This is a genomic window from Streptomyces sp. NPDC001709 (genome assembly GCF_053596375.1).
Genome location: NZ_JBSFGB010000020.1, coordinates 1 through 113005 on the forward strand (window position 1 = coordinate 1; position 113005 = coordinate 113005).

Here is a 113005-nt window from a genome sequence, read left to right on the forward strand (position 1 = left end):
CTCGACGACCTCGGCGCCCCGGGCGGCCAGCGCGGTGCGCGCGGCGGCCACGACGGCGTCGTCGGCGTACCCCTCGGGCGCCACGACACGAACGTCGAGCGCGGCGGCGAGGGAGCCGATGGCGAACGCGTACGAGGCCCGCTCGCGGACCTTGCGGTAGCGGGAGTTGACGGCCACCGGGGCGGGCGGCACCGTGATGCCGGTGATCAGCGCACCCGGCGGCAGGGCGGTCTCGTGCTGCGGGGTGTCCCCGACGGGCAGGTAGAAGTCGGCCAGCGGCACCTCCCCCGGGCCGTCGGCCGTTTCGAAGCGGACGACGGCGTCGAAGGCGGTGAGGGCCACGGCCATGTCCGAGGGGTGTACGGCCACGCAGTGGTCGGAGGCGCCGAGGACGGCGTGGTTGTGGTGTTCGCCCTCGATGGCGGGGCAACCGCTGCCGGGCACACGCTTGTTGCAGGGTTTGGTGATGTCGGTGAAGTAGCCGCAGCGGGTGCGCTGCAGCAGGTTCCCGCCGACCGTGGCCATGTTGCGCAGTTGCCCGGACGCGCCGGCCAGCACGGCCTGCGCGAGTGCCGGGTAGCGGCGCCGGACCTCGGGGTGGGCGGCCAGGTCGCCGTTGGTCACGGTGGCCCCGATGTGCAGCCCTCCCCCGGGCGTCGACTCGATCGCGCCGAGCGGGAGTTCGCGGATGTCCACGAGCCGGGCAGGGCGCTCGACACCGGCTTTCATGAGGTCGACGAGGTTGGTGCCGCCGCCGAGGAAGCGGGTGTCCGGATCGGCGCCGAGCAGGGCGACGGCGCCGGCGACGTCGCAGGCCCGCTGGTAGTCGAACTCCCTCATGCCACGGCCTCCTTCGCCTCCGTGAGGGCATCGGGGTGTTCCTGGTCCGTCCGGGCTTCCGCCGCGCGCGCCACCGCCTCGACGATCGAGACGTACGCGCCGCAGCGGCACAGATTGCCGCTCATCCGCTCCCGGATCTCGTCGGCGGTCAGGGAGGGTGGACCCGCTTCGGGGCGGACGTCTTCGGTGGCGGCGCTCGGCCAGCCCGCCGCGTGTTCCTCGATCGCTCCGATCGCCGAACAGATCTGTCCCGGAGTGCAGTAGCCGCACTGGAAGCCGTCCAGATCGAGGAAGGCCTGCTGCACGGGGTGCAGCCGGTCACCGTCGGCCACGCCTTCGATGGTGGTGATCTCGCGGTTCTCCGCCGCCACGGCCAGCTGCAGGCAGGCGACGGCCCGGCGACCGTCCAGCAGGACGGTGCAGGCCCCGCATTGCCCCTGGTCACAGCCCTTCTTGGTGCCGGTGAGATCGAGGCGCTCGCGCAGGGCGTCGAGCAGAGTGGTGCGGTGGTCGACGGGCAGTGTGTACTTCTCGCCGTTGATCTTCAAAGTGATGACACTGGACGTCGATGAGGCCATGAGGAGCTTCTTTCGCATTCCAGGACAGAAATTTCCAGGACAGGGCGTATCCAGGACGGACGGGAGGGGTCTGGCAGCCGGGTGCTGGGGTGGAAAAGTGGCAGCTGACTGCTGCTGTAGGGTCGCGTCCGCAGCTATCGTGGACGTAACCGGACAGCTGTCCATTACCTGGAAACGTAGCGGACAGCTGTCCGGTTAGCAAGGGCGGGGTTCGGCCACGCACCCCCGAGGAGGACGAGTGCCGCAGCAGAACGACTCACCCCGGCGCTCGGACGCGCAACGCAACCGTGAACGCATCCGGGAAGTGGCACTCGCCGAACTGTCACGGTGCGCGGATACCCCGCTGAGCGTGATCGCCAAGAAGGCCGGTGTCGGGCAGGGGACGTTCTACCGCAACTTCCCCAACCGCGAATCGCTCGTGCTCGAGATCTACCGCCACGAGATGCAGCAGGTCGCCGACAACGCGACGCACCTGCTCCAGACCCGGGCGCCCGATGAGGCGCTGCGCGCCTGGATGGACCGGCTCGCCGATTTCGCCATGACGAAGGCGGGTCTGGCCGACGCCATCCGCCAGGCCACCAGCACACCGGGCGGCCCGGCGAAGCCGCCCCCCACGCCGGTGACGGCAGCGGCCGAACTCCTGCTGCGCGCCAATGAGGAAGCCGGCACCATCCGACCCGGTGTCACCGCTGACGACTTCTTCCTCGCCATCGCGGGTCTCTGGCAGCTCGACGCACACGACGGCTGGCAGCCACGCGCCACCCGGCTCCTCGACCTGGTCATGGCCGGCCTGCGCGCGGGGGCACCCGGCACCTGAGCGCCGGGCTGCCGACAGCGGCCCCTGGGGGCGGATGGGCGCAACCGCGCGGGCATGGGGTGGCTCAGGCCCTCGCCGTTCAGACCCGAGTGCATGGGATCGCGCAGTCGGTCGCGGTGCCGGAGGGCTTGGTCCGGCGCCGACACCGAGCCGTACCCGCTCTCCATGGGGGCCAACGCCCCGCCGGCCGCCCGGCCGTCCCCACGCCTGGCCGACCTGGCGGGCCTCAGCCTCCCCGACGGATCACCCTCGGACCAAGGTCCCGTCACCCGCCGGCACGGCCCGACCGGGACGACCAGTCGCCGTGGCTGTGCGTGCAGCCCCTCAGCCGTACCGAGGCGGCGTACTGGTTCTCCGGCGACCGCAGCGCGGTCGGCGTGATCTTGCAGTCGCCGTCGCGGACGGAGGAGGCGATCACCTGGCGCCGCGCCGCTACGGCCTCGGCGTTGCGTAGAAGCGGGACAGACTCTGCAGGACGGCGGCCGGCTTCGTGCCGCCGTCCACCTCGATCGTGCCGTCGACGGTGATCTGGACACCGCCGGGCACGTCCTCGACCGAGGCGAGGCGGGCGGCGAGCCGTATGCGGGAGCCCACCTTCACGGGTGCGGGGAAACGCACCTTGTTCAGGCCGTAGTTGACCTTGGTGGTCACACCCTGGACGTCCAGCAGGTGCGTGAAGAGAGGGATGAACAGGGACAGGGTGAGGTAGCCGTGCGCGATCGGCGCGCCGAAGGGGCCCTGGGCCGCGCGCTCCGGGTCGGTGTGGATCCACTGGTGGTCGCCGGTGGCGTCGGCGAAGGTGTCGATGCGCTCCTGTGTGACCTCCAGCCACTCGCTGGTGCCCAGGTCGGTGCCGGCGAGCTTCTTCAGTTCGTCCAGGCCGTTGACGGTGATGGTCATGAGTCGCCTTCTTCTTCAGGGTGTCGGGGTGCCGTAGCGGTGGCGCACCCGGGACTTGAGGAGCTTTCCGGAGGCGGTGCGCGGGAGTTCGGCCGCGACCACCACCGACTTGGGGATCTTGTACTTGGCAAGCCGGCCGGACAGGGAGGCCAGCAGCTCGTCCGGGTCGAGTTCGGCTCCCGCGGCAGGAACGACGACCGCGCGGGGCACCTCGCCCCATGTGTCGTCCGGGACACCGATGACCGCGCACTCGGCGATGCATGGGTGGGCGAGGAGGATGTCCTCTATCTCGGCGGGGTAGATGTTCTCGCCGCCGGAGATGATCATGTCCTTGATCCGGTCGACGATGTACACGTAACCGTCCTCGTCGACCCGGGCCGCGTCCCCGCTGCGGAACCAGCCGTCCGCGAAGGCGGCCTGTGTCTCCTCGGGCAGCCCCCAGTAGCCGGGCATGACATGCGGTCCGCGCACCACGACTTCGCCGGTCTCGCCGACGTCGACCTGGGTCAGGTCGGGGTGTACGACCCGTACGTCGCTGAAGAAGTGCGGTACGCCCGCCGAGCCCGCCTTGGCGACCGCGTGCTCCGCGTCCAGGAAGAGGGTGCCGGGCGCGGCCTCGGTCATGCCGTAGCCCTGGAGGAAGGTGAGCCCGCGCTCCTGGTAGGCGGCGATGAGCGGGGTCGGCACCGGTGATCCGCCGCAGGTGAGGATGCGGAGCGAGGAGAGGTCGGCGCCCGCCCAGCGCGGGTGCCGGGCGATCCGGTCGAACATCGTCGGTACCCCGAACATGAAGGTGATCCGGTGCCGTTCGATCAGCTCGAAGGTCCTCTCCGGGTCGAAGGCCTCCACCAGGACACAGGTGCCGCCCTTGAGCAGCACCGGCAGGGTCAGCATGTTCAGGCCCGCGGTGTGGAACAACGGGGCGGAGACCAGCGCGCGTTCGCCGGCGGTCAGGTCGTGGTCGACCAGGACGTTGACGGCGTTCCAGGTCAGATTCCCGTGGGTGAGCATCGCGCCCTTGGGGCGGCCGGTCGTCCCCGAGGTGTACATGATGACGCAGGTGTCGTCGAGGGTGACCGGTTCGTCGATCGGCTCGTCGGACGCGGAGGCCAGGGCCTGTTCGTATGCGTCGCCGGTCTCGATGTACGTCCGTACGCCGGTGCTGTCCGGAAGTCCCGCGACGAGCCCGGCGTGTGCGGGGCCGTGCACGAGGGCCTTGGCGCCGGAGTCGGCGAGCTGGTAGGCGATCTCCGGGCCGGTGAGGCGGGTGTTGAGGGGGACGAAGACGGCGCCGAGGGTGCCGGCGGCGAACAGCGTCTCCAGATAGGCGGGGTGGTTGGGGCCGAGGTGGGCGATGCGGTCGCCGCGTCTGACGCCACGGGCGCGCAGGGCGTGGGCGAGGCGGGTGACGCGTGTGTGCAGGGTGCGGTAGTCGGTGGAGTGATCACCGTGGATCAGGGCGGTGCGGTGCGGGGTCTTGCGGGCCCGGCGGGCGGGCCACGAACCCAGTCCCTCGTTGCGCATCCGACGCCCCTTACGGTTTCGTCAGCCCGAGCAGACGGGCGGCGTTCTCCTTGAGGATCTTGGGCCTGACCTCGTCCTTGACGGAGAGCTTCGCGAAGTCGGCCAGCCACCGGTCCGGGGTGAGCACCGGGAAGTCGGAGCCGAACAGGACCTTGTCCTTCAGCAGCGTGTTGGCGTACTGGACGAGCTGCGGCGGGAAGTACTTCGGCGACCAGCCGGAGAGGTCGATGTGCACACCGGGCTTGTGGGTCGCCACCGCCAGGGCCTCGTCCTGCCAGGGGAACGACGGGTGCGCCAGGATGATCTTCAGATGCGGGAAGTCGGCGGCGACGTCGTCCACATGGAGCGGGTTGGAGTACTTCAGGCGGATGCCGCCCCCGCCGGGGACTCCGGCGCCGATTCCGGTCTGGCCGGTGTGGAAGAGCGCGATGGTGCCGGTCTCCTCGATCACCTCGTACAGGCCGTACGTCACCGAGCGATCGTCGGGGAAGAAGCCCTGGATGCTGGGGTGGAACTTGAAGCCCTTCACCCCGTACTCCTCGACCAGCCGCCGGGCCTGCCGTACGCCCGCCTTTCCCCGGAAGGGGTCGATGGAGGCGAAGGGGATGAGGACGTCCGCGTTGGCTGCGGCGGCCTCGGCGACCTCCTCGTTGGGGACAGGCGCGGTGCCGGTGGCGGACTCCGCGTCCACCGTGAAGATCACGGCGGCCATCCGTCGCTCGCGGTAGTAGGCGGCGGTCTCCTGCAGGGTGGGCTTCCGTTTGCCCTCGACCTTGAAGTAGGCGGAGGAGGCGTCGTGCAGATGGTCGTCCAGGGAGGAGTGGCCCTTGGCGGAGACCTCCGCGTGGGTGTGGATGTCGATGGCGACCAGGTGCTCAATGTCCATCATGCCTCCGGGATCTTCGGGGCGGGGATGCCGACCGTCTGCGGCTCGGCGCCGACCGAGCCGGGCCAGGAGTCGGCCAGGCCGTCGGGCGTCCAGCCGCCGTCGGCGTACGCGGTCCGGATCTCCTGGGGATGCGACCAGAGCGCCACCTTGTCGCCGCCGATGCCGATGCACTGGCCGGTGATGCCGCGGGCGGCGTCCGAGGCCAGGAAGGGGACGAGGGCCGCGCAGTCCTCCGGGGTGCCGAAGCCCTCGCCCTTGCGCAGGAAGGCCGGCAGCGGTTCGCCGTTCTTCAAGGCCTCGACATACGGGGCGAAGGCGGGGATGGTCTCGGTCATCGCGGTCGCGGCGACCGGCACGATCGCGTTGACGGTGATGTGCGCGCGGGCCAGTTCCATCGACCAGGTGCGGGCCATGGCGGCGATCCCGGCCTTGGCGGCGGCGTAGTTGGTCTGGCCGAAGTTGCCGCGCTGCCCGGCCGGGGAGCCGACGAGGACGAGCGTGCCGCCCTCGCCCTGCTCGCGCATGCGGACGGCGGCGGCGCGGGCGCAGGTGAAGGTGCCCCGGAGGTGGGTGGTGAGCACCGCGTCGAAGTCGTCGTCGGTCATCTTCCACAGCACCTTGTCGCGCAGGATGCCGGCGTTGGTGACGAGGATGTCGAGTCGGCCGAACTCCTCGACGGCTCGGTGCACAAGACGGTCGGCCGCCTCGGCGGTGCCGACCGGGACCACCTCGGCCACGGCGGTGCCGCCGGCCTCGGTGAGGGACTTGACGGCCTGTTCGGCCACGGCTTCGTCGATGTCGTTCACGACCACGGACGCGCCGTGGGCGGCGAGGGCTTGGGCGTAGGCGAGGCCCAGGCCACGGCCGCTGCCGGTGACGACGGCGGCCTTGCCGGTCAGATCGATGGTGGACACGAGCGGGTCCCTTCGCATGGGGTGCGCCGGTCCGGCGCGGGGTGGCGGCTTGGAGATCGAAGCTAAGAGCAATAATTGTTGTCGTCAATAGTTGTTGGTGACCTTCGGGTGCGTCATGCTGGGATCCGCACGCGAGACCAGCCCTGCGGGAGCCGAGACCAACGCCCGCCGGGGACCGAGACCAGGGAGCCCGCCATCACCCGCCAGCACATCGACAACCCCACCCCCATCGACGCCGACGAGCCGTGGATGCGGACGCTGCACGCGGACACGGGCTATCTGCTGTACCGCCTCGGCCTGCGCTCCGGCCAGTTGTTCAACACGTTCCTGCAGGAGTCGGGGCTGCGGCTGCGGCACTACGCCGTGCTGCGCTTCCTCGCCACCTGCGAGGGCGCTCTGCAACGCGAGCTGAGCGCACGGCTCGGTTACGACCCGAGCGCGATCGTCGGGCTGGTGGACGACTTGGAGAAGCAGGGCTTCGCGGAGCGCCGCCCCGCCCCCGACGACCGCCGCAGCCGCATCGTCGTCCTGACCGAGGACGGCCGCGCGTTCCTCCGGGACACGGACCAGGCGGGCCGGCGCGTGACCGACGAGTTGCTCACCCCGCTCTCCCCCGCCGAACGGGAGACCCTGCACGCGCTGCTGCTGCGTGTCGCCGGGAACGGGCTGGACTGACGCGCGGGGGGCCAGGCATCCGGCCGTGACCACCGACCACCCCGCGTCGATCTGCCGGTGCCCGCCACGGCGGAGGGCTCGGGGCCCGCGCCGCCTCGTAAGGTATCCGCGTGACCGGTCCCGTCCCCCGCCCCCAGTCCCTCCTGCTCAGCTTTCTCGGTGACGAGGTGCTGGGCCGTGGGGTGTGCGTGTACACGGGGAGTGTCATCGAGGTGTTCGGGCGTGCCGGAGTCGGCGAGCAGGCCACCCGGTCCACCCTCACCCGCATGGTCGGCCGCGGTCTGCTGAGCCGTCGGCGCGAGGGCCGGCGCACCTACGTCGGCCTCACCGACCGCTCGGAGGCGATCCTGCGCGACGGCGAGCGGCGCATCTGGAAGACGGGCGCGGTCAACCGGGACTGGGACGGCACCTGGACCCTGCTCGGCTTCTCGCTGCCGGAGTCGTGGCAGCGCCAGCGGCACGATCTGCGCTCCCAGTTGACGTGGGCGGGCTTCGGTGCGCTGTTCAGCGGGCTGTGGATCGCGCCGGGCGAGGTCGACGTCTCCGGGATCGTCGCCGAACTGGGCCTGGCCGCGCATGTGAAGGTCTTCCGTGCCCACGCGGACACCGGCATGGACATCGCCGAGATGATCGACGACACCTGGGACCTGCGTGAACTGGCCGTCCGCTACCGGGAGTTCGACGCGTCCTGGCGGCCGTACGCGGCGGGCGGCGCGGACCTGGCCGGAGCGGACGCCCTCGGGTTGCGCCTGCGGCTGACCGCCGAGTGGCTCCAGGTCATCCGCAGCGACCCGCGACTGCCCGTGCGGCACCTGCCGGCGGACTGGCCCGCGGCCGGTGCGGAGCAGACGTTCCGCGCGGTCCACGCCCTGCTGGAGGATCCTGCCCGGGACGCGGCGCGCCGGCTGATCGAGACGATTCCGGCGGCGTAGCCCTCGCGGAGCGCCTTTCCCTCGCCTCGTCCGTCCGCGCACCCCACACCCAAGCGATGTTGTGCATTGCATTGACGGCCGCAAGAAATCAGCCCTACATTCCTGGCACCTTCGTTCAGTGCACTGAGCATCTGCCCAAGTCCCGCTCCGCAGCCGCCCAGAAGGAGCCGACGCCATGCGCGCCAGCACCCCCCGCCGCACTCCCCGAACCCGTCTGCGCATCGCCCTGGCCGCTGTGGCCACGCTGGCGTCCGCGCCCCTCGCCACGCTCCCCGCCCCTGTCGCCCGGGCTGACACCGGGACCACGCTCCTCACCGGCACCCTCTCCGACGGCGCCACCTGGATCGCGGACGTCCCCGCCCGCTGGAACGGCACCCTGCTGCTGTTCAGCCACGGCTTCGGCCCGACCCTCGCCAACGACGCCCCCTCCGAGGCCGTACGCACCGAGTTGCTCGCCGAGGGCTATGCGATGGCCGGGTCGTCGTACGACCCCCATGGCTCGATGTGGGCCCTGAACAGCGCCGAACGCGACCAGTTCGGCACGCTCGACGCCGTCGCCGCGCGGATCGGCGCCCCACGGCGGACCCTGGCCGTCGGCCAGTCCATGGGCGGGCTCGTGAACGCGCAGATCGCCCGCGACGGTGCGGGCCGCGTCGACGGCGCGCTCGGCCTGTGCGGCCTGGTCGCGGGCGCCACGGACCTGGACAACTACCAGCTCGACGCCGAGTACACCATCGCCCGGCTGCTGCTGCCGGGGCAGGACGTCGGCCTGGTCCGCTTCGGCTCCGCCGACGACGCCGCCGCCACCGCCACGAGGCTCACCGACGCCGTCACCACCGCCCAGGCCACTCCGCAGGGCCGCGCCCGGATCGCGCTGGCCGCGGCCTTCCTCAACCTGCCGGCCTGGGCTCCCGGGAGGGACCGGCCCGCGCCGGCCGACTGGGCGGGCCAGGAGGGGCAGCAGTACGCCTGGTTCGCGCAGGGCATCCTGTCGTTCGTCGAGGGCGGCCGGTACGCCGTCGAGCAGTCCGTCGGCGGCAACAACTCCTGGAACCGGGGCGTCGACTACGCCCGGCTGCTCGCCGGTTCCGTCCACGCCCCGCAGGTCCGCGCGCTGTACCGGGCGGCCGGGCTCGACCTGGGCGCCGACCTCGCCTCGCTGACCCGGGGCGCCTCGATCAGCGCCGACCCCGCCGCGGTCCGTACCGCGCAGCGCACCTCCTCCGCCGGTCAGGGCCTGGGCGTGCCGCTGCTGGACGTGCACACGATCGCAGACAACCTCGTCCCGGTCGAACAGGAACGGCGGTTCGGCGACCGGGTGCGGGCGGCCGGGGACGGCACGCTGCTGCGGCAGGCCTACGTCGAGCGGCAGGGCCACTGCACGTTCACCACGGCCGAGACCGTGGCCGCCCTGCACGCACTCGAACACCGCGTCACCACCGGCCACTGGGACGAGGCCGCGACACCGGCCGCGCTCCAGCGGTCCGCCACCGCGCTCGGTCTGGACGGGGCGGCGTACGCCCCGTACCGCCCGGCTCGACTCACGGTCGGCCGCGACCGGCCGACGTACCCCACCCGCCACTGACGTTGGGACCCGCTCATGTCCGACGCATCCGCCGCCCCGCGCAGTTCGCTCCCCCTCGGCACACTCGTCGCCGGCTGTCTCGCCGTGTGTCTCGCCCAGATCGGGCTGGCCATACCGGCCACCCTCAACGGGCTGTTCCAGGAGCACCTCCACCCGATGGGCTCCCAACTGACCTGGATCTCCGACGCGTTCCTGCTGCCCGTCGCCGTCCTCGAACTCAGCTTCGGCGTGCTGGGCGACCTCTTCGGCCGCAAAGGGCTCCTCGTCGGCGGCGGCGCGCTGATGTGCGCGGGAGAGGTCGTCGCCGCGAGCGCCTCCGGCATCCATCAGCTGTGGGTGGGGCAGGCGCTGGCCGGTCTCGGCGCCGCCGCGCTCTTCCCCACCTCGCTCGCCATGATCGCGGCCGGCACCCACACCGGCGCCCGGCGCGCCCGCGCCATCGCCCTGTGGGCCTCCAGCCTCTCCGCGGGCGGCTTCCTCGCTCCGCTGCTCGGTGGTGTCACCGGCACCTACGGCTCGTGGCGGTCGGCGTTCGTGGTGGTCGCCGTGCTGGCCGCGGTCAGCGCCCTCGTGAGCCTGTGGCTCGCCACCAACTCCCGGGCACCCGAGGGGCGTTCACTCGACATCGGCGGCCAGATCACCATCGGGGTCGGCCTGTTCGCGCTGCTGTACGCCGTCATCCAGGGGCCGACGGACGGCTGGGGATCGGCTCCGGTGGCCGTGGCGTTCGTGATCGCCGCTGTGTTCCTCGGCCTGTTCGTGGCGGCCGAGAGCCGGGCCCGCTCTCCCCTCCTGCGCCTGGACCTGTTCCGCAACCGCTCGTTCGCGATCGCGTCGGTCGTCGCGGTCGTGGGCATGTTCAGCTTTCTGGGCACGGCCTACGCGGCGAGCATCCGGCTCGGCCCCATCCAGCACCAGAGCCCGATGCGCACCGCCTTCGCGTTCCTGCTGCTCAACGGCATCACCCCGGTCCTCACCCCGCTGACCTCCCGGCTGCTGCACCGGCTGCCCGCGCGGACGCTGCTCACCGCCGGTCTGGCGCTGATCGCCACGGGGGACTTCCTGGCCGCCGGGCTCGACGTCGGCGACCGGAACCTGACCTCGCTGATCCTGCCGCTCGGACTGGTCGGTGTCGGCTTCGCCTTCACGGTGTCGTCGATCACCGCGACCGCCGTCGACACGGTCCCGGTGCCGCTCGCGGGCATGGCCAGCGCCGCCACCAACCTGCTGCGCGACTTCGGCTTCACTCTCGGCCCGGCGGTCATCGGCGCGGTCGCACTGAGCCAGGCGGCGTCCCGGGCGACCACCTCGCTGGCCACCTCATCGTCCCTGAACGCGGAGTCGAGGGCGGCGGCGCACGAAGTGCTGAAGGAGGGCGGCCCCCTCGCCCTGAACTCCGTCCCCGCCACCTCCCCACCGGGCGCGGCCCGCGCGTACGCCCTCGACGCCCTCGGCCACGGCTACGCGATCGGCTTCGTGGTGTGCGGCTCGGCCGCCCTGCTGTCGGCACTTGTGGTGCTGACGGCACTGCGCGGGCGTACGGCGCGGGAGAGCGCGTCGCAGGCGGAGGACGGCACCGAGCGGACGGTGATCGCCACGGGGTGACACCTGCTCGGCGCGTCGGTGGGTGCCGTGCGGGGAGCGCCGGGCGGCGCTCCCCGCACGGTCAGCGGTCGGCGGTGCCCGCCGCGTCGCGGTCGGCCGCGGCGGCCGCGGATTCGGCCGCGTCCACCTTCTTCCGCATCTCCGCCAGTTGCGAGGGCCCGATCTCCGCCGGTTGCGAAGGCCCGGCGGAGGGAGCCGTGGCGGACCCGGCGTCCGACGTGGCCTTCGGGGAGACGCCGTCGTGGTGGGCGCAGCCCGCGGTGAGCGCCACCAGCGCGGCGGCCGCCGTCGCCGTGCGGACCAGGAGCGGGACCCGCATCAACTGGTCGCCGTGCCGTTGCTGTGGGCCGCGCACCAGGTCTTGACGGAGGCCAGGTCCTTCTGGCGCTGCTCCAGGTTGGTCCGCAGCGACTTGCGGAAGTCCAGCCGGTTCTGGAGATAGGTGCCGATCTCGGTGTGGCCCGCCTTCTTCGCGTTGTCGACCCGCTTCTGCAGCCGTGCCACCGAGCCACGCGTGCCGGCGCCGGCGTCGAGCCGCTTCAGCGCCCGTGCGATCCGGCGGTCGATCTTCGGCACCCGCTTACACAGGACGCGGGCCCCGTCACCGGCCGGCTTCGCGGTAGGTGTGCTGTCGGCCGCGGCGGCCGCCCCCGCCGTGCCGGCCAGGACGGCTGTCACGGCGAGCCCCGCGAGCAGCGTGCGCGTCGGTCGTCGTACGTACATGCGCCTCTCCGTTCACTTCCTCGGACGGCCAGTCGTCCGTCCTTCGTGCGGGGAGGCTAGGGAGCGTCTTTGGGGAAACTCTGTGACCGGTTCGTCCCGGCTGTGCCGATGAGCCAGTTCCGCCGGTCGGGAAGTCCGCCGCCGCCCGAGGGCAGCCTCACCTCGAAGCGGGCGCCGACGCCGTTCAGCCCGTCCGTCACCGTGACGCCGCCCCGGTGCAGTGCCGCCTGCTGGGCCACGAGCGTGAGACCGAGCCCGGAGCCCGCGCTGTCCGGGCCCCGCTGGAACCGCTCGAAGATCCGGCTCCGGGCGTCGGGCGGCACGCCGGGCCCGTGGTCGTCCACCGTGATCAGGACCTGGTCCGCCGCCCGGCGCACGCCCAGCCGGATCCATGCCCGGCCCCTCGTGTCCCGGCCGTGGGTCAGGGCGTTGCCGAGCAGGTTGTCCAGCAGCAGCCTGAGGCCCGGCTCCCAGCCGTGCACGGTGAGCCCGGGGGCGGCGTCCAGCGTGATCTCGGCGTCCGGGTCCCGGCGGCGTGCCTCGGCTGCGGCCGCGTCCGCCACGTCGGCGAGGTCGACATCGCGGAACGCCTCCGCCTCCACCAGGTCCCCGCGGCCCAGCTCACGCAGCATCACGAGCAGGCCGAGCAGCCGGGCGTGTTCGCGCCGCAGGTCGGCGAGGACCTCGGTGAGGTCGGCCGCGGGCAGGTCCGGGTGGTCGGCGAGGATGTCGAGGTTGGTGCCCATGCTCATCAGCGGGGTGCGCAGTTCGTGCGCCGCGGCGGCGGAGAAGGAGCGGGCGGTGTCCAGGGCCTCGGCGGTGCGGGCGGCCTGTTCGTCGTAGCGGGCGAGGACGGTCCGTAGGGTGGCGGCCAGCTCGTCGACCTCCCTCACCCCGGTGCGCCGGTCGTCGAGGCGGGCGCTGCTGGTGCGCGGGTCGAGGCCGGCGGTACGGCGGGTGAGGCGGCGCAGCGGGGCACTCGCGCCGCCGGCCAGGCCCCAGGCGAGCAGCCCGGACAGGGGCGCGGCGAGCAGCGCGCTGAGGATCACGCGCCGTCGCACGAGCCGGAGTTGGGTGCGGTCGGCGGTGTCGGTCGAGAAGACCCACAGCGTGCCGCTGACGGTGGTGCCCCGGATGGGGCGGGCCAGAGCCCGCCAGCTGCGGTTGCCGTCGCGGACGGTGACCGGTCCGGCGGCCCGCGTCGGAAGGGTCACGGCCGGGCCGGGCTGCGGACCGCCGCGGAAGTCCGCGTCCGGTCCGACGACGCGTACGCCGACGTCGAGGGCCGCGCTGAACAGCTTGCGTTCCCGGGTGTCGGCGGCCTGGGGCCGGCCGTTCTCCGTGGCCCGCAGCAGCGACCGGGCGTCCGGGGCGACGGCCACGGCCCGCTCGCGCAGATGCTGGTCCTCGGCACGGTGCAGATCACGGGCGACCAGGTGCAGCAACAGCCAGCCGGAGGCGAGGACCAGCAGCGGGACGGTGCAGCCGACGGCGAGGCCGATACGGGTGGAGAGTCTCACGGTGTGTCCCGGGCCTCCCTCAGCACGAAGCCGACTCCGCGCACGGTGTGGATCAGCCGGGGCCGTCCGTCCGCCTCGAGCTTGCGCCGCAGATAGCTGACGAACGTGTCGACGGCGTCGGTACGCACGTCGAAGTCGTAGCCCCACACGCGTTCCAGGAGCTGGTCGCGGGTGAGGACGAGTCCCGCGTTGCGGGCGAGCACCTCGAGGAGTTCGAACTCGCGACGGGTCAGATCCAGCGGACGACCCGCCCGCTCGGCGGTGCGCGCCCCCGGGTCGACGACCACGTCCGCCACCCGCAGCACCGCCCGGTCGGCGGGAGGCCGGCGGCGCAGCAACGCGTGCAGGCGCAACACCAGTTCCTGCAAGGCGAACGGCTTGACCAGGTAGTCGTCGCCGCCCGCCTGGAGTCCGGCGATACGGTCGGCGGTCTCGTCCAGGGCGGAGAGCATGAGCACGGGCAGGTCCCGGCCCGCGCCGCGGAGCCGGGTGCACACCTCGATGCCGCTCATGCCGGGCATCGACACGTCGAGCACCAGGACATCGGGCGGTGCCTGCTCGATCGCGGCGAGCGCCTCGGGTCCGTCGGCGGCGGTGTGCACCGCGAAGCCGTTCAGCCGCAGGCCGCGCTCCAGCGACCGCCGGATCGCCGCGTCGTCGTCGACGACCAGCACCGCACCGGGACACGCGGTGTCACTCATCCACCCTCCTCATCGCCCGGGTCAGCGTACGTCCCCGCCCAGGGGCGGCGGGAGCGGCCGTCCTCGCCGGACTTCGATCGTCCTCGCGTCGGGCAGCGGCCCGCGGTCCGCGGTCGCCCTGAGCGCGGACGACGCCGTGATGCGGCCGAGCCGCAGGGCATGCCGCAGGTCCCCGCCGTTCAGCAGACCGGCGAGGAACCCGGCGGCGAAGGCGTCGCCCGCGCCGACGGGTTATACGACATTCGTACGCAAGGCCGGTACCGTGCACGCGCCCTCGTCACCGAAGGCGGTGGCCGATCGGGCGCCGTCCTTGACGACGAGGATGTGCGGATGTCTCAACAGCCGCCGCACGTCGGTCGTTTCGAGGCCCGCACCTCCCAGGTCCTGGCCTCGTCGAGGCCGACGAACGCGATGCCGGCGCGGTCGGCGAGGTCGTGCGGAACGGTGGAGGCCGGAGCTGGAACGACTTCCCCTACCCCCACACCCTCCTGATCTCTAACGACAATCAGACCGCCCGCCACCCCGGGGCGAACTCGTCGACGCCACACGGGAGTTTCGTCGGTGCCCCGAGTTCAGCGCCGAATGGCCCACGCCCTCTCGGGCTCGCGGCGCGGCCACACGGGTGGTTCTGCGCGGAGCGCCTGCGCCCGCACTTGGCCTCGCAACGCCTTTACCGCACAAGGGACTTGGGCTGGCAGCCGGGGCCGACGCCCATGCTCGTTCATCAGACGATCCGGCGTGCCGACGAGCAGATATCGGACATTTGCAAATTAATCTCTCGTCACCTTATGACGTGGCGGATCGCGTACGCGGCCGCTTCAACGCTCGGAGAAGACATGCGCAAGTCTCGCAAGACCGCTATCGCGGCCGTCCTCCTCGGCACCGTCGGCTTCCTCGGCGCCGGCACCGCCTACGCCCACGGGCAGGGACACGGGCACGGACACGGGCACGGACACGGACACCACGGTCGAGAGAGCACGACGATCGTCGTCAGCCAGAGCACCACATGCACGACGGACGAAAAGAACGTCGACGTACAGGGCGAGTCCGGGTACGAGAACGGCCGGGCGGGCAACGTGTCCGGCGGCAAGGGCTCACCTGGCTCGCAGACCACCAACATCGGCTCGACGCAGGGGTGCAACAACACCGTCGTCTTCGGCAGGTAGCTCACACAGGCCCCGGCACCGAGCCACACGCCCGGCGCCGGGGCCCAGGGGGTTCTTCGGGCTCGCGCCCACGTGGAAGGGCCTCGCTGGAACGGATTCAGCACACATGAGGCGTAGGCGAGGGGCGTCCTACTGCTTGTCGGCCGCTTGTCGGCCGAGCGCGTGCCGTGACGGCGTGTCCGATCATGTCGTCAGGGCAGCGACGGCCGACAGCACTGCTCGACGAGTCGCCAGATCTCTTCGGGGGTTTCACGGGTCAGGGCCGCCGCGGCCAGGGAGACACAGGTGTCGTGGCGGAGCCGGCGGATGCGGGCGCGGACCTCGTCGAGGGCGGCGGGGCCGACCGAGAGACTGTCGCAGCCGAGTCCGATGAGGAGCGGTGTCACGAGGGGGTGTGCGGCGGCGTCGCCGCAGACGGAGACTTGACGATCGTGACGGTGCGCGGCGGTGACGACCCGTGAGATGGCGTCGAGTACGGCGGGGTGTGCCGCCATGGCGGGAGTGGCGTTCGGGTCGCGCCGGTCCAGGCCCAGGGTCTGGCAGGTGAGGTCGTTGCTGCCGATGGAGAAGAAGGAGGCTTCGCGGGCGAGGTCGTCGGCCGCGGCGACCGCTTCGGGGAGTTCCACCATGATGCCCAGGGGTGGCACCGGTACACCGGCTTCGGTGGCCGCTGTCTCGAGGAGGCGTCGGCAGGCGCGCAGTTCGTCGACGCTCGCGACCATGGGGATCATGATGCGCAGGTCGGTGTCGGCTCCGGCGCTCAGCAGGCTGCGGAACTGGTCGGCGAAGGCGTCGGGTTGGGCGAGCATGAGGGGCAGGCCGCGCCCGAGCCGCCCGTTCTCGCGGCCCTCTGCGAGGAACGGGGGCAGTTTGTCGTCGGCGAAGTCGAGGGTGCGGGCCGTGACCACCTGCCCGGCGAGCGCGCGCAGCACGGGGACGAGGTTGACCGCGTGCTGTTCGCGGGTCGGCCAGGCGGGATGGTTGAGGAAGGGCAGCTCGGTGCGGAGCAGGCCGACACCTTCCGCGCCCGTCGTCACGGCCGCGCGGGCCTCGGCCGCGGTGGCCACGTTGGCCCGCAGCACGATGCGGTGCTGGTCGAGTGTCTCGGCGGGCAGGTGACGCTCTTCGGCAAGGGCGAGCCTGCGCTCTCGGGCGGCCTCCATCACGTGCAGGGCCCTGGCACGTTCCTCGTCGCCGGGGTGGGCGACCGCGTTGGCCCGGTCGGCGTCGAGCAGGATCTCCTGCCCGTCCGGCAGTTCGAGCAGCTGGGGCGCGACGGCCAGGAGGAACGGGATGCCCAGCGAGCGGGCGACGATCGCGGCGTGCGAATTCGGGCCGCCGGTCACGGAGATGGCGGCGGTCACCGTCAGGCCGGGTTCCAGCAGGTCGGCGGCCCCGATCTCGTGGGCGACCAGGACGAGCGGCCGGTCGGGGGCGGGGCCGGTCTCGCCGTGGAGGTGGGCCAGGACGCGGCGGCCGACCTGCCGGACGTCCGCGGCGCGTTCGGCGAGGGTGGGATCGTCCAGGGCGGCGATGGTTCCGGCGTAGGCGTCGATGGCCTGGCGGACCGCAACGGATACCGGCTCGCCGTCGTTCGCCCTCTTGACTGCCTGGTCGCGCAGGTCCTGGTCCTGGGCGATGTAGCTGTTCACCTCCATGATGTCGGCCTGTTCGTCCTTGCCCTGTGCGCGCAGCGAGACGGACAGGTCGAGCAGGCGGGCGGCGACGGCGTCGAAGGCGTCCGTGATCTGCTGCGTGGGGTCGCCGCCGGCGCGATGAGGCAACGCCCTTCTGGTGAGTGGCCGGTCGGTGCGGTGGACGACACCGAGGGCTATACCGGGTGCGGCGGCATGCCCGGTGTAGATACGACGGTCGGTCATCGGGCCCCCAGCGACTCGGCGCGGGCCGCCAGCGTCTCGGCGAGGGCGCGGAAGACGAGGGCGGTGGAGGTGGCGCCCGGGTCCTGGTGGCCGATGCTGCGGGCGCCGAGGTAGGAGGCGCGGCCCTTGCGTGCCTGCATCGGGGTGGTGGCGCGCATGCCCTCTTCTGCGGCGTCGGCGGCGGCCTCGGCCGCGGCGGCCAAGTCGGCTCCGGCGTCGGCCTGTTGCTGGAAGGCGGCCAGGGCGGGGGCGTAGGCGTCGATCATGGTCTTGTCGCCGGGTGCGGCCGCACCGAGCTTCTCGATGCTCGCGAGGCCGGCGGCCAGCGCGGCGGCGACCTGCTGTGGGTCGGCGGTTGGGGTGTCCAGGGCCTTGCCGATGGCGCGGAAGGCGCCGCCGTAGAGCGGTCCGGAGGCGCCGCCGACGGTGGAGATGAGGGTGGTGCCGGTCTTGACCAGTACGGCCCCGACGGTGTCCGGCTCGTAGTCGGTCAGGGCGGTGACGGCGGCGGAGAAGCCGCGGTGCATGTTGGTGCCGTGGTCGGCGTCGCCGATGGCCGAGTCGAGCTGGGTGAGGTGGTCCTTGCGCTTGTCCACGGCCGCTGCGATGGCCTGCACCCACGTGCGGGCGAGGTCGGTGTCCACGGAGTCTCCGTTCATGGTCGGTAGGGGGCTGGGCAGAGGGTGGGGTGAGCCGGGGGCGGGGGAAGACGCGAGGGTGCGGTCCGGGCCGGCTGGCAGTGGGAAGGCTCCGGCCCGGTCCTCGCGTCGCGCGTGGCCCGCCCCCGGCTCGGTTCAGATGCCCCAGCGCAGGGCCGGAGTGTTCACGGGCGCGTCCCACAGGGACAGCATGTCGGCATCGGCCTTGCACACGGTGAGAGAAACGCCCGCCATGTCCAGGCTGGTCACGTAGTTGCCGACGAGGCTGCGGGCGACGACCACGCCCTTGTCCGCGAGGGCGGCGGCAACCTCGCCGAAGACCACGTACAGCTCGATGAGTGGTGTGCCGCCCAGGCCGTTGACCATGACGATGGTCTCGTCACCGGCAACGAGCGGCTGGTCGGCGAGGACCGCTTCCAGCGCCGTTGCCACGATGTCCTTGGCTGGTCCGAGCTTCTCGCGGCGGCGGCCGGGTTCGCCGTGGATGCCGACGCCGACCTCCATCTCGTCCTCGGGCAGGTCGAATCCGGGCTTGCCGGAGGCGGGCGTGGTGCAGGCGGTCAGCGCCACCGCGAACGACCGGGAGGCGGCGTTCACCCTCTTGGCCATCTCCGCCACGGCGGCGAGGTCGGCGCCCTGCTCGGCGAGCGCGCCGGCGATCTTCTCCACGAAGACGGTTGCCCCGGTGCCTCGGCGCCCGGCGGTCCAGGTGGAGTCCTGGACGGCGACGTCGTCGTCGACCAGGACGGTCTCCACGGTGACGCCTTCCTCGGCGGCCAGTTCGGCGGCCATCTGGAAGTTGAGGACGTCGCCGGTGTAGTTCTTCACGACGAACAGCACGCCCGCGCCGCCGTCGACGGCCTGGGCCGCGGCCAGCATCTGGCCGGGCACGGGCGAGGTGAACACCTCGCCGGGGCAGGCGGCGTCGAGCATGCCTCGGCCCACGAAGCCGCCGTGCAGGGGTTCGTGCCCGGATCCGCCGCCGGAGACGAGGGCGACCTTGCCCGGTTTGGTGCCCTCGGTGCGGGAGATCACCCTGTTCTCCGCGTCGATCTTCAGTTCGGGGTGGGCAGCGGCGATCCCGGACAGCGCTTCGGCCAGCACCGCTTCAGGGGCGTTGATGAACTTCTTCATGACAGGGCTCCTTCAGCGGCGGCGACCGGCTCGGCCGTCGCATCGGTGGCGGTGGTGGTGCCACGGCGGGCGTTCAGTGCGACGTACAGGACACCGGCGGCAACCGCGCCCACGACATCGGCAATCAGATAGACAGGCAGTTGGTTCCAGTGGACCGTGCCGTTGAAGACCTGGCCGATCAGCATGGGGCCAACGACTCGGGCGGGGTTGATCGCGGAGCTGGTGGCGGGTCCGACCACCATGATGATGGCGAACACCGCCAGACCGATGGCAAGTCCGGCGAAGCCACCGGCGGCGCGGTGGTCGATCGCACCGAAGACGACGAAGGCAAGGATGGCGGTGCCGAAGGCTTCGGCGAAGAAGGCCTGTCCGGCAGTGACCTGGGGGCCGTAAGAGGCGATGCCCAGACCGACGGTCACGGCCTGGTGGCCGAGCACCCCGATGATCGCCAGGGCTCCCAGGACCGCGCCGACGACCTGGGCGGCTATATAGCCGGGGGCCTCCCGCCAGGGCATCTTCTTCGTCGCGGCGAGCGCGAGGGTGATGGCCGGGTTGATCTGGCAGCCGGAGATGTGGCCGATCGCGTAGATCATCGCGATGACGACCGTGGCGAACGCCAGCGAGATCATGCCCAGGTCGGCGAAGGTGAACGGGGCCTTGCCGTTGACGATGAGTGTTGCGGGGACGGAACCGACGCCGATGAACACCAGCATCGCGGTGCCCAGCATCTCGGCCACAAGCTTCTGTGGGTAGGTGTTTTCTTCCATGGAAGGCGCCCAGCGCCGAGGGGCGGCTTGGGCGTCTCACCTCCTCCGCGGGGAGCGGGCTGTGAAGGTGGCCGCCAGCTTGATCAGGGTCGGGGCAGCCTGGCGGCCGCTCAGGGGGGAAGCCGGGCGGATTGAGCATCCGGGTGGCAGTACGTTCATCAACAGTGCGTTCATCATGGATGAACGTTGTTCCGGAAATTAAGGCCATGTTTCCGGCCTGTCAAGAGGTTCGGGGGCCCTCGCGTTCCGTTGACATGAAGTCGCGTTCCCGGGAGCAAGAAGACGGCCCCACGGCAGCATGCCGAGGGGCCTGGATCAAGGGGGCGACGGGGAGGACGACAGCCGCCACCGGGCTGCCGGGAAGATCAGGTCATCGTGGTGCGGGCGACCACCCCGCGGGGGGCGCCCAGGTCACGGGAGAGGTTTCGGGCGGTCTCCCGGACGGCGACCGCAAGCTCCTGACGTGCCGATTCAGCCAGCAGCCGCTCGACGGGACCGACAATGCCCAGAGCGCCGACCACCTCGCCGGAGCGATCGAAGACGGGAGAGGCGATGCCCGCGTCACCGATGGCGGATTCCTGGTCCTCGACGGCGTACCCCGTCCCGAGGACTTCCTTCAGCTGCCCCGCCAGCTTCTCCGGGGCGGTGATGCTGGCGCCGGTGAGCACCGCCGGTGCACCCGTGAGCAGCCGCTCACGCTCGCCGGCCGGAAGGAAGGCCACGATGGCCTTGCCCAGGGCACACGTGCTCCACGGGATGCTGGCACCCACCTCGAGGATCTGCACGGCTCCCTCAGGCCTGAAGGCGTGGTGCACCACCAGGACGTGGTCACCGGTGAGCACGGCCACCCAGACCGCCTCGTTCACCTGGTTCGCGAGCTGGTCCGCCCAGGTCAGCGAGCGGGTCCGCAGCTCCTGGGTGTCCAGGTAGGCGTTGCCAAGCTGCAGCAGGTCGGGCCCGAGCTGGTACTTCGAGCTGTCACGGTCCTGCACCACCAGCCCCTCGGCCTCCAGCGTGCGCAGCAGCGCATGCACGGTCGGCTTGGCCACACCCAGGCGGTCGGCCAACTCGGTCACTCCGAGCCGGGGCCCGGTGGACGCGAGCTCCCGCAGAATCTGCACCGCCCGCTGCACCGCCTGCACCATCGAAATTTTCTCCCCGGTTCACTATTGATGAACAGCGTTCCGACATCTACGGTACCTGTTCATGAGCGCATCTGTCGGCATCGTACTCGTGTCCCACAGCGCCGAGCTCGCCTCGGGCCTTCGCCTGCTGGTGGAGCAGATCGGCTCCGACACGGTCCCCCTCGCCACCGCCGGAGGCACCGACGACGGCCGCATCGGCACCAGCTACGACCTCGTCCTCGACGCCATCCGCAGCGTCGACCGGGGCGGGGGTGTCGTCGTCCTGCCAGACCTCGGCAGCTCCGTGCTGACCGCCCGCACCGTCCTGGAAGACCATCCCCGCCCCGACGTGCTGATCGTCGATGCGCCCTTCGTCGAAGGAGCCGTCGCAGCCGTCGTCACCGCCGCATCCGGTGCCGATCTGAAGACCGTCGCCGACGCCGCCAAGGAGGCCCGTCATGTCCACAAGCTCTGACTCCACCAGCACCAGCACCACGGCCGCGCCCAGGCACGAGACGGCCGTCGTCCTGCCCGCCAACCTCCACGCCCGACCCGCGGGCCAACTCGCCCGCGCCGCAGCCGGATTCACCAGTGCCATACAGCTGGAGTACACCGACCGGACGGTCAACCCGACCGGTGTCCTCGCCGTCATGGGCCTGGGGGCCACCGTCGGCAGTACCGTGACCGTCCGCGCCGTAGGCGACGACGCCGAACAAGCCGTCACGACGTTGGCCCAGATCCTCGCCGCCGCCGAGTAGCCCGGCGCCGCACGGCGGGACGACGCCGTCCACACGACGCGGAATATCCCGGGGTTGACCTTCCGTGGAACGACAGCCCCTCATCCCCCAGCGGTCCCGGTCGGGAAGGGACGGCCGGCTCCTCAACCCGTGCCCCGAACCCCGGCACGACCTCGAGGCGCTCGCCTGAGCGGTCATCGGCCGCACGGCATCGCGAGCGGCTGACACCGGGCGCGCAACGGCGCTGCGACAAGCGGAGGTTCCCGGCCCGCTGCGCACCCAGCGTCGCCGAGACCGCCCCACGCCACCTCCTTCTGCCGGCGGGTCCGAAGATGATTAGCTTGCCCCGGCCCTCGCGCCACCACCCGGCCCGGCAGTCTGGAGGACTCCGCCCCATGAGCAGCGGTTACACGTACGAGTACAAGGTCGTCACCTTCCGGGAGTCGCTGATCGGCGACGCGCTGGACAGCGACAAGCTGGAGAAGGTTCTGAACAAGCACGCCGAGGACGGCTGGGGTCTGAAGGCCATTACCTCCGCCGACGTGAAGGGCCGCATAGGCCCCGGAGCCGTGGAGGGACTGCTGCTGACCTTCGAGCGTCCGCGTCAGTAACGCCCCCGTGTGATGCCCCGGTCCGGAGACACGCCCGGGTCCATGTGAGACCGTGGTGTCAGTAAGCCCGCCTGTGGATGCGACCGACGCGATGGGTCTCAGGGAACTGGCCGACACGCACCGGGGCGATCCGTACGGCATCACCACTGCCGCCGTCGCTCTCGTGGACGTACACGGCCTGATCCGCTACTGGAGCCGACGGGCGGAGGATCTTCTCGGGTATGAGGCGTCCAGCGTGCTGGGGCAGCCCGCGGCCTCCCTCCTCACCAGTGAGTACGCGTCGGCGTCCGCGCTGTCCGCGGCGGAGCGGGTCGGGGAGGGCTGGGAGGGCCTGATCACCGCGCGGCACCGGTCGGGCCACCCGGTCGAGCTGGCCGTACAGGTGTGTCCGCTGCAGGCGGAGCTGGGCTCCGGCTGGCTCGCCGTGGCCTGTGACGCCTCCGACTCGCGCCGCTGGGAACTCGATCAGGCGGTGGTACGCGGCCTCCTGGAGGAGTCGCCGATCGGTATCGCCGTCCTCGACAGTGAGCTGCGCTTCCAGTGGGTGAACCCGGTGCTGGTCGCCATGGAGGGGCTGGCGGCCCACGTCGAGGGCCGCGGCACGGCCGAGCCCCTCGAACCGGGACGGGTGCCGTCGGCCGTGGACTGGCAGGCGCGCCAGGCGCTGATATCGGGCCGGGTCACACCGGCTGTGGAGCATGTGCCACCCCCGCAGGGCATGTCCCGCCGGAACGCGCAGGGCAACCTCAGGCTCCGCTCGTCGTTCCCGCTGAGGGACGTCGACGGCAAGACGCTCGGGGTGTGTCACACCGCGGTCGACTTCACCGCCCAGGACCGGGCACGCGAGCGGCTCGCCCTGGTCAACGAGGCGGCACAGCGTATAGGCACCACCCTGGACCTCGACCGCACGGTGCGGGAACTGGCCGAGGTCCTCGTGCCGCAGCTCGCCGACTTCGTGGCGATCGACCTCTTCCAGGGCGTCCTCGCGGCCGGGGACCTCACCCCGAGACCGGTCGCCGACGGCGCGCTCCAACGGGCGGCACACCTGTCGATCCGCGAGGAGCTGCCGGAGGCGATCGTTCCCATCGGGGAGCCGACCGGGTACCCGTCCAAGTCGCCGCAACAGCGTTGCCTGACGACAAGCCGGCCGATCCTCGATCCGGTGCTGGACCCGGCGACGTGGTGGCTGACCGATGATCAACAGCGCCTGTCCAAGCTCGTCGGTCTCGGTGTGCACACCCATCTCGTGGTGCCTCTTCGGGCGCGGGGCTCGACGATGGGAGTGGTCACGCTGCTGCGCTGGGAGAACCCAAGACCGTTCGACGAGGACGACCTGCTGCTCGTGGAGGAGCTGGTGGCGGGGGCCGCGGTGTGCGTGGACAACGCCCGGCGTTTCGTCCGCGAGCACAACGCGGCCCTCGCCCTCCAGACCAGTCTGCTTCCTCCTGATCTGCCCGAGCACTGCGCCGTCGACGTCGCCTACCGCTATCTGCCGACCGACGCCGAGGCCGGGGTGGGCGGCGACTGGTTCGACGTCATTCCGCTGTCCGGCGCCCGCGTCGCCCTGGTCGTGGGTGACGTCGTCGGGCACGGTATCCACGCCGCGGCCAGCATGGGCCGGCTGCGTGCGGCGGTGCAGACGCTCGCCGACATGGACCTGCCCCCCGACGAGCTTCTCGCCCACGTCGACGATCTCGTCCTGCGCCTGGCGGACGAGGCGGAAGCGGCCACGGACGGACCGGTGGTGGTCGGGGCGACCTGCGTCTACGCGGTCTACGACCCGATCTCGCGGAAACTCAGCGTGGCGCGCGCCGGACACCCCACTCCCGCCATCGCCCACCTCAGCGAGCCGGTCGAACTCCCCGACATCCCCGCGGGCCCCCCGCTGGGGCTGGGCGGTCTGCCCTTCGAGTCGGCCGAGATCGAACTGGAGGAGGGAAGCGTCGTGGCCCTCTACACCGACGGTCTGATCGAGGCCTCGGACCGCGATGTCGATGTCGGCTTCGAGCGGCTCTGCTTCGCCCTGGCCCACCCCGACCGGCCGCTGGAGGAGATCTGCGACACGATGGTCCGCATCCTGCTGCCGGGCCATCCGCACGACGACGTCGCCTTCCTCATCGCCCGGACCCGCGCCCTCGCCGCCGACCGCGTGACCTCCTGGGAGGTGCCCGCCGATCCCCGGGCAGTGCACGAGGCGCGTGACAACACCGCCCGGCAACTGGCCGCGTGGGGTCTGGAGGACGTCGCCTTCACCACCGAGCTGATCGTGAGCGAGCTGATCACCAACGCCATCACCCATGCCTGCGGGCCGATCGGCCTGCGTCTGATCCACGAGCGGACTCTCATCTGCGAGGTGTCGGACGCCAGCAACACCTCGCCCCATATGCGCCGTGCCCGCAGCACCGACGAGGGAGGGCGAGGTCTCTTCCTGGTCGCGCAGGTCGCCCAGCGCTGGGGCACGCGGTACACCGCCACGGGCAAGACCATCTGGGCGGAGCAGCAACTACCGCGCGGCGCCCCCCGCTGAGCGGCGTTCCCGGGATACCCAGGGGGAGTCGGCGGGCGCGGGTGTGGGGACCGGGCCGGGCCTGGTCTCACAGTCATGCGTCAACGCCTGGCTTCCGCTTGTGTTTGCAAGGTAATCCGTGGTCCAGCCATGCCCTTGAAAAGGACCATGCTTCTTTCATTGACAGCGAAAAAGAACCTCTCTAAGTTTCCGGCCATGACGCCGGCCACCTCCCTGGTCTTCACCACCCTGCTCTCCCACGGTCCGCTCACCCGGGCCGAGGTGGGTCGGCGGACCAAGCTGTCTCCGGCCGCCGTCACCAAGGCGGTCCGTCCGCTGATGGAGCTCGGCTATCTGGTCGAGGGCGTGGACGAAGAGGCGCGGCCCGCCGTGGGACGTCCGGCCAACCTGGTGCGGGTGGAGGGAGGCACGGCACTGTTCATCGGGATCAAGGTGACCGGCGACGAGATCATCGCCGTACTGGCCGATCTGTGTTGCCGAATCCGAGTGTCCCGGCACGTCCGGCTCGCGGGACGGGAGCCGGAGGCGGTGCTCCCCGCCGTCACCGCGCTGGTGCAGGAGTTGCTCACCGAGGCCGACGGATTCGGCGTGCAGGTGCGGGGGCTGGGCATCGCGATCTCGGGGGACGTGGACCGCACGGACGGTGTGGTCCGCTACTCGCCCTTCCTGGAGTGGCGGGACGTACCGCTCGCCGAGATCGCCGGGACCGCGACCGGGCTGCCGGTCACGGTCGACAACGACGTGCGGGCACTCACCGTCGCCGAGCACTGGTTCGGGGCCGGAGTGGGCCTCTCGGACTTCGCGCTGGTGACCGTGGGCGCCGGCATCGGCTGTGGCCTGGTCGTACACGGACAGGTGGTGTCCGGTGCGCACGGAGTCGCCGGCGAGATCGGGCATCTGTCCCTCGACCCTCTCGGACCGCTGTGCCACTGCGGCAACCGGGGATGCGTGGAGGCGATCGCGTCCGACCCCGCGATACTCCGCGCGGTGCGTGCGGCCACGGGCAGGCAGGTGACCGATGCGGCCGAGGCGCTGGACCTGGCCCACGACACGGACCCCGCTGTCCGAGGGGTCTACGCACGAGCCGGCGAAGCCATCGGCAAGGCCATCGGCTTCCTGGTGAACATCCTCGGTCCCGAACGGGTGATCATCTCCGGGGAGGGCCTGGCCGCCTACGACCTGGTCGCCGAGGGCATCCGGGACGCGTTCGCCACGGCCGCCTTCGGTACGGCATCGCAGTGCGACGTGATCACACGTCCCCTGCCCTTCGAGGAGTGGGCGCGCGGGGCCGCGGCCACCGCCATCCAGTCCTTCATGGGATCGGGCATGTAAATCGCGCAGGTAAGAGGAGTGGTGATGACGCTGCAGAGCCGCAGCACACGGACCGCCGCGGGAGCCAGGCGCCGAACAGCGCTCCAGGGGCTGCCCGGTGCCGGGCCGCCGGCCCGGCCGTCCATCGACTCGTGCGAGAGCTGAGCCGCCGGCCCGACCCCTTGGCGGCCGGCCACCGATCACTTCGCCCCTCACATCACGCCCGTCCCCCCATCGGGTGCCACCGCACGACCCCGCTCACCTCACCCCTGGAGGCGACCCATGCGGTCATCCCCGTACAGAGCCCTGCCCGGAGCCCTCCCCGGCTTCCCGCGCCGCACCGTCAGAGCGACGCTGATCCTGGCTGTCACGGCCGGGCTCGCCACAGCGGTCCCGGCCGCCGCCACCCAGGCCGCCGCGTCCGACTCCACGAGCCGGGCCGTCACTTCGGCGGCGTCCACGGCGGACGCCACCTCCGGCCCGGCGGCCAAGCCGTACATGGGCTGGTCCAGCTGGAGTATGCAGTCCTCCCAGTACCCCGGCTTGAACCCGGACGGCAACTACAGCTACCTCACCGAGGCGAACGTCCTGAAGCAGACGGACGCCCTCGCCACCAGGCTGAAGAAGTACGGCTACGACCATGTCAACATCGACGCCGGCTGGTGGATGGACAAGAACTGGACCTCCGAGTTCGACCAGTACGGCCGGCAGACGCCCGACCGTGTCCGCTTCCCCAACGGCATGAAGCCGGTCGCCGACCACATCCACGCCAAGGGCCTCAAGGCCGGCATCTACCTGCCCGTCGGCCTGGAGAAGGGGGCGTACGGCGACGGCAAGGTGCCGATATCGAACGCTCCCGGCTGCACCACAGCGGACATCGTCTACCCGGACCTGCGCACCACCAACGGCTGGGACAGCGCCTACAAGCTGGACTTCGACAACCCCTGCGCGCAGAAGTACATCGACTCGCAGGCGCGGATGCTCGCGGACTGGGGCTACGACTTCCTGAAGCTGGACGGGGTGGGTCCGGGCTCGTTCAAGTCCGGTGACAACTACAACAACCTCGCGGACGTCGCCGCCTGGCACCAGGCCATCGCCGCCACCGGCCGCCCGATCCACCTCGAACTGTCCTGGTCGCTCGACATCGGCCATGCCGCGGACTGGAAGAAGTACTCCAACGGCTGGCGCATCGACACCGACGTCGAGTGCTACTGCAACACGCTGGTGACCTGGGAGAACTCGGTCAACGACCGCTGGAACGACGCCCCCGCGTGGAGTCATGAGGCGGGCCCGGGCGGCTGGAACGACCTCGACGCGATCGACGTCGGCAACGGGGCGATGGACGGCCTCACCAACGCCGAGCGGCAGAGCTACCTGACGTTGTGGGCCATCAACAAATCGCCCCTGTTCACCGGTGACGACCTCACCCGGCTGGACAGCTACGGCCTGTCCCTGCTGACCAACCGGGAAGTCATCGCCGTCGACCAGAACGACTCGCCCGTCGCACGCCCCGTCACCCCGATGGGCGACCAGCAGGTCTGGGGAACCAGGAACTCCGACGGCACATACACCGTCGCCCTCTTCAACCTCGGCAGTTCGTCGGCCTCCGTCACCGCCGACTGGGCGTCCTTCGGCTTCACCGGCGCCGCCTCCGTGCGCGACCTGTGGAACCACCAGGGCCTCGGCACGCACAGGAACAAGATCACCGCGACGCTGCCCGCCCACGGGTCCCGGCTGTTCACCGTCACGCCCGGCGGCACCCGGCTGCCGGCCACCCACTATGAGGCCGAGTCCGCGGACAACACGCTGACCGGCAACGCCTCCGTCGCCCCCTGCGACTCCTGCTCCGGCGGCAAGAAGGCCGGCAACCTCTACCTCGACAGCAAGCTGCAGTTCAACGACATCACGGTGAAGAAGGACGGCATCTACACCGTCAACGTCGCCTATGTCAGCGGTGACCCCCGCTCGGTGACCGTCTACTCCAACAGCGGCAACGGCACCAGCCTGAGGTTCCCCTCCACGGGCGACTGGAGCACCGTCGACACCGTCAGCGTCCGGTTGGCGCTGAAGGCGGGTTCCAACACCATCACGTTCGACAGCGGCTGGGACTACTCGCCCGACATCGACAGGATCGACGTACCCAAGTCCGCCTGAATCTCGGGCCCCCGCCCGCCATGTTTGCCCCACGCAACGCCCGACGGCCCGTGTCCGTCGCCCCCGCATGCGCTGTTCCCCTGACATGGAGTGCACCACGTGGACACCCAGCACACCGAATCGCGCGACACCCAACACCCAAGCCGCAGGGGCTTCCTCGCTCTCGCCGCCACCGCCGGCGCGGCCGCCGCCCTCGGCGGTCCGCCCGCCTTCACCGCCTCGGCGGCCCCGGCCCGCCCCACCTCCTCGCCACTGCTCTCCCCGGCCACCGCCGCGAGGAACCAGCTGTGGTGGCAGGCTCCCGCCTCCGCCACCTCGATGATCCGGCAGGGTCTGCCGGTCGGGAACGGGCGCCTCGGAGCGCTCGCGAGCAACGACCCCGCCGGCGAACTGCTGATGATCACCGATGCCACGCTGTGGACCGGTGGCCTCAACGACACCCTGCAGAGCGACGGCCAATTCCCCTACGGCCGCAACGACTTCGGCTCCCTGACCCTGCTGGCCGAGCTCACCGTCGACCTCCCCGCGCACGACCTGGGCGCCGTCAACGACTACCGTCGCACCCTCGACCTGGCCCAGGGCATCGTCAGCGCCTCGTACGAACTGTCCGGCATCACCTACCAGCGGCAGATCTTCGCCAGCCACCCCGACGACGTCATCGTCCTGTACTTCTCGCAGCAGGGCGGCGGCACCTACACCGGTGCCGTCTCCCTCACTGGCACCCACGGCGAGTCGACAACCGCTGCCAACGGCACACGACGCTACGCCTCCTTCGGTGCCTCGCTCGGCAACGGGCTGAAGTACGGCGCCGCCGTCACCGCCTACAGCGACACCGGCAGGGTCACCGTCGACGGTACGTCGATCTCCTTCAGCGGCTGCAAGGACCTCACCGTCGTCGTCAGCGGCGGCACCAACTACGCACCCGACGCGGCCGCGAAGTTCCGCGACCCGTCCCTGGACCCGGAGCGCCTGGCGCGGACCAAGGTCCTGAACGCGGCCGGCCACTCCGCGAGCACGCTGCTGCACACCCATGTCGCCGACTTCGGCCCGGTGTTCGGGCAGCTGGCCATCGACCTCGGTACGTCGTCCTCCGCACAGCGCGGGCTGGACACCTGGGAGCGCGTGCAGGCCCGCCACCGGGACAACGTCCCCGACCCCGAACTCGAGGCGGCCTACCTGCAGTTCGGCCGCTACCTGATGATCTCCGGGTCGCGTGGCAGCCTCCCCATGGGCCTGCAGGGTCCATGGCTGGACGGCAACGAACCGGACTGGATGGGCGACTATCACACCGACATCAACGTCCAGATGAACTACTGGATGGCCGACCGCGCCGGCCTGTCCGACTGCTTCGACGCCTTCGCGGACTACTGCCTCGCGCAGCTGCCCTGCTGGACGGACGTCACCCGGCGACTGTTCAACAGCCCGGCCAACAGATACCGCAACTCCAGTGGCAAAAACGCCGGTTGGACGCTGGCCATCTCCACCAACCCCTACGGCGGAGGCGGCTGGTGGTGGCACCCGGCCGGCAACGCCTGGCTCTGCCAGAGCCTCTTCGAGCACTACGAGTACACCCAGGACCGCGCCTACCTCGAGAAGATCTACCCCCTCATCAAGGGCGCCGTGCAATTCTGGGAGGCCCGCCTCATCACCACGACCGTCACCGACGCCTCCGGAGCCTCGCGCGAGGTCCTCATCGCCGACAGCGACTGGTCGCCCGAGCAGGGTCCGCTGGACGCCAAGGGCATCACCTACGCCCAGGAACTGGTGTGGAACCTCTTCGGCAACTACCGCACCGCGACACAGGCAATCGGCAAGGACACCTCCTACAGCACGACGATCGACGGTCTGCGCGGGCGCCTGTACCTGCCCGTGGTCAGCCGCAAGACCGGCTGGCTGGAGGAGTGGATGTCACCCGACAACCTCGGCGAGACCACACACCGGCACCTCTCCCCGCTCATCGGCCTCTTCCCCGGCGACCGGATCCGCCCGGACGACTCCACACCGAAGGACATCCTCGCCGGCGCGACGGCCCTGCTGACCGCCCGCGGCATGAACAGCTACGGCTGGTCCAACGCCTGGCGCAGCCTGTGCTGGTCACGGCTGAAGAACGCGGAGAAGGCCTACCAGCTCGTCGTCAACAACCTCAAGCCGTCGGTGAACGGCAGCAACGGCACGGCGCCGAACCTCTTCGACATCATGGACATGGGACAAGGCCGCGGCATCTTCCAGATCGACGCCAACTTCGGCACCCCCTCCGCGATCATCGAGATGCTGGTCTACTCGCGGCCGGGCCACGTCGAGCTGCTGCCCGCTCTGCCCGCCGCATGGGCGGCATCCGGCTCGGTGTCCGGCGTCGGAGTGCGCGGCGGCTTCGTCGCCGCCCTGAAGTGGAAGAAGGGCAAGGTCACGCAGGTGACGCTGAAGAGCGTCGGCGGCCGTGACACGACCGTCTTCGCGGGCGGCACATCACGGAGGATCAGCCTCGAGCCCGGCGAGTCCGTCACGCTGGGCAGCTTCGGCTGAGGCCGGTGCGGCACATGTGCCCTGCTCGGACGACGACACGAGTGGAGAGACCGACGATGTCCCCAGATAGACATGGAACGGCGGCGGGTCGCAGCCCGCGTCGCAGATGCTCGCTTTCCGCGCTCGGCGCGCTGACCGGCCTTGCCCTGACGGTCGTTCCGTTGAGCACCGCGCACGCGGCAGGCGCCGCCACTTCCGCCCCGCAGGGCAAGGGCACCCGGGTCGGCGCCTGGTCGCCCAGCATGACGACCAGCGGGCCGTCCATCACCGACCAGACCATCCGGATGGTGGTGCACAGCAGCGTCGCGGGTTCGGACGCACGCATCACCCTGTCCAACCGGTACAGCCCCACTCCGCTCGAAGTGAGCGCCGTGGACGTGGCCGTCCAGGCGAGCGGCGGCGAGGCGACACGCGGCACCGTTCGGAACGTCACCTACGGGCGGGCCCACAGCGTCACGATCCCCGCCGGCGCAGAGGCGGTCAGCGACGTCATCCCGATCCCGGTCAGCGCCGGGGAGAACCTGCTCGTCAGCCTCTACGTCCCCGGCACCACGGGCATGTCGACCTGGCACTCCGATGCCTTCGACACCACCTACATCGCCTCCGGCAACCACGCCGGTGACGACAGCGCCGCCGCGTTCGGCACCACGACGACCTCCTGGTACTACCTGGCGGGGCTGGACGTCGTGTCATCGTCCGCGCGGGGCACCGTCGTAGCCTTCGGCGACTCCATCACGGACGGCTACCACTCCTCGACCGGCACCTACACCCGGTGGCCCGATTTCCTCGGACGCCGGCTGGGCGCAGGACCGGGCCCGCAGAAGCTGAGCGTCGTCGACGCGGGCATCGGCGGCAACCGGGTCCTCACCGACGTCCCGAACCTGTGGCAGGGAGTCAGCGCCCTGAAGCGCTTCGGCCACGACGCGCTCGGCCAGCCGGGCGTCAAGGACGTGATCCTCTTCGAAGGCATCAACGACATCGGCAACAACGCGGGCCCCGACGGCCGGCCGCTGACCGCCGAGGATCTCGTCAACGGCTACCGCACCCTGATCCACGAAGCACATGCCGCCCACGTGAACGTCATCGGCGCGACCCTGATGCCCGACCAGGGCAACGGCTACTACACACCTGCGGCCGAGGCGATCCGGCAGGACGTCAACCGGTGGATCCGTACCAGCGGCGCCTTCGACGGCGTCATCGACTTCGACCGCACCATGCGCGACCCCACGAACCCGGCCGCCCTCAACCCGGCCTACGACTCGGGCGACCACCTCCACCCCAACGACGAGGGCATGCGGGCGATGGCCGACGCGATCGACCTGCGCCTCCTGCGCACCTGACACACGCAGGACCCGACCTGTCACAGCCGGGGCCCACGAGCCCGCACAGCTCGCGGGCGCCACGGAGGCACGCCTTGGCCGCACATCGAGCACTGCGTCGATGCCGTCACCGCCGCTGCGACACCCCCAGTTCGATGAGGTGACGCTTGGTCACCCGGCCGCCGTACCGCCGGTCGATCAGGCCCGCGACGCACTCCAACAGCCCTTCTCGGGCCGCTTCCGGAAGAGCCCGGTGGCCGGAGTAGGTCCGCAGCAGCTCGAGATAGCCGGACGTGGTGTACGTGAGATCCTGCTGGTAGCGGCGGAAGACCGTGGGGCCGAACCGGCCGCTCCGTGCCACTTCCTCCGCATGGTCCGAGCCGTCGATGTCGGCGGCCGCGGGAAGCCGTAGCCCGGGCGGGGTGTCCGGGTCGAAGCGCTCGTAGCAGCGCTGAACCTCGACGAAGAACTCCTCGGTGCCGCCCCTCACATGCTGCGTCCGCACCACGGCGAGGGCGCCACCCGGGCGCAGCGCGTCGGCGGACTTGGCCATCCGCACCGCCGGGTCGATCCAGTGGAACGCCGTAGCCGAGACGACCGCGTCGAACGGCTCCTTGGGCAGCGGCCAGTTCTCGAACTCCGCCGTCACCACGTCCACCGCCGCGGCCCCGGCCAGGTTGCGGCGGGCGACCGCGGCCATGTGCGGCCCCGCCTCCACCGCCGTGATCCGACAGCCCCGCCGGGCCAGCGGCACCGTCGCCCGGCCGGTCCCGCAGCCGACCTCCAGTACGCGGCGGGCGGGGTGGACGCCGGCGAGTTCCGCGAGGTCGTCGAACAGCTCCGGCGGATATCCGGGCCTGGCCCGGTCGTACAGTTCCGCGTCTTCGTCGAATGTCCGGCTCAGCCGCGCCCGCCGGGACTCCTCGGGCCTGTCGTCGCGTTGAGCGTGCGCGATGTCGTCGGACATGCGGGGGATCCTAGCGATGTCCGTCCGCCGATGAGACGGCGTCATGAACGGGGCAGGTTCTCGGCCGGAGTTCCGCGGTGAGCAGGTGAGTCATCCGCCGACGCGGACCGCACGGGCCAGGGAGTGACGGGACACGTCCTCGTAGCAGGTCAGGTCCCAGCCCGCCGCCCCCAGAGCAGGCCGCAGGTTCTCCTCGGCCAGTGGGTCGTCCGGGTCGAGGGGGCGTCCATGGCGGGCGGCGCGCTCGGCGCGGCCGGAGGGGTGGTAGAGCAGCAGGACGCCGCCCGGACGGGTCACCCTGGCCCACTCGCGCAGGGCTGCCGCGGGGTCGGGGACATGGTTGATCAGGCCCGCGCTGAACACACCGTCCACCGCGCCGGCCGGCAGCGGCAGCCGGCAGGCGTCGGCCAGCAGCAAGGAGCCGTCCGCCGCGCGGCCTTCGCGCGCCGCCGCCGTGAGCATCGCGGGTGTGAGGTCGATACCGACGACGACGCCTGCGGCGCCGACTTGGGCGCGCAGTGCGGGCAGTACGCGGCCGGTGCCGCAGCCCAGGTCCAGAACGCGCTGTCCGGTGCGCAGCCCCATCCGCTCGGCCGCCGCCGCGTAGCGGGGGCCGTCACCGGCGAAGCGCTCCTCCCAGGTGGCCGCCCGCCGGGTGAAGAACGCGCGGGTCGCCGTCTGCTCGGCCCGCTCCGCGACGAAGGCGGCGAAGCACTTCAACACGGCGTCGTGGTACCGGGCCAAGGCCGCGGCTTCCATGGGCGCGGGCCCCTTCAGGTCCGGCGCTGACGGCGCCTGTTCCGGGACGGCCGCGGCGGCGAAGGCGTCCACCGTCGCCGTCTTGTCCGCTTCCCCGTGGACATGGATCCCCCATGCCGAGCCGCCGATCCGGAACGCCCGCACCGGCCGGCGGTCACAGGACGCCGACAACGTCGCCGACGCCGGTAGGTCCAGCGTCTCGCTGTACCGGTGCAACTCCCGCAGCGGCTCGGGCAGTGCCGCGAACAGCGGGTCGGTGCGCCCCGCCGCGATCATCCGTGCGTCGTCCCAGCCGTTCTGCGCACCGGCTCCGGCCCGGGCGGCACCGCCCGCCGCGACCGCGAGCAGCTGCGCGCCCAGGCACACGCCGAGTACGGGCACCTCGGCCTCCAGCGCGGCCCGGAGCAGTGCCAGTTCCGCGCCGCGACCGAGGAGGTCCTCGTGGGCGACCATGGGCCCGCCCGTCACGATCAGGGCCACCATGTCGTCCACGGTGTCCGGCACCCGGTCACCCGCCCAGGTGCGGCAGACCCGGACCGGCAGTCCGGCCGCCCCGACCGCGTCGCCGATGGCGTACGGCCCTTCCTGCGGTGCGTGTTCCACGATCTGGATCAACGGCCCACCACCTCCCGCACGACCGTACCCGTACGGCATGGGCAGGCAAACGCACATGCGAGGACAAACCCTCATCAGAGGATGTATCTGCGGCCGGATATCCGTCCTGTGCCAGGCAAATGCCTTGGCCTGGTCAGGCGCCGGCCGGCCCGGCCCCCTCGCGCACCACGCGGGCCTCGCGCCGGTCGAGGGAGGCGAGCACCTCGGCGCAGATGGCCAGTGCCGTCTCGGCCGGGGTGCGAGCTCCCAGGTCGAGGCCGATGGGGCCGTGGATGCGCCCGAGGAGTTCCTCGTCGAGGCCGGCCTTGGTGAGATCCGTGGCACGGCGGGCCTGGGTATGGCGTGAGCCCAGCGCGCCGACATAGGGGATGCCGGTGGTCAGCGCGGCGGACAGGACGGGGACGTCGACGTCCGGTTCATGGCTGAGGACGATCAGGCAGGCGGCGGCCGGACGTTCGGCGAGCAGTCGGACGGCGCCCTCGGCGGACGACTCCACCGTGGCGTGCCAGTCCAGCAGACGGGCCTGTGCGGCGAGCAGGTCGGCGAGTTCGCCTCCGCCCACGATGACCAGCCGGGGCACGGCCGGGAACGTCTCGACGAGGACGAGTCCGTCGTCCGTGGCGCGGGTCTCCCGGCCGGCCCGGCGGCGGGTGAGCAGCTCCCGTGCGCGTTCGACGGCCTCGGCCGGCCCGTCGGCTCCCTCGGGCGCGGGCGGCGCCACGGAGCTGGTCACCCGGGTCTGCGCCTCGTCCAGCCGGGTGATCAACGCGGCGTCGGCCCCCTCGGCCAGCAGGTCCCACCAGCGCACCGGAACGGTGTCCAGGGACTGCAGCAGCACCTTGGCCCGGCCCCCGCAGGTGAGGCCCGCCCGCTTCACCTCGTCGTCGTGGACCGACACCTCGCGCACGCACGCGGTGTGGCCGACGGGCATGGCCGCGGCTTCCGCCGCCAGGTATGCGTCGAAGGCACCGCAGTACAGGGTGCCGTGGCAGTGGCCCTCCTGGTCGATCAGGACCGCGTCATCCGGGTGGCGGGGGCCGAAACCCTGCTCGGTGAGGGGGCGGGCGAGCACGCCCGTGCGCCCCTGAGCCGCCCACTGCCGTGCCGTCTCCGCCAGTTCACGCATGATCAGGGACCTCCTCGTCCTGGGCGTCGGCACACCGGAAACCATCTGGTCGGTGGCGGTACCGTGACCGGAATTCTAGTGAGTCGGCTGCTCGCCACGGCGGTGTCGCGTCGCCCAGCGCTTCGACGGCCTCGGCTTCCGTTGATGGACGTCAACGGCTGGCTTGCTGCACGATGACGCAGAGACTGCCCTGGAAGGGAGTGTCCCGTTGTCCTCCTCCGCCTTCCGTACGGTTCCGGCCTCCGCGGATGTTGTGATCATCGGTGGCGGTGTCATGGGTGCGAGCACCGCGTTCCACCTCGCCGAAGCCGGGGTGACGAACATCGTCGTGGTCGAGCGCGGCGACCTCGGCTGTGGCAGTTCCGGAAAGCCGATCGGCGGCGTACGCGCCCAGTTCTCCGATCCGCTCAACATCGAGCTGGGCAGCCGCAGCCTTCGCGCCTACCGTGACTTCCCCCGACGCCCCGGCGCGGGTATCGGGCTCGACATCGTCGGCTACCTCTTCCTTCTCGACAGCGAGCGGCAGGCGGCCGATTTCGAGGCCGGCGTCGAGTTGCAGAACAGCCTCGGTGTGCCGAGCCGCGTGATCAGCCCCGACGAGGCCCGTCGCCTGTGTCTCTACGTCAGCACCGACGGCCTCGTGGCCGCCGCGCACTCCCCCGCCGACGGGCACGCCCGCCCCGGTCTGGTCGTCCAGGGATATGCGCGGGCGGCGGCCCGGGCCGGCGTCACGCTCGCCACCCACACCGCGGTCGTGGGCATCGACACGGCCGGGAGCCGCGTCGTCGCCGTGCACACCAGCCACGGCCGTATCGTGTGCTCCACCGTGATCTGCACGGCTGGGGCCTGGTCGGCGCGGATCGGCGACATGGTCGGCGTCAACCTGCCGGTACGGCCCGTGAAGAGGCAGCTCGCGTTCACCGTGCCGCTCACGCCGCCCGCTCCGCGCATCCCGTTCACCATCGACTTCTCCTCCACCGCCTACTTCCACAACAGCGACGACGGTCTGCTGTTCGGGCTGGCCGACCCCGGCCAGGAGGAGGGCTTCGACACCACGTGGACCCCGGAATGGCTGGAGCTGTTCCGCAGCGTCGCCCGGCGCCGCGCCCCGGCCCTGGCCGACATGCGGACCGGCGCCGGATGGGCGGGCCTGTACGAGGTCACACCGGACCACAACGCGCTGATCGGCCGTTCCGGCGAACTCCCCGACTTCCTCTACGCGACCGGGTTTTCCGGTCATGGCTTCCTGCAGGCGCCCGCGGTCGGCGAAGTCGTACGCGACCTGTACCTGGAGCGCGAGCCGTTCACCGACATCTCCCCGCTCAGCGCCGACCGGTTCCGCCACGGCGCCGGCATCCGCCCCGAAGCCCACGTGGTGTGAAGGCCGATGGCTCACGTGGTGTGCACCCCGATCGAAAGGCCGAACCATGTCGACGATCAGTCAGTGGCAGCTGCGGGCCGCCTTCGCGGAGCGACTGTCGCGGATGTACGGCCAGGAGGTTCCCGCCTACACCACGCTCGTGGACGTCTCGCGCGAGGTCAACGAGGACGTGCTGCGCGCGCAGGGCGCCGGCGCCGAACGCCTCGGGTCCATCGGCCGGGTGACCGCCGAGCGGCACGGCGCCATCCGTGTCGGCACGCCGCAGGAACTGCACCAGGTCGCCCGCGTCTTCGGCGCCTTCGGTATGCACCCGGTCGGGTTCTACGACCTGCGGGAGGCGGCGGCCAGCGCCGTCCCCGTCGTCTCGACGGCGTTCCGGCCGGTCGACGGGGAGGAACTAGCGCGCAACCCCTTCCGGGTGTTCACCTCCCTGCTCACCCCGGCCGACCCCCGTTTCTTCGACGCCGATCTGCGCTCGCGGCTGGAGGCCTTCCTCGCGCGCCGCGAACTCTTCCCACCCGAGCTGCTCGCGCTGGCCGACCGTGCCGCCGCCGACCGGGAACTGCCCGAGGAACAGGCCGAACGCCTCCTCCAACTGGCCGTCCAGGCATTCGAGTTGTCCCCCGAGCCTGTCGACCAGGCCTGGTACGAGACCCTGGAGCGGATCTCCGCCGTCGCCGCGGACATCGGCGGCGTGCGCAGCACACACATCAACCACCTCACCCCGCGCGTCCTGGACATCGACGAGCTGTACCGGCGCATGACCGAGCGCGGCATCGAGATGATCGACACCATCCAGGGTCCGCCCGCCTGGAAGGGCCCCGACGTCCTGCTGCGGCAGACCTCCTTCCGGGCCCTGGCCGAACCCCGCGCGATGCGCACCCCGGACGGCGGTGTCGTCAGCGGTGCCCTGCGGGTGCGCTTCGGTGAGGTCGAGGCCCGCGGCATCGCCCTCACCCGCGAGGGCCGCGCCCTGTACGACGAACTCCTGGGCCTCGTCGACGAGCAGGCGGCCCAGAACCCTTCGGAGGCCCGCGGTGACATCGCGCGCGCCGTGTGGGAGCGGCACATGCCCGCTAGCGAGCAGGAGCTGGCCGCCGAAGGACTCGCCTACTTCACCTATCGGGTCGACCCCGACCGGCCGCGCGACGGCAGCCGACCGCCCGTCGGCCGCGCCGAACTGGTGCGGCAGGGCTGGGTGATCGCCGAGCCCGTCGTCTACGAGGACTTCCTGCCCCGCTCCGCCGCCGGCATCTTCCAGTCCAACCTCAGCGGCGAGGGCGTCCGCGACAACGAGCAGCAGGGCACCGCCTACGACGCCGCCTGGCTCTCCGGCGCCATCGGCCGCGAGGTCCTGGACCCCTTCGCCCTCTATGAAAAGCAGCAGGCCCGGTCCCTCGCGCACGTCGCCCGCGACCTCGACCTCGACCTTGATCTCGGCCTCCCCGACACCCTCGGCTGACCCCTCACACCCCCAAGGACGACCATGACCAGCACCGCACTGCCCAGCACGGACGACCTGCGCGCCCGCGCCCGTGCCGCCCTGAGGAACATCGGCGTCGACGTGGCCGAGGGCAACGACCTCCATGCCCGCACACCCCTCACCGGTGAGCATCTCCTCGGCCTGAGGGCCGCGACCGAAGCCGACGCCGAAGAGGCCGTCGCAGCCGCCCGTACGGCCTTCCTGACCTGGCGCATCACGCCCGCGCCGCGCCGGGGTGAACTCGTGCGCCGCCTGGGCGAGTTGCTGCGCGAACACAAGAGCGACCTGGCCGGCCTGGTGACCATCGAGGCGGGCAAGATCAGCTCCGAGGCGCTCGGCGAGATCCAGGAGATGATCGACATCTGCGACTTCGCCGTGGGCCTGTCCCGTCAGCTCTACGGCCGTACGATCGCCTCCGAACGGCCCGGTCACCGCCTGGCGGAGACCTGGCATCCGCTCGGCGTGGTCGGCGTCATCTCCGCCTTCAACTTCCCCGCCGCCGTGTGGTCCTGGAACACCGCCGTCGCCCTCGTGTGCGGCGACACGGTGATCTGGAAGCCCTCGGAGCTCACGCCGCTGACGTCCCTGGCCTGCGACCACCTACTGGCCCGCGCCGCCGCCGAACTCGGCGCCCCGCGAGATGTGCACCGCCTGCTCCTCGGTGACCGCGCGGTCGGCGAGAGACTCGTCGACGACCCCCGCGTCGCCCTCGTCAGCGCCACCGGCTCCACCCGCATGGGCCGCGAGGTCGGTCTCCGCGTCGCCGCCCGCTTCGGCCGCAGCCTGCTGGAACTCGGCGGCAACAACGCCGCGATCGTCGCCCCGTCCGCCGACCTGGACCTCGCCGTCCCGGCCATCGTCTTCGCCGCGGCCGGCACCGCGGGACAGCGCTGTACGACGCTGCGCCGCCTCATCGTCCACCGCGACATCGCCGACACCCTCATCGAGCGGCTGACCGCCGCCTACACCAAGCTTCCCATCGGCGACCCGTTCGACGACACCACCCTGGTCGGCCCGCTGATCTCCACCACGGCGTTCGATGCCATGCGGGGTGCCCTCGCCCGCGTCCAGGCGCAGGGCGGCAAGATCCTGGCCGGCGGAAACCGGCGCCTGGCCGAGGCCGCACCCGCGGCGGCCTACACCGAGCCCGTCCTCGTCCGCGTCCCCGAACAGACCGACGTCGTACGGGAGGAGACCTTCGCCCCGATCCTGTACGTCCTCACCTACGACACCCTCGACGAGGCGATCGCGCTGCACAACGACGTCCCCCAGGGCCTGTCGTCCAGCATCTTCACCCGTGACCAGCGGGAAGCCGAGATCTTCCTGTCCTCCGCCGGCTCCGACTGCGGCATCGCCAACGTCAACATCGGCACCTCCGGAGCCGAGATCGGCGGCGCATTCGGGGGCGAGAAGGACACCGGCGGCGGCCGCGAGTCCGGCTCCGACGCCTGGAAGTCCTACATGCGCTCGGCCACCAACACCATCAACTACTCCGCCGAACTCAACCTCGCCCAGGGAGTCAGCTTCCTGTGACCAGCTCCGTCGCAACCGATCCAGGGGCCGGCCTGCCTCACGGGTGCGGACGGAGCCGGAGGTGACCGTCGACGGAGATGACGTTCTGCTGTGAGCCGAGCCTGTCGCATCCGGGACGGTGTGCGGGCCAGGATCGTCGTATGCAGCCGGTGTTCGTTCTCGTGCACAGTCCGTCCGTGGGCCCCTCGACCTGGCGCCCTGTGGCCGAACACCTGTCGGTGGAGGGATACGAGGCTCGGGTGCCGTCCCTGCTGGGCATCGGCGCCGGTGCCCCGCCCTTCTGGCCGCGCATCGCCGACGCGGTCCGCGACGACCTCCGGAAGGTCCCGGCCGACAGGCCCGTGGCGCTGGTGGTCCACAGCAACGCCGGCTTGTTCCTCCCGGCGATTCGCTCGAGTCTCGACCGTCCGGTGACCGGCTCGGTCTTCGTCGACGCCGCGCTACCGGCGCGGACCGGACCCACTCCGGTCGCCTCACCGGAGTTGCTGGAGTTCCTGCGCCCGATGGCCGTGAACGGCAGGCTGCCGCGCTGGACGGACTGGTGGGACGAAGCGGACGTCGCACCCATGTTCTCCGACCCGACGATGCGGCAGACAGTGGTCGAGGAACAGCCCAGACTTCCACTGTCCTACTACGAGCAGCACGTCCCGGCCCCGGACGGCTGGGACGACCATCCCTGTTCCTACCTGCTGTTCGGCCCTCCGTACGACGAGGTTGCCGCCGAGGCGCACGATCGCGGCTGGCGTGTGGCACACCTGCCCGGCGCTCACCTCCACCAGATCGTCGATCCCGTCGGCACGGCGCGCCACCTCGTCGAGCTCGCCGGTAGGGCCTGACCCCCTGGGCTCAGGGCACCGGGCCGTGGCCGGAATGCCGCGCGTCAGTTGGGATTGTCGCCGTTGGTGAGGGTCTCCCATGCCACGAAGAGGTTGTTGGTGCCGGCCGGGCGGTTCCGCTCGGTCAGGGTCTGGGTGTTGGTCATGGCGATGCCCAGGCGATGGTGCAGGGCGTTGTAGCCGACCTCGGTGATCGGGCCGAGCCCTCGCTTGACGGATCCGCCGCACAACCAGCTGGGGACGGCGGCGCCCAGCTCGTACTTGGACTGGAAGCCGAGTGCCTGCCGCAGCCGCTCGCCGATGTCGGTGCCGTAGAGGTCCTGCCCTTGGATCCGGCTGGTCTCGGCGACGTGCGAGATGGCGGAGATGCCGTATCCGGTGTGCACGAAGTCGCGGCAGGTCTCCTGGGTGAGGCCGGTCACGAAGGTGTTCTGGCCCTGCCAGTACGCGACGATCTTGTCCCGGGTGTTGAGGTTCTGGCTCGGCACGGTCTTCGGCAGGTCGCCGTCGGAGGACAGGTACACATAGGCGGCGGTGCGGGTGCGGAAGCGTGCGATGGCCGAGTCGTAGGAGGCCTTGTCCTCGAGGAAGACGGAGATGCCGACGGCCGCCTCCGTCATCGTCAGTTCCCAGTTCCCGTTGGAATTGGAGCCGTTGATGACTTTGGGCAGGTAGACGTTGCGGAGCAGGGTGGCGAACCGGCCGGCGTCGGCCCACGCGCCGGTGTAGGTGTACTTGATCAGCTCGGCGGCCTTGGCCCAGGAGGCTCCCGCCCAGGCGGTCTGCAGTGGCGCGTTGCTGTTGGTGTGATCGGTGAGCGTGGCGGACCAGGCGTCCATCAGCTCGATCGCCTTCTTCGCATACCGCTCGTCACGGGTGATGTACCAGGCGAGTGCGTCGGTGTATGCCGCGATGGCGTCCTCGCGCTCGTCCGTACAGCCGTGGTTGGGGTCGGAATACGGACCGCACTCGACGACGGCACGGGGCTTGGGGGTGCGACCGAGGCTTGCGTACTGACTCGCCATCATCTGGTCGTACGCGCTCTTCCAGGGCTGGGCGCCGGCGAGAACCTTGGTGCGCGCGAAGTCGAGCTGAGCACGCGAGAGAGTGACACCCGGGTGGACGAAGGCGGCAGGAGCGGCGTCTGCCCTCTGGGTACCGGGCCAGGAAAGCAGTCCGGTCGCCAGCATGGCGGCCGCCGCGGTGAGCGCGAGAGCGGATCGTGCGGACGTACGGCGACGTGGAGCGGGTATGTCCTGCATATGACACGTCCTCATATGTGAACGGAATGCGACTCCTTGAACGGAGTGCCGATCGACGACCATAGGTACGGACCAACTACCCGTCAAGTAGCCCGGAAACAGGGGGCGTTCACACATGGCCGATGACTCCGACCGGAGGCCGGATTCATCCGATGCGGTGATCACCGGCACAGAAAAGGCCGGGAGCCCGACTCGCCGACAAGGACTTTACGCACTCACCTGATTACTCTTTGTGTCCATGCTGGCGGGGTCGGTCATGACGCGAAGCAGCCGCTCCATGGCGCGGGCCGGAGCGGTGGTCGCCGTGTTGCTGGCCACGCTCCTGCACATCCTCGGCTGCTGTCACGGTCCGACGGCGGCCGCGACACCGCGGGCTGACGCCCTGTCGCAGACGGCACCCCATGCTTATGGAGCGCAACTCCCCGACAGGCATCCGGAGACCAGAGCCGGGCAGAGCACGCCCGCGCCGGACGAGGACGCTCACTGCTGCGGCCTGGGCGAGCCGACCGTACAGCCGCCGCGCGGCCCCAGTACGGCCGGACCGCCCTTCCTCGCCGTCGTGCCGTCGGAGCCGCCCGCCACCGGCCTGGCCCTTCCCCCGTCGGCCTGTCACGACTGCCCCCTGGCCTCCGCCGCGTTCTCCACCGGGCACGGGCGGGCTCTTCTCGGCGTGTGGCGGACCTGATCGTCCCCTCGCCGCGCCCCGCACCCCGCGGGGCCGCACGGCGACCGATCGCCTCCGCCATCTTCCCCACCCCACCGGCCGGCCGCCCGTCACGGCGCCGGCCGCAGGAGAAGCACGCCATGAACGACCCCACGCGCACCACGCTGCCCAGCCGTCCGGCACCGTTGCCGGCCGGCGCGAAACTCCCCCAGCACTCCCCCGCCGGCCTCGTCGGCGACACGCCCGTCCTGTGGATCGGCGAACCCTTCACCGCCCTCGGACGCGGCTTCTGGGCCAAGCTCGAGGGCCACAACCCCGGCGGCATCAAGGACCGCTCCGCCCTGCACATGGTCCGCGCCGCCCGTGAGCGAGGCCGGCTCCGGCCCGGCGCCCGCGTCATCGAGTCGACCTCCGGCACCCTGGGACTCGGACTGGCCCTGGCCGGCGCGGCCTACGGCCATCCGGTCACCGTCGTCACCGACCCCGGTATGGAGCCGTTGCTGACCGGCCTGCTCGGCGCGTACGGGGCGGAGGTCGACCTCGTCACCGCGCCCCTCCCGGACGGCGGCTGGCAGGAGGCCCGCCGCCGGCGCGTCGAAGAACTGCTCGCCGTCCATCCGGACGCATGGTGCCCGGACCAGTACAACAACCCGGACAACGTCGCCGCATACGCCCCGCTCGCGTACGAGCTCGTCGCCCAGCTCGGCCGTATCGACACCCTGGTCGTCTCCGTCGGCACCGGCGGCCACTCGGCCGGCATCGGTTCCGTGCTGCGCGGCTTCTTCCCCCGGATGCGGGTCGTCGGGGTCGACACCACCGGCTCGACGATCTTCGGCCAGCCCGCCGGACCCCGCCTCATGCGCGGACTGGGCTCCAGCATCTACCCGCGCAATGTCGCCTACGGCCTCTTCGACGAGGTGCACTGGGTAGCCGCCCCCGAAGCCGTGTGGGCCGCCCGCCGCCTGGCCCGCGACCACTACGCCAGCGGTGGCTGGAGCGTCGGGGCCGTCGCCCTCGTCGCCCGCTGGCTGGCCCGCACCCTGCCTGCGGAGGACCGGATCGCCGCCGTCTTCCCCGACGGGCCGCAACGGTACGTCGGCACGGTCTTCGACGACACCTACTGCCGGCGCCACAGTCTCCTCGGGCAGGTACCGGCCGAGGATCCCGACGAGATCGCCGACAGCCGGGGGCGCACCGTCACCCGTTGGACCCGCTGCACCGTCATCACCGACCCCCTCGCCCACCCGGATCGCCACGACCTCGTGGGAGCCACCCGATGAAGCACCTGTGGCGGCAGACCCGCTCCTTCCCGCCCGCGGCACGGCTGCTGATGGCCAACCAGTTCGGCATCAACCTCGCCTTCTACATGCTGATGCCCTACCTCGCCGCCCATCTGTCCCACGGGCTCGGCCTCGCCGCCTGGGCCGTCGGACTCGTACTCGGCGTCCGCAACTTCTCCCAGCAGGGCATGTTCCTCATCGGCGGCACCCTCGCCGACCGCTTCGGCTACAAGATCCCGATCATGGCCGGGTGCCTGCTGCGCACGGTGGGCTTCGGCCTGCTCGGCTGGGTCGACAACCTGCCCACCCTCGTCGCGGCCTCCGCCGCAACGGGCTTCGCAGGTGCCCTGTTCAACCCGGCCGTGCGCGCCTACCTCGCCGCCGAGGCGGGCGAGCGGCGAGTGGACGCCTTCGCCGCGTTCAACGTCTACTACCAGGCGGGGATGCTGCTGGGCCCGTTGGTCGGACTCGCCCTGCTGGCCGCCGACTTCCGGCTCGTGTGCACGGTCGCCGCCGCCGTCTTCGCCGTACTCACCGTGCTGCAAGGGCGCGTGCTGCCCACACGCTGCCGGGACAGGGGGGACACCGGGAAGGAGAGTGTGCGGGCGCAGTGGCGCGGCGTGGTGACGAACCGTCCGTTCCTCCTCTTCTCCCTGTCGATGATCGGGTCGTACGTCCTGACCTTCCAGGTGTATCTCGCCCTGCCGCTCGCCGCGTCCGACGCGCTCGGCACCGGGGGAACCGCGGTCACCAGTGGCCTGTTCGTCGTGTCGGCCGCGGTCGCCGTGGTGGGCCAACTGCACCTCACCGGCTGGGCCAAGGACCGCTGGCCGCCGGGAGAGGCCCTGGTGCGCGGGCTGGCGGCGATGGGGCTCGCCTTCGTACCGCTCGCCCTCAGCCCACGCGGCTCCTCGGCGGCCGTGCTCGTGTCCCTCGTCGTGGCGGTGGTCCTGCTGGCGGCCGGATCCGCGATCGTCTACCCCTTCGAGATGGACACGGTCGTCGCCCTGTCCGGCAACCGCCTGGTCGCCACGCACTACGGCCTCTACAACACCGTCTCCGGACTGGGCATCACCCTGGGCAACCTCGACACCGGAGCGCTCTGGGACTTCGCGCAGCGCCATGACGCCACCTGGCTGACCTGGGCGGCCCTGACCACGACCGGAACGGCCTGCGCCGCGGCGGTCGCGGCCCTCTCCCGAACCGGACGCCTCACCACACGACAACCCCAGCCCGCCGCAGCGTGAGCCGCACCACCTGGGCGGCCCGGCCACGCGGTCCGGGCCCCAGGGGTGTCATGTCCCGTATACAGAGGAAACGAGAAGCAGGTCACCGACCGCTCCTGCCAGGGCCCGGCCGACACGGCCGCACGGCCGGGGCGGGGCGCACCGGAGTCCCGCATCCGTTCAGCCGTCCCACGACCAGTCGGCCACTTCGGGCAGGTCCATGCCGTGTTCGCGGATCCAGACGTGGTGGCGCTGCCGGGCGTCCGCCATCCGCTGGCGCACGGCCGCTGCCCGCACCGCCAGACCGGGGACGCGGTCGATGACGTCCATCACGAGGCGGTAGCGGTCCAGGTCGTTGCGCACGACCATGTCGAAGGGGGTGGTCGTGGTACCGATCTCCTTGTATCCGCGTACGTGCAGGTTCTTGTGGCCGGTGCGCCGGTAGGCGAGGCGGTGGATCAGCCACGGGTAGCCGTGGTAGGCGAAGACGACCGGCTTGTCGGTGGTGAAGAGGCCGTCGTACTCGAAGTCGCTCATCCCGTGCGGGTGTTCGTCGCTCGGCAGCAGACGGGCGATGTCGACGACGTTCACCACACGCACCGCCATCTCGGGCAGCTCCCGGCGCAACAGCTGGGCCGCCGCCAGGACTTCCTGTGTGGGCACGTCGCCCGCGCACCCCAGCACCACGTCGGGCTCGCGGGTACCGTCCTCGGTGCCGGCCCACTCCCAGATTCCGGCGCCACGCGCACAGTGGACCTCGGCCTGCTCCATGGACAGCCAGTCGAAGCACGGCTGCTTGCCGGCCACGACGACGTTGACGTAGTCACGGCTGCGCAGGACGTGATCGGCCACCGACAGCAGGGTGTTGGTGTCCGGCGGCAGGTAGACCCGTACCGCCTCGGGACTCTTGTTGAGGATGTGGTCGACGAACCCGGGGTCCTGGTGGGAGAAGCCGTTGTGGTCCTGCCGCCACACGTGGGAGGTGAGCAGGTAGTTGAGGGAGGCGACGGGGGCGCGCCAGGGCAGTCGGCGGGTGGTGCGGAGCCATTTGACGTGCTGGTTGACCATGGAGTCGACGATGTGCACGAATGCCTCGTAGCAGGAGAAGAGGCCGTGCCGGCCGGTGAGGAGGTAACCCTCCAGCCAGCCCTGGCAGGTGTGCTCGGAGAGGATCTCCATGACCCGGCCGTGCCGGTCGAGGTGTTCGTCGACGGGCAGGGTCTCGGCCTGCCAAGCCTTGCCGCTGGCGCCGTAGACGGCCTGCAGGCGGTTGGAGGCGGTCTCGTCGGGGCCGACCAGGCGGAAGTCGCGGCGGTCGGCGGTGGCCGCCATGACGTCCTGGAGCAGGTCACCGAGGACGCGGGTCGGTTCGTGCACGGTGACGCCGGGTTTGCCGACGTCCACGGCGTACCGCTCCAGTGGCGGCAGGGGCAGCTCACGGACGAGGAGACCACCGTTGGCGTGCGGTGTCGCTCCGAGCCTGCGGGCGCCCTCGGGGACGCAGGCGAGGACGTCCGCGCGGGGCACGCCGCGCTCGTCGAACAGTTCTTCGGGGCGGTACGACCGCAGCCACTGCTCCAGCTGCCGCAGGTGCTCGGGGTTCTCCCGGACGGCGGCGAGCGGCACCTGGTGGGAGCGCCAGGTACCCTCCACCGGCAGCCCGTCGACCTCGGCCGGGCCCGTCCAGCCCTTCGGGGTGCGCAGCACGATCACCGGCCAGCGGGGCCGGTCTGTGACCCCGTCCTCGCGGGCGGCCCGCTGCAGGGCGGTGATGCGGTCGACCGCGGCGTCCATGACCTCGGCCATCGCGCGGTGTACGGCCGCCGGGTCGTCGCCGGTGACATGGATCGGATCGTGGCCGTAGCCCCTGAGCAGGTCGTCGAGTTCGGCCTCGGGCAGCCGGGACAGTACGGCCGGATTGGCGATCTTGTAGCCGTTGAGGTGCAGGATCGGCAGGACGGCGCCGTCGTCGACCGGGTCGAGGAACTTGTTCGAGTGCCAGGAGGCGGCCAGCGGTCCGGTCTCCGCCTCCCCGTCGCCGATCACACAGGCGACCAGCAGGTCCGGATTGTCGAGGGCGGCGCCGTAGGCGTGTGCGAGGGAGTATCCCAGCTCGCCCCCTTCGTGGATCGAGCCCGGGGTCTCCGGGGCGACATGGCTGGGCACCCCGCCGGGGAAGGAGAACTGCCTGAAGAGCCGGGCCATGCCCGCCGCGTCCCGGGTGACGTCCGGATAGGTCTCGGTGTACGAGCCCTCCAACCAGGAATTGGCCAGGACGGCGGGCCCCCCGTGGCCGGGCCCCCAGATGCACAGGGCGTTCAGGCCACGGGCCCTGATGAGGCGGTTGAGGTGGGTGTACACGAGGTTGAGGCCGGGTGAGGTGCCCCAGTGGCCCAGCAGACGCGGCTTGACGTGCTCCGGGCGCAGCGGTTCGGTCAGCAAGGGGTTGGCCATGAGGTAGATCTGGCCGACGGAGAGGTAGTTCGCGGCGCGCCAGTGGGCGTCCAGCGTCGCGAGTTCCTCTTCGGTGAGCCCGGCGGGCGCCTGCTGCGTGTCGACGGACATCGGGATTCCTTCCGGATCTGACGGCTGTCGGGGCGTGACGCGTGCCCCGGGCGGGCACAGCACCCACCCTCCGGCGGACCGCGGGTACCCGACAGGGCCGTTCGGTCCAAATCCGCCGACGAGGCGGCCGTTCGGGCCGGATCGGGGGGAACTGATCGGTTTTCTTGGGCATCGCGGTCGCCCGCCCCAAAATACCCCCGGGGGTACTCGTGCTACCGTCGAACATATACCCCCCGGGGTAATTTCACCCGGAAGCCGGAAAGGAGTACCCGTGTTCTTCGTCGACACGATCGAGGTGGCCGGGCTCGGGAACCGCAGTTACCTGGCAGGCGGCGAGCGGACGGCCGTGGTGGTCGACCCGCCGCGCGACATCGACCAGGTGATCGCCGCCGCCGCACGGCGCGGGGTGCGGATATCCCACGTCGTCGAGACGCACCTGCACAACGACTACGTCACCGGCGGACTGGAGCTGGCCCGGGTCACGGGCGCCGCCTACCTCGTGCCCGCCGCGGCACGGGTCACGTACGAGCGCGTACCGGTGCACGACGGCGACCGCCACGGGATCGACGCGCGCACCGGACTGGTGCTGCGCGCGATCGCGACCCCCGGCCACACCCCGCACCACACCTCGTACGCGCTCGAGGAGAACGGCACGGCGGTCGCCGTGTTCACCGGCGGCTCCCTGCTGATCGGCACCGTCGGCCGACCCGACCTGGTCGAACCACGGCTGACGGAAGACCTCGCCCGCGCTCAGCACGCCTCCGCGCACCGCCTGGCCACCGAGCTTCCGGACGACGCCGTCGTGCTGCCCACGCACGGCTTCGGGAGCTTCTGCTCGGCCGGCCGGGCGGAGGGCACGTCCACCACGATCGGCGACGAGAAGGCGTCCAACACCGCCCTCACCCGGGACGTGGAGGCCTTCGTCGCCGACCTGCTCGCCGGCCTGGACGACACGCCCGCCTACTACGCCCACATGGGCCCGGTGAACGCCGCGGGGCCCGCGCCCGTGGACCTGACCCCGCCCGCCCTCGCGGACGCCGACGAGATCGCGGGGCGGCTCGCCGCCGGGGAGTGGGTGGTCGACCTGCGCAACCGGGTCGCCTTCGCGGAAGGGCATGTCGCGGGCTCGTTCAACTTCGAGGCCGCGGGACAGCTCGCCACCTACCTGGCCTGGCTGATCCCATGGGGCAAGCCGGTGACCCTGCTCGCCGAGTCCGCCGGACAACTCGCCGCCGCCCAGCGCGAGCTGGTACGGGTCGGCATCGACCGCCCGGCCGCCGCGGCCACCGGAGACCCGTCGCGCTGGGCACGGGAAGGCGAGGCCCTCGCCTCCTTCCCACGCGCCACGTTCGCCGACCTCGCCGAGCACCCCGGGGACGGCATCGTCGTACTGGACGTGCGCCGGGACTCGGAACGGGCGTCGGGGCAGGTGGCCGGCTCGGTCCACATCCCCCTGCACACCTTGCACCGCCGTCTGCGCGAAGTCCCCGACGGACAGATATGGGTGCACTGCGCCGGCGGCATGCGAGCCGCCATCGCCGCCTCCCTGCTGGATGCCGCGGGCCGTGACGTCGTCGCGGTCGACGACGGCTTCGACGCGGCTCAGAAGGCCGGGCTGACCGTGCGCACCCGCTTCGGACACGCCCGGGGCGGCCCGGCGCGGGTGACGGTGCGGGAGGCCGCCGCGCGCACACAATATGCGCCGGCGGCCGGAGACAGCGGGTCCTCCGTGTTGCTCGACGTACGCGAACCCGACGAGTGGCGGGCCGGCCACGCCCCCGGAGCCGTACACCTGCCCCTCACGGCACTCGCCGCCGGTGCCGGGCTCCCCGCCGAGGCACAGGCGAGGCCCGTCGTCGTGATCTGCCGTTCCGGCCGCCGCTCCCGGCAGGCCGCCGAACTGCTGCTGGGCATGGGCGTCGAAGCCGTCGATGTCATGGGCGGCATGCAGGAGTGGGCCGGGGCGGGACTCCCGGTCGTGGACGCGCGCGGCAGGACCGGGACCGTCGCGTGAGCGCTGTGCTGCTCGCGCTGATCGCCGGGGCCGTCATCGGCCTGGCGCTCGGCGCCCTGGGAGGCGGCGGCAGCGTACTGACCGTGCCCGCCCTGATCTACCTGCTCGGCTTCACCCCGGTCGCGGCCACCACGGCCAGCCTGGTCATCGTCACCGTCACCTCCGCCACCGCGCTCAGCGCGCACGCCCGCGACGGCCACGTCCGCTGGCGTACGGGGCTGCTGTTCGCGGCGGCCGGGATCGGCCCGGCCATGCTGGGCGGGGCGCTCGCCGGACACCTGCCGGAGGCGGTGCTGACCATGGCCTTCGCCGTGGTCGCGGCCACCGCCGCGGTACGGATGCTCAGGCCCCGCTCGGACTCGGACGACGCCGTGCGCGTACGGCCGGGTCGGGCGGCGGCTGCCGGTGCCGGACTGGGCACGGTCACTGGTGTCCTCGGCGTGGGCGGCGGCTTCCTCGCGGTCCCGGCGCTGATCAACGTCCTCGGGATGCGGATGCGGGCGGCCGTGGGCACCAGCCTGCTCGTCATCACCATGAACTCACTGGCCGCCCTGGTGATGCGCGCCGGTACGGCCGACGGACTGGACTGGGCCGTCATCGCGCCCTTCGCCGGGGCGGCGATCCTGGGTGCCTGGGACGGCAAGCGCCTGTCGGCGAAGCTGTCCGGACACACCCTGCAGCGGGTCTTCGCCCTCGTCCTGCTGGCGGTGGCCGGCTTCATGCTGGTCGACGCGGTGCTGCGATGACCGCGCGCGGGCGATTCGCTACGCCAGCGACAGGAACAGCTTCTCCAGCCGCGCGCGCATCGCCTCCGTGTCCTCACCGTTCTTGCGGCCCGATTCGATGTCGGCCACGCACTGCTGCAGGCCGGTGGCGATGATCGCGAAACCGGCCCGGTCGAGGGCCCGCGAGGCGGCGGCCAGCTGCGTGATGACGTCCTCGCAGTCCCGCCCCTCCTCGATCATCCGGATCACGCCGGAGATCTGGCCCTGCGCACGCCGCAGCCGGTTCAGCACGGCCTTCAGGGACGCGCCCTCAAGCTCCAGTTCCACGATCACTCCTCGAAAAATACCCCTAGGGGTACTGTACGTCCCGGTCCGGGACGGCAGCGAACATCAAGGATCGCCTCTGCCATGACCACCACCCCCCTCACCCTCGACACCGGCCAGGCCCGCGCCCGGCTGCACGAACTCACCGTCATCGACGTACGCACCCCCGCCGAATACGCCTCCGGCCACCTGCCCGGCGCCCTGAACATCCCCCTGGACCGGATTCGGCGCGCGCTGCCCGAGATACGGCACGCCGCCGGACACGGCGACGTCCTGGTGGTGTGTGCCTCCGGCGCCCGCTCGGACAGCGCGTGCAAGCTGCTGGCCGGTGAGGGCATCCGGACGGCCACCCTCACCGGCGGCACCAGCGCCTGGGCCGCCGAAGGGCACGAACTGCACCGGCCTGCCGCCTGTGACACGCGCGCCGGCTGGAGCATGGAGCGGCAAGTGCGCTTCACCGCGGGCACGGTCATCCTTCTGGGCCTGCTCCTCGGCCTGCTGGTACACCCGGCCTTCCAGATCCTCTCGGCCGGCGTCGCGGGCGGCCTCGTCTTCTCCGCGCTCACCGACACCTGCGGCATGGCGGCCCTGCTGGGCAAGCTGCCGCACAACCGTCCCCGCCCGGCAGACCTCGCCGCGACGCTCGCCGCACTGCGCCGCGGCTGACCGCCACGACGCCGGACCCGGTCTTCAAGGGCGGCGCGCCGCTCGGGGAGTTCCGGCGGGCTGCTCGGCCGCGCCGACCCGCTCAAGGAGCAGGTGGGCCAGGCCCCGGGCCTCGGCCGGGGTGAGTGCCGCCCAGACTCCCGGTTCGCCGCCCTGGTCCTCCCCCACGTCCAGGGCGATCCGGCTGACGGGCCGGTCGCCGTGCCCGAGGTGCAGGCACCGCACCTCGATCCTGCGTCCGCACGTCGTCACCAAAGGGGTCTCGTCGGTCCGGCTCCCTTCGGGCCTGTCGAGCCGGTCGTACCCTGCCGTCGCCATCGGTCTCACGCTCCTTCGCCGGTCGGTTCCGTCCCCCAGCAGCGCTTGATGTGCGGGAGTTGTTCCCGCTCACTCCTCGGTCGTACGGCCGACCGGGGCTGAAAGCCCGCAGAAGGAGCCGAATGAGCCGAAGGGCCCTCGCGCCCTGGCCGAGCGAATGCGACCGTGAAAAACGGCCCATGTGCCGCAGATCTGACCGGTGGCCCAGGAAAGGCGGTGGGGACGATGACACTCCCTCTGGTTGTGGGCGTCGACGGATCGCATGCCAGTCTGCTCGCGGTCGACTGGGCCGCGGCCGAAGCCGTCCGTCACGGCGTTCCCCTGCGGCTCGTCCACGGCTCCCTCTGGGAGCGTTACGAGGGCGAGCTGCCGGAATCCGATACCGGTCGTCCCGCCGAGCAGCTGCTGGCCGAGCACATCGTGACCGCCGCGGCCGAGTGCGCAGAGCGGCACAACCCCGATGTGAAGGTCACCACCGACATCCTCCCGGAGGACGCCGCGACCGCCCTGGTGCACGAGGGCGATGCCGCATTCGCCGTGGTGACAGGCTCACGCGGGCGCGGTCGGCTCAAGGAGCTGCTGCTCGGCTCGGTCGGTCTGGCCGTCGCGGCCCGGGCCCACTGCCCCGTGGTCGTGGTGCGAGGTGATCAAGCCGGTCTCGCCGGTACGCACGGGCGGATCCTGCTGGGCCTCGGGGACACCGACACCGGCTCCGAGGCCCTCCGATTCGCCTTCCGCGAGGCCGCTGTCCGGGGCTGCGCCCTGGACGTCGTACGTGCCTGGCGCCGCCCTGCCCATGGTGCGAGCGATGATCGGGCGCGGGCCGATGAGCCGGCCGATGCGGGAGCGTCCGCGCTGATCGATGCGTCGCTCGGTGCCCTGAGCGCCGAGTTTCCGCAGGTCCGGACCCACCGTTCGGTGATCGAGGGGCCGGCGAGCAAGATCCTGGTGAGCCGGTCGGCGGCCGCGGATCTCGTGGTCATCGGCGCGCGCCGCAGGACGGGCCACTTCGGCCTTCAGCTCGGGCGGGTCGGCCACACGCTGCTGCACCACGCCCAGTGCCCGGTCGTGATCGTGCCCCAGCAGCAGCGTGAGCAGCCGTGAGCGGCCGTAGCCGAGAGCGTCGATCCGCCCGGCGCCGGCGCTCTCAGCCGAAGAGGCTGCGCACCCGGATCGTCTCGACATGCCGCCACGAGCCGCCGGGCAGCAGCAGCCAGTCACCCTTCGCCGAAGACGCCCTGCGTACGACGGTGGTGCGCGCCGCTCTGCGCGTCGGCAGCCGGGAACCACAACCCTTCACCTCGGCCCGGGGCCGGGCGGGCGCTCGTTTGCTCATGGCCTCTCCCACGACATGAAGCGCGGTACCTCCCACGTTCCCCTGCATGAGCACTCCCCCCACGGACATCGTCGCCCTTTTCTCGGAGGATCGCCCTGGGAGGGCACAGCGCGTTGCCCTGGCGAGATCGCGGCACCGCGTGCAGCGTGGAAACGAACGTGGCCGATCGACGGGGTGGGAGAGCCGTAGGAGAGGTGGGACACATGGACAGGGATGCCTCCGAGCCCCGGGTCGTCGTCGGGGTCGACGGATCGCCGTCCTCGTACGAGGCCCTGCGCTGGGCCATCCGGTACGCCGGCCTCGTCGGCGGCACCGTGGAAGCGGTCGCCGTGTGGGAGCTGCCCGGGCTCTACGGCTGGTCGGCCCCGGCCGTGGACATGGACGTCGACGAGGAGGAGACCCGGCAGCGGATGCGGAAGGAGCTGACCGACGTGCTCGGCGCGGACGCGGCCGACTCGGTCCGCAGCCATCTGGTGCACGGCAACCCCGCGGACGTGCTGCTGCGGGCCGCCGAGGGAGCCGAGGTCCTGGTCGTCGGCAGCCGGGGCAGAGGCGGGTTCGCCGCCGCCCTGCTCGGCTCGGTCAGCCAGCATGTGTCACAGCATGCGAGCTGCCCGGTCGTGATCGTGCGTGCCCAGCAGCAGTGACCTGTTCCGAGGAGCGGTGACGGGCCGCAGTCGGAGGGCCGCCCGGACCCTGCCCGGGGCCGAACGGGTCCGGGGCAGCTGAGTCCGTTGCCGATCGGAAGGGCCGAACCGCCCATCGGTTCATCGCCTCGACGGTGTGAGTGTGAGGACAGGACCGCCGTAGTGCACGCAGTCCGGCGAAAGGCGGTGAGGGTCATGCGTCTTCCCCTCGTGGTGGGTGTCGACGGTTCCCACTTCAGCCTGCTGACCGTGGACTGGGCTGCCGACGAGGCCGACATGCACGGTCTGCCGCTGCGGCTCGTGTACGCGTCGCGGTGGGAGCGTTACGAGGGCCGTCCGGCCTCGACGGGATCCTCACCACCCCCGCGTCGGATGACGGCGGACGACATCGTCGCCGTCGCGACGGAGCGTGCCCACCGGCGAGCCCCGGCCGTCCCGGTGGACGCCGCCGTTCTCCCGGAGGATCCGGTGGACGCGCTCCTGCGCGAGGGCCACAACGCCACCGCCCTGGTGATGGGTTGCCGTGGCCGAGGGGAGATGCGGGAACTGCGCCTCGGAACCGTCGGCCTCGCCGTCGCCGGCCGGGCGGCGGGACCGGTCGTCGTGATCCGGGGCGACACCCCGGGCATCGCGGGCACGCACGGCCGGGTCGTCCTCGGTGTCGGGGAACCCGGCACGAGCGGCATGGCGGCAAGCTTCGCGCTGCGCGAGGCCGAGGCCCGCAAGTGCGAGCTGGACGTGGTCCGCGCCTGGCGACGGCCGGCCGACCGGCCGGCGCAACAGCCCCTGCCCACCGTCGACGCGGGCCTCGCCCACGAGGAGCAGGCGACCGCGCTGATCGACGAGTTGCTGGAGGATCCCCTGACCGATCACCCGGACGCGCGGGTGCACCGCTCGGTCGTCGAGGGACCGGCCCGCACGGTGCTGCTCCAGCGGTCCGCGGCGGCCGACCTCCTGGTCGTCGGGGAGGCGCGGCGCCGCGGTCGGGGCGGACTCGAGCTGGGGCGCGTGGCGCACACGGTGCTGCACCACGCCGGCTGCCCGGTGGCCGTCGTACCGGATTTCCCGTGACGGCTCCGGGGCTCCGCTCGGGTACGCGGATGCTCAGGTCCGCGCCGGCGGAACGGCGATGACGGGGCAGCGGGCGTAGTGCACCACTCCCTGGCTGACCGAACCCAGCAGCATCCCCGTGAAGCCACCGTGCCCATGCGTGCCCACCACCAGGCCCAGCGCCTCGGCGGAGGCGTCGGTGAGCGCCTGCACCGGGTGTCCGACAACCAGCTCCTGGCTCAGGTCCACGTCGGGGTGGCGGGCCTGCCGGCCGGCCACGGTCTCCGAGAGCAGCCGGCGGCACTCCTGCTGCGCTCCGTGCTCGTCGAAGATCCGCAGCGGTCCGGGCTGCCAGACGTACAGTGCCCGCAGGTCGGCGCCGCGCAGCGCGGCCTCCTCGAACGCCAGGTCGACGGCGGCGGCCGAGAGTTCGCTGCCGTCGACGCCGACGACGTAGAACGCGGAGTCACCGGTGGCGTGCTCGGCTTCCGGAACGACCACCACCGGGCAGTGCGCGCGGGCCATGAGGGGCAGGGCGACCGCGGCGGAGCCGAACACCTCCCGGGCCCGGCTGAGGTGCTGCGAGCCCAGCACGACCGCCGTGGCGGCACGGCTCTCCTCGCCCAGCACCCACACGGGGTCGCCCTCGGCGAGTACGGCGTCCACCTCGACCTCGGGATGCCGGGCCGCGACGAAGTCCACGGCCTCGGCGAGGACCTGCTTCCCGCTCCGGTGCAGCTCCTCGTTCCACTCCTCCCAGGAGGCAGGGACATCCGGCCCCCGTTGCCCCCTCGTCGGCACGCCCTCGGCGCGGACCGGCCGCAGCGGCAGCCTCCGGCGGGACGCCTCGTCGGCCGCCCAGGCCAGCGCCGTCCGCCGGGTGGGGTCGGTCTCCACGCCGACCACGATCGGCCGGCGGTCACTCGGTCCGGACATGATCGCCTCCAGCCTCCGGCCCGACGGCCGCCGACGGCACGTCGGCCGCGGCTGCCACCGTTCCGGCTCGTGCACCGGGCGCCGGACCTGGGCGTCCGGCCCCGGGAAGTACGGATGCTGCACCGGCGCGGACCGTGCCGCCGTATGCTCGCCCGGCGGCGCGGGATCTCCTCCCGGCCCGAACCGCCTCCCCGACTTCCTCGATCACCGGGCCGAGCGCCCCCCGGACTGCTGCGGCTCCAGGTGCGAGGCGAGGACCGCCGCCTGGACCCGGCGCTGGACGCCCAGCTTCGCCAGCATTCTCGAGATGTGGTTCTTGACGGTCTTCTCCGACAGGTACAGCCTCTTGCCGATCTCACGGTTGGTGAGACCGTCCCCGATCAGGGCCAGGATGTCCCGCTCACGCGGTGACAGGCCCGCCAGCTCGGGAGGCAGCGACGCGGTTTCCGCCGGGTCGGTGCGCAGCGAGCGCATGAGCCTGGCCGTGGTCGCGGGGTCGAGCATCGACTGCCCCGAGGCGACGGTGCGTACGGCGGAGACGAGGTCGGAGCCCTTGATCTGCTTCAGCACATAGCCGGAGGCTCCGGCCATGATGGCGTCCAGCAGGGCGTCCTCGTCGTCGAACGAGGTCAGCATCAGACACGCCAGCTCCGGCATCCGGCTCCGCAGCTCCCGGCAGACCGTGATGCCGTCCCCGTCCGGGAGCCGCACGTCGAGAACGGCGACGTGCGGGCGCAGGGCGGGTCCTCGGACGAGCGCGTGCTCGGCGGTGTCCGCGTCACCGACCACGCGGATGTCCGGTTCGGCGTCGAGCAGGTCGGTCAGGCCGCGCCGTACGACCTCGTGGTCGTCCAGCAGGAACACACGGATCGGGTCCTGCTCCGTGAAGGTGCGCATCTCGGTCATGACGACCTCTCGTTCCCCGGAAACGGACAGACTGCGGGCTGCCCACGAAGCTGATCATCCATCCATCGGCGCCGGGCACACCAGGGGCCGACCGGCCCCACTCCATGGTCGTCGTCGTGTGCGAGCGCCGGGGTGGGGCGGCTCTCGCCGGTCGCGATGCGGCGGCGCCCAAGAGGGCGCGCGGCCCTGTCGTGGTCGGACCGCCAGGCCCGAACGATGTCCTCGCGGCGCCGCATCGGATTGCTCCGCCGGTGCCACGGCACCGACTTCGCGTTCATCGCGCCGCACCTTCATGGGGCTCGGGCAGAGGCTGAGGGAGTCGTGCGTGCACCTCGAAGACGTCCCCCAGTCCGGTGACCCGCAGCATCCGCCGGAAGCCCGCACTCTCCGTGATCAGCCGCAGTCGGCCCTGCCGGGCCAGCATCCGGTTGCGTGTGCGGCACAGGACACCGAGTCCGGTGCAGTCGATGAACGTGACCGGCCGCAGGTCGAGCACCAGGTCCGGCTGGGGACCCCCGGTGAGCGCGTCGAGCCGTCGCGACAGCGTGGGGGCAGTCAGCACGTCGATCTCGCCGTGCAGGGACACGATGGTTGCTCCGCCCGCCAGACGGTGGGCCACGACCACTTCGCGTGCGGTGTCGTGCTCCCCCACGCGGGCCGTGTCGTTCCAGGACATGGCACGAGGGAACCGGGCTGCCGGACGGGGCGGTAGGGCCGTTCGGCCCTGGCTGCCGGTCCGTACGGGGCACCGCTCCGCCACGTCTCGGCCGAGGAACCGCAGCGGCGCCCTCCGGCCGCGGGCGAGGGCCGGACGGCCCAAGCGGCACCGCGCCCCGCCGGGTGAAGCTGGGAACGACGAGGAGCGACCAGGAGCTGCCATGAAAGGCTTCGTCTTCCACGGTCCGGGACAGGCGTCCTGGCAGGACGTCCCGGACCCCGCCGTCGAGGAACCCACCGACGCCATCGTGCAGGTCGGCGCCGTGACCATCTGCGGGACGGACCTGCACATCCTCAAGGGCGACGTCCCCGAGGTCCGGTCCGGGACGGTGCTCGGGCACGAGGCGGTCGGAGAGATCGTCGAGGTGGGCGGCGACGTGCGCACGGTACGGCCCGGGGACCGGGTGCTGGTTTCCTGCATCACCTCCTGCGGCCGGTGCCGGTTCTGCCGGGACGGCTCGTACGGCCAGTGCCGGGGCGGTGGGGGCTGGATCCTCGGCCACCTGATCGACGGCACGCAGGCCGAGTACGTCCGCGTGCCCTACGCCGACCTCTCCGTGCATCCGCTGCCGGGTACCGTGCCCAGCGAGGACGCCGTCCTGTTCGCGGACATCTTCCCGACCTCCTACGAGGTCGGCGTCCTCAACGGGCACGTGCGTCCCGGGGACACCGTCGCCATCGTCGGCGCCGGGCCCATCGGGCTGGCGGCGATCGCCACGGCGCACCTGTTCGCCCCGGACCGGATCATCTCGGTCGACCTGGCTCCGGCCCGGCTGGAGGCCGCCCGCCGGATCGGCGCCGACGCCGTCGCCGACGTCCACGAGGCGCCCGGCCAGCTGGTCGCCGACCTGACCGACGGGCTCGGCGCGGACGTGGTCATGGAGGCGGTCGGCGTTCCGGAGAGCTTCGAGCTGTGCACCCGTATGGTCCGCCCCGGCGGGCATGTGGCCAACATCGGCGTGCACGGCGAGCCCGTGACGCTGCACCTCGAAGATCTCTGGATCAAGAACGTGACCATCACGACCGGCCTGGTGGACACCTACTCCACACCCACCCTGCTGCGGATGGCCGCCGCCGGCCGGCTGCCGACCGGGCAACTGGTCACCCACACCTTCCCGCTGGACCACATGGAGGAGGCCTACGACGTCTTCTCCCGGGCCGCCGAGACCGGCGCGCTCAAGATCGTGCTCGGCGGGGAGCAGCACGCGGAAGTCGCCGTTCCCGCGGCCTGACCGACAAGGAGCGTGACGGCCGATCCGCCGCAGCCGCCGCTACGGGCCGGTGATCGTGCCCGTCAACTACAGCGTGGGCGACGTGGTCGACGGCGATCGTCTTCCGGACCGCCCTCGGCGCGACTCCGCTCGTCCTCCCGCTCGGTGAGCAGCACTCCCGTGATCAACTCGGGACGGATACGGATCGCGTGGTCCACCTCCCGTTGCGGCACCCAGGGAACCAACAGACCGCGGATGCGGGCGAGTTCTGCCGGGTCGGTCACCAGGCGGGCATAGCCGGTGACCACCACGCTCCACCCGAGGTGCGTGTCGGGGTCGATGGCGTCGGCCTCGTACGCGACGACCACGCCCGGGCCACCCGCCTCCTGCGTCTGCGAGGTCAGGGCGGCGCCCTCGTGCGTACGGATCACGATGTCGTCGCCGTCCACGATGTGGTTCACCGGGCGGACGGTGGGCAGCGCCTGACGGGTGAACACGACCCTGCCCAGCGGCACGCTGCCGAGCAGGCGCAGCGCCTCGGCCCGGTCGAGGTCGATGCGGCGGTGCGTCGGATCAGGGGCACGGATCATGGCGGGCCTCTTCGCGCGAGGGTGGCTCCGGTTTCGCTGGTCTGCGGACTCCTCCAGCGTCGGACGGGAACGGACCGCCGGGGAGGTGCTGTCGGTCCTGGTGACCGGGCCGATCGGCCCCGGCCGGGGCGCGGAAGGCGAGGCCGGTGACCCGGTATGTCGCCCCGGGGCCGGAGTCGATACCGTGGAGGGGACCCGCGGTGCGGTGCGCCGACGGGACCTGGAGGGACATGGTGGCCGGCCCCGAGGAGCCCCGCGTACGACTGCCGCAGCTGAAGCTCGACGAGCTGCTGGAGGAGCTGCAGGCCCGGATCGACGCGGCCCGGAGCACCCAGGATCGGGTGCACAGTCTGCTGGAGGCGGTCCTCTCCGTCGGCCGGGAGCTGGACCTGGAGCAGGTCCTGCGTTCCATCGTGGAGGCGGCCGCGGTACTCGTGGACGCGGAGTACGCAGCCCTCGGCGTCATCGGACCCGACGGCACACGGCTGTCCGCCTTCCACACGGTGGGCGTCACCGAGAAGCAGATCTCCGCGATCGGCCCCTATCCGGAAGGCCACGGCATCCTCGGAGAACTGATCCGGCACCCGCAGCCCCTGCGCCTCGCGAAGATCTCCGCCCACCCCGCCTCGTACGGCTTCCCGCCGGGCCATCCGCCGATGAACAGCTTCCTGGGCGTCCCGATCCGGGTCCGCGACCAGGTCTTCGGCAACCTGTACCTGACCGAGAAGCGCGAGGGGCTGGAGTTCGACGAGGAGGATGTGTCGGTGCTCTCCACGCTGGCCGTGGCGGCGGGGGTGGCCATCGACAACGCGCGCCTGTACGAGGAGTCCCGGTTGCGCGAGCGCTGGCTGGGCGCGAACGCGGAGATCGGCCACAGCCTGATGTCCGGCACCGACCGTGCCGAGTCCCTCGGTCTGATCGCCGAGCGTGCCAGGGAGATCTCGGGCTCGGCCCTGGCGGCGGTGGCCATGCCCATGGAGGGCACGAAGTCGCTCACCGTGGAGATCGCCGTCGGAGTGGACGCGGAGGCACACCGCGGACTGGTGCTGCCGATGCACGAAAGCCTGATGGGGCTGGCCTACACCGCTGCCGCCCCGGTCACCAGCGGCGACGTCGTCCACGACCCACGGATCACCCCCGAGCCGCCGCGCTTCGGCGGGCTCGGTCCCGCCGTGGCCGTGCCGATCGGCACAGGCGCGGGCGGCGTTCGAGGGGTGGTCCTGGTGGCCCGCGAAATCGGCCGGCCGGTCTTCTTCGAGAAGGAGACCGAGATGCTCCAGGGGTTCGCCGCGCAGGCCGCGATCGCGATGGAGCTGGCCGAGCGCAGGCAGGACGCCCAGCAGATCGCGCTGTTGGAGGACCGCGACCGCATCGCACGGGATCTGCACGACCTCGCCATCCAGCGGCTGTTCGCCACCGGGATGACCCTGCAGAGCGCCGGCCGCTTCATCGAACACCCCGAGGCTTCCGAGCGCGTGCTGCGCGCCGTGGACGACCTCGACGAGACCATCAAGATCATCAGGTCCACGATCTTCGGGCTGCGGGCGGGCGTGGGCACCGCGGGGAGCGGACTGCGGGCGAGGGTCGTCCGTGCGGTCGGCGAGGCCGCTCCCGTGCTGGGCTTCGCGCCCAGCCTGCGCATGGAAGGCCTGGTCGACACCGATGTGCCGCCCGGGATCGCCGACCACGTCGTGGCCGTGCTGACCGAGGCCCTCACCAACATCGCCCGGCACGCCCACGCCGATCGGGCCCAGGTGGTCCTGACGACCGACGGCCGCGCGGTGTGCCTGCGGGTCTCGGACAGTGGTGTGGGCATCCCGCGCGGCGGCCGTCGCAGCGGGCTGCTCAACATGGCCGAGCGGGCGGAGAGGCTCGGCGGGCGGCTCGAGGTGACCAGCCCCGAGGACGGCGGCGCCGCACTGGACTGGCGCGTACCGCTGCCCGCCGAATAGGCCTGCTCACCGGAGCCCTCGTCTCGGATGGGCGGGGCCGACGGGGCATGGGATCGGGACCACTCGGCCCATGCCACCGACAGGTCGGCGTCGCAGCCTGAAGGTGTCGGAAGTCGGCATCCGAGCCTGTGGAGGCGCCATGAACGGCACTCCGGCCCTCGTGAGAGACGTGATGACGCACCGGGTCGTCGCCCTGCGCGCGGGGGCGTCCTTCAAGGACATCGTGAAGGTCATGCGCGAGTGGTGGGTCAGCGCCCTGCCGGTGCTCGACGATGCGGGCCGTGTCGTCGGCGTCGTCTCCGAGGCCGATCTGCTGCCCAAGGAGGAGTACCGGGACGGTGGCATCGGCCGCTACGGGCCGATGCGGGACCTGGCCGAGGTGCACAGGGCGGACGCCGTGACCGCGGCCGGGCTGATGACCGCCCCGGCCGTCACCGTGGCACCCGACGCCACGCTCGCCCACGCGGCGCGCCTCATGGCCCGCACCAGGGTCAAGCGGCTGCCGGTCGTCGCGCGTGACGGGACGCTGCGGGGCATCGTCAGTCGCTCCGACCTGCTGAAGGTCTTCCTGCGGGACGACGAGGACATCGCCGAGGAAGTCCGGCGCGAGGTCGTCGTACGCCTCTTCGGACCGCGCACCGCCACCGTCCGCGTGGAGGTACACGACGGTGTCGTCACGCTGGCCGGCCGGGTCCGTGAAACCGCCCTGGTCCCGTTCGCGGCGCGGCTCGCACGGGCCGTGGCGGGCGTGGTCGACGTGCACTGCGCCCTGGCCGGACCGCCCCGCCATCCGGACCTCGACCCCGACCTCCCGGAGGCCGACAGGGCGCGCACGCCCTGACGGACGGCATCGGTCCCTGCGCAGCCCTCGCGGGCACCGTCGCGGCGCAGGTCACCGACCTGACCGGGGTCAGAGCAGATCACCGCTGCCGTAGGGGGCGTAGAGGTCGAGCAGCCGGACCCTGGAGGCGTGCAGCCGCTGGGCGACCACGCGCCCGACCCAGACGGCGACCGCCCGGCCGAACTCGGGGTCCTCGGCGCACATCGCCCGTACGGCCTCGGCGTCGAACTCCCAGGCGCGCACCGCGCCCACGGCCTCGGCGCCCAAGTGCCACAGGTACGGCGGGAAGTGCCAGGACCAGCCGACGAGTTCGCCGTGCCCGAGGCTCTCGATGACGGCGGGGCGGCGGCCCGGCACGTGCAGGTCGAGGGCGACGGTGCCGGTGCGCAGGATCCAGAAGCGGTGGGCTCGCCGGCCCTCCTCGAAAAGGCGGGTGCCGGGCTCGAAGGAGACCTCCCGGGCCAGGCGCATCAGCCGTTCGCGGTGCACGGGCTCAAGGGCCGCGCTCATGGTGGTGGTCGAGGTCATCGCACCGGCTCCCTTCATGGCTCCCGTTCCCAGCGTGGGCGCCTGCGGCCGAGGGCACCACGGGCCACTCGGACCGGGCCGGGGGCCCTTCGGCCCCGGCCGAGGAGCCGCGTCGATCATGCGCCGGGACCCGGGACCATCCGGCCCCACCACGAGCAGGACCTCACGCCGACGGGAGCCCGACCGGGTGGGCGCCGCCTCAGGAGCCGTCCCCGGACCCCGTCGCCGTCTTCGAGTAGGCGTCGTGCCAGGCGGCCTTCGCTCCGGAGTCGCCGATCCGGTAGACGTCCACGACCGCTCCCACCGCGACGGCCAGCGAGAGCACGCCGACGACGATCCGCACCGGCAGGGCGGACCAGCGCATGCCGCCGTCCTGTCCGGGCTCCGCCGGAGCACGCCGCCCCGCCCACCACACGACGGCCGCCAGCGCGAACAGGCCCAGGGCCCACGGCAGCAGACCGTCACCCAGCTCGGTGTGCCGGCGCACCAGGGCGTCATCGTGCACGTGCCGTTCGAGCCACTCGCCGGCGTGCGTGGTCAGCGGCACGCTGACCAGGGCCACGAAGGCGAGCACCGGGAGCAGTACGCCCAGCCGCCGGGCGGCACGCGGCCAGAACGCGGCCGTCACCAGGGCCAGCGCGGCGAGGGGTATCAGCACGACGACCACATGGACGAACAGGACATGGGCGGGCAGACCGTTGATCAGAGTCATCCAGGAGCTCCTGAGGGGATGTGGGCGCGCACCAGCGTGGCACAGCTACCTCTCAGTCAGCTCTGAGCCACTGGAGCCTCAGGGGTCGCTCATGACCGACGGTCAGTCGCGGGGTCGTTCCGTGGCGAGGGCCGCTGAGCCGGCCACGGCCAGGACCAAGCCGATGGTGAGGGCGAGCCCCTCGTCGTCCCTCGGGCCGCTCGGTACGTACAGGGCGTTGGCCCGGCGCAGCTGCAGGGGCCGCACCCGCGTTCCATGTGCACAGACTTCACCAATGATGTTCCAGATGATTGACGCGCACATGGCCACGCCCTACCTTCTGATCGGTTCACCGAACTTCGTTCGATATATCGATCACACGCTTGCCGTCCATAAGGGCCGCACACCCCTTGGAGCACGCATGACGACCTCCCGCCGCCACTTCCTCGGCCTGGCGGCCGCCACCCCCCTGGCGGTGACAGGCACGCTGAGCCTGGGCGCCGGCACCGCGCACGCCGCCGACTCGGCGTACGTCATGGCCTACTTCACCGAGTCGACCAGCCTCGGTGAGGGCACCGACTACGGCCTGCACCTCGCCGTCAGCACCGATTCGCTCAACTGGATGCCGCTGAACCAGAACAACCCCGTCGTCACGCCCACCGAAGGGGACCTCGGGCTGCGCGACCCCTTCATCCTGCGCAAGCAGGACGGCTCGTTCGTCGTCCTGGCCACGGATCTCAAGGGCACCGACTGGACCTACGTCAGCCAGTACATCCACGTCTGGTACTCCACCGACCTGCGCACCTTCACCGGCTACCACCGGCTGAAGCTGCACGGCATGAACACCCACTGCTGGGCGCCCGAGGCGTTCTGGGACGCGGGCCGGGGCCAGTACGCGGTCATCTACTCCGCAGTCGACGACAGCGGGCACAACGTCATCATGGTCAACTACACGACCGACTTCGCCACCGTCTCCGCACCCCAGGTCTTCTTCGACCCCGGCTACGACGTGATCGACGGCGACATGGCCGTGGGCGTCAACGGTGCCAACTACCTCTACTTCAAGAAGAACCAGACCCTCGTCGGGGCGAGATCCACCTCCCTCGAACCGGGCAGCTTCAAGGAGTTCAGCACGGCCGTCTCCCACGGCGGCACCGAGGCCCCGACGCTCGTCAAGTCGCTGACGTCGAACACCTGGTACCTGTGGGGCGACACCTACACACCCAACGGCGTCTTCTACGCCTGGCGGACCACCGATCTCGCGGCGGGCACCTGGACCGCCCTCGACCAGAAGACCTACACCCAGCCGCTGAACTCCAAGCACTGCGGCATCGCGGCCATCAGCGGCACCGAGTACGACAACCTCGTCACCAAGTGGGGCGCGCCCGCCTGGAACCGCCTCAAGTCCTACAACTTCCCGGGCCGTTACGTCCGTCACGGCAACTTCATCGGCCGTATCGACGAGTACCCCATCGACCCGCCCACCGACTCGCAATGGAAGCTCGTGCCCGGTCTCGCGGACGACACGGGCGTCTCGTTCCAGTCGGTCAACTACCCGACCCGCTATCTGCGCCACTACGACTACGCACTGCGACTGGACGTCAACGACGGTACGCCGACGTTCGCCGCGGACGCGACCTTTTACCGGACAGCGGGCCTCGCGGACGCGACGTGGGCGTCGTTCCGGTCGTACAACTACCCCACCCGATACATCCGGCACTCGGACTACGTGCTGCGCATCGACCCGATCACCACGACCACCGACCGCCAGGACGCGACCTTCCGGGTCGGGTACTGACACCACTGTGTGTGCGGAATCCCTCCGTCGGCATGTCCGGCGTAAGTAGGGTGATGCGCATGAAGGCACTTTTGTTGTCTGGTGGCTCAGGTACCCGTTTGCGCCCCATAACCCATACATCGGCGAAACAACTTGTACCAGTCGCGAACAAACCGGTGCTGTTCTACGGTCTGGAGGCGATCGCCGAGGCGGGCATCACCCAGGTCGGGATCATCGTCGGGGACACCGCCGGGGAGATCCGGGAGGCGGTGGGCGATGGTTCCGCGTTCGGCCTCGACATCACCTACATTCCGCAGGCGGCACCGCTGGGGTTGGCCCATGCGGTGCTGATCGCCCGTGAGTTCCTGGGCGGGGACGACTTCGTGATGTATCTCGGCGACAACTTCATCGTCGGTGGCATCACGGATCTGGTGGACTCCTTCCGTGCCGAACGGCCGCAGGCGCAGATCCTGTTGACGAAGGTTCCGAACCCGAGCGAGTTCGGCGTGGCCGAGCTCGACGCGGCGGGCCAGGTCATCGGCCTGGAGGAGAAGCCCCGGCACCCCAAGAGCGAGTTCGCGCTGGTGGGCGTGTACCTCTTCTCCCCCGCGATCCACGAGGCCGTACGCGCGATCAAGCCCTCCGCACGCGGCGAGTTGGAGATCACCGACGCGATCCAGTGGCTGATCGACGCCGGACGTGATGTGCGTTCCACGACGATCTCCGGGTACTGGAAGGACACCGGGAACGTCACCGACATGCTCGAGGTCAACCGCTCGGTGCTGGAGGCCCTGGAGCGCCGGATCGACGGCACGGTCGACGACGACAGCGAGATCATCGGCCGGGTACGGATCGAACCCGGGGCGAAGGTCACCGGCAGCCGGCTCGTGGGCCCGGTGATCGTCGGCGCCAACACCGTGATCACCGACTCCTACATCGGCCCCTTCACCTCGATAGCCGGTGACTGCCGGATCGAGGACAGCGAGATCGAGTACTCCATCGTGCTGCGTGACTCCTCGGTCAGCGGTGTCCGGCGGGTGGAGGCCTCCCTCATCGGCCGAAACGTCGAGGTGACTCCCGCGCCCCGCAAGCCTGCCGCCCACCGTCTCGTCCTCGGCGACCACAGCAAGGTGCAGATCTCGTCATGACGGCCCCCACCTCTTCCGCACAGCCGACCCGGATCCTGGTGACCGGCGGTGCCGGTTTCATCGGCTCGCATTACGTCCGTACGCTGCTCGGTCCGGCCGGCCCGGGTGATGTGGCGGTGACGGTGCTGGACAAGCTCACCTACGCGGGCAACCCGGCCAATCTCGACGAGGTGCGCGATCACCTGGGATTCGCCTTCGTCAAGGGTGACATCTGCGACGCAGCGCTGGTCGACGAGCTTCTCGCCGAGCACGACCAGGTGGTCCACTTCGCGGCCGAGTCGCATGTGGACCGCTCGATCCTGGGCGCCACCGAGTTCATCCGGACCAACGTCCTGGGCACCCAGACGCTGCTGGACGCGGCGCTGCGCCACGGCGGATCCAAGACGTTCGTGCACATCTCCACCGACGAGGTGTACGGCTCCATCGACTCCGGCTCCTGGCCGGAGACGGATCCGCTGCGCCCCAACTCCCCGTACGCCGCCTCCAAGGCGTCGAGCGACCTGATCGCCCTCGCCCACCACCGCACCCACGGCCTCGACGTGCGGGTGACCCGCTGCTCCAACAACTACGGGCACCACCACTTCCCCGAGAAGGTCATCCCGCTGTTCATCACGAACCTGCTGGACGGCAAGAAGGTCCCGCTGTACGGCGACGGCGGCAACGTCCGCGACTGGCTGCACATCGACGACCACGTCCAGGGCATCGAACTGGTCCGCACCAAGGGACGCGCCGGTGAGGTCTACAACATCGGCGGCGGCACCGAGTTGTCCAACAAGGAGCTGACAGCTCTGCTGCTGGAGGCCTGCGGCGCGGACTGGGACACCAGCGTGGAATACGTGGCCGACCGCAAGGGTCACGACCGCCGCTACTCGGTGGACTGCGGCAAAGTACGTACGGAACTCGGCTACGAACCCCGCAAGGATTTCGCCACCGGCCTTGCGGAGACGGTCACTTGGTACCGGGAGAACCGCGCCTGGTGGGAGCCGCTGAAGGAGCGTGCGGCGCTCCAGTGCAGCCGCCTTCCGACGACGAACGGGTAACGATGACCACCACTTGGCTGATCACCGGCGCCACCGGAATGCTCGGGCGGGACGTTCTGGCGCGGCTCCGCCGGGACGGCGAGACAGCCGTCGGCCTGGCTCGTGGCAGTCTCGACATCACGGACGCCGGCGCGGTGCGCGACGCGGTGGATGCGCACCGGCCCCGGATCGTGGTCAACTGCGCCGCCTGGACGGCCGTTGACGAGGCCGAGGCGCGCGAGGCGGACGCCCTGCGGGTCAACGGCGACGGGCCCCGGCACCTCGCCGAGGCCTGCGCGAAGACGGACGCGAGGCTGATCCAGGTCTCGACGGACTACGTGTTCGCGGGCGACGGCACCAGCCCGTACCCCGAGGACGCGCCGACGGCGCCGCGCAGCGCGTACGGACGTACCAAGCTGGCGGGGGAAGGGGCGGTGCTGGCGGCGCTCCCGGACGCGGGGTACGTGGTGCGTACGGCCTGGCTGTACGGGGCGGGGGGCGACAATTTCGTCGACACGATGATCAGGCTCGCGTCGGTCAGGGACACCGTCGACGTGGTCGACGACCAGCGTGGACAGCCCACTTGGACGGTGGACCTCGCGGACCGGCTGGTGCGGCTCGGGCAGGCCGCCCTCTCCGGTACCGCGCCCGCCGGGGTCTACCACGGCACCAGCGGCGGGGAGACGACCTGGTTCGGCCTGGCCCGGGAGGTCTTCCGGCTGCTCGACTCGGACCCCGGGCGCGTCCGGCCGACCACCAGCACCGCTTTCCCGCGGCCCGCTCCCCGCCCCGCCTACAGCGTTCTGGGGCACGACCGCTGGCGCCGGGCCGGGATCGAACCGATCCGCCCCTGGCGCGAGGCGCTCCAGGCGGCGTTTCCGGCTCTGCTCGACGAGAAGAAGGGTTCAGCCCGGTGAACTTCAGGATCCAGCCGACCGCCCAGGTCGACGAGACGGCCACGATCGGTGACGGTACGACGGTCTGGGATCTGGCCCAGATCCGGGAGGAGGCCCGGCTGGGCAGCGGGTGCATCGTGGGCCGAGGAGCATATGTGGGCCCGGGGGTGCGCATCGGCGACAACGTGAAGCTCCAGAACCACGCCTTGGTCTACGAACCCGCGGTGCTCGGTGACGGGGCGTTCGTCGGCCCGGCGGCGGTGCTCACCAACGACCACTTCCCCCGCTCGGTGGACCCGCAGGGCCGGCTGAAGCGCGGTGGCGACTGGGAGGCCGTGGCCGTGGTGGTGGGCGAGGGGGCGTCGCTGGGGGCCCGTTCGGTGTGTGTGGCGCCGGTACGCGTCGGTCGCTGGGCGCTGGTCGCGGCGGGTGCCGTGGTGACCCGGGACGTACCGGACTTCGCGCTCGTGGCGGGGGTTCCGGCGCGCCGGATCGGCTGGGTGGGCCGGGCCGGCGTCCGACTGGTCGAGCGGGAAGGCGAGTCGGGCGGATGGGAGTGCCCCGAGACGGGCGCGCTGTACGACGAGAAGGACGGCGAACTCGTCGAGCGCGTATGACCGCCGATTCTCCCAAAACGCCGATCCCCGCACACCGACCGGCATAACATGTGTGCGAACTGTGCAGACCGGGCACAGTGAGCACACAAACCAGTGCCCAGGGGGGGTTACCGGGTGGGGACACCTGTGTCCGAAGCGAGGAGTGACAACCGCTCCGACGCCTGACGTCTGACGTCTGCCTACCGCCGCGTTGCGTTCCGCGACGCGGCGATCACGAGTCTGCGCAAAAACAGGACCCACAGGGGGGTTGGTGTGTCCGAACGATGACCCACACACGTCTGGCGGCGCTCGGTCGTGAGGAGCCGCCGCTGCTCGCGCTCGCCCAACGACTGCTCAAAGTCGCCGAGTCGGGCCTTCCGTCGATGCTCCTCCCCGGCGGTGAGGCCTTCGCCTTCACCATGGCCGGGCACAAGGCACCGGACGGCTCCTGGACCTTGGAGCGGCGCGGGACCAGCACCCGGTACGCTGCCATCACCGCGCTGGGGGCGCGGTTCCTGCCCGAGGACCGTCAGCGCGCGGTGCTCGGCGGGCGCAGCGCCCAGGAGTTCACGGGTCTGCTGGTCGAGTCACTGCCCGCGGTGACCAACCTCGGCGACGCGGCGCTCATCGCCTGGGCCGCCGCCGAGACCGGGCACCCCAAACTGTCCGACGCCGTCGCCCAGGTCGAGGCCTTGGACGAGGAGGGCCGGCCGCAGTACACCGTCGAGGCGGCGTGGGTGCTGTCCGCCCTCGCGGCGGCCCGGGAGACGCTCGATGTGGAGACGCGTCTCACCGCGGCCCGTAACCGTCTGCTGCGGGCCCGGATCGGGGACAGCCCGCTGTTCCCGCACGCCACCGGGCCCGGCCTGGTGCCCTGGTACCGGGCTCATGTGAGCTGCTTCGCCGACCAGACGTACCCGCTCCAGGCCCTGGCCCGCGCACACGCCAGTGGCGACTCGGGCGGCGATGCGGAGGCGCTGGCCGCGGCCGAGGCCTGTGCGGCGCGCATCTGCGCACTGCAGGGCGACGGCGGTCAGTGGTGGTGGCACTACGACGCGCGCACCGGCGGTGTGGTGGAGGGCTACCCCGTCTACAGCGTCCACCAGCACGCGATGGCGCCGACCGCCCTGTTCGATCTCGCCGACGCCGGTGGCACCGACTTCGGCGCGTCGATCCGCAAGGGCCTGCGCTGGATGACGAACGTACCCGAACTGGCCGAACACCCGCAGAACCGGGAGCCGTTGATCCACGACGACCTCGGCGTCACCTGGCGCAAGGTCTACCGGGGCGATCCGAAGAAGGCCGTACGCGCCGCCCGGGGACTCGGCACGCGAGTCACTCCGAACCTCCGGCTGGGATCCCTGGACCGGGTGTACCGCCCCCTGTCCGTGGACCGCGAATGCCGGCCGTACGAATTCGGCTGGATGCTCTATGCCTGGCAGGGGGGCCGGATATGAGCAGGCGTCAGACGCTGTTCGGGGTCGAGCTGGACCCGCTGACCATGGACGAGACCGTACGACGCTGCCTCGAAGCGGTCCGGGACGGCAGACAGCTGGAGATCGGCGTGGTCAACGCCGCGAAGCTGGTGAACATGCGGCGGGACCCCCGGCTCGCCCGGGCCGTGGCCGGCTGCGATCTCGTCCTCGCCGACGGACAGGCCGTGGTCTGGGCCGGCCGGGTCTTACGCGCCCCGCTGCCGGAACGGGTGGCCGGTATCGACCTGTTCCTGCGGCTGCTGGCCGAGGCGGAATCGGCGGGCATGCCGGTCTACTTCCTCGGCGCCAAGCAGGATGTGCTGGATCAGATGCTGCGCCGGGTCGCCGACCGCTTCCCCGCCCTGAAGGTGGCCGGCAGCCGGAACGGATACTTCGACGACTCCCAGCAGCGAGCCATAGCGGACGACATCGCCCGAAGCGGTGCCCAGATGCTGTTTCTCGGCATGACCTCGCCGAAGAAGGAGATCTTCACCGCCGCCTACGGCGCAGCCACCGGCGCCCGCGTCGTGCACGGAGTCGGCGGCTCCTTCGACATCCTGGCCGGGGTCACCAAACGCGCCCCGGAGTCCTGGCAGCGGTGGGGCCTTGAGTGGCTGTACCGCGCGTTGCAGGAGCCGCGCCGCCTGGGCCGGCGCTATCTCACCACCAATGCTGCCTTCCTCCTCATGACGGCGCGCGAGCTCATCCGGCTCACCCCGTCGACCGCTCCCGCGAACAGGAGTCACTGATGCGCGTCGTCGTGGTTGGACAGGGATACGTCGGCCTGCCACTGGCCATCCGCGCCGCCGAGGTCGGACACGAGGTGATCGGCTACGACGTCGACCCCCGGCGGATCAAGAGCCTTGCCGCCGGCGAGTCCTTCGTCGAGGACGTCTCCTCCGAGCGGATCCGCGCGGCGCTGGACAACGGCACCTACCGCCCGAGCGAATCGGCGCGCGACTGCGGCGGTTTCGACGTCGCCGTCGTGACCGTCCCGACCCCGCTGCACGAGGGCACTCCCGATCTCCGTTACATCAAGGAATCGGCGGTCACCCTCGCCCGCTATCTGCGCCCCGGCGCCACCGTGGTCCTGGAGTCGACCACCTATCCCGGCACCACCGAGGAGTTGTTCGCCCGGATCCTGGAGGACGGCTCGGGCCTGGCCGCGGGCACCGACTTCCACCTCGGCTACAGCCCGGAGCGGATCGACCCGGGAAACGCCGTCTGGGGCTTCAAGGAGACCCCGAAGGTCGTGTCCGGCGTCGACGCACCGTCGCTCAAGGCCGTTCAGGACTTCTACGCGCAACTCGTCGACACCACCGTGCCGGTGAGCTCGCCGAAGGAGGCCGAACTCGCCAAGCTGCTGGAGAACACCTTCCGCCATGTGAACATCGCGCTGGTCAACGAGATCGCGATGTTCGCCCACCACCTGGACATCGACGTCTGGCAGGCCATCGACGCCGCCTCCACCAAGCCCTTCGGTTTCATGAAGTTCACGCCCGGGCCGGGCGTCGGCGGCCACTGCCTGCCGATCGACCCCTCGTACCTGTCCTGGCGGGTGCAGCGCGAACTCGGCCAGAGCTTCCGCTTCGTGGAGCTGGCCAATGACATCAACAACCACATGCCCGAGTATGTGGCGCGCCGCATCGGCGACCTGTTCAACGCGAGACGCCGTTCCGTGAACGGCTCGCGCATCCTACTGCTCGGCCTGGCGTACAAGAAGAACACCGGCGACGCCCGCGAGTCGCCCGCCCTGCGCATATCCCAGCTGCTGCTGGACATGGGGGCCCAGGTCAAGGCGGCGGACCCGCACGTCGTCGAGGGCCTGCCGGTGGACACCCGGCTGGTGCGGGTCGAACTGACGCCGGAGGAGCTGTCGGCCGCCGATGTGGTGGTGCTGCTCACCGACCATGACAGCTTCGACTACGAACTCGTCGCCGAGCACGCCCCCTTCGTCCTCGACTGCCGTCGGCGACTGCCGTCCGGACCCACGATCGAGGTGCTCTGAACCATGCCGCGCATCGTCTGCGTCGCCGGGGCGCGACCCAACTACATGAAGATCAAACCGGTGATGGACGCCCTGGAACGCCGGGGCGCCGAGGTGGTCCTCGTCCACACCGGCCAGCACTACGACCCGGCCATGAACGACGTGTTCTTCGCCGACCTCGGCATCCGGCCGCCCGATCGCTTCCTCGGGGTCGGCTCCGGCACCCACGCCGAGCAGACCGGACGTGTGATGTCCGCCTTCGAGCCCCTGCTCGACGAGGTGTCGCCGGACATCGTCGTCGTGGTCGGTGACATCAACTCCACCCTGGCCTGCGCCCTGGTCACCGCCAAGGCCGGACCGCTGCTGGCTCATGTGGAGGCCGGTCTGCGCAGCCGCGACTGGAGCATGCCGGAGGAGGTCAACCGCGTCGCCACCGACCGCGTCAGCGACTACCTGCTCGCCCCCTCACCCGACGCCGCCGAGAACCTGCGCGCCGAAGGGTACCGGGAGGACCAGATCCACCTCGTCGGCAATGTCATGATCGACACGCTGCTGGCGAATCTGGACCGGGCCAGGGCCTCCGGCATCCTCGGCCGATACGGCCTGGCCAGAGGCGAGTACGGCCTGGTCACCCTGCATCGCCCGGCCAACGTGGACGACCCCGAGGTCCTCGCCGCGCTCCTGAAGGCCCTCGGCGAGATCGCCGGCCGCTGCCCGCTCCTGCTGCCCGTGCATCCGCGCGCGGCACAGCGGCTGGCCGACATCGGCGTCCCCGGAGGCGTCCGGCTCGTGCCGCCCGCCGGATACCTGGACTTCATCGCCCTGCAGGACTCCGCCCGCCTGGTGCTGACCGACTCGGGCGGCGTACAGGAGGAGACCACCGCGCTGGGCGTGCCGTGTGTGACCCTGCGGGACAACACCGAGCGGCCCATCACCATCGAGCAGGGCACCAATGTGCTGGCCGGCCGGGACCCGGCCCGCATCGTGACCACCGTGAACCGGGTGCTGGACGATCCGCCCGCGCCGCGCCGACCCGGCCTGTGGGACGGTCACGCGAGCGACCGCATCGCCGACGTGCTGCTGGAGGGAGGCACCGCGAGCACCCGGCCGCGACCAACCGACCAAAGCTTCCCCATATGATCCGCTTGCGACATATGCTCGTCGGACGCCGGGTCGCGAGGGGGGACCACCATGGATCTCGCTGAGATCTTCCGTGTCATGCGCAGGCGCTGGTACGTCCTGCTGCCCGGACTGCTGCTGACGGCCGGTCTGGCGGTCGCCGTGGCCCTGCTGGTCCCGGTCACCTACCAGTCGCAGAGCACGGTGGTTCTCCTGAACTCCCAGAAGGCCACCGTGGCCTACGACGGCAATCCCTTCCTCAGCACCCAGACCTCGCTGACCGGCATGGCCGACAGCCTGGCCCGCAACCTCAACTCCGACGGCTCGGTCCGGGAGCTCAAGTCCCGTGGCGCCACCGGCACGTTCGCGGCCAAGCTCGCCGACAACGCCCAGGGGCCGCTGATGTGGCTGACCGTCACCGGGACCGACAAGGCCGCCGTCCTGGCCTCGGACCGGATCCTGACCGGGTATGCCAAGGAACGGCTGGACCAGTTCCAGAAGCAGCAGTCGGTCGCCCCCAGGGCCATGATCCGCATGACGACCGTCGTACCCCCGCAGAATCCGGTGGCGCAGACCAAGACCCGGTTCGAGTACCAGGTCATGGCCGGGGTCCTGGGCCTGGTCCTGAGCCTGGTGGCCGTCTTCTACGTGGAGGCGCGCCGCCGGCCGCGCGCACCGGAGCAACCGGAAGAACCGCAGCCGGTCGCCGCCCCGGAGCCGACGGCAGGGGAACCGGTCGCGGACCAGACGATCGCCCTCCGGCCGTCGCCCAGCTGGTCGCGGTCCGCCGAGAACAGGCCCGCCGCGGAGCCGAGGGCCGGGCGGCCCGTCATGGCCGCGGCGCCCGCCGCCGAGCCGCTCGACGAGGAGTCGACTCATGGACAGCGTTCGCACACCGGACAGCGAGACCGCTGAACCGAGCGACACCCCCGCTCCTTCCTCCCTGGGCAGAAAGGTCCGTTACGCGGCCCGGTGGAGCCTGATCAACACCGTGGTCATGCGCCTCGGCAATTTCGCCACCGGCATCCTGCTGGCGCGCTTCGCCCTCGGACCGGCCCAGTGGGGCGTCTACGGCATCGCCCAGACCGTGCTCCTGGTCCTGCTCTCCGCGAACGAACTGGGCGTCAGCCTGGCCATCGTCCGCTGGGACGGCGACCCCCGGCGCTTCGCGCCGACGGTACTGACCCTGGCCACCGTCTCCAGCGGCCTGCTGTACGCCGCCCTCTTCGTCTCGGCGCCGACGGTGGCCGGGCTGCTCGACTCGCCCGAAGCCTCGGGTGTACTGCGGGTGATGTGCCTGTGTGTGGTGATCGACGGGGTCGCCCAGGTACCCGCCGGGTACCTGAGCCGGGAGTTCGCCCAGGGCAAGCGGATGGTCATCGACGCGCTCAACTTCGTCCTCAGCACCTGCGTGACCCTGGTGCTGGCGTTCGCCGGCTGGGGTGCGATGAGCTTTGCCTGGGGCGCCGTCGTGGGCAACATCGCCGCCCTCGTCGGCTGCGCGCTGGCCGCCCCGGGCATGCTGCGGTTCGGCTGGGACCCCCAACAGGCCCGCGCTCTGCTGCGGTTCGGACTCCCCCTGGCGGGGGCGAGCCTCCTCGCGCTCGCCGTAGCCAACGTGGACACCATGGTCGTCGGCTCGACCCTCGGCGGGGTCTCCCTCGGCTTCTATGTCCTGGCGTTCAACATGTCAGGGTGGCCGGTGCGCGTCATCTCCGAGGCCGCCCGCCGTGTCTCCTTCGCCGGCTTCTCCCGACTCGCCGGCTCCCCCCAAGCCCTCGCCCAGGGCTTCAGCCGCGCCCTGGGCGTCCTGGTCACCGGCACCGTACCCTTGTGCGTGCTGCTCGGCGGGCTCGCCGCCCCGGTCATCCGGCTCGTGTACGGGAGCAAGTGGCTGCCCGCCGCCGGTGCGCTGCCCTGGCTGATGGCCCTGGGCCTGGTGCGCATCGGCTGCGAACTCGCCTACGACTGTCTCGTCGCCGCCGGACAGCGCCGCGCCCTCTTCCTCGTCCAGGGTCTGTGGGTCCTCGCCCTCATCCCCGTGCTCATCGTCGGCGCGCGTCTCCACGGCATCATGGGCGTCTCCCAGGGCCATGTCCTGGTCGCCGCCGGCCTCGTCGTACCGGTCTTCCTCTACGCCCTCGGCCGAGCGGGGGTCAGCCTCGTCCACATCGGCAGGGCCTGCGCCTGGCCGCTGCTCGGGGGAGCCGTGATGGCCGTGGTGATCCTCGCCGCGAAGCGGCTCCTCGACGACGGCAACCTCTCCCTCATCGTCATCGGCACGGCTGCCCTGGCCTGTTACGCGTTGTGCGTACTGCCCAGCCGCCGCTTCCTGCTCGGCTCCCGGACCATGGAGACCGCATGACCAGGCTCCGCCGCCTGCTGGCCACCCTGTTACTCGCGCTGCTCACCGCTTGCTCCGGCGGCGCCGACGCCTCCCCCGCCTCCCGGGGCCCCGGAGCCTCCGCCGGCCCCAGCGCCAAGGGCACGGCTCACCCCACCACCGCGGCACCCCAGAACGCCGCCTTCCCCGACGCCCGCAGCACCGGCCCCCGCGGCACCCTCAAGCCGCACACCACCGGGGCCATGAGCGTCAGGACCGACGGCGCCGTCATCAAGGGCTGGGACATCAAGGGGTCGCTGGACGTCTACGCCAACGACGTCACCGTCATCGACAGCCGGATCACCTCGGACAACTGGTGGGGAGTCAATCTCCGCCCGGGATACCACGGACTGCGGATCCTCCACTCCACCATCACCGCCGTTCCCGGAAAGGGTCCGGACAACGGCGGTGTGGACTACGCCGTCTCCAACATGGGCACCAGCTCGGTCGAGGTCGGCTGGTGCGACGTCTCGGTGTTCGGCGACGCGCTGTCCATGGGGCAGGGAAACCTGCACGACAACTACGTCCACGACATCACCCCCTTCCGCAACCTCCGCGGCGAATGGCAGCACACCAACGCCGTGATCAGCAACGGCGGCGGAAAGGGAACCCTGGTGATCCGCCACAACACCCTGCTCAACCCGACCCCTGTCGACCACGGCGCCTCCGCCGCTGTGGGCCTGTTCGCCGACGCCGCACCGGTCACCAACACCGTCGTCGACCACAACTGGGTGGCCGGGGGCGCCTATGCGCTCTACGGCGGCGGCCCGCACGCCAGCAAGATCCAGGTGACCGACAACGTCTTCTCGACCCAGTACCACCGCAAAGGCGGCGCCTACGGGGTGGTGGCCGCCTGGAACGCAGGCGGCGCCGGCAACGTCTGGCGCGGAAACCGGCTCTCGAACGGCACCGCGGTCTTTCCCGAACCGGCCCCCTGAACGGGTGTCCCGAACAATTCACCGAGCCTCCTGAGAACCACGTCTCACCACCCCTTTCGAAAGGCCGACGCCATGCCGAGATCCCGAGCTCTGCGCAACCGCTTCGTCGATGCCCCCGGCTCTCTGGGCGAGCGGTTCCGGACCGCTCGCTGGGAGCGGTTCCGCGGCTGCTTCCCCGACATCGACGGAATGCGCGTGGTGGACCTCGGCGGCACCGCGGACATGTGGCTGCGGGCGCCCTTCCGTCCCAAGCACGTCCATCTGATCAACCTGGAGGCACACCCGGCCGAGCTGCCCGACTGGATCACCGCGGAGAACGCCGACGTCACCGATCCGGCGGTGACCGCCGCCCTCGGCGGCTTCGACCTGGTCTTCTCCAACTCGACCATCGAGCACGTGGGCGGCCACAGCCAGCGCCGGCGGTTCGTCGCCGCGATCGGGGAACTGGCGCCCCGGCACTGGGTGCAGACCCCCTACCGCTACTTCCCGGTGGAACCGCACTTCCTCGCCCCGGGCTTCCAGTTCCTGCCGCTCGCGGCCCGGGCCCGGCTGGTGCGGCACTGGCCGATCACCCACAGCCGCCCCGGCAGCCCGGAGGAGGGCATGAGCGCCGTGGTCAACATCGAACTGCTCACCGGCGCCGAGATGCGCTACCTCTTCCCCGACTCGCTGCTCCTTCACGAGCGGGTGCTGGGCCTGACCAAGTCGCTGATCGCGGTACGCACCGAGGCCGCCCCCACCCGCCGGTGAGGGCCCCGAGGATCAGCGCACCGCGCGGAGAGGACGTCATGCGCCGGATCGCCCGGGCTCCCTGGGAACTGCTCAAGCGGGTCTTCGGCTGGCTGGTGCTCTTCGAGGCCAGGAACAAGCTGCTGCTGGCCCCCTCCGCGGTGCGGTTGCGGCGGTTCGAGGACACCGAGACCCGGCGGCTGGCGGCGGCTCTGGGCGGCCGCCGCCCCCCGGCCCTGGTGGCCACCGTGATCGCCACCCATCGCCGTCCCGAGGCGCTGCTCCGGGCGGTGGACTCGGCCCTCGGGCAGACCGTACGTGATCAGGTGGTGATCGTCGTCGACGACGGCGCGGGGCTCCCCGTGCTCCCCGACGACCCGCGGCTGACCGCCGTCTCCCTCTCCCGCAACACCGGCGTCGCCGGGGTGGTCCGCAATGTCGGCATCCGCCTCACCCGCTCGCGGTACGTGGCATTCCTCGACGACGACAACCTGTGGGAGCCCGACCATCTCCAGCAGGCACTGGAGGCACTGGAGTCCCCCGGCGGCCCCGACGGCGTCTACACCGCGCTGCGCCGGCTGCGGCCCGACGGGAGCGAGCTGGACGTGCTGTCGGTGCCGTTCGACCGCCGCCGGGCAGCGCACCGGTCCTTTCTGGACACCAACGCCTTTGTGGCCCGGCGCAACCGCTCGCTGAGGTTCAGCCGGCTGCGCCGTACCCCGGAAGTGCTGCCGCGCGAGGACTGGGAGCTGATCCGGCGCTACAGCCGTCGGAACGAGGTGCGTCACCTGCCCCGCCCCACGGTCCGCTACCTGGTCAATCCGGACAGCTTCTACACGGCCTGGCAGCCGCCGGGCCCGCCACTCACGGCCCCGGGACCGCCGCCCGCTTCGAACTGAGCAGCGCGGCAGCGGCGGCTCTCGCGGGCGCCCGGCCCAGCGCCGCCCGCGACGCCTCCCGCAGCAGCACCGCCGCCCGGAACGCCGCGGTGGCCACCGGTCCGTGCCGGCGCCGGTAGAGCCGCACCCGGTTCAGGGTCAGCAGCGTCCACAGCCGCGGTGAGACCTGCGAGTCCCCGCCGAGGTGAACGGCCGAGGCCGTCGGCTCCAGCCGGGTCAGATGGCCGAAGTCCCTGGCGCGCAGGCAGTATTCAGTCTCTTCGGAATACAGGAAGAAGGACTCGTCCCACGGCCCGCAGGCGTCCAGGCACTCCCGGGAGAGCGCCATCAGCGCGCCGGTCGCCCAGTCGGCGACGGTGTGCCCGGCGTACGCGGCCGGGGAGGTGACCAGTTCGCTCCAGCGCGGGAACCGCCCGGCCCGGCGGTTGCCCAGCAGGGCCTCGCCCAGCGCCCGGGTGAGGCTGGACTCGCGGCGCAGCGAGTACAGCAGTGCGCCGTCCTCCTCATGGAGCAGCGGCACGCTGATCCCCACCCGGGTGCCGCAGGGCAACGCGGTGCCGAGGGCCTCCACCAGGGTGGCGGCGCAGCCCTGCCGCATCCGGATGTCGGGGTTGCAGACCAGCGCGGCGCGATAGCCGGGCGCCGCGGTCGCCGCGGCCTGCAGGGCCGCGTTCACCCCGGCCGCATAGCCGGCGTTGCGGCCGGTCTGGACCACGGTGGCGTCCGGGGCGAGCTCCTTGAGCACCCGTACGGTGTCGTCGGCGGAGTCGTTGTCCGCGACCACCAGCCGCCAGTCGAGGCCGGCCATGCCCTCCGGGAGCGAGGCGAGGAAGCCGGGCAGCACCGCGGCGCTGTTCCAGGTGACGACCAGCACGGCGACCGGGCCGTCGAAGGCACTGTTGTTCAGGGGCATCAGGACTCCACGAGATGCGGCTCGGTGCGGGGTACGGCGGTGGGTGCGGCGGTGGGTGCGGGCGGCGTGGCGGGCGGCGGGGGCGCGGAATCGCGCCGCAGGAACCCGAGGTGGCTGGCTGCGGCGCCCAGCGTCACGAAGAAGACGCCCGCGAACAGCGGGAAGCTGAAGGCGTCGAAGGTGGCGCTGATCACCATGGCGACCACGGCGGAGGCGAAGAACGCCTGGCCGAGCTCGCGTTCCGCGTCGTCCCGGGCCAGCCGGCGGATCGCGCCGCCCTGGTGGATGCCGGTGATGAACAGGGTGAGCAGGGCGACGAGCCCGAGCACGCCCATCTCGGCCAGGGTCAGCATGTACTGGTTGTCCGTGAAGAAGTACAGGTCGGGCGTGAAGGTGCCGAAGCCCCTCCCGAACAGCGGATGCTCCTTCAGATACGGCACGATCGCGCTGTACTTGACCGTACGAGCCTGCGTGCTGCTGTCGGAGTTGGACAGGAACGACGCGAACAAGCCCGTGATGGTGCCGATCAGCCCGGGAATGAGCACCTTGAAGACGCCCAGGGAGGCCGTCATCACCCCGATCGCGGCCCAGCGTCGTCCCGGCTTCCAGCGGGGGACCATCACCAGGGCGATCAGCAGCATGCCGATGATCGACGTCCTCGACACCGTCAGCGGCAGCGCACCGCCCATGATCAGGACCGGCCCCCAGCGCCGTGCCACGTGGAGGTGGCGGCGTACGGGATCGAGGGCCTGCTGGATGGCGAAGGGCACCAGGATCGCCAGCATGCCGCCGAACTCCAGCGGCTGGGCGGTGGTGGACCGGGGCCGGGTGAAGGAGCCCCGGTCCATGGCGGAGACCTGGGCGACGCTGGTCTGCAGGCCGGGGATGTGGATGGAGTCGGCGATGTTGGTGGCCGCGAAGAAGTCGTAGTAGCCGAGCGCGGCGACGACGGTCCCCATCACCACCATCCGGCGCATCAGGACGTCCAGCCGGCCGCGCTCCTGCACCCCCGCCGAGACGAGCACGACCAGTGACACCCACACCAGGAATCCGATGAGCCCGCGGTCCGCCCCGAGGACCTCCTCGTGCGAGCTCTCCCGCATCGCGTCGGCCACGTACGCCGCCAGGACCGCCAGCCCGAGCACGCACATGGCGACCCGCACGAGCCTGGTCCCGGGCGCCGGAAGGATGCGGCCGCCGAGCCAGGTCGCGAGGTACCACAACAGCCCGAGCAGGGCGAAGACGTTGGCCGGGGTGCCGACGCCGCCGAGCGCGGGCAGGGCGAGGTTCGAGGGGATGAGGAAGGCCAGCACCAGGTAGACGGTGAGGATCGTCGTGGCGTCGACCCGTCGGCCGAGCAGGCCTGCTCGTACCCGCTTGGCAGGGCGGGCGTCCTGCGCTCGTGGGGCGGCGCTCTGCCCGACGCGCCGCCGGCGGCGGACCACCGCGACGCCCTCCAGCAGAATCGACAGCAGGAACGCGCTGACGACGCCCAGGATGACGACCGCCGCGACGTCCTGGTAGCGGGCCTTGGACTTCGACACCGGGGTCTGCGGCAGGACGACGGGCGCCGTCTGTACGAAGTACGTAGGCGGGACCTTGGCGGCGGCCTGCAGGGCCTTCAGCTGCTCGCCGGCGAAGGTGGTCAGGGTGTTGGTCTCCTCGAGTACCTTCGCCCGGTCGGTTCCGGTGACGCTGAGCGAGAGCAGCGGGCTCTCACTGGCGGGCGCGAAGCCGGCCGTGTACGGATCCGTGACGCCCCGGCTGTGCAGTTCCCTCGCGGCGTCGTTCGACTCGAGGGTCCTGATCAGCACGTCGGCCGTGACGATGAGTGAACCGCCCGCGTTCGAGATGGGGTTGCCGAACGTGGGGGCCAGCCGTGCGACGGCCGAGGAGTCCAGCAGCGCGACCGAGCTCTGCGACTGATAGGAGACCGGCACGGTCACGTACAGATACGCGCCGCCGAGCAGACTGAGCAGGGTGAAGGGGACCACGAAGTACCAACGTCTGCGCAGAATGGCCCATATGTCACCAAGACTCATGAACCATCCTTCCATTCGGTGGCATCCGGCCGCACGCCCTGCCAGTATCGGGGGCGACGGAAGGAACTCGTATGTCGCCCGGGAACGTCGCCGATGCGCTGCTCCGCCGCTGGTACGTCGTGGTGGTCGCGCTGCTGCTGACGGCCGTCGGCGCGTACCGCGTGGTGCGCCCCGATCCCCAGTACGTCGGCTCCGCGGTGGTCGTCCTGAAGCCGCCGGTCACGCAGAACCAGCCCAACCAGCTCACCAATCTGCAGCCGCCGCTCGCCGTGGTCTCCTACGCGGTGATCCAGCAGCTGCAATCCCCCGCCGGGGCCCGCGAGCTGAAGGCGGCGGGCGTACACGGCACCTACCACCTCATCCCCCGCAACAGCGGCACCAGCGCGACACCGCGATATCTGATCCCCTCGCTGCAGGTGGAGTCGCAGGCGCCCGGTGCCGATGCCGCCGTGACGGCGGTCCGCCGCGTCATCGACGTCTACGCCAAACATGTCGAGGCGCTGCAGACGGCCCAAGGAGTTCCCGAAGGGTCGCGGATCACCGCCTCCGTGCTGGTCTCGCCGAGCGCCGCTGCGGTGCGGGGCGACAAGAGCCGGGGCCTGGCCGGCACGGCCCTGCTGGGCGCAGCCGGGGGTATTCTCGGCGCGTTGTGGCTCGACCGGTATGTGATGAGCCGCCGTAGGGTCGCTCCCGGCCGTCACGCCGGTCCGGTTCCCGCGGCCAACTGAGCGGAACTGGTGGTTCATCAGATACCGCGGCGCTTCCACGACTCCCACCACAGCCACTCCCGGCCGCGCTCGGCGACGGCCGACCACACCAGCGGCTGCAGGTACGGCATCGCCCTCGGACCGATCCGTCTGCGCAACCGCAGCGCGCGGTACTCGGGCAGCGCCGTGTATCCCGGCAGGCACTCCTCGGCGAACGCCACGCAGTCGTCGACCGGGACGATCCGCGTCCGCCCCCGGTCGTAGGCTCGGTAGGCCCGGCGCAGCGCGTGGCGGGCGAGCCGGGTGTGGACCTCGTCGGCCAGGCGGTCGGCCTGGGGCAGCCGGTCGGCGCATTTGGCGAGCACCGAGTCGAAGGCCACGAGGCGCTGGCGCAGGTCGTCGAGCTGACCGCCGAAGTCCGTCGTGGACATGTTCTTGCCGTGGACGCGGTAGAAGGCCTGGTCGGCGCCGCGTATGTAGCCGACGTCGGCGTGTGCGGCGAGTCGCATCCACATCTCGATGTCTCCGGCGTGGGGCAGCACCGGGTCGTAACCGCCGACCGTGCGCTGGAGGCTGGTGCGGACGACGACCTCCGGCGAGGTGATGCAGCCGGTGCCCTCGCGGAAGCGCCGCTCCAGCCACCACTGCCCGGGGTAGACGACCGAGCCGGTGCTGTGCGTACGAGCCCGGGGCAGCGGGCCGCCGTTCTGGAAGCGCAGCGGGCGCCCGTAGGCGAACCCTGCCTCGGGATGGGCGTCCAGCAGGGCGGCGGCCCGGACCAGGGCGCCCGGGACCAGCCGGTCGTCGGCGGAGAGGAGCGCGACGTAGTCGCCGTCGGCCCAGTCCAGCAGGCCCTCGTTGTAGGTGGCGATATGGCCCTTGTTCGTTTCATGGACGAGGACCTCGATACGCGGATCGGAGGCGGCCAGTTTGTGCGCGACCTCCGCCGAGTCGTCGGGCGAGGCGTCGTCGATGATGAGCACCCGGACGTCGACGCCGTCCTGCTCGTCCAGGACGCTGCTGACGCAGTCGGCGAGGAAATGGCCGTACTTGTAGCAGGGGATCACAACACTGACGGTGCTCATCGATGGGCAAGCCAATCCCCGGTGGTGGTGTGCGCCGGGTTCGGCGCCGACCACCACCGGTGCGTTCCGGTCGGTCAGTTCTTCTTCTTGCGGACGGTCTTGCCGGTCAGCGTCCAGCTACGGGACTTCACCGGGTGGCGGTGGGTGTCCCAGGCCGTGATCGTGACCCTGAACCGGGTGCCGTCCGGCAACGGTGCGGACAGGTGCACGGACATCGTGTGGGTGGCCCGGTCGTAGGAGGTGACGGCCGTGACGTGGAGCTTCCTGGCGGCGGCCGCCCGGGCACCCGGCAGGATGGTCACGGTCGCCTCGACGGACGACGGCTTGACCTCGGCGGGCAGTGTCGTGACGAGGGGGTCGGCCGCGTCGGCGGTGTGTGTCACGGAGGACGCGGTCACCTCCGAGGCGGTGCCGGTTGTCAGGGAGGCGCTCGGGTTGTCGGCGGTGAAGATCGGGCCGACCCAGTAGTTCGCGGATCCATAGGAGCTGTTGGGGAAGGCCGGGTCGGTGCCGTACCGGTAGAGCCCGTTGTGGTGCGCGGTGGTGTCGGCGGTGGCGGTCAGCGGATACGACTGGTGGGCTGCCGCGAAGTAGCCGCCGTCCACCGCGTAGTTGCCGTTCGGCGCGTGGTAGGAGACGACGTACGGGGTGCCCGCGGTGACGGCCACCGGGGTGGCGAAGGTCAGCTGCTGCCAGCCGGAGGCCGTCTCGCCCGTGAAGGTGCCGGTGGCGAGCAGGGTGCCGGTGTCGGACCACAGGCTGCCGGTGTGGGTGCCCGTGTTGCCGGTGCCCTTGTAGAACGTGACGCCGGTGATCCAGCCGTTCGCCGAGGACGTGAACCGGGTGCCCAGCTCGACGGAGTTGGCGTCGCCGGTCAGGTCGGTGGTGGCCGGTACCGTGCCGGCGTTCCACAGCGTGCAGGGGCAGGTCACCGCGGGCGGGCTGGAACTGGTGGTGAAGGACCAGGTCACGGGGTCCGCCATGGCGTTGCCCCACACGTCGGCACCCTGGACGGAGGCGGTGTACGTGGTGTGCAGCGCCAGCTGCGTCGACGGTGTGAAGGTCGCCTTGTTCGACGCGGGGAGCGTGATGGTCCCCGGCAGGGTGCTGCCGCCCGGGTCCTTCACGGTGAACATCAGGCTGTCGGCGTCGACGGCCGAGCTGAACACGGCGGACACCGGTGACGTGATCGCCGTGTCGGTCGCCCCGGAGGTCGGGGAGGTCGAGGTGACGGTGGGCGGGGTCGTGCTGGCCGTCGAGGTGTCCAGCACCACGTCGACCCAGTAGTTGCTGCCGGAGGACTGTGAGGACGGGAAGGCGCTGGTCGAGCCGTAGTGGTAGACGCCGTTGCCGCCGTCGGTGCCGGACTTCAGGGCCGTGAGCGGGGCCAGGCCCGCGTCGCCGTTGGTGAAGTAGCCGCCATCGTAGGAGTATCCGCCGTTGGGCGCGAAGTACGAGGCGACATAGGTGGTGTTGGCCTTGACGCTCACCGGCGTGGCGAAGTTCAGCTGCTGCCAGCCGGAGGCCGTCTCGCCCGTGAAGGTGCCGGTGGCCAGGCGGGTGCCGGAGGCGCTCCACAGGCTGCCGGTGTGGGTTCCGGTGTTGGCGGGCGACTTGTAGAAGCGGACCGCGGTGATCGAACCGGCCACGGTGGTACGGAACTTGACGCCGAGTTCCACCGCGCTGCCGTCGCCGGCGTTGACCGTGCCGGGAACGGCCGAGGCCGGCCAGACGGTGCAGGGGCAGGCCTGGGGGCCGACGGTCACCGGGATGGTGGTGGTGGCGCCGATGTTGACGCTGTCGTCCACCGCGCGGACCTTGATGGACGCCGAGCCGGGGCTCGTCGGGGTCCAGCTGTAGCTCCAGGACGCCAGGCCCTTGGCGGCCTTCCAGGTGGTTCCGCCGTCCGTGGACACCTCCACGCGGGCCACCACGCCTCCGCCGGAGTCGGTGGCGGTGCCGGTGATGGTGACGGGTTTCAGGGCCGGGACCGTGACTCCGGAGGCCGGGCTGGTCACCGTGATGGCGGGGCCCGTCGTGTCGGTGGAGGCCGTCGCGGTGACGAGGTTGCTCTGCCGCGTCAGCGGCTGGACGCCCATGTCGGCGAGGATGTTCACGGTCGCCTGCTGCATGCGGGCGTCCTCGGTGACCACCGTGTCAGCGGGGTTGTTCGTCGGGATGTTGGTCAGCCCCCACGACCACTGCACGGTCGCCGACCCGAACACCAGGGCCCCGGAGTCCTGGTCGCGGAACTCGACGAGACTGTGCGTCGCCGTGCCGTTGCCGTACACGTTGCCCCAGTCCATGCGGTACTTGCCGTCGGTGATGTCCACCGTCGTGGAGGACAGGTCGATGGCCCCGGCGGGTCTGGTGCTGTTGTCGATGTCGCTGTCCCACTCGTAACCGAGTGTGCCGGTGGGGAAGGTGGCGGTCTGGCTCGACGTGAGGTTGGCGATGGAAGTGCCCCGCCACAGCCGGTTCCTGCCGTACGAGCCGGGGACCGTGATCGCGTCGCTGCGGTAGCCGTTCACCTGGAACATGGAGCCGGTGAGGATGTTCGGCGGCTGGTAGGTCTGGCCGTATTTGGTGCTGGCCGGATCCATCCAGGTGCCGGTCCAGATGCCGCTGGGGTCGGCGATGCCGTTGTTCTGCGCCATCTTGGTCATCTTGTAGCAGACCAGGGTACGGTCCGCCGTGCTCGTGCCGTCGATGCTCGGGGCGTACCGGGTCTTCCAGAAGACCTCGTTGCCGCTGAAGAAGGCCTCCCGCACGCCGGCCTTCCTGGCCGCCAGGACGTTGGAGTACTGGCTCTGTGTCCAGTACTCGTCATGGCCGGAGGACATGTACACCTTGTGGTTCTTCAGCAGGGTGCCGCCGTTGGCCGACACGTCCACGCCGGACAGATAGCTGACGTCGTAGCCGTTGCGTTCCAGCCAGGACAGCATCATGTACTCGGAGCCGTAGATGCCGTTGTCACCGCCGATGTCCAGCGGCCGGTTGTAGCTGACCTCGTAGGCGCGGCCGTCCGGCGCGGGCCCCGTGCCTCCGTAGAGGTCCTGGCCGCCATAGTCGTTGTAGGCCTGCCAGGTCTGGTCGCTGGTCTGCACGACGATGTCGGAGGTGCTGGAGTCCTTGCGGACGACGAACGGGTACGGCATCAGGCCGTTGTCGTCCGTCTGCGACAGGTTCGCGATGTACAGGCCGGACACGGCGTCGCTGGGCACCGTCCAGCTCGCGGTCACGGGCCAGTTGCCGCAGTCGACCAGACCGGTGCTGCTCTTGGTGGTGCAACTGGCCGGTTTGGTGATGAAGTTGGCGGGATAGGTCACCGCCGCCTGGGCCGCGGTCGACATCTCGCGGGCGCCGTCGCCGCCGTACCAGCCCAGCCGGTAGATCTCGATGTGGTACGGGGTTTTCGACTGGACCTTGAACTGGATGGTGTCACCGGCCTGGACGCTCTCCTTGGTGGAGAACCCCTTGATGTCGCCGTAGGCGTTGGGCGCAAACCAGTCGGACATCGGGGTGCCCGGCTTGGAGTTCTCGCAGACGACGGGGTTCGAGCCCGTGCCGCACGGATCGGACGCCGCCTGGGCGTGCGCGGCCTGCGGGAGCACCGCCCAAATCAATGCTGCCACGACGGCGAGGCGTACGCCCCGGATCCGTCTGCTCCATCTGTTCATGCGTACCTCTCAGCGGTGCTGTGCAGGACCGACCTGTGAAGTCGGGTTGGAGCGTGAAGCCGGTGACCGGTCAGCCTCGGAGTGCGCGGGCGAGTGTGTCCACGACGCGCTGCTGCTGGTCGGGGGTGATCTGCGGATAGAGCGGAAGGGACAGGATCCGGTCGGCCGCCTTCTCGGCGTTCGGGAAGTCGCCCCGGGTGTGGCCGAGATGGCGGTAGGCCGGTGTGAGATGGACCGGGGCGGGATAGTGCACCCCCGCGCCGATGCCCTCGGCGTTGAGCTTGCCGACGATGTCGTCGCGGTCTGCGCCGGCGACCTGGACGACGTAGAGGTGCCAGACGTGGACGTTCCCGGTGGCCGTTGTCGGGAGCACGATCCGTCCGGCGGCGGCCAGGTCGGCGAGCAACGTGTCGTAGCGGGCCGCTGCCGCCCGGCGGGCCGCGTTGCCGCCCGCCAGCCGCGCCAGCTTCGCCCGCAGGACGACGGCCTGCAGCCCGTCCAGACGGCTGTTGAACCCGGGCACGTCGTGGCGGTACTTGGCGACGCCGCCGTGGTTGGCGATCGCGCGCACCAGGCCGGCCAGTTCCCCGTCGTCGGTCAGCACGGCACCCGCGTCGCCGTAGGCCCCGAGGTTCTTGCCCGGGTAGAAGCTGGTGGCCGCGATCCCGCCGCTGCCCGGCGTCCGGCCGTCGCGGGTCGCGCCCTGGCACTGCGCGGCGTCCTCGACGACCCTTGTGCGGTCGGGAAGCCCGTCGGCCAGCGCCGTCACGTCGGCCATCTGCCCGTAGAGGTGCACGGGTACCACCGCACGGGTGGCCGGGCCGACCGCGTCCAGTGCGGCCTGAGGGTCGAGCAGGTAGGTGTCGGGCAGGCAGTCCGCGAGGACCGGCCGGGCGCCGATCCTGGCCACCGCGCCCACGGTGGCGATGAAGGTGTTGGCGGGCACCACGACCTCGTCGTCGGGCCCGACCCCGCTTGCGCGCAGGGCGAGTTCGACGGCGTCGGTGCCGTTGGCGACACCCACGCAGTGCGCGACACCGCCGAGGTCCGCGTACTCGCGCTCGAACCGGCGGACCTCTTCGCCGCCGATGAACGCGGTGTGGGCCAGGATCCGTTCGAATCCGGCCCGGATCTCGTCGGCGACTTCCTCGTGGGCCGCCTTGAGGTCCACGAGCGGTATCTGGTTCATGTCAGCGGTCCCCCCACTGTTCGCGTCGCACGGCATGTGCGCGTCGCACGTCATGTTCGCGTCGCCAGTTCGTCAAGCGCGGGCGCGTCCGCCGCGCGCAGTCGCCGGGCCGGGCTGCCCACCCAGACCTCGCCCGGCGGAACGTCGCCGAGCACGGCACTCCCCATCCCGATCAGCGACCACGCGCCGACCGTCGTGCCCTCCCGTACCAGGGCCCCGGAGCCGACATATGCGCCCCGCTCCAGCCGCGCTGCCCCGCCCAGACGGACGCCGGAGGCGAGGGTGACGTAGTCCTCGACCACGTCGTCATGGGTGAGGACGACATGCGGCATCACCGCGACATGCGCGCCCACCTGTACGGCGGCGGTCAGGACGCAGTGCGCGAGCAGGACCGAACCGGGACCGGCCTCGGACGTCTCCGACACCGCCGCCGTCGGGTGGATCACGGTGGCGTAGCGGTCCGCGGGCAGGGCGAGCCTGCGCACCAGGCGGGCGCGGGCCGCGTAGTCCCTCGGGTTGCCGACGCAGATCACCACCCGGGCGCTGGGCAGGTCGTGGACCAGGTCGCAGCCGCCGAGGACGGGTACGTCGTCCACCTCGGTGCCGTGCAGGGCGGCGTTGTCGTCCAGGTGCCCGAGCAGCTTGAACTCACCCGCGTCCCGTACGGCCTGTGCGGTCTCCCGGGCGAACCCGCCCGCGCCGACGATCACAAGTTCCTTCATCTTCGGGCCTGTTCGCGTAGTGCGGCCACGACGCGGTCCTGCTGGGTCTCGGTCATCGTGTGGAACAGCGGCAGGATCAGCGAGTCGCGGCTGATCCGCTCGGTGACCGGCAGCGGAGCGCGGGGATGGCCCGCGTAGGCGGGTTCGAGGTGCGCGGCCATGATTCCGCGCCGGGCGGAGATGCCGGCCTCGGCGAGCGCGGCGAGCAGGTCGTCCCGGCCGAGGGGGAAGTCCTCGGCCAAGAGCACCCAGTAGGACTGGAAGTTGCTCTGCCCGTGCGCGGGGTCGCGTACGGGGGTGAGGCCGGGGACGTCGTGCAGCAGCGTGTCGTAGCGGGCCGCCAGCTCGCGGCGGCGGGCGATCATCGTGTCGAGTTTGCCGAGCTGGACCAGGCCGACGGCAGCCTGGATGTCGGTCATCCGGTAGTTGTAGCCGACCTCGAGGTAGCTCTCCAGGACGGGCTTGTTGCTCGTGTGCCGGTCCGCCGCCGAGGCGTTCATCCCGTGCTCGCGCAGCCGGCGCAGGCGTGCCGCCCACTCGGCGTCGTCCGTGGTGATCATGCCGCCCTCGCCGGTCGTGACGAGCTTGCGGGGGTGGAAGGACCAGGCGGCGATCAGCGCGCCATGCCCCACGGGCTTGCCGCCGACCGTCGAGCCGATGGCGCAGGCCGCGTCCTCGACCAGGGGCAGGTCCCACTCGGCGCAGGCGGCGCGCAGAGCGTGTACGTCGGCCGGAACTCCGCCCTGGTGGACGGCGAGGACGGCCTTGGTGCGGGGGGTGCGGACCGCGTCCACGGTGGCCCTGGTCAGGTTGCCGGTGGCGGGGTCGACGTCGGCGAACACGGGCTCGGCGCCCACGTACCGTACGGCGTTGGCGGTGGCGATGAACGACAGCGAGGGCACCACGACCTCGTCGCCGGGGCCGAGGCTGAGCGCGACGAGGGACAGATGGAGGGCGGTGGTGCAGGAGCTGACGGCGATGCCGTGCTCGGCGCCCACCCGCTCCGCGAAGGCCTTCTCGAAGGCGGCGACCCGGGGGCCCTGGGCGACCCACCCGGACAGCACCGCGTCGGAGGCGGCCCGGGCCTCCTCCTCGCCGAGCCAGGGGATCATCACCGGGATGCGGTCGGTGCTCACTCGGCCGCCTCCCGCTCCGCGCGCCACCACTCGACCAGGTCGTGCAGCCCGGTGCGCAGGTCGATCTGCGCGGTGAACCCGAGCCGTTCGGCGGCCTGTGAGGTGTCCGCGAGCCGCCGCGTCACCCCGTTGACCGCGCGGGCGGGCCCGTGCACCGGCGCCAGGTCCGGTGCCCCCATCGCCTCCAGCAGGCCCTCGGCGAGTTCCTTCAGCGACGTCTCCGTACCGCTGGCGACGTTGAACACCTCGTCGGTGAGATCCGACTCGGCGGCCAGCACATTGGCTCTGGCTATGTCTCTGACGTCGACGAAGTCCATGGTCTGTGTGCCGTCGCCGAGGATCAGCGGCGGCTCGCCCGCCTCGATGCGCTCCATCCAGCGGATGAGGACCTCGGTGTAGAGGCCGTGGATGTCCATGCGGGGGCCGTAGACGTTGAAGTAGCGCAGTGCCACGTAGTCCAGGCCGTGCATGGCGTGGAAGCTGCGCAGCATGCCCTCGTTGAAGGCCTTCGCCGCGCCGTAGAAGGTGTCGTTGTTGTACGGGTGATGGCGCTCGGTCGTCGGAAAGGTCTCGGCCATGCCGTAGACGGACGCCGAGGACGAGGCGATCACCTTGCCCACCCCGGCCTCGGCCGCCGCCTCCAGGACGTTGAAGGTGCCGTCGACCAGGACCTCGTTGGCGAGCCGTGGCTCCTCCGCGCACTGGGTGATGCGGATCGCGGCGAGGTGGAACACCAGGTCGGCGCCCTCGGTGACCTTCCGTACGGTGCCGGCGTCACGGATGTCGCCCTCGACGACCTGCACGACGCCGCTGCCCATGGCCTGGGCGAGGTTGCCCATCCGCCCGCGCACGAAGTTGTCCAGCACCACGATCTCGCGGGCGCCGCCCTCGGCCAGGAGGTCGACGAGGTTCGAGCCGATGGTGCCCGCTCCCCCGGTGACCAGGATCTTCTTGCCTCGTACGCTGCTCAACTGCCTTGCCCTCTCAATGGGTTGAAATCGTCAACGCCCGGCGCGCAGGCCGACGACCGCGCCCCGGAACTCCAGGCTCCGGGAGGCCGCTTCGAGAATGTCCAGGACGCGCAGGCCCGCCCGGCCGTCGGTCAGCGGTGCCCGCTTGTCCGTGATGGCGTCGGCGAATTCGTCGACCATGCTGCGCAGCGCTTCCTTCTCACCGATCGCGGGGGCGACCATGTCGCCGGAGCGGTACGAGACGAGCATCTCCCGGCGCTCATCCGCGCCGATCTCCTGCGGCGCGGCCAGGTCCACGCCCCGGTCGTAGATCGCCACCCGCTGCAGGGGGTTGAGGTCGTCCCAGACCAGGGTGCGCTTGGCGCCGCCGACCATGGTGGTCCGCACCTTGGTCGGGGAGAGCCAGTTGACGTGCACGTGGGCGATGGCCCCGGTGTTGAGCTGCAGCGTCAGATAGGCCACGCACGCCTGTCCGGCGCCGATCGGGTCGGCCCCGTGGGCGGCGACGGCGACCGGTTCGACGGTGTCGGGGAGGATGAAGTCCAGGATCGACAGGTCGTGCGGGGCCAGGTCCCACAGGACGTCGATGTCCTTCTGGACGAGCCCGAGGTTGATGCGGACCGAGTCGACGAAGTGGATCTCGCCCAGTTCCCCGGAGCGGACCAGTTCCCGGATGCGGGCCACGGCGGGCGTGTAGCAGTAGGTGTGATCGCACATCAGGGTCAGACCGCGTTCTTCTGCCTCGGCCACCAGGTGCATTCCGTCGGCGTAGGTCGCCGCGAGCGGCTTCTCCACGAGGACGTGCTTGCCGGCGCGCAGCGCGGCCAGGGCGATGTCGAGGTGGGTTCCGGCAGGTGTGGCCACGGCGACGGCGGTGACGGAAGGGTCGGCCAGGACGGCCGCGTAGTCCGAGGTGGCCTGGACCGTCGAGTAGCCGCCGAGGACCCGCTGCGCCCGGTCCACGTCGAGGTCGCACAGCCAGCGCAGCCGGAACCGCTCGCTGGCCTGGAAGTTGCGTACGAGGTTGGGGCCCCAGTATCCGGCCCCGACGACCGCGACCCCCAACGGCTCCGTGGTCTGCGTCACTTGCTTCCTCTTCCCTCGGTCCATCAGTACGCCCCCGTTCCCCGCACCACTGCCGACCCGGTGCGCAGCAGGATCGACACGTCGAGGCTCATCGACCAGTTGTCCACGTATCCGAGATCGAGCCGGACCGCCTCGTCCCAGGGCAGGTCTGAGCGTCCGCTCACCTGCCACAGCCCCGTGAGGCCGGGCTTCACGAGCAACCGGCGTTTGACCTCGGGCGGATATCCCTCCACCTCCTCGGGCAGCGACGGGCGCGGGCCGACGAGTGACATATGGCCGCTGATCACGTTGATCAGCTGCGGCAGTTCGTCGAGTGAGCAGCGCCGCAGCACCGAGCCGACCCGGGTGACCCGTGGGTCCTGCTTCACCTTGAACAGCAGCCCGTCGCTGTTCTGGTTGAGGTGCTCCAGTTCCGCCCGGAGTGCCTCCGAGTCCGGCCGCATGGTGCGGAACTTCAGCATGGTGAAGTGGTTGCCGTAGCGGCCCACCCGGCGCTGGCGGAACAGTGCCGGCCCGGAGCTGTCCATCCGGACGATCAGGGCGATCATCAGCATGGGGAGCAGCAGGATCAGCAGGAGCGTCGCCGCGAGCGCCCGGTCCAGCAGTTCCTTGGGCAACCGGGAGACCCGGGAGAGGTTCGGCGCCTGTATGCGTACCAGCGGCACGCCGTTGGTGGAGCGTATGGCCAGCCGGGAGGCGGTGATGTCGGCCAGTACGGGGGCCAGCAGGAAGTCGGCGCCCTGGACGGCCGCCGTCCAGGACATCCGGCGCAGGACGGCGGCGTCGAACCCGGGTGCCGGAAGCGCCACCACGGTGCTGATGCCCATGGCCCGGATGACGTCATGCATGTCGCCGACGCCGCCGAGGACGGGGAGCCCCAGCTTGCGGATCTCCACCGCGTTGTCCGGATCGCTCAGGCACACCCCGGCGACCTGCAGTTCCTGTGTGCCGCCCGCGCGCCGCAGCACGGTGACCAGCTCCACGATGCCGCGGGACGGCCCGACCAGGAGCGTCGCGCTCCGGTCCCGGCCCCGCGCCCATCGGCTGTGCAGCCGGCGGCGGAGCGTGTACCGGACCGGCAGGGCGATCGCGACAGCCGGGGCCGCGGCCGTGATCATGTCATGAAGGAGGCCCATGTCGTGTCTGAACAGCCAGTACGCGCACACGGCCAGCGCGGGCAGCGTGACGGCGCCGCGCAGCACCCGCAGATACTCCTCGGGCCCCAGGCCGAGGGCGCTGCGATCGTAGGAGCGATGGGCCAGCATCGCCACGATCCACATCGGGGGCAGCACCAGGGCCACGGCCCAGCGGCCGTACGCCCCGTGGATCACCAAGGCCGCGGCGGCGGCTGCGAGACCGTCCGCGACCAGCAGGACTAACCGGTACTTCCTTTCCCAACGTCTTCGGCGAGTTGCCGGACGTCTGTGTTCCACTACCAGTTGCTCATGCGTGACCTCGATGGTCATGGACCCCCCACCACATGCGCAGCTACACCCCTGACCGAACAAAACCCGGCATACGGTCGCAAGTCCGTAGCCAGGGCCGGATCAGCGCCGATGTGTCTCCTCAGCACAGCGGCACTGGTGAAAGAGGGAGCCCTCAGCGGTTCCCCAACCGCCCCATGCTCCCTGCATGTTGGTTACTGCCTGTTTCGCGTCCGGTTCACAATGTCATGCCTTGACGTGCCGTCAAGAGCGCGTCGCCCTCCCAAACCGGTCCGGCGGGCCTCAATCTAGACCACTGGGCGCAGCCTCGGGAACGGTTGGACGAAACACACGGCGCAATGGCGACACCGACGGCATACTGCCCGGGTGACGAGCATCGTGATCCCGGCTCACAATGAGGCGCGCGTCATCGGCCGGCTCCTGGATTCGCTGCTGGCCGATCCCTCCGAGGACGAGACCGACATCGTGGTCGTGTGCAACGGCTGTACGGATGACACCGCGCGGATCGCGGCCGCCCGCGGCCCGCGCGTGCGGGTGGTCGAGATACCCGTCCCCTCCAAGCACGCCGCCCTGCGCACCGGCGACGACCACGCGCGCGGCTTCCCCCGCGTCTACGTGGACGCCGACGTGGTGATCACGGGCGCCGACGTACGGGCGCTGACGGAGCCCCTGACCGACGACGCCTCGGGCATCCTCGCCACCGCCCCCGAACGTCGGATCCCGCTCGCCGCCTGCACATGGCGGGTGCGTGCCTACTACCAGGTGTGGCAGCGCCTCCCCGCCATACGCGAGGGACTGTTCGGCCGAGGTGTCATCGCGGTCTCCAAGGCCGGGCACGCCCGGATCGCCGCACTGCCGCCGCTGATGGCGGACGACCTGGCCGCGTCCCTGGCGTTCGCCCCGCGGGAGCGGCGCGTGGTCGGCGCGGCCCGGGTCGTGGTCCACCCGCCGCGCACATGGCCGGACTTGATCCGTCGGCGGATCCGGGCCGCGGTGTCCACCGCCCAGGTCGAACAGCACCAGCGACCGGAAGAGGCTTCGGCACGCACGAGCACGGCGGATCTCAAGGCCATGCTCCGCAAGGAGCCGAAGCTCTTCGCGGGTGTCGTCGTCTTCGTCGCCGCCGCGCTCGTCGCCCGGCGAGAGGCCCAAAAGGCCATCCGGGCACAGGACTTCGGTACCTGGCTCCGGGACGAGAGCAGCCGGCAGAACTGAGCTCACCCCACCTGGAGCCCCTGATCATGTATCTCACCGACCGCTCCACAGCTCCGCGGGCGGACACCGAGCCCGGCCGAAGACGCGGCTCGGGGCACAAGGTGGCCCCGGTCGTGCTCGTGCTCGGCACGGTCAGCCTGGTCACCGACGTCTCCTCGGAGATGGTCACCGCCGTGCTGCCGCTCTACCTGGTGACCCAACTCGGCTTCAGCCCACTGGGATTCGGCACCCTCGACGGCGTCTACAACGGCGTCAGCGCGCTGGTCCAGCTCACCGGCGGCCACCTCGCCGACCGGGTGCGGGGCCACAAGCTGATCGCAGGGCTCGGCTACGGCCTGTCCGCGCTGTGCAAGCCGCTGCTCCTGCTCGCGAGCAGCCTCGGCACCATCGGCACGGTCCTCGCCGTGGAACGGACCGGCAAGGGCCTGCGCACCGCCCCGCGCGACGCGATGATCTCCCTGTCCACGCCGCCCGGGAGCCAGGGCCGGGCCTTCGGCGTACACCGGGCGATGGACACCACCGGTGCGATGCTCGGCCCGCTGGCGGCCTTCCTCATCCTGCGTGTGGCGGCCGACGGCTACGACGCCGTGTTCGGCGTGAGCGCGTGCGTCGCCACGCTCGGCGTGCTCGTACTGGTCCTGTTCGTACCGGGCAGGCGGCAACGCGCGCAGACGGGCGACGTAGGCATGACGGCCGACGCGGGTATGACGGGCGACGCAGGGAGGGCGGACGACGCAGGGACAGCGGACGGCACAGGGACGGCGGGCGGCACAGGGACGGCGGGCGGCACAGGGACGGCGGACGGCGGGCGGCCCGTCCGCATGCGCGAAGTGCTGACGCTGCTGCGCCTGCCTCGGCTGCGGGCCCTCTCCGTCTGTGCCGCGCTGCTCGGCCTGACGACCGTGAGCGACGCCTTCGTCTACCTGCTCCTGCAACGGCGGGCGGGCGTCGGCGAGCAGTGGTTCACGCTGCTGCCGCTGGGCACCGCCGTCGTGTTCCTGCTGCTGGCCGTGCCGGTGGGCGCGCTGGCCGACCGGGTCGGGCGGCGCACCGTGTTCCTCGCCGGGCACGCGGGTCTGCTCGCCGGATACGCCCTCCTGTTGTGGGCCCCGGCCACGCCGGTCCTTCCCTGTCTCGTACTCGCCCTGCACGGCACGTTCTACGCGGCCACGGACGGCGTACTTCCCGCGGCCCTCGCCGGCATCGTGCCCGAGCGGCTGCGCGCCAGCGGTCTCGCCATCGTCGGCACCAGCCAGGCGCTGGCCCGGTTCTGCTGCTCGCTGGCCTTCGGCGCCGCCTGGACGGTGTGGGGAGACGGCCCGGCGCTGGCCGGATCGGCGCTCGGCCTGCTGTGCTGCGCCGCCGTCGCGGGCATGGTGCTGCGACCTTCCGGCGGGGCCCGATGACGACCACCTCAGCCACAAGGATCCGGATGACTCCGCTGCGCCTCCGCCTGCTCCTACTCGTCACGGCGGTGCTGCTCCTCGGGAGCCTGGGAACCGGCATGGTCCTGCACGCCGCCTCCCGCGCGGACCGGGCGAACCAGCCGCAGTCGGGCGGCCCCGCCGTCAGCGCCGGCAAGGTGCTGCTCGGCCAGAAGGGCCGCGTGACGTTCCTCAACGCGGCCGCCGGCCCGCACCGCACCGCGGTCGCCTCGGTCCCGGCGGCCGATCCCAGGGGCGAGCGGGTCGCCTCAAGCCTGAAATGCGCGCGCTTCTACGCGGCGGGCGGCACGGGCGTCTGTCTCCAGTCCGTCCCCGGAGTCCTCAAGCAGAGCAATCGTGTCCTGCTCCTGGACGCCGGTCTGCGCACCCTGCACACCTTCCCGCTCGCGGGCACCCCCAGCCGGGCCCGGGTCTCACCGAGCGGCCGCTTCGTCGCCTGGACCGTCTTCGTCTCCGGCGAGTCCTATTCGTCCGCCTTCTTCTCCACCCGGACCTCGATCCTGGACACCCGCACCATGCGGCTGACTCCGAGTCTGGAGTCGTTCGCCATCGTCAAGGACGGCACGCCCTACCACGCCTCGGACGTCAACTTCTGGGGCGTCACCTTCGCCTCCGACGACGACACCTTCTACGCCACCCTCAGCACCGCGAACCACACCTACCTGGTCCGGGGCTCCCTCTCCCGGCGTACGGTCACCACCCTGGTCCAGAACGTGGAGTGCCCCTCGCTCTCCCCCGACGGGACCCGCGTCGCGTTCAAGAAGCGGGTCCTGTCCGGTACGGCCCTCTGGCACGAGTACGTCCTCGACCTGCGCACCCTGCACGAGACCGCGCTCGCCGAGCGCCACAGCGTCGACGACCAGGCCGCCTGGCTCGACGATCACACCGTCGCCTATGCCCTGCCCACCAATGGCAAGGTCGGCAGCAACGACCTGTGGAGCGTGCCCGCCGACGGCACGGGAACCCCCCGTCTGCTGATCGCGGGCGCCTCTTCCCCCGCGCCGCTGTAGGCCGGGACCCAACGCCGCCGCGTACGTGTCCGCCGTCGCCGCCACGGCCGCGCCCCTCCGGGCGGAGAGTGACGGGTCGTCGGCGAAGGCGCACCGGGCCGGCCGCCGACCTCGGCGGCGATCACGGGCGTCCCGCGGGCTTGCGCCTCTACCACCACCAGGCCGAAGGCACGACGATGGCCACCTCCTCGGCCCGGCCCACGATCGCCAACGGTCTGCCGCCCAGTGGCTCGGTGACCCTTCCCACGGCCTCCGTTCCTCAGCACTCGATGACGTTCACCGCGAGGCCGCCACGGGCGGTCTCCTTGTACTTCACCTTCATGTCGGCGCCGGGGACGAAGTTGATGTAGTAGTGCAGGACCGCCGGGATGATGCCGGCCGCGCCGTTCGTCGGGGCGGTCACGACCCGGCCGCCGGCGGCGTTCTCCTCGTTCACCGCCATCGCGTAGAGGGTGACCCACTCCATCGCCCGGCCCACCGGATCGCCCTCGCTGCGCAGCGCCCGGGCCGCCGCCGCGGCCCGTCGGCGGACCTTCAGGCCGCCGGGGAGGATGCCCTCGATGGACAGTCCGCGGGAGACGCAGCCTTCCATGACCCGCCAGATGCCCAGCAGACCCGCGCGGATCTCCTCCTCGGTACGCCAGGCCTTCTCGTTCTCCAGCATCAGCGCGGAGATGGACAGGCCGGTTTCGCGGGCGAGACGCAGCAACTCGTCACCGGTGCGGAACGGGTGGGCCACCTCGGTGCCGTCGGCCTTGATCCGATCGGCACCTACGGCGTCCTCGTCGACCACGAAGCCGCCGCCGACCGAGTAGTACGTCTTCGTCAGCAGCGGCACACCATCGGCGTCGTATGCGCACAGGATCATGCCGTTGGCGTGGTACGGCAGTGCGCGCCGGCGGTGCAGGATCAGCTGGGTCGGGGCGTCGAAGTCGATCTCGTGGGCGGAACCGATCTCGGCACCGAGGAGGCGGATGCGCCGGGTGGTGCGGATCCGCTCGACGTCCAGGTCGGCCTGGGTGACATCGACCGTGTGCGGTTCGTTGCCCTCCAGGCCGAGCAGGACGGCCTTGGGGGTGCCGTGTCCGTGGCCGGTGGCGCCGAGGGAACCGAACAGCTCCGCTCGCACCGCGGCGGTCTGGGCCAGTACGCCGTCCTTCTTCAGCCGGGCGGCGAACATCGCGGCGGCGCGCATCGGGCCCACGGTGTGCGAGCTGGACGGACCGATGCCGATGGAGAACAGGTCGAAGACGCTGATTGCCACGCCATACTCCGGGGATGGGCGGGGCGCGCCGAGCGGTCCCGGGCACGCCCGTACGGGAGGGTTTTCGGTTACAGGCCCGGGTGGCCCGCGGCGTACGTGTCAGGCTGGTGGAAGGGGAGTTGAGGCGCCGGGCTCATGAGGTGGCGGGCACGGCGGCGGGGGTGAGGGTGCGGCGGAGTCGGTTGAACAGCTTCGGCTGGTTCAGGGAGAGCACCGCGACCGGGGTGTCCCCGCGCCGGTAGACGGCGGTGAAGGAACGGCTGTCGAGGGCGCCGTCGACGACCTGGGGTTCGGCTCCGGGAGCTACATGTCCGGCGAGTTGGATGCGCACCTGGTACTGGTCGGACCAGAAGTAGGGCGCGGTGACGGGGGCGGGGGCCGACACGCCCGAGAGCAGCGTGCGGGCGGCGGTTCTCCCCTGCTCCGTGGCATTGCTCCAGTGCTCGATGCGCGCGTGCCGCCCGGTGAACGGGTTGGGGCAGCGGGCGACGTCACCGACGGCGACCACGCCCGGCACGCCCGTGGCACAGCCCGCATCGCACACCACGCCGTCGTCCACCGGTACGCCGGAACCGGCGAGCCAGTCGGTGGCGGGCCGCACGCCCACCCCGACAACCACGATGTCGGCCGGCAGCACCCGCCCGTCCGCCAGCCGCACTCCGGTGACCCGGCGCTCGCCGATGAGTCCCGCCACGCCGATCCCGCACAGCAGGCCGACCCCGTGATCACTGTGGAGCGAGGAGCACACCAGCCCCATCTCGCGCCCCAGTTGGCGCTCCAGCGGTACGTCGAGCGCCTCGACGACGGTGACGTGGAGGCCGAGCCGGTGGGCGGTGGACGCCACTTCGGCGCCGATGAAACCGGCGCCGATGACGACGACCCGGGGCAGACCGTTCAGCAGCTCGGCGCGCAGGGCCTGGGCGTCGTCCAGGGTGCGCAGGGTGTGGACGCCGGCCAGTCTGTCCGCGCCGGGGAGCGTCCGGGGAGTGGCTCCGGTGGCGATGACGACCTGGTCGGTGCGCAGCCGGCGCCCTCCGGTCAGAGTGATCGAGCGGTCCGCGGGGTCGAGCCGCACCGCTCGCTCGCCGAGCACCCACTCCACGTCCAGGTCTTCGTACTCGCCCGCGTCACCGAGCGCGAGAGCGCCGACGTCGAGGTCGCCCTTGAGGAAGTCCTTGGACAACGGAGGGCGGTCGTAGGGCAGGTAGCGCTCCTCCCCCACGACGACGATGCCGCCCTCGTAGCCCTCCGCGCGCAGTGCGCGGACCGTGCTCAGCCCTGCCAGCGATGCTCCGACGACGGTGATGGTCATGGGGGAACCTCCGGATAGCGGGTGCTCGACAGGGAGCGGAGAGATCGAGAACCGTCTCAAATAGCACAACAATGTTCGTTATGCGCAACATGCTTTCGCCGCGCGGGAGGGTTGTCAAGAGACGGAGTGCACCAGGACGCCACCCTTGGCGTAGGCCCGCGAGCTCATGCCCGGCTGGGTGCGCTCACAGGCGTCGAAGTCCTGCTGGTTCACCCGGTGGAACAGCTCCACCGAGCGGTCCACGCCCTTGCCGCTCTCCACCACGTGCGGCAGGTACAGCCAGTCTCACTCGACCACCGTGCGGTCGTGGGCCATCGGGTACATCCGGTGGAAGATCACATGGTCCGGCACGAGGTTGATGAGCACCTGCGGCTTGACGGTGATCGCGTAGCAGCGGCGGTCCTGCGCGTCCGCCACGCCCGGGATGCGGTCCAGGCCCTCGCCGCCGTCGACCGTGAAGCCCTTGACCTCCGACCGGGGGCGCGCGAGGTGGAGCCGTCCTTGCTCCAGGTTCGTGTCGTGGCGGGCGGGTCAGTGCCCGGCGGCGACCAGGGTCTTCTCAGCGAAGGCGCCGATTGCCTGCAGACACGGCACGTGCCGCATACGGCGAGCCAGTTGAGGACCACGAAGTCGCCGGGCGCGCAACGCATAAAGCCGCCCGACGGGATACGTCCACTCCAGCACCGCGAGGCCGAGACCCTCGCCCCCGGTGGTCAGGTTCAGTTGTTGCGCATGGCGCATCTTCACACGCAACACAGAACAAGCCTCTTGACCGGCCGCCGTCCGCACCGGACGATGTTGCGTATCACTCTCGTCGTTGCGCATTACGCACTAACGGAGAATGTCATGTCTTCTCGCCCGCAGCCCGGCCGCGAGTTCGTCCTCACCCTCTCGTGCCCCGACCGGGCCGGCCTCGTCCACGCCGTCACCGGCTTTCTCGTGACCCACGCAGGAAACATCCTCGAGAGCCAGCAGTTCGACGACCGCCTGCAGGACCGCTTCTTCATGCGGGTGCACTTCGAGGTCACCCATCCGGCGACGTCCCTGGAGCAGCTGCGCACCGACTTCAGCCCGGTCGCCGAGGCATACCGGATCACCTGGCAGTTGCACGACGTCACGACCCCGACCCGCACCCTGATCATGGTGTCGAAGTTCGGCCACTGCCTCAACGACCTGCTCTTCCGCCAGTCAACGGGCTCGCTCAACATCGAGATCCCGGCGATCGTCTCCAACCACCGCGACTTCGAGCCGCTGGCCCGCAACTACGGCATCCCCTTCCACCACGTCCCGGTGACCCGGGAGACCAAGGGCGAGTCGGAGGCCCGGCTGCTGGAGCTCGTCGCCGAGCTCGACATCGACCTGGTGGTGCTCGCCCGCTATATGCAGATCCTCTCCGACGACCTGTGCAAGCGGCTCGACGGCCGGGCCATCAACATCCACCACTCCTTCCTGCCCAGCTTCAAGGGCGCCCGGCCGTATGTGCAGGCGCACCAGCGCGGCGTCAAACTCGTCGGAGCCACGGCCCACTACGTCACCCCCGACCTCGACGAGGGCCCGATCATCGAACAGGACGTCGTCCGCGTGGACCACTCCCACGCGCCGGACGAACTGGTCACCATGGGCCGCGATGTCGAGGCCCGGGTCCTCGCGCGTGCCGTGCAGTGGCACAGCGAGAGCCGTGTGCTGACCAACGGCAACTGCACGGTCGTCTTCCGCTGACACCGCCGCCCGCACGGCCCGCCGAACCACTCACGCCGACGGCTCCCCTACCCGAGGAGCCGTCGTATACCCTCCCTCTACCTTCCCTGCGCAACCCCCGGGGCACAGGAGCCGATAGTGCGTATAGTTGCGCTATGAGCAACTACACCGCAGATGGCGAAACAACAGCTCCCGCGGTGAACGGGGTGCAGTCCGTCGACCGTGCCGTCAGCGTCCTGGAGATCCTCGCCCAGCGCGGGGAGGCCGGTGTCAGCGAGGTCGCCGCCGAGATCGACGTCCACAAGTCGACCGCGTTCCGTCTGCTCGGGGCGCTGGAGGCGCGCGGTCTGGTCGAGCAGGCGGCCGATCGCGGCAAGTACCGGCTCGGCTTCGGAATCGTGCGCCTGGCCGGCGCGGTCACGGGCCGCCTCGACGTCACGCAGCAGGGCCGGGAGGTGTGCGAGCGGCTCAGCGAGGAGATCGGCGAGACCGTCAACATCGCCGTCCTGCAGGAGCACTACGCCGTCAACCTGTACCAGGTGCGCGGCCCGGGCGCCGTCGGCACCCACAACTGGGTCGGGCAGCTCACCCCGGTACACGCCACGTCCAGCGGCAAGATCCTGCTCGCGCACCTGTCGGTGAAGCAGCGCGCCGAGGTGCTCGCGGCCTCCGGACTCCAGAAGCTCACGCCGCACACCCTGACCGCCAGGACGAAGCTGGAGGAGAACCTCGCCGAGTCGCGGGATCGCGGGTACGCGGTGACCCTGGAGGAGCTGGAGATCGGACTGCACGCCATGGCGGCCCCGATCCGCTCCCACCACGGCGAGGTCGTCGCCGCCCTCAGCGCCTCCGGCCCCGCGTACCGCTTCACCGAGGACCGCATCCACGAGCTGGCCCCCCTGCTGCTCAAGGGCGCGGAGGAGATCAGCCACCGGATGGGGTACGTGGGCTGAGTCCCCCCACGCGGCAGGGGCCCCAGGCCGCGCCCCAGCGGGCCGTCACCCGTACCGCGTCGACGGTCGCGGCCACGATGTCGGCTCCCTGCTCCAGCAGGGCGAGTCCGCGCGCGACGGCGGCTTCCGGGGCGAAACGACCGTGACAGGGAGACTGCCGGCCACCCCTCCAGCCAGCCGTCGGCCAGCGAGGCGTCCTGGTGGATGCAGGTTCACCTCGGTGCGTATGACGAAACATGCTGCACTGAGCGCAAGCTCAGTCCGAGGTCGCCCCCGGCCGCCACCGCGAGCAGCCGGGACGCCTTGAGCTCGGTCTCCCGCCACTCCCCCTCGGGGTCGGAACCCCAGGTGATCCCGGCGCCGGTACCGAACCGCAGCACCCCCTCGCCGCGGTCGATCCAGAAGGTGCGGATGCCGACAGCCAGCTCTGCGACGCCACGGTCGGCGTCCACCCAGCCGATGCCGCCGCAGTACGGGCCGCGCCGGGCCGTCTCCAGTTCCTCGATGATCCGCAGGGCACTGGACTTGGGCGCGCCGGTGACCGAGCCGGGCGGGAACGCGGCGGCGAGCAGTTCGGGCCAGCCGGCCTCGGGGCGCAGTTCGCCGCGTACGGTGGAGACCAGATGGACCAGCCCCGGGTGCTTCTCCACGGCGCACAGGTCGGGGACGGTCACGCTGCCCGCCACGCACACGCGGCCGATGTCGTTGCGGACCAGGTCCACGATCATCACGTTCTCGGCGTAGTCCTTCGCCAGCAGGTCCGCCTCGGTGCGCCCGGTGCCCTTGATCGGCCCGGACTCGACGATCCGCCCGCGGCGGCGCAGGAACAGCTCGGGTGACGCCGTGGCGATCTCCACCCCGTGCCGGGGCAGCCGGATCGTTCCGGCGTACGGCGCCGGGTTGCCGCGGGCCAGCAGGCTGGTCAGCGCGTCCACGTCGGCGTCGGGTCCGACCGGCGCGGACAGCACCCGGCAGAGGTTGGCCTGGTAGACCTCGCCGGCCGCGATGTAGTCACGGATGCGTCGCACGCCCCCGGTGTACGCGGCACGGTCGAGGGAGGACGTCCAGTCACGGGCGGCCGGCCCGCGCCAGCCGCCGGGCACCGGGGCGGGCACCGGCGCCTCCCGTACGTCCGTGAAACGGGCGCAGGTCAGCCGGCCCTCGAAGTCCGCGCAGACGGCCCAGAAGCCGGCGGAGTCCAGGGCCTCGGCGTCGCCGGTGACATCGCGAAGGCCGGTGGCGACAAGGCTTCCGAAGCGGGCCAGGGGTGCGGCGTCGCGCACGGCTGCGGGCCTTTCTCGTGCTCATTTCTCGTGCTCATCTCCCGGGTCGGGCAGTCGGCCGGGGCGGTGGATATGGAGCGGCGGTGCCGGGCCGACCGTCCGCGTCGGCCCGGCACCGCCGGCTCACTTCCGCCGCCCTGCCGGGCCGTTCACCGGTATTCGACGGCCGCGTCCAGCAGCCAGTCCGCCAGGTACCCGGCGAAGGAGGAGCGCACCAGTACCCAGAAACCGGCCCTGGACTCGTCACGGGCCACCAGGACGACCTGGGTGCGGGCCAGCGTCGTCTGGGCGCAGCGGCCGGGGCCGAAGGCACGCGGGTGCAGGTCCAGCGCGCAGCCGTGGGCGAGCAGGTCCCGGGCGCGGGGTCCGCCGACCAGGAGGGTGGTGCGCTGGGCGGAGACATCGGTGACGGAGAGCGGTTCCGCTCCCGCCGCCGAACGGATCCGGCTCTCCAGGTCCCGCTCGGTGCCGGGCCGGCCCACCACGAGCCATTCGTCGGGGCCGAGCCACACCGCGGTCACCTCCCCCGCGTGCACGACGGTGTTGGGTTCCAGCGGCAGTTGGACTCCCAGGGCCAGTCCGACGGCCTCCGCCGCCGGGCTCTTGGCGTCGAGGCGGACGTTCACCTGGGCCAGGAAGGGGAGTTCGGCCAGGCGGATCGCGCCCCGGGAGGAGCGCGTCGCGGCGGCCAGGCGGTGGGCGGCGTCTGCCAGGGGGCTGCGCTGCCATGCGGTCAGGGCGGTGTCAGCCATCGCGGCGGGCTCCCTCGGGGTCGTAGAGGACGGGGCTTGCGACGGTCACGGGGACCAGCCGGTCGCCGACGGGCGCGTAGAGGCGTTCGCCGATCCGGTCCCGGCCGCCCTTGACCAGGGCGAGCGCGAAGGTCCGGCCGAGTGCCGCGCTGCGGTAGCTGGAGGTGACATGGCCGAGCATCGGCACGGGCGGGGCGGGCAGTTCGCTGTCGGCGACCAGGTGCGTGCCCTCCGGGAGGAAGACGGCCGGGTCCTCGGGGAGGAGCCCGACGAGGTGCTTGCGGTCGGGCCGGACGGTGTCGGCGCGGGCGTAGGAGCGCTTGCCGATGAAGTCGGGCTTCTTCTTCGACACCGCCCAGCTCAGGCCGAGGTCCTGCGGGGTGACCGTGCCGTCGGTGTCCTGGCCGACGATCGGGTAGCCCTTCTCGGCACGCAGGACGTGCATGGTCTCGGTGCCGTACGGGGTGATGCCGTACGGGGCGCCGGCCTCGTACAGTGCCTCCCACAGCGCGACGGCGTCCCACGGTGACACGTTGATCTCGTAGGCGAGTTCGCCGGAGAAGCTGATCCGGCACACGCGCGCCTCGATGCGGGCGACGGTCGTCTCCCGCCAGGCCATGAACGGGAAGTCGTCCTTGCCGACGGCGAGTTGGGGCGCGAGCGAGCCGAGGACCTGCCGGGACTCCGGGCCGACCAGGGCCACGGTGGCCCACTGCTCGGTGACCGAGGTGCAGTGGACCCGCAGTTCGGGCCACTCGGTCTGGAGCCACTCCTCCATCCAGTCCAGGACGGTGGCCGCGTTACCGGTCGTGGTGGTGACCAGGAAGCGGTCCTGGGCGAGCCGGATGACCGTGCCGTCGTCGAAGACCATTCCGTCCGGGCGGCACATCACGCCGTAGCGGATCATGCCGACCTTCAGGGTGCTCATCATGTTGGTGTAGAGCCGGTCGAGGAAGAGCGCCGCGTCCGGGCCCTGCACGTCGATCTTGCCGAGGGTGGAGGCGTCCATGAAGGCCACGCCCTCTCGGGCGGCCCGGCACTCGCGCAGCACGGCGGTCTCCATGTCCTCGCCGTCCTGCGGGTAGTACCAGGGCCGCTTCCACTGGCCGACGTTCTCGAACAGCGCGCCGTGCGCCACGTGCCAGCCGTGCAGGGCCGTCGTACGGACCGGGTCGCTCAGCGCGCCACGGTCGCGACCCGCGAGGGCGGCGAAGGAGACCGGGGTGTACGGCGGCCGGAAGGTGGGCAGGCCGAGCGCCGAGATGTCCACGCCGAGGAGTTCGGCGACGACCCCGCTGGCCAGGACGCCGGCCGTCCTGCCCTGGTCGCCCCCGGTGCCGGCGGTGGTGTAGCGCTTGGTGTGCTCCACCGACCGCAGGCCCGCGCCGGTCGCCCGGGCCAGGTCGTCCACGGTGACGTCGCGCTGGAGGTCGACGAATCGCGGGGCGCCGGTGTCGGTCGGGATGGTGAAGACCTGCATGGGCGGGGTGTGCGGCGGTGCGGCCGCGGCCGGGAGCGCGGGTGCCTCGGCGGTGTAGCCCTCCGCCTCGACCGCGCGGGCACCGGCTGCCGCGCCCTGTGCGAGGACCACGGCGAGGTCGAAGGCACCGTTCGCGCTGCCCGCGACCTCCACCGCCTGACGGCCGCTGTCGGGCACGAACGTGCCGAGTGCGTCGTCGTGGCGGAGCTTGCCGCCCGCCTGACTGAACAGGTGGGCGACCGGGTTCCAGCCGCCGGAGACCAGGAGCAGGTCGACGGCGAACTCCCGCCGGCCGGCGGACTCCCCGTACGGCGCGACCGTCACGGCGGTGAGGCGGGCCTCGCCCTCCGTACCGGTCACCGCGTGCCCGGCGAGCACCTCGATCCCGGCGGACCGGGCACGCACGGCCCACTCCCCCGGCTCGGGCCGGGTGTCCACGATCGCGGTGATGTCCACACCCGCGGCCGCCAGGTCGAGCGCGGCGGCGTAGGCGCTGTCGTTGGTGGTGAACACGACCGCGTGCCGGCCGGGCAGCACGGCGTACCGGTGGAGGTACGTCCGGGCCGAGGACGCCAGCATGACGCCGGGTCGGTCGTTGTCGCCGAACGCCAGCGAACGCTCGTGGGCGCCGGTCGCGAGGACCACGCGCCGGGCGCGGATCCGCCAGACGCGTTCGCGGGAGACGTTCGCCGGGGCGTCGGCGCCGAGGTGGTTGGTGCGGCGCTCGACGGCGAGGAGGTGGTTGTCGTCGTAGTGGCCGAAGACGGTGGTGCGGCGCAGGACGCGTACCTCGGGGGCGGCTTCGAGCCGTGCGCGTGTCGCCTCGACCCAGTCGAGGTGCTCGCCGGTGCCGAGCAGGCTGCCGCCGGGTTCCGGCTGGTCGTCGGCGAGGATGACGCGGGCGCCGCTCTGCGCCGCGGCGGCGGCAGCGGCGAGGCCGGCGGGGCCTGCCCCGACCACGAGCAGATCGCAGTGGGCGTGTACGGCGTCGTAGCGGGCCGGGTCGGGTTCGGTGGCGAGGCGGCCCTGGCCCGGGAGGCTGGTCGCGGCCAAGCCGTCGTACAGCTCGACGGTCGTGGCGGGGAGCATCGGCTCGGGGAAGGGTTCTTCGATCTGGACGACCGCGTTGGGTTCCTCGACGCCGGCGGAGAAGATACCCCTCGGGCGGCCGAGCTTGATGCTGGTACCGGCTTGGATGACGCCGTTGGCCAGGAGGGCGGAGGCGAGGGTGTCGCCCCGGTAGCCCTGGTAGGCGATGCCGTCGAAAGTGAAGGCGAGGGGGGTGTCGCGGGCGATGCGGCCGCCGGTGGGGGTGCGGAAGGGATGGTCGCCCCCGCCGCCCCTACCCGTCCCATCCTCCAGGGGCTCTGCCCCTTCGACCCCGCTGGGGGCTGCGCCCCCAGACCCCCGTTCGGCCTGAACGGCCTCGTCCTCAATCGCCGGACGGGCTGGATGTTCCGGACCCGGCTGAGAGGTCACCGGACACGACTGAGAGGTCAGCTCACCCGGCTCAAGCCGCTCGGGGCGCGTCTCCCCCACCCGGTACACCGCCAGGATCTCGTTCGTCGCCGTGTCCCGCACCGCGTTGAACCACTTGCGGCAGCCCGCCGCGTGGCTCCACCGTTCGGCGAACGGGCCCTTGGGGTTGTCGCGGAAGAAGAGGTAGCGCGCCCACTCCTCGTCGGTGAGGGCGGCGGGGTCCTCGGGGTAGGGCACGTGGGCCTGGCCGCCGTAGTGGAACTCGGCCTCGTCCCGGGGCCCGCACCACGGGCAGGGGATCAGCAGCATGGTTCGGCTCCCTAGTGGGCCACCGCGGCCGCGCCGTGCTCGTCGACGAGCGCGCCGGTGGTGAAACGGTCGAGCGAGAAGGGGGCGTTCAGGGCGTGGGGGGTGTCGTGGGCGATGGTGTGGGCGTAGACCCAGCCGACACCCGGGGTGGCCTTGAAACCGCCGGTGCCCCAGCCGCAGTTGAGGTAGAGGTTGTCGACCGGGCTGAGGCCGACGATGGGCGAGGCGTCCGGGCTGACGTCGACGATGCCGCCCCAGGTGCGCAGCACATGGGCCCGGGCGAAGACCGGGAAGAGTTCCAGGGCCGCCGACATCTGTTCCTCGATGATGTGGAACGCGCCGCGCTGGGTGTAGGAGTTGTAGGCGTCGATGCCCGCGCCCATCACCAACTCGCCCTTGTGTGCCTGGCTGACGTACACGTGGACGGCGTTGGACATGACGACCGTCGGGTGCACGGGCTCCAGGAGTTCGGAGACGAGGGCCTGCAACGGGTGGCTCTGGATGGGCAGTTCGATGCCGGCCATGGCGGCGAGGACCGAGGTGTGGCCGGCCGAGCAGAGGGCCACCTTGCCCGCGGCGATCGGGCCGAGCGTGGTCTGTACGCCGACCACCCGGCCGTCGATCACATCCAGTCCGGTGACCTCGCAGTTCTGGATGATGTCGATGCCGGCGGCGTCCGCGGAGCGGGCGAAGCCCCAGGCCACGTAGTCGTGCTTGGCGATGCCGGCGCGTGGCTGGTAGGTGCCGCCGAGGACCGGGTAGCGGACGTCGGGGGAGACGTTGACGATCGGGCAGACCTCGTTGACGCCTTCCGCGTCGAGCCATTCGGCGTCGACGCCGTTGAGCCGGTTGGCCTCGACCCGGCGCACGCTGTCGCGGACGTCCTGCAGGCTGTGGGCGAGGTTCAGCACGCCGCGCTGGGAGAAGAGGATCGGGTAGTCGAGTTCCTCCTCCAGCCCCTCCCACAGCTTCAGCGCGTGCTCGTAGATGCCCGCGCTCTCGTCCCACAGGTAGTTGGAGCGGATGATCGTGGTGTTGCGGGCCATGTTGCCCCCCGCCAGCCAGCCCTTCTCCAGCACCGCGACGTTCGTGATGCCGTGGTTCTTGGCCAGGTAGTGGGCGGTGGCCAGGCCGTGGCCGCCGCCGCCCACGATCACCACGTCGTACGACCGCTTGGGCTCGGGGGTGCGCCAGAGCCAGTCCGGGTGGTCGGGCAGGTCGGCGCCGGGGGTGCGGGGGCTCATCGGGCGTCTCCGTCGTGCGAGAGGTGCGGGTAGAGCGGGTGCCCGGCGGCCAGCGCCTCGGTGCGGGCGCGCAGTGCGGCCACGTCCGGCTCGGGCTGGAGGGCCAGCGCGATCACCTCGGCGACCTCGGCGAAGTCCGCCTCGGTGAAGCCACGGGTGGCCAGGGCGGGGGTGCCGATGCGCAGGCCGGAGGTGACCATGGGCGGACGCGGGTCGAAGGGGACGGCGTTGCGGTTGACGGTGATGCCGATCTCGTGCAGCAGATCCTCGGCGCGCTTGCCGTCGAGTGCGGAGTCGCGCAGGTCGACGAGGACGAGGTGGACGTCCGTGCCGCCCGTCAGCACCTTCACTCCGGCCGCGGCCGCGTCGGGCCGGGTGAGGCGCTCGGCGAGGATGCGGGCGCCGGCCAGGGTGCGGGCCTGGCGTTCGGCGAACTCGGGCGAGGCCGCGACCTTGAAGGAGACCGCCTTCGCGGCGATGACGTGCTCCAGCGGGCCGCCCTGCATGCCCGGGAACACCGCCGAGTTGATCTTCTTGGCGAGGTCGGCGTCGTTGGTGAGGATGACCCCGCCGCGGGGACCGCCGAGGGTCTTGTGCGTGGTGGTGGTGACCACGTGCGCGTGCGGGACGGGGCTCGGGTGCAGTCCGGCGGCGACCAGGCCCGCGAAGTGCGCCATGTCGACCATGAGGAGGGCACCGACCTCGTCGGCGATGCGGCGGAAGGCCGCGAAGTCCAGCTGCCTCGGGTACGCCGACCAGCCCGCGATGATCATCTTGGGGCGGTGCTCCTTGGCGAGCCGCTCCACCTCGTCCATGTCCACGAGGTTGTCCGCCTCGGAGACGTGGTACGGCACCACGTTCAGCATCTTGCCGCTGTAGTTGATGCGCATGCCGTGGGTGAGGTGACCGCCGTGCGCGAGGTCGAGGCCGAGGACGGTGTCGCCGGGCTTGAGCAGGGCGAAGAACACGGCGGTGTTCGCCTGCGCACCCGAGTGCGGCTGGACGTTGGCGTAGCCGGCGCCGAACAGGGACTTGACGCGTTCGATCGCCAACCGCTCGGTGACGTCGACATGTTCGCAGCCGCCGTAGTAGCGGCGGCCCGGATAGCCCTCGGCGTACTTGTTGGTCGCGACCGAGCCCTGCGCCTCCATCACGGCGGTGGGCGCGAAGTTCTCGGAGGCGATCATCTCCAGGGTGGACTGCTGACGGTGCAGCTCGGCGCGGAGGGCTTCGTGGACCTCGGGGTCCAGCTCCGCCAGGGGCGTGTTCAGGGCGTTCATACGGTGGTCACGTTCCTCTCGGCGGCCTCGACGACGTTGGCGAGCAACATCGCCCGGGTCATGGGTCCCACTCCGCCGGGCATCGGCGCGAGCCACCCGGCGGCCTCGGCGGCCTCCGGGTGGACGTCGCCGACGAGCCCGTGCCCGGTGCGGGTGATGCCGACGTCCAGGACGGCCGCGCCGGGGCGCAGCATGTCCTTCGTGATCAGTCCGGGCGAGCCGGCCGCCGCGACGACGATGTCCGCCTCGCGCACATGCCAGGCCAGGCCCTTGGTTGCGGTGTGGCACAGGGTGACGGTGGCGTTCTCGGACCTGCGGGTGAGCAGCAGGCCGATCGGCCGCCCCACGGTCACGCCCCGCCCGATCACGCACACCCGCGCACCCGCGATGGGCACCTCGTACCGGCGGAGCAGTTCGACGATGCCGCGCGGGGTGCAGGGCAGGGGCGCCGCCACGCCGAGGGTGAGCCGGCCCAGGTTGACCGGGTGCAGACCGTCGGCGTCCTTGGCGGGGTCCATCCGCTCCAGTACGGCGCCCGCGTCCAGATGGCGCGGGAGCGGGAGCTGGACGATGTAGCCGGTGCAGGCCGGGTCGGCGTTGAGTTCGTCGATGACGTCCTCGACCTGCCGCTGGGTGGCGTCGGCGGGCAGCTCGCGGCGGAGGGAGGCGATGCCGACCTGCGCACAGTCCCGGTGTTTTCCGGCGACGTAGGCACGGCTGCCGGGGTCGTCGCCGACGAGGACGGTGCCGAGACCGGGCGGACGGCCGGTCAGGGCCGTCAACTTGCCTACACGCTCGGCGAGTTCGTGACGGATGGCGGCGGCCGTGGCCTTGCCGTCGAGGAGTTGTGCGGTCATGTGCGGTACTCCCGTCGAACGCTCAGCCGCGGAGGTGGGACATGGCCGGGTCGAACAACGGCTCCTCGGCGACGACGGCCTCGATCCGTTGGTCGAAGTAGCCGATGTGCACGGTCCTGCCGGGCTCGGCCAGTTCCGCCGGGAGCCAGGCGTAGGCGATCCCCTTGCCGATCGTGTAGCCGTACGCGGCGCTGGTGACGTAACCGACGGCCCGGTCGCCGTCGTACACCGGCTCCTTGCCCATGACGACCGCCCGCGGGTCGTCGATGGTGAGGCAGCTCAGCCTGCGCCGCACGTCGGTCTTGCGCCGCTCCAGCGCCGCCTTGCCGATGAAGTCGCCCTTGTCGAGCTTGACGGCGAAGCCGACGCCGGCCTCGTAGGGGTCGTGCTCGTAGGTCATGTCGGTGCCGAAGGAGCGGTAGCCCTTCTCCAGACGCAGGCTGTTGAAGGCGCCCCGGCCGGCGATGACGCCGCCCAGCGGCCGGGCCGCGGCCCACAGGGTGTCCCACAGTTTCAGGCCCTGGTCAGCGGTGGTGTACAGCTCCCAGCCCAGCTCGCCGACGTACGACAGCCGCATCGCCGTGACCGGCACCGAGCCGATGTAGGCGTGCTTGGCGCGGAAGTACTTGAGGCCCTCGTTGGAGAAGTCCTCGTCGGTGAGCGGCTGCAGCACCTCGCGGGCGAGCGGACCCCACAGGCCGATGCAGCAGGTGCCGGCGGTGATGTCGCGGACCTGGACCGTGCCGTCGGCGGGCCGGTGGCGGGTGAACCAGTCGAGGTCCAGGTTGCCGTTGGCGCCGACCTGGAAGCGGTCGCGGGCGAGGCGGGCGACGGTGATGTCACTGCGGATGCCGCCGTCGTGGTCCAGGAGCAGCGTGTACGTCACCGAGCCGACGGACTTGGCGACCTTGCCGGTGACCAGGCCCTCCAGGAAGTCGGCGGCACCGGGTCCGCTGACCTCGAGGCGCTTGAGGGCCGTCATGTCGTACAGGGCGACCTTCTCGCGGGTGACCTGGGCCTCCGCGCCGACGATGGGCGACCAGTAGCGCGCGGCCCAGTCGTTGGGGGTGGGGATGTCGCGGCCCTCGACCAGTCCCGCGTTGGCCTCGTACCACTGGGGGCGTTCCCAGCCGTTCGCCTCCAGGAAGAACGCGCCGTGTTCCTGCTGGCGGGTGTGGAACGGGCTGGTGCGGATCGGGCGCGGCTTCCCGGAGGGCTGGAGGGGGTGGAGGATGTCGTAGACCTCGACGAAGTTCTGGCAGTCGCGTGCCAGGACGTACTCCGGGGAGAGCTGGTGCGGCTCGAAGCGGTTGACGTCGCACTCGTGCAGGTCGAACGAGGAGCAGTGGCCGTCGACCAGCCATTCGGCGACGGCCCGGCCGACGCCCGCGGAGTGGGTGACCCAGACGGCCTCGGCGACCCAGAAGCCCTTGACGTCCGGGGACTCGCCGAGCAGCGGGTAGCCGTCGGTGGTGAAGGAGAACAGGCCGTTGATGCCCTCCTCGACCTTGGCCTCGCGGGTCGCGGGAAGCAGGGACTGCGTCTCGGTCCAGGCGGGCTCGAAGTCCTCCTCGGTGAACTTCAGGACCGAGGGCATCTCCTCGGCCTCGTCCACGGAGAGGATGTCGTCGGCGGAGACCGGCATGGGGCGGTGGCCGTAGTAGCCGATGCCGAGGCCGTCGAAGCGGTCGCGGTAGTACAGGTCGGCGTCCTGGTGGCGCAGGATCGGGCGGACCGCTTCCTCGGTCTGGCCGGCGAGGGCGGGGACCGGGCCGGTCCAGGCGAGCTGGTGGGCGAGCGGGGTGAGTGGCAGGTTCATGCCCACCATGCGGGCGATCCTCGGTCCCCAGATGCCGGCGCAGCACACGACGATGTCGGCGGGGATCTCGCCCTGGTCGGTCACCACGCCCGTGACGCGGCCGACGCTCTGCCGTACGTCGAGGACTTCGTGGCGGGCGAGGAAGCGCACGCCGCGCTCGGTGGCCCGGCGGATCTGCGCCTCGACGGCCAGGACCGCCTTGGCGAGGCCGTCGGTGGGGACCAGGAGACCGCCGAGGATCTTGTCGCGGTCGACCAGCGGGTGCTTCTCCACGCACTCGTCCGGGGTCAGCAGGCGCGCCTCGATGCCCCAGGCGGTGATCCAGCCGTGGCGGCGGTGGAGTTCGGCGAGGCGCTCGGGGCTGGTCGCCACCTCGAGGCCGCCGACCTGGAGGAAGCA

General features: G+C 71.3%; 99 protein-coding genes and 5 pseudogenes (1 of these 104 cut by a window edge). 51 read left to right on the top strand and 53 right to left on the bottom strand.

What is annotated here, in order from left to right:
* Both ACWC0C_RS27045 and ACWC0C_RS27050 read right to left on the bottom strand, forming a co-directional pair.
* Window positions 1-840 (bottom strand): FAD binding domain-containing protein (locus tag ACWC0C_RS27045; RefSeq protein WP_450866422.1); only part of this gene is annotated, 840 nt, incomplete at its 3' end.
* Window positions 837-1418: a (2Fe-2S)-binding protein gene (locus ACWC0C_RS27050; protein ID WP_449194362.1), complete on the bottom strand. Its 582-nt coding sequence runs from the start codon at window positions 1416-1418 to the stop codon at window positions 837-839. The genes ACWC0C_RS27050 and ACWC0C_RS27045, both read right to left, overlap by 4 nt.
* 238 nt (window positions 1419-1656) lie before the next feature.
* On the opposite strand from ACWC0C_RS27050, the gene ACWC0C_RS27055 reads away from it, so the two are divergent.
* Window positions 1657-2235 (top strand): TetR/AcrR family transcriptional regulator, encoded by a 579-nt coding sequence (locus ACWC0C_RS27055; RefSeq protein ID WP_450866424.1) that lies wholly within the window; start codon window positions 1657-1659, stop codon window positions 2233-2235.
* Window positions 2236-2500: 265 nt separating this feature from the next.
* On the opposite strand, the gene ACWC0C_RS27060 is transcribed toward ACWC0C_RS27055, so the two are convergent.
* The 5 genes from ACWC0C_RS27060 to ACWC0C_RS27080 are packed head-to-tail and all read right to left on the bottom strand — an operon-like array spanning window position 2501 to window position 6462.
* Window positions 2501-2653 carry a hypothetical protein gene (locus ACWC0C_RS27060; protein WP_450866425.1) on the bottom strand — a complete coding sequence of 51 codons (153 nt, stop codon included), beginning with the start codon at window positions 2651-2653 and terminating at the stop codon, window positions 2501-2503.
* Between the two features lie 14 nt (window positions 2654-2667).
* Window positions 2668-3135: a MaoC family dehydratase gene (locus ACWC0C_RS27065; protein ID WP_449194364.1), complete on the bottom strand. Its 468-nt coding sequence runs from the start codon at window positions 3133-3135 to the stop codon at window positions 2668-2670.
* 15 nt (window positions 3136-3150) lie between these two features.
* Window positions 3151-4659, bottom strand: coding sequence for an o-succinylbenzoate--CoA ligase (gene menE, locus ACWC0C_RS27070; RefSeq protein ID WP_450866427.1), 1509 nt, complete (start codon window positions 4657-4659; stop codon window positions 3151-3153).
* 10 nt (window positions 4660-4669) lie between these two features.
* Entirely contained in the window at window positions 4670-5545 is an 876-nt protein-coding gene (locus tag ACWC0C_RS27075; protein ID WP_450866631.1) for an amidohydrolase family protein, read from the bottom strand.
* Window positions 5545-6462, bottom strand: a complete 918-nt coding sequence (locus tag ACWC0C_RS27080) for an SDR family NAD(P)-dependent oxidoreductase (protein WP_450866429.1) — start codon at window positions 6460-6462, stop codon at window positions 5545-5547. The genes ACWC0C_RS27075 and ACWC0C_RS27080 overlap by 1 nt, the downstream gene beginning before the upstream one ends.
* A gap of 249 nt (window positions 6463-6711) precedes the next feature.
* Between ACWC0C_RS27080 and ACWC0C_RS27085 the strand changes: the two genes are divergently transcribed.
* From ACWC0C_RS27085 to ACWC0C_RS27100, 4 genes are all read left to right on the top strand, one after another.
* Window positions 6712-7137 carry a MarR family winged helix-turn-helix transcriptional regulator gene (locus ACWC0C_RS27085; protein ID WP_449194368.1) on the top strand — a complete coding sequence of 142 codons (426 nt, stop codon included), beginning with the start codon at window positions 6712-6714 and terminating at the stop codon, window positions 7135-7137.
* A 104-nt stretch (window positions 7138-7241) separates the two neighbouring features.
* The gene (locus tag ACWC0C_RS27090) at window positions 7242-8069 is read left to right on the top strand and encodes a PaaX family transcriptional regulator (protein WP_450866633.1); all 828 of its coding nucleotides are present in this window, start codon (window positions 7242-7244) and stop codon (window positions 8067-8069) included.
* A gap of 175 nt (window positions 8070-8244) precedes the next feature.
* Entirely contained in the window at window positions 8245-9654 is a 1410-nt protein-coding gene (locus tag ACWC0C_RS27095; RefSeq protein ID WP_450866430.1) for an alpha/beta hydrolase, read from the top strand.
* Between the two features lie 15 nt (window positions 9655-9669).
* Window positions 9670-11259 (top strand): MFS transporter, encoded by a 1590-nt coding sequence (locus tag ACWC0C_RS27100; RefSeq protein WP_450866431.1) that lies wholly within the window; start codon window positions 9670-9672, stop codon window positions 11257-11259.
* 61 nt (window positions 11260-11320) lie between these two features.
* Here the strand turns inward: ACWC0C_RS27100 and ACWC0C_RS27105 are convergent, their stop codons facing one another.
* The 5 genes and pseudogenes from ACWC0C_RS27105 to ACWC0C_RS27125 all read right to left on the bottom strand — a co-directional run.
* Entirely contained in the window at window positions 11321-11578 is a 258-nt protein-coding gene (locus tag ACWC0C_RS27105; protein ID WP_450866432.1) for a hypothetical protein, read from the bottom strand.
* Window positions 11578-11982 (bottom strand): hypothetical protein, encoded by a 405-nt coding sequence (locus ACWC0C_RS27110; RefSeq protein ID WP_449194372.1) that lies wholly within the window; start codon window positions 11980-11982, stop codon window positions 11578-11580. Before ACWC0C_RS27110 ends, ACWC0C_RS27105 begins: the two co-directional genes overlap by 1 nt.
* Window positions 11983-12038: 56 nt before the next feature.
* Window positions 12039-13502 carry an ATP-binding protein gene (locus tag ACWC0C_RS27115; RefSeq protein WP_450866434.1) on the bottom strand — a complete coding sequence of 488 codons (1464 nt, stop codon included), beginning with the start codon at window positions 13500-13502 and terminating at the stop codon, window positions 12039-12041.
* Complete coding sequence (locus ACWC0C_RS27120) at window positions 13499-14203, bottom strand: response regulator transcription factor (RefSeq protein WP_450866435.1); 705 nt, start codon at window positions 14201-14203, stop codon at window positions 13499-13501. The genes ACWC0C_RS27115 and ACWC0C_RS27120 overlap by 4 nt, the downstream gene beginning before the upstream one ends.
* Window positions 14204-14224: 21 nt before the next feature.
* Window positions 14225-14655 (bottom strand): annotated as a pseudogene (locus ACWC0C_RS27125) (carbohydrate kinase family protein); the annotation flags it as partial.
* Between the two features lie 384 nt (window positions 14656-15039).
* On the opposite strand from ACWC0C_RS27125, the gene ACWC0C_RS27130 reads away from it, so the two are divergent.
* Window positions 15040-15369 carry a hypothetical protein gene (locus ACWC0C_RS27130; RefSeq protein WP_450866437.1) on the top strand — a complete coding sequence of 110 codons (330 nt, stop codon included), beginning with the start codon at window positions 15040-15042 and terminating at the stop codon, window positions 15367-15369.
* Window positions 15370-15560: 191 nt separating this feature from the next.
* On the opposite strand, the gene ACWC0C_RS27135 is transcribed toward ACWC0C_RS27130, so the two are convergent.
* The 5 genes from ACWC0C_RS27135 to ACWC0C_RS27155 form a co-directional block, all read right to left on the bottom strand.
* The gene (locus ACWC0C_RS27135; RefSeq protein WP_450866439.1) at window positions 15561-17249 is read right to left on the bottom strand and encodes a phosphoenolpyruvate--protein phosphotransferase; all 1689 of its coding nucleotides are present in this window, start codon (window positions 17247-17249) and stop codon (window positions 15561-15563) included.
* Window positions 17246-17908, bottom strand: a complete 663-nt coding sequence (dhaL, locus tag ACWC0C_RS27140) for a dihydroxyacetone kinase subunit DhaL (RefSeq protein WP_449194377.1) — start codon at window positions 17906-17908, stop codon at window positions 17246-17248. The genes ACWC0C_RS27135 and dhaL overlap by 4 nt, the downstream gene beginning before the upstream one ends.
* Window positions 17909-18043: 135 nt before the next feature.
* The gene (gene dhaK, locus ACWC0C_RS27145; protein ID WP_450866441.1) at window positions 18044-19042 is read right to left on the bottom strand and encodes a dihydroxyacetone kinase subunit DhaK; all 999 of its coding nucleotides are present in this window, start codon (window positions 19040-19042) and stop codon (window positions 18044-18046) included.
* Window positions 19039-19809, bottom strand: coding sequence for an MIP/aquaporin family protein (locus tag ACWC0C_RS27150; RefSeq protein ID WP_450866443.1), 771 nt, complete (start codon window positions 19807-19809; stop codon window positions 19039-19041). Before ACWC0C_RS27150 ends, dhaK begins: the two co-directional genes overlap by 4 nt.
* Before the next feature lie 365 nt (window positions 19810-20174).
* A complete protein-coding gene (locus ACWC0C_RS27155; protein WP_450866444.1) occupies window positions 20175-20954 on the bottom strand; it encodes an IclR family transcriptional regulator in 780 nt (259 codons plus the stop codon).
* Between the two features lie 61 nt (window positions 20955-21015).
* Here ACWC0C_RS27155 and dhaM point away from each other — a divergent pair, with 61 nt between their 5' ends.
* From dhaM to ACWC0C_RS27195, 8 genes are all read left to right on the top strand, one after another.
* A complete protein-coding gene (dhaM, locus tag ACWC0C_RS27160; protein ID WP_450866445.1) occupies window positions 21016-21408 on the top strand; it encodes a dihydroxyacetone kinase phosphoryl donor subunit DhaM in 393 nt (130 codons plus the stop codon).
* Window positions 21392-21691 (top strand): HPr family phosphocarrier protein, encoded by a 300-nt coding sequence (locus ACWC0C_RS27165; protein WP_449194598.1) that lies wholly within the window; start codon window positions 21392-21394, stop codon window positions 21689-21691. Before dhaM ends, ACWC0C_RS27165 begins: the two co-directional genes overlap by 17 nt.
* A 374-nt stretch (window positions 21692-22065) precedes the next feature.
* On the top strand, window positions 22066-22281 hold the full coding sequence (locus ACWC0C_RS27170) for a DUF4177 domain-containing protein (protein WP_362115939.1): 216 nt from the start codon (window positions 22066-22068) through the stop codon (window positions 22279-22281).
* Between the two features lie 73 nt (window positions 22282-22354).
* On the top strand, window positions 22355-24808 hold the full coding sequence (locus ACWC0C_RS27175) for a SpoIIE family protein phosphatase (RefSeq protein ID WP_450866447.1): 2454 nt from the start codon (window positions 22355-22357) through the stop codon (window positions 24806-24808).
* Between the two features lie 195 nt (window positions 24809-25003).
* Complete coding sequence (locus ACWC0C_RS27180) at window positions 25004-26140, top strand: ROK family protein (protein WP_450866449.1); 1137 nt, start codon at window positions 25004-25006, stop codon at window positions 26138-26140.
* A gap of 261 nt (window positions 26141-26401) precedes the next feature.
* Window positions 26402-28273, top strand: coding sequence for an alpha-galactosidase D (locus tag ACWC0C_RS27185; RefSeq protein WP_450866450.1), 1872 nt, complete (start codon window positions 26402-26404; stop codon window positions 28271-28273).
* Between the two features lie 99 nt (window positions 28274-28372).
* The gene (locus tag ACWC0C_RS27190; protein WP_450866452.1) at window positions 28373-30796 is read left to right on the top strand and encodes a glycosyl hydrolase family 95 catalytic domain-containing protein; all 2424 of its coding nucleotides are present in this window, start codon (window positions 28373-28375) and stop codon (window positions 30794-30796) included.
* A gap of 161 nt (window positions 30797-30957) precedes the next feature.
* Window positions 30958-32136 (top strand): SGNH/GDSL hydrolase family protein, encoded by a 1179-nt coding sequence (locus tag ACWC0C_RS27195; RefSeq protein WP_450866453.1) that lies wholly within the window; start codon window positions 30958-30960, stop codon window positions 32134-32136.
* A gap of 106 nt (window positions 32137-32242) precedes the next feature.
* On the opposite strand, the gene ACWC0C_RS27200 is transcribed toward ACWC0C_RS27195, so the two are convergent.
* The 3 genes from ACWC0C_RS27200 to ACWC0C_RS27210 all read right to left on the bottom strand — a co-directional run bounded on the left by ACWC0C_RS27200 (window position 32243) and on the right by ACWC0C_RS27210 (window position 35582).
* Entirely contained in the window at window positions 32243-33082 is an 840-nt protein-coding gene (locus ACWC0C_RS27200; protein WP_450866455.1) for a class I SAM-dependent methyltransferase, read from the bottom strand.
* Between the two features lie 90 nt (window positions 33083-33172).
* The gene (locus ACWC0C_RS27205) at window positions 33173-34456 is read right to left on the bottom strand and encodes a methyltransferase domain-containing protein (protein ID WP_450866456.1); all 1284 of its coding nucleotides are present in this window, start codon (window positions 34454-34456) and stop codon (window positions 33173-33175) included.
* Between the two features lie 133 nt (window positions 34457-34589).
* Entirely contained in the window at window positions 34590-35582 is a 993-nt protein-coding gene (locus ACWC0C_RS27210; RefSeq protein ID WP_450866457.1) for an XdhC family protein, read from the bottom strand.
* A gap of 208 nt (window positions 35583-35790) precedes the next feature.
* Here ACWC0C_RS27210 and ACWC0C_RS27215 point away from each other — a divergent pair, with 208 nt between their 5' ends.
* The 4 genes from ACWC0C_RS27215 (at window position 35791) to ACWC0C_RS27230 (ending at window position 40815) form a co-directional block, all read left to right on the top strand.
* On the top strand, window positions 35791-36963 hold the full coding sequence (locus ACWC0C_RS27215) for an NAD(P)/FAD-dependent oxidoreductase (RefSeq protein WP_450866459.1): 1173 nt from the start codon (window positions 35791-35793) through the stop codon (window positions 36961-36963).
* Between the two features lie 46 nt (window positions 36964-37009).
* The gene (hglS, locus tag ACWC0C_RS27220; RefSeq protein ID WP_450866461.1) at window positions 37010-38425 is read left to right on the top strand and encodes a 2-oxoadipate dioxygenase/decarboxylase; all 1416 of its coding nucleotides are present in this window, start codon (window positions 37010-37012) and stop codon (window positions 38423-38425) included.
* Window positions 38426-38449: 24 nt separating this feature from the next.
* Window positions 38450-39979, top strand: coding sequence for an L-piperidine-6-carboxylate dehydrogenase (gene amaB / locus ACWC0C_RS27225; protein WP_450866462.1), 1530 nt, complete (start codon window positions 38450-38452; stop codon window positions 39977-39979).
* Window positions 39980-40119: 140 nt separating this feature from the next.
* Window positions 40120-40815, top strand: a complete 696-nt coding sequence (locus ACWC0C_RS27230; RefSeq protein WP_450866463.1) for an alpha/beta hydrolase — start codon at window positions 40120-40122, stop codon at window positions 40813-40815.
* A gap of 44 nt (window positions 40816-40859) precedes the next feature.
* Here ACWC0C_RS27230 and ACWC0C_RS27235 read toward each other — a convergent pair whose 3' ends face one another.
* Complete coding sequence (locus tag ACWC0C_RS27235; RefSeq protein ID WP_450866464.1) at window positions 40860-42077, bottom strand: alginate lyase family protein; 1218 nt, start codon at window positions 42075-42077, stop codon at window positions 40860-40862.
* Window positions 42078-42333: 256 nt separating this feature from the next.
* Between ACWC0C_RS27235 and ACWC0C_RS27240 the strand changes: the two genes are divergently transcribed.
* The 3 genes from ACWC0C_RS27240 to ACWC0C_RS27250 all read left to right on the top strand — a co-directional run bounded on the left by ACWC0C_RS27240 (window position 42334) and on the right by ACWC0C_RS27250 (window position 45268).
* Window positions 42334-42762, top strand: coding sequence for a hypothetical protein (locus tag ACWC0C_RS27240; protein ID WP_450866465.1), 429 nt, complete (start codon window positions 42334-42336; stop codon window positions 42760-42762).
* 119 nt (window positions 42763-42881) lie between these two features.
* A complete protein-coding gene (locus ACWC0C_RS27245) occupies window positions 42882-44021 on the top strand; it encodes a PLP-dependent cysteine synthase family protein (protein WP_450866466.1) in 1140 nt (379 codons plus the stop codon).
* Window positions 44018-45268: an MFS transporter gene (locus tag ACWC0C_RS27250; protein ID WP_450866468.1), complete on the top strand. Its 1251-nt coding sequence runs from the start codon at window positions 44018-44020 to the stop codon at window positions 45266-45268. The genes ACWC0C_RS27245 and ACWC0C_RS27250 overlap by 4 nt, the downstream gene beginning before the upstream one ends.
* Window positions 45269-45427: 159 nt before the next feature.
* On the opposite strand, the gene ACWC0C_RS27255 is transcribed toward ACWC0C_RS27250, so the two are convergent.
* Window positions 45428-47812, bottom strand: a complete 2385-nt coding sequence (locus ACWC0C_RS27255) for a phosphoketolase family protein (protein ID WP_450866469.1) — start codon at window positions 47810-47812, stop codon at window positions 45428-45430.
* 271 nt (window positions 47813-48083) lie between these two features.
* Between ACWC0C_RS27255 and ACWC0C_RS27260 the strand changes: the two are divergent.
* The 3 genes and pseudogenes from ACWC0C_RS27260 to ACWC0C_RS27270 all read left to right on the top strand — a co-directional run.
* Window positions 48084-49442, top strand: a pseudogene (locus ACWC0C_RS27260) (MBL fold metallo-hydrolase); the annotation flags it as partial.
* 99 nt (window positions 49443-49541) lie between these two features.
* Window positions 49542-49826, top strand: a complete 285-nt coding sequence (locus tag ACWC0C_RS27265; protein WP_450866635.1) for a rhodanese-like domain-containing protein — start codon at window positions 49542-49544, stop codon at window positions 49824-49826.
* A complete protein-coding gene (locus ACWC0C_RS27270) occupies window positions 49823-50572 on the top strand; it encodes a sulfite exporter TauE/SafE family protein (RefSeq protein ID WP_450866471.1) in 750 nt (249 codons plus the stop codon). The genes ACWC0C_RS27265 and ACWC0C_RS27270 overlap by 4 nt, the downstream gene beginning before the upstream one ends.
* A gap of 18 nt (window positions 50573-50590) precedes the next feature.
* Here the strand turns inward: ACWC0C_RS27270 and ACWC0C_RS27275 are convergent, their stop codons facing one another.
* Entirely contained in the window at window positions 50591-50878 is a 288-nt protein-coding gene (locus tag ACWC0C_RS27275) for a metal-sensitive transcriptional regulator (protein ID WP_059256491.1), read from the bottom strand.
* A gap of 81 nt (window positions 50879-50959) precedes the next feature.
* Between ACWC0C_RS27275 and ACWC0C_RS27280 the strand changes: the two genes are divergently transcribed.
* The gene (locus ACWC0C_RS27280) at window positions 50960-51541 is read left to right on the top strand and encodes a rhodanese-like domain-containing protein (RefSeq protein ID WP_450866472.1); all 582 of its coding nucleotides are present in this window, start codon (window positions 50960-50962) and stop codon (window positions 51539-51541) included.
* A 24-nt stretch (window positions 51542-51565) separates the two neighbouring features.
* Here the strand turns inward: ACWC0C_RS27280 and ACWC0C_RS27285 are convergent, their stop codons facing one another.
* Window positions 51566-51859 carry a hypothetical protein gene (locus ACWC0C_RS27285; RefSeq protein WP_450866473.1) on the bottom strand — a complete coding sequence of 98 codons (294 nt, stop codon included), beginning with the start codon at window positions 51857-51859 and terminating at the stop codon, window positions 51566-51568.
* 225 nt (window positions 51860-52084) lie between these two features.
* Between ACWC0C_RS27285 and ACWC0C_RS27290 the strand changes: the two genes are divergently transcribed.
* On the top strand, window positions 52085-52963 hold the full coding sequence (locus tag ACWC0C_RS27290) for a universal stress protein (protein WP_450866475.1): 879 nt from the start codon (window positions 52085-52087) through the stop codon (window positions 52961-52963).
* A 43-nt stretch (window positions 52964-53006) separates the two neighbouring features.
* Here ACWC0C_RS27290 and ACWC0C_RS27295 read toward each other — a convergent pair whose 3' ends face one another.
* Window positions 53007-53195 (bottom strand): hypothetical protein, encoded by a 189-nt coding sequence (locus ACWC0C_RS27295; protein WP_449194403.1) that lies wholly within the window; start codon window positions 53193-53195, stop codon window positions 53007-53009.
* A gap of 203 nt (window positions 53196-53398) precedes the next feature.
* On the opposite strand from ACWC0C_RS27295, the gene ACWC0C_RS27300 reads away from it, so the two are divergent.
* Window positions 53399-53842 (top strand): universal stress protein, encoded by a 444-nt coding sequence (locus ACWC0C_RS27300; protein ID WP_449194404.1) that lies wholly within the window; start codon window positions 53399-53401, stop codon window positions 53840-53842.
* Window positions 53843-54037: 195 nt separating this feature from the next.
* Window positions 54038-54913, top strand: coding sequence for a universal stress protein (locus ACWC0C_RS27305; RefSeq protein WP_450866477.1), 876 nt, complete (start codon window positions 54038-54040; stop codon window positions 54911-54913).
* 33 nt (window positions 54914-54946) lie between these two features.
* Here ACWC0C_RS27305 and ACWC0C_RS27310 read toward each other — a convergent pair whose 3' ends face one another.
* The 3 genes from ACWC0C_RS27310 to ACWC0C_RS27320 form a co-directional block, all read right to left on the bottom strand.
* The gene (locus ACWC0C_RS27310; protein ID WP_450866479.1) at window positions 54947-55828 is read right to left on the bottom strand and encodes a universal stress protein; all 882 of its coding nucleotides are present in this window, start codon (window positions 55826-55828) and stop codon (window positions 54947-54949) included.
* 204 nt (window positions 55829-56032) lie between these two features.
* Window positions 56033-56734, bottom strand: a complete 702-nt coding sequence (locus tag ACWC0C_RS27315) for a response regulator (protein ID WP_449194407.1) — start codon at window positions 56732-56734, stop codon at window positions 56033-56035.
* Between the two features lie 274 nt (window positions 56735-57008).
* Entirely contained in the window at window positions 57009-57410 is a 402-nt protein-coding gene (locus ACWC0C_RS27320; RefSeq protein WP_449194408.1) for an STAS domain-containing protein, read from the bottom strand.
* 202 nt (window positions 57411-57612) lie between these two features.
* Here ACWC0C_RS27320 and ACWC0C_RS27325 point away from each other — a divergent pair, with 202 nt between their 5' ends.
* On the top strand, window positions 57613-58683 hold the full coding sequence (locus ACWC0C_RS27325; protein ID WP_450866481.1) for a zinc-dependent alcohol dehydrogenase family protein: 1071 nt from the start codon (window positions 57613-57615) through the stop codon (window positions 58681-58683).
* A 62-nt stretch (window positions 58684-58745) separates the two neighbouring features.
* Here ACWC0C_RS27325 and ACWC0C_RS27330 read toward each other — a convergent pair whose 3' ends face one another.
* Entirely contained in the window at window positions 58746-59252 is a 507-nt protein-coding gene (locus ACWC0C_RS27330; RefSeq protein WP_450866482.1) for a pyridoxamine 5'-phosphate oxidase family protein, read from the bottom strand.
* A gap of 230 nt (window positions 59253-59482) precedes the next feature.
* Here ACWC0C_RS27330 and ACWC0C_RS27335 point away from each other — a divergent pair, with 230 nt between their 5' ends.
* Window positions 59483-61204 (top strand): sensor histidine kinase, encoded by a 1722-nt coding sequence (locus ACWC0C_RS27335; RefSeq protein WP_450866483.1) that lies wholly within the window; start codon window positions 59483-59485, stop codon window positions 61202-61204.
* A 139-nt stretch (window positions 61205-61343) separates the two neighbouring features.
* The gene (locus tag ACWC0C_RS27340) at window positions 61344-62045 is read left to right on the top strand and encodes a CBS domain-containing protein (RefSeq protein ID WP_450866485.1); all 702 of its coding nucleotides are present in this window, start codon (window positions 61344-61346) and stop codon (window positions 62043-62045) included.
* Window positions 62046-62114: 69 nt separating this feature from the next.
* Here the strand turns inward: ACWC0C_RS27340 and ACWC0C_RS27345 are convergent, their stop codons facing one another.
* The 3 genes from ACWC0C_RS27345 to ACWC0C_RS27355 all read right to left on the bottom strand — a co-directional run bounded on the left by ACWC0C_RS27345 (window position 62115) and on the right by ACWC0C_RS27355 (window position 63531).
* Entirely contained in the window at window positions 62115-62573 is a 459-nt protein-coding gene (locus ACWC0C_RS27345; RefSeq protein ID WP_449194413.1) for a Crp/Fnr family transcriptional regulator, read from the bottom strand.
* A 199-nt stretch (window positions 62574-62772) separates the two neighbouring features.
* Window positions 62773-63285, bottom strand: coding sequence for a DUF2231 domain-containing protein (locus tag ACWC0C_RS27350; protein ID WP_450866486.1), 513 nt, complete (start codon window positions 63283-63285; stop codon window positions 62773-62775).
* A 102-nt stretch (window positions 63286-63387) separates the two neighbouring features.
* The gene (locus ACWC0C_RS27355; RefSeq protein ID WP_450866487.1) at window positions 63388-63531 is read right to left on the bottom strand and encodes a hypothetical protein; all 144 of its coding nucleotides are present in this window, start codon (window positions 63529-63531) and stop codon (window positions 63388-63390) included.
* Window positions 63532-63685: 154 nt separating this feature from the next.
* On the opposite strand from ACWC0C_RS27355, the gene ACWC0C_RS27360 reads away from it, so the two are divergent.
* From ACWC0C_RS27360 to ACWC0C_RS27425, 14 genes are all read left to right on the top strand, one after another.
* Window positions 63686-65062, top strand: coding sequence for a glycoside hydrolase family 43 protein (locus tag ACWC0C_RS27360; RefSeq protein WP_450866489.1), 1377 nt, complete (start codon window positions 63686-63688; stop codon window positions 65060-65062).
* 59 nt (window positions 65063-65121) lie between these two features.
* Window positions 65122-66189 carry a glucose-1-phosphate thymidylyltransferase gene (locus ACWC0C_RS27365; protein WP_449194417.1) on the top strand — a complete coding sequence of 356 codons (1068 nt, stop codon included), beginning with the start codon at window positions 65122-65124 and terminating at the stop codon, window positions 66187-66189.
* Window positions 66186-67229 carry a dTDP-glucose 4,6-dehydratase gene (rfbB, locus tag ACWC0C_RS27370; RefSeq protein ID WP_450866490.1) on the top strand — a complete coding sequence of 348 codons (1044 nt, stop codon included), beginning with the start codon at window positions 66186-66188 and terminating at the stop codon, window positions 67227-67229. The genes ACWC0C_RS27365 and rfbB overlap by 4 nt, the downstream gene beginning before the upstream one ends.
* Window positions 67230-67231: 2 nt before the next feature.
* On the top strand, window positions 67232-68125 hold the full coding sequence (gene rfbD / locus ACWC0C_RS27375; RefSeq protein ID WP_450866492.1) for a dTDP-4-dehydrorhamnose reductase: 894 nt from the start codon (window positions 67232-67234) through the stop codon (window positions 68123-68125).
* Window positions 68122-68721, top strand: coding sequence for an acyltransferase (locus ACWC0C_RS27380; RefSeq protein WP_449194420.1), 600 nt, complete (start codon window positions 68122-68124; stop codon window positions 68719-68721). The genes rfbD and ACWC0C_RS27380 overlap by 4 nt, the downstream gene beginning before the upstream one ends.
* Window positions 68722-68984: 263 nt before the next feature.
* Entirely contained in the window at window positions 68985-70157 is a 1173-nt protein-coding gene (locus tag ACWC0C_RS27385) for a hypothetical protein (RefSeq protein ID WP_450866494.1), read from the top strand.
* Window positions 70154-70924: a WecB/TagA/CpsF family glycosyltransferase gene (locus tag ACWC0C_RS27390; protein WP_450866495.1), complete on the top strand. Its 771-nt coding sequence runs from the start codon at window positions 70154-70156 to the stop codon at window positions 70922-70924. The genes ACWC0C_RS27385 and ACWC0C_RS27390 overlap by 4 nt, the downstream gene beginning before the upstream one ends.
* Window positions 70924-72183: a nucleotide sugar dehydrogenase gene (locus ACWC0C_RS27395; RefSeq protein WP_450866497.1), complete on the top strand. Its 1260-nt coding sequence runs from the start codon at window positions 70924-70926 to the stop codon at window positions 72181-72183. The genes ACWC0C_RS27390 and ACWC0C_RS27395 overlap by 1 nt, the downstream gene beginning before the upstream one ends.
* A gap of 3 nt (window positions 72184-72186) precedes the next feature.
* Window positions 72187-73302 (top strand): non-hydrolyzing UDP-N-acetylglucosamine 2-epimerase, encoded by a 1116-nt coding sequence (gene wecB, locus ACWC0C_RS27400; protein WP_450866499.1) that lies wholly within the window; start codon window positions 72187-72189, stop codon window positions 73300-73302.
* A gap of 51 nt (window positions 73303-73353) precedes the next feature.
* Entirely contained in the window at window positions 73354-74196 is an 843-nt protein-coding gene (locus ACWC0C_RS27405; RefSeq protein WP_450866501.1) for a Wzz/FepE/Etk N-terminal domain-containing protein, read from the top strand.
* Window positions 74159-75646: an oligosaccharide flippase family protein gene (locus tag ACWC0C_RS27410; protein WP_450866502.1), complete on the top strand. Its 1488-nt coding sequence runs from the start codon at window positions 74159-74161 to the stop codon at window positions 75644-75646. Before ACWC0C_RS27405 ends, ACWC0C_RS27410 begins: the two co-directional genes overlap by 38 nt.
* Window positions 75643-76602: a hypothetical protein gene (locus ACWC0C_RS27415; protein ID WP_450866503.1), complete on the top strand. Its 960-nt coding sequence runs from the start codon at window positions 75643-75645 to the stop codon at window positions 76600-76602. Before ACWC0C_RS27410 ends, ACWC0C_RS27415 begins: the two co-directional genes overlap by 4 nt.
* 72 nt (window positions 76603-76674) lie before the next feature.
* A complete protein-coding gene (locus ACWC0C_RS27420) occupies window positions 76675-77352 on the top strand; it encodes a class I SAM-dependent methyltransferase (RefSeq protein ID WP_450866504.1) in 678 nt (225 codons plus the stop codon).
* 38 nt (window positions 77353-77390) lie between these two features.
* Entirely contained in the window at window positions 77391-78230 is an 840-nt protein-coding gene (locus ACWC0C_RS27425) for a glycosyltransferase family 2 protein (RefSeq protein ID WP_450866506.1), read from the top strand.
* Here the strand turns inward: ACWC0C_RS27425 and ACWC0C_RS27430 are convergent.
* A complete protein-coding gene (locus ACWC0C_RS27430) occupies window positions 78196-79143 on the bottom strand; it encodes a glycosyltransferase family 2 protein (RefSeq protein WP_450866508.1) in 948 nt (315 codons plus the stop codon). The two genes, ACWC0C_RS27425 and ACWC0C_RS27430, sit on opposite strands and share 35 nt — an antisense overlap.
* On the bottom strand, window positions 79143-81185 hold the full coding sequence (locus ACWC0C_RS27435) for an O-antigen ligase family protein (RefSeq protein ID WP_450866510.1): 2043 nt from the start codon (window positions 81183-81185) through the stop codon (window positions 79143-79145). The genes ACWC0C_RS27430 and ACWC0C_RS27435 overlap by 1 nt, the downstream gene beginning before the upstream one ends.
* 71 nt (window positions 81186-81256) lie before the next feature.
* Between ACWC0C_RS27435 and ACWC0C_RS27440 the strand changes: the two genes are divergently transcribed.
* Complete coding sequence (locus tag ACWC0C_RS27440) at window positions 81257-81913, top strand: hypothetical protein (RefSeq protein WP_450866511.1); 657 nt, start codon at window positions 81257-81259, stop codon at window positions 81911-81913.
* A gap of 17 nt (window positions 81914-81930) precedes the next feature.
* On the opposite strand, the gene ACWC0C_RS27445 is transcribed toward ACWC0C_RS27440, so the two are convergent.
* The 8 genes from ACWC0C_RS27445 to ACWC0C_RS27480 form a co-directional block, all read right to left on the bottom strand.
* Window positions 81931-82977 (bottom strand): glycosyltransferase, encoded by a 1047-nt coding sequence (locus ACWC0C_RS27445; RefSeq protein ID WP_450866513.1) that lies wholly within the window; start codon window positions 82975-82977, stop codon window positions 81931-81933.
* Window positions 82978-83051: 74 nt separating this feature from the next.
* Window positions 83052-86612, bottom strand: a complete 3561-nt coding sequence (locus tag ACWC0C_RS27450; protein ID WP_450866515.1) for a DUF4082 domain-containing protein — start codon at window positions 86610-86612, stop codon at window positions 83052-83054.
* Between the two features lie 115 nt (window positions 86613-86727).
* A complete protein-coding gene (locus ACWC0C_RS27455) occupies window positions 86728-87846 on the bottom strand; it encodes a DegT/DnrJ/EryC1/StrS family aminotransferase (protein ID WP_450866517.1) in 1119 nt (372 codons plus the stop codon).
* A 50-nt stretch (window positions 87847-87896) separates the two neighbouring features.
* The gene (locus tag ACWC0C_RS27460; protein WP_450866518.1) at window positions 87897-88568 is read right to left on the bottom strand and encodes an acetyltransferase; all 672 of its coding nucleotides are present in this window, start codon (window positions 88566-88568) and stop codon (window positions 87897-87899) included.
* Window positions 88565-89704, bottom strand: a complete 1140-nt coding sequence (locus ACWC0C_RS27465; protein ID WP_450866520.1) for a DegT/DnrJ/EryC1/StrS family aminotransferase — start codon at window positions 89702-89704, stop codon at window positions 88565-88567. Before ACWC0C_RS27465 ends, ACWC0C_RS27460 begins: the two co-directional genes overlap by 4 nt.
* Window positions 89701-90675, bottom strand: a complete 975-nt coding sequence (locus tag ACWC0C_RS27470; protein WP_450866521.1) for an NAD-dependent epimerase/dehydratase family protein — start codon at window positions 90673-90675, stop codon at window positions 89701-89703. The genes ACWC0C_RS27465 and ACWC0C_RS27470 overlap by 4 nt, the downstream gene beginning before the upstream one ends.
* A gap of 30 nt (window positions 90676-90705) precedes the next feature.
* On the bottom strand, window positions 90706-91761 hold the full coding sequence (locus tag ACWC0C_RS27475) for a Gfo/Idh/MocA family protein (RefSeq protein ID WP_450866523.1): 1056 nt from the start codon (window positions 91759-91761) through the stop codon (window positions 90706-90708).
* 23 nt (window positions 91762-91784) lie between these two features.
* Entirely contained in the window at window positions 91785-93227 is a 1443-nt protein-coding gene (locus ACWC0C_RS27480; protein ID WP_450866525.1) for a sugar transferase, read from the bottom strand.
* 345 nt (window positions 93228-93572) lie between these two features.
* Between ACWC0C_RS27480 and ACWC0C_RS27485 the strand changes: the two genes are divergently transcribed.
* The 3 genes from ACWC0C_RS27485 to ACWC0C_RS27495 are packed head-to-tail and all read left to right on the top strand — an operon-like array spanning window position 93573 to window position 96876.
* Window positions 93573-94421, top strand: a complete 849-nt coding sequence (locus tag ACWC0C_RS27485; RefSeq protein ID WP_450866527.1) for a glycosyltransferase — start codon at window positions 93573-93575, stop codon at window positions 94419-94421.
* Between the two features lie 26 nt (window positions 94422-94447).
* A complete protein-coding gene (locus tag ACWC0C_RS27490) occupies window positions 94448-95827 on the top strand; it encodes an MFS transporter (protein WP_450866529.1) in 1380 nt (459 codons plus the stop codon).
* Window positions 95828-95853: 26 nt separating this feature from the next.
* Window positions 95854-96876, top strand: coding sequence for a TolB family protein (locus tag ACWC0C_RS27495; protein WP_450866530.1), 1023 nt, complete (start codon window positions 95854-95856; stop codon window positions 96874-96876).
* Between the two features lie 322 nt (window positions 96877-97198).
* Here ACWC0C_RS27495 and ACWC0C_RS27500 read toward each other — a convergent pair.
* From ACWC0C_RS27500 to ACWC0C_RS27515, 4 genes and pseudogenes are all read right to left on the bottom strand, one after another.
* Window positions 97199-98140, bottom strand: a pseudogene (locus tag ACWC0C_RS27500) (L-serine ammonia-lyase); the annotation flags it as partial.
* A 133-nt stretch (window positions 98141-98273) separates the two neighbouring features.
* Complete coding sequence (locus tag ACWC0C_RS27505) at window positions 98274-99452, bottom strand: NAD(P)/FAD-dependent oxidoreductase (RefSeq protein WP_450866532.1); 1179 nt, start codon at window positions 99450-99452, stop codon at window positions 98274-98276.
* A gap of 114 nt (window positions 99453-99566) precedes the next feature.
* Window positions 99567-99944 (bottom strand): annotated as a pseudogene (locus ACWC0C_RS27510) (SRPBCC family protein); the annotation flags it as partial.
* A gap of 45 nt (window positions 99945-99989) precedes the next feature.
* Window positions 99990-100108, bottom strand: a pseudogene (locus ACWC0C_RS27515) (S-(hydroxymethyl)mycothiol dehydrogenase); the annotation flags it as partial.
* A 190-nt stretch (window positions 100109-100298) separates the two neighbouring features.
* Between ACWC0C_RS27515 and purU the strand changes: the two are divergent.
* Window positions 100299-101171, top strand: coding sequence for a formyltetrahydrofolate deformylase (gene purU / locus ACWC0C_RS27520; RefSeq protein ID WP_450866534.1), 873 nt, complete (start codon window positions 100299-100301; stop codon window positions 101169-101171).
* A 134-nt stretch (window positions 101172-101305) separates the two neighbouring features.
* Window positions 101306-102103 carry an IclR family transcriptional regulator gene (locus tag ACWC0C_RS27525; protein ID WP_450866536.1) on the top strand — a complete coding sequence of 266 codons (798 nt, stop codon included), beginning with the start codon at window positions 101306-101308 and terminating at the stop codon, window positions 102101-102103.
* A 212-nt stretch (window positions 102104-102315) separates the two neighbouring features.
* On the opposite strand, the gene ACWC0C_RS27530 is transcribed toward ACWC0C_RS27525, so the two are convergent.
* The 7 genes from ACWC0C_RS27530 to ACWC0C_RS27560 all read right to left on the bottom strand — a co-directional run.
* Window positions 102316-103386 (bottom strand): chorismate-binding protein, encoded by a 1071-nt coding sequence (locus tag ACWC0C_RS27530; RefSeq protein WP_450866538.1) that lies wholly within the window; start codon window positions 103384-103386, stop codon window positions 102316-102318.
* Window positions 103387-103535: 149 nt separating this feature from the next.
* Window positions 103536-104138, bottom strand: coding sequence for a sarcosine oxidase subunit gamma (locus ACWC0C_RS27535; RefSeq protein ID WP_449194450.1), 603 nt, complete (start codon window positions 104136-104138; stop codon window positions 103536-103538).
* Window positions 104131-107406: a sarcosine oxidase subunit delta family protein gene (locus ACWC0C_RS27540; protein ID WP_450866540.1), complete on the bottom strand. Its 3276-nt coding sequence runs from the start codon at window positions 107404-107406 to the stop codon at window positions 104131-104133. Before ACWC0C_RS27540 ends, ACWC0C_RS27535 begins: the two co-directional genes overlap by 8 nt.
* A gap of 11 nt (window positions 107407-107417) precedes the next feature.
* Window positions 107418-108650, bottom strand: coding sequence for a sarcosine oxidase subunit beta family protein (locus ACWC0C_RS27545; RefSeq protein ID WP_450866541.1), 1233 nt, complete (start codon window positions 108648-108650; stop codon window positions 107418-107420).
* Window positions 108647-109930, bottom strand: coding sequence for a serine hydroxymethyltransferase (glyA, locus tag ACWC0C_RS27550; protein WP_450866543.1), 1284 nt, complete (start codon window positions 109928-109930; stop codon window positions 108647-108649). The genes ACWC0C_RS27545 and glyA overlap by 4 nt, the downstream gene beginning before the upstream one ends.
* A complete protein-coding gene (locus tag ACWC0C_RS27555) occupies window positions 109927-110787 on the bottom strand; it encodes a bifunctional methylenetetrahydrofolate dehydrogenase/methenyltetrahydrofolate cyclohydrolase (protein WP_450866544.1) in 861 nt (286 codons plus the stop codon). Before ACWC0C_RS27555 ends, glyA begins: the two co-directional genes overlap by 4 nt.
* Before the next feature lie 22 nt (window positions 110788-110809).
* A protein-coding gene (locus ACWC0C_RS27560; RefSeq protein WP_450866546.1) for a GcvT family protein crosses the window boundary here: on the bottom strand, window positions 110810-113005 show its 3' portion. 243 nt of this gene lie beyond the right edge of the window; the window shows 2196 of its 2439 coding nt (coding positions 244-2439); the start codon falls outside the window, past its right edge; it ends in the stop codon at window positions 110810-110812.

What these genes read in the sequence shown, in the direction of transcription:
- ACWC0C_RS27050 (WP_449194362.1), bottom strand. Translation starts at nt 1,418, where the DNA reads ATGGCCTCATCGACGTCCAGTGTCATCACTTTGAAGATCAACGGCGAG.
- ACWC0C_RS27065 (WP_449194364.1), bottom strand. Translation starts at nt 3,135, where the DNA reads ATGACCATCACCGTCAACGGCCTGGACGAACTGAAGAAGCTCGCCGGC.
- menE (WP_450866427.1), bottom strand. Translation starts at nt 4,659, where the DNA reads ATGCGCAACGAGGGACTGGGTTCGTGGCCCGCCCGCCGGGCCCGCAAG.
- ACWC0C_RS27075 (WP_450866631.1), bottom strand. Translation starts at nt 5,545, where the DNA reads ATGGACATTGAGCACCTGGTCGCCATCGACATCCACACCCACGCGGAG.
- ACWC0C_RS27085 (WP_449194368.1), top strand. Translation starts at nt 6,712, where the DNA reads ATGCGGACGCTGCACGCGGACACGGGCTATCTGCTGTACCGCCTCGGC.
- ACWC0C_RS27095 (WP_450866430.1), top strand. Translation starts at nt 8,245, where the DNA reads ATGCGCGCCAGCACCCCCCGCCGCACTCCCCGAACCCGTCTGCGCATC.
- ACWC0C_RS27100 (WP_450866431.1), top strand. Translation starts at nt 9,670, where the DNA reads ATGTCCGACGCATCCGCCGCCCCGCGCAGTTCGCTCCCCCTCGGCACA.
- ACWC0C_RS27105 (WP_450866432.1), bottom strand. Translation starts at nt 11,578, where the DNA reads ATGCGGGTCCCGCTCCTGGTCCGCACGGCGACGGCGGCCGCCGCGCTG.
- ACWC0C_RS27110 (WP_449194372.1), bottom strand. Translation starts at nt 11,982, where the DNA reads ATGTACGTACGACGACCGACGCGCACGCTGCTCGCGGGGCTCGCCGTG.
- ACWC0C_RS27120 (WP_450866435.1), bottom strand. Translation starts at nt 14,203, where the DNA reads ATGAGTGACACCGCGTGTCCCGGTGCGGTGCTGGTCGTCGACGACGAC.
- ACWC0C_RS27130 (WP_450866437.1), top strand. Translation starts at nt 15,040, where the DNA reads ATGCGCAAGTCTCGCAAGACCGCTATCGCGGCCGTCCTCCTCGGCACC.
- ACWC0C_RS27135 (WP_450866439.1), bottom strand. Translation starts at nt 17,249, where the DNA reads ATGACCGACCGTCGTATCTACACCGGGCATGCCGCCGCACCCGGTATA.
- dhaL (WP_449194377.1), bottom strand. Translation starts at nt 17,908, where the DNA reads ATGAACGGAGACTCCGTGGACACCGACCTCGCCCGCACGTGGGTGCAG.
- dhaK (WP_450866441.1), bottom strand. Translation starts at nt 19,042, where the DNA reads ATGAAGAAGTTCATCAACGCCCCTGAAGCGGTGCTGGCCGAAGCGCTG.
- ACWC0C_RS27150 (WP_450866443.1), bottom strand. Translation starts at nt 19,809, where the DNA reads ATGGAAGAAAACACCTACCCACAGAAGCTTGTGGCCGAGATGCTGGGC.
- ACWC0C_RS27155 (WP_450866444.1), bottom strand. Translation starts at nt 20,954, where the DNA reads ATGGTGCAGGCGGTGCAGCGGGCGGTGCAGATTCTGCGGGAGCTCGCG.
- dhaM (WP_450866445.1), top strand. Translation starts at nt 21,016, where the DNA reads ATGAGCGCATCTGTCGGCATCGTACTCGTGTCCCACAGCGCCGAGCTC.
- ACWC0C_RS27165 (WP_449194598.1), top strand. Translation starts at nt 21,392, where the DNA reads ATGTCCACAAGCTCTGACTCCACCAGCACCAGCACCACGGCCGCGCCC.
- ACWC0C_RS27170 (WP_362115939.1), top strand. Translation starts at nt 22,066, where the DNA reads ATGAGCAGCGGTTACACGTACGAGTACAAGGTCGTCACCTTCCGGGAG.
- ACWC0C_RS27180 (WP_450866449.1), top strand. Translation starts at nt 25,004, where the DNA reads ATGACGCCGGCCACCTCCCTGGTCTTCACCACCCTGCTCTCCCACGGT.
- ACWC0C_RS27185 (WP_450866450.1), top strand. Translation starts at nt 26,402, where the DNA reads ATGCGGTCATCCCCGTACAGAGCCCTGCCCGGAGCCCTCCCCGGCTTC.
- ACWC0C_RS27200 (WP_450866455.1), bottom strand. Translation starts at nt 33,082, where the DNA reads ATGTCCGACGACATCGCGCACGCTCAACGCGACGACAGGCCCGAGGAG.
- ACWC0C_RS27210 (WP_450866457.1), bottom strand. Translation starts at nt 35,582, where the DNA reads ATGCGTGAACTGGCGGAGACGGCACGGCAGTGGGCGGCTCAGGGGCGC.
- hglS (WP_450866461.1), top strand. Translation starts at nt 37,010, where the DNA reads ATGTCGACGATCAGTCAGTGGCAGCTGCGGGCCGCCTTCGCGGAGCGA.
- amaB (WP_450866462.1), top strand. Translation starts at nt 38,450, where the DNA reads ATGACCAGCACCGCACTGCCCAGCACGGACGACCTGCGCGCCCGCGCC.
- ACWC0C_RS27230 (WP_450866463.1), top strand. Translation starts at nt 40,120, where the DNA reads ATGCAGCCGGTGTTCGTTCTCGTGCACAGTCCGTCCGTGGGCCCCTCG.
- ACWC0C_RS27235 (WP_450866464.1), bottom strand. Translation starts at nt 42,077, where the DNA reads ATGCAGGACATACCCGCTCCACGTCGCCGTACGTCCGCACGATCCGCT.
- ACWC0C_RS27240 (WP_450866465.1), top strand. Translation starts at nt 42,334, where the DNA reads ATGACGCGAAGCAGCCGCTCCATGGCGCGGGCCGGAGCGGTGGTCGCC.
- ACWC0C_RS27245 (WP_450866466.1), top strand. Translation starts at nt 42,882, where the DNA reads ATGAACGACCCCACGCGCACCACGCTGCCCAGCCGTCCGGCACCGTTG.
- ACWC0C_RS27250 (WP_450866468.1), top strand. Translation starts at nt 44,018, where the DNA reads ATGAAGCACCTGTGGCGGCAGACCCGCTCCTTCCCGCCCGCGGCACGG.
- ACWC0C_RS27255 (WP_450866469.1), bottom strand. Translation starts at nt 47,812, where the DNA reads ATGTCCGTCGACACGCAGCAGGCGCCCGCCGGGCTCACCGAAGAGGAA.
- ACWC0C_RS27280 (WP_450866472.1), top strand. Translation starts at nt 50,960, where the DNA reads ATGACCACCACCCCCCTCACCCTCGACACCGGCCAGGCCCGCGCCCGG.
- ACWC0C_RS27285 (WP_450866473.1), bottom strand. Translation starts at nt 51,859, where the DNA reads ATGGCGACGGCAGGGTACGACCGGCTCGACAGGCCCGAAGGGAGCCGG.
- ACWC0C_RS27290 (WP_450866475.1), top strand. Translation starts at nt 52,085, where the DNA reads ATGACACTCCCTCTGGTTGTGGGCGTCGACGGATCGCATGCCAGTCTG.
- ACWC0C_RS27295 (WP_449194403.1), bottom strand. Translation starts at nt 53,195, where the DNA reads ATGAGCAAACGAGCGCCCGCCCGGCCCCGGGCCGAGGTGAAGGGTTGT.
- ACWC0C_RS27300 (WP_449194404.1), top strand. Translation starts at nt 53,399, where the DNA reads ATGGACAGGGATGCCTCCGAGCCCCGGGTCGTCGTCGGGGTCGACGGA.
- ACWC0C_RS27305 (WP_450866477.1), top strand. Translation starts at nt 54,038, where the DNA reads ATGCGTCTTCCCCTCGTGGTGGGTGTCGACGGTTCCCACTTCAGCCTG.
- ACWC0C_RS27310 (WP_450866479.1), bottom strand. Translation starts at nt 55,828, where the DNA reads ATGTCCGGACCGAGTGACCGCCGGCCGATCGTGGTCGGCGTGGAGACC.
- ACWC0C_RS27315 (WP_449194407.1), bottom strand. Translation starts at nt 56,734, where the DNA reads ATGACCGAGATGCGCACCTTCACGGAGCAGGACCCGATCCGTGTGTTC.
- ACWC0C_RS27320 (WP_449194408.1), bottom strand. Translation starts at nt 57,410, where the DNA reads ATGTCCTGGAACGACACGGCCCGCGTGGGGGAGCACGACACCGCACGC.
- ACWC0C_RS27325 (WP_450866481.1), top strand. Translation starts at nt 57,613, where the DNA reads ATGAAAGGCTTCGTCTTCCACGGTCCGGGACAGGCGTCCTGGCAGGAC.
- ACWC0C_RS27330 (WP_450866482.1), bottom strand. Translation starts at nt 59,252, where the DNA reads ATGATCCGTGCCCCTGATCCGACGCACCGCCGCATCGACCTCGACCGG.
- ACWC0C_RS27335 (WP_450866483.1), top strand. Translation starts at nt 59,483, where the DNA reads ATGGTGGCCGGCCCCGAGGAGCCCCGCGTACGACTGCCGCAGCTGAAG.
- ACWC0C_RS27340 (WP_450866485.1), top strand. Translation starts at nt 61,344, where the DNA reads ATGAACGGCACTCCGGCCCTCGTGAGAGACGTGATGACGCACCGGGTC.
- ACWC0C_RS27345 (WP_449194413.1), bottom strand. Translation starts at nt 62,573, where the DNA reads ATGACCTCGACCACCACCATGAGCGCGGCCCTTGAGCCCGTGCACCGC.
- ACWC0C_RS27350 (WP_450866486.1), bottom strand. Translation starts at nt 63,285, where the DNA reads ATGACTCTGATCAACGGTCTGCCCGCCCATGTCCTGTTCGTCCATGTG.
- ACWC0C_RS27360 (WP_450866489.1), top strand. Translation starts at nt 63,686, where the DNA reads ATGACGACCTCCCGCCGCCACTTCCTCGGCCTGGCGGCCGCCACCCCC.
- ACWC0C_RS27365 (WP_449194417.1), top strand. Translation starts at nt 65,122, where the DNA reads ATGAAGGCACTTTTGTTGTCTGGTGGCTCAGGTACCCGTTTGCGCCCC.
- rfbB (WP_450866490.1), top strand. Translation starts at nt 66,186, where the DNA reads ATGACGGCCCCCACCTCTTCCGCACAGCCGACCCGGATCCTGGTGACC.
- rfbD (WP_450866492.1), top strand. Translation starts at nt 67,232, where the DNA reads ATGACCACCACTTGGCTGATCACCGGCGCCACCGGAATGCTCGGGCGG.
- ACWC0C_RS27385 (WP_450866494.1), top strand. Translation starts at nt 68,985, where the DNA reads ATGACCCACACACGTCTGGCGGCGCTCGGTCGTGAGGAGCCGCCGCTG.
- ACWC0C_RS27390 (WP_450866495.1), top strand. Translation starts at nt 70,154, where the DNA reads ATGAGCAGGCGTCAGACGCTGTTCGGGGTCGAGCTGGACCCGCTGACC.
- ACWC0C_RS27395 (WP_450866497.1), top strand. Translation starts at nt 70,924, where the DNA reads ATGCGCGTCGTCGTGGTTGGACAGGGATACGTCGGCCTGCCACTGGCC.
- wecB (WP_450866499.1), top strand. Translation starts at nt 72,187, where the DNA reads ATGCCGCGCATCGTCTGCGTCGCCGGGGCGCGACCCAACTACATGAAG.
- ACWC0C_RS27405 (WP_450866501.1), top strand. Translation starts at nt 73,354, where the DNA reads ATGGATCTCGCTGAGATCTTCCGTGTCATGCGCAGGCGCTGGTACGTC.
- ACWC0C_RS27410 (WP_450866502.1), top strand. Translation starts at nt 74,159, where the DNA reads ATGGACAGCGTTCGCACACCGGACAGCGAGACCGCTGAACCGAGCGAC.
- ACWC0C_RS27415 (WP_450866503.1), top strand. Translation starts at nt 75,643, where the DNA reads ATGACCAGGCTCCGCCGCCTGCTGGCCACCCTGTTACTCGCGCTGCTC.
- ACWC0C_RS27420 (WP_450866504.1), top strand. Translation starts at nt 76,675, where the DNA reads ATGCCGAGATCCCGAGCTCTGCGCAACCGCTTCGTCGATGCCCCCGGC.
- ACWC0C_RS27425 (WP_450866506.1), top strand. Translation starts at nt 77,391, where the DNA reads ATGCGCCGGATCGCCCGGGCTCCCTGGGAACTGCTCAAGCGGGTCTTC.
- ACWC0C_RS27430 (WP_450866508.1), bottom strand. Translation starts at nt 79,143, where the DNA reads ATGCCCCTGAACAACAGTGCCTTCGACGGCCCGGTCGCCGTGCTGGTC.
- ACWC0C_RS27435 (WP_450866510.1), bottom strand. Translation starts at nt 81,185, where the DNA reads ATGAGTCTTGGTGACATATGGGCCATTCTGCGCAGACGTTGGTACTTC.
- ACWC0C_RS27440 (WP_450866511.1), top strand. Translation starts at nt 81,257, where the DNA reads ATGTCGCCCGGGAACGTCGCCGATGCGCTGCTCCGCCGCTGGTACGTC.
- ACWC0C_RS27445 (WP_450866513.1), bottom strand. Translation starts at nt 82,977, where the DNA reads ATGAGCACCGTCAGTGTTGTGATCCCCTGCTACAAGTACGGCCATTTC.
- ACWC0C_RS27455 (WP_450866517.1), bottom strand. Translation starts at nt 87,846, where the DNA reads ATGAACCAGATACCGCTCGTGGACCTCAAGGCGGCCCACGAGGAAGTC.
- ACWC0C_RS27460 (WP_450866518.1), bottom strand. Translation starts at nt 88,568, where the DNA reads ATGAAGGAACTTGTGATCGTCGGCGCGGGCGGGTTCGCCCGGGAGACC.
- ACWC0C_RS27480 (WP_450866525.1), bottom strand. Translation starts at nt 93,227, where the DNA reads ATGACCATCGAGGTCACGCATGAGCAACTGGTAGTGGAACACAGACGT.
- ACWC0C_RS27490 (WP_450866529.1), top strand. Translation starts at nt 94,448, where the DNA reads ATGTATCTCACCGACCGCTCCACAGCTCCGCGGGCGGACACCGAGCCC.
- ACWC0C_RS27495 (WP_450866530.1), top strand. Translation starts at nt 95,854, where the DNA reads ATGACTCCGCTGCGCCTCCGCCTGCTCCTACTCGTCACGGCGGTGCTG.
- ACWC0C_RS27505 (WP_450866532.1), bottom strand. Translation starts at nt 99,452, where the DNA reads ATGACCATCACCGTCGTCGGAGCATCGCTGGCAGGGCTGAGCACGGTC.
- purU (WP_450866534.1), top strand. Translation starts at nt 100,299, where the DNA reads ATGTCTTCTCGCCCGCAGCCCGGCCGCGAGTTCGTCCTCACCCTCTCG.
- ACWC0C_RS27525 (WP_450866536.1), top strand. Translation starts at nt 101,306, where the DNA reads ATGAGCAACTACACCGCAGATGGCGAAACAACAGCTCCCGCGGTGAAC.
- ACWC0C_RS27535 (WP_449194450.1), bottom strand. Translation starts at nt 104,138, where the DNA reads ATGGCTGACACCGCCCTGACCGCATGGCAGCGCAGCCCCCTGGCAGAC.
- ACWC0C_RS27540 (WP_450866540.1), bottom strand. Translation starts at nt 107,406, where the DNA reads ATGCTGCTGATCCCCTGCCCGTGGTGCGGGCCCCGGGACGAGGCCGAG.
- ACWC0C_RS27545 (WP_450866541.1), bottom strand. Translation starts at nt 108,650, where the DNA reads ATGAGCCCCCGCACCCCCGGCGCCGACCTGCCCGACCACCCGGACTGG.
- glyA (WP_450866543.1), bottom strand. Translation starts at nt 109,930, where the DNA reads ATGAACGCCCTGAACACGCCCCTGGCGGAGCTGGACCCCGAGGTCCAC.
- ACWC0C_RS27555 (WP_450866544.1), bottom strand. Translation starts at nt 110,787, where the DNA reads ATGACCGCACAACTCCTCGACGGCAAGGCCACGGCCGCCGCCATCCGT.